Source organism: Microbispora sp. NPDC004025 (genome assembly GCF_053604425.1).
In genome coordinates this window covers 1-112,574 of the sequence record NZ_JBSGHN010000014.1, presented here as the reverse complement: position 1 = coordinate 112,574, position 112,574 = coordinate 1, and the positions used below count along the sequence as shown (strand labels likewise).

The following is a 112,574-nucleotide window of genomic DNA, read 5'->3' as shown; positions in this document are numbered from 1 at the left end:
GGACTCTTCCCGGCGATCTCCGCCGCGGCCCGGCGGCGCCGGGACGACGGTCCGCGAGCCGTCTTCTCGCTCATCACCGCGGGGGGACGTGGGGACGCAGGAAGCGGCCCGGGGTGTAGTGGACGAACTCCGCGGCGCCCAGCTCCGGGGCCTCGGCGGCCAGGCGTGCGGCCAGCTTGTCGAGCTGGTGAGCCTCGACGTCCGTCCAGCGGCCGGTGGTGACCCGGTTCCTGAGCGTCTGCACCGCGGCGACGAACTCGGCTCCGGTGTAGCGGCAGTGGCCGGGCCGGTCCACGAACGCCTGGCGCAGCATCGCGCCGCTCCCGGCGCGCCGCACCACGTCGGAGTAGGCGCGGGCCTGGGTGACGGTGGGGTAGTTGTCGCCGCGCTCGTGCATCGTCAGGACGGGGACGGCGAGCGAGCCGCGCGGGGTGAAGTAGTCCTCCATGTAGGCGACGGCGCCGGGGTCGGCGGAGACGCGCGGTGCCGCCGCCAGGGCGTCGAGGTCGGCGTCGAGGTCCATCCCCGCGCTGTCGTAGAGGGCGCGCACCTGCTTCATCCGCCCGGACTCCCGCAGTTGCCGGCGGTAGTCCACGCCCGTGTTCCAGGAGAAGTTCCCGCCCGCCCGCTGTTCCAGCGGATAGCGGGGAGAGAAGACGGTCGCCATGAACGCCGCGTACTCCTGGGCCTGCTGCCCCGCCCAGTCGCGCGCGGCGGGCTCGGCGGTGCCGGGCACCGACCAGGTGGAGACCTGGGCGAAGGACGCGGCCAGCGCGATGCGGGCCCGGCCGGCCGGCGTCTGCTGGGCGGCGTCCAGGACGGCGCGGGCGGCCGTCGTGCTCCGCGTCTCCTCATCGGCCGAGGCCAGCCGGACGAGCTTCACCGCGTCGTCATCGGGGGCGAGCAGCGTCTTGAACGCGAAGGCCGCGTCGAGCGACTGGTTGAGCATCGCCACCGGCCCGGCGACCGAGGCGCAGTACGGCAGCGCGCCGTCGATCAGGTCGGGCCGGCGTTCGGCCAGGCCGGCCGCGATGGCGCCGCCCATCGAACCGCCCCAGGCCAGGGTGGTCCTGGGCTTCCCGGCGACCTCGGCGAACTCGGCGAGCGTGTCGGCGGAGGCCCGCAGGGTCTCCTCGACGGCCCAGCCGCTCCCGTAGGGCCGGGTGCCGGCCAGCGCGTACCCGTGGGCCAGCAGCCAGCTTCGCGCGGCGGCGTCGCCGCCGAGGTCGGCCGGCAGATGCTGCGGGCCGGCGCCCTGGCCGTAGCCCGGGCTGAACGTCAGCACGGTGCCGTTCCAGCCGCGCGGGACCTCGATCGCGTACGTGGCGCCGCTCGGGTGGACACCCGTGACGCTGATGGGACCGGACTGGCCGGACGCCGCCGAGGCGTGTGGCAGTCCGGCCGGTGCGAGGGTGAGCGCGAGAGCCGCGGCCGTGAGCACCGTCACGGCCCGGCTCGCCCGATTGATCACTGAACGGGGATTGATGTCCGCCTCCATGGGTGGGCAGCTGCTGCGCCGCGAGATACGCAACAGTTCGGTGGACGCTCGTACATTTATCGCCGCCAATTATGCTCGGCAGAAATCCTACGGTCGTCACAGAAGTGTTGACAATGCTCTGGGGCGTGCTTACTTTGGCCCGACCACCTGCATGTGAGGAGCCTCGATGTCCCGAAACCCAGCGCTGGGCGTCGTCGCGGCGGGTGCCGCGATCGCACTCCTGTCCGCCTGTGGTGCCGGCCCCGGCAGTACCCGCGGCGCGTCCGCCGACGACGGCCGGCCCGATGAGCTGGTCTTCGCCGCCATTCCGTCGGAGCAGAGCGACAACCTCGAGGCGTCGTTCGCCCCGATCGTCTCCGCGCTGCAGAAGGACCTCGGCGTCCCGGTGCGGTTCCAGGCCGTCACCAGCAACGCCGCCGTCGTCGAGGCGCAGGTCGCCAAGCGGGTGGACGTCGCCGTCTACGGGGCTTTCAGCTACTACCTGGCCCGCAGCCGCGCCGACGTCGAGCCCGTGGCCGTCCCGCTGGCCGCTCCGGGCGGCGAGCCGGGCGCCTACGCCTACGGGGTGACCCGCGGCGACGACAAGAGCATCACCTCGCTCAAGGACGTCGCCGGCAAGGACGTCTGCTTCACCGATCCCGGTTCCACCACGGGCTATCTGCAGCCCCTCGCCTCGCTGCGGGAAGCCGGCGTCGACGTGGACAAGGACGTCAAGACGGTGTTCACCCACGGACACGACACGGCGGTCGCCTCGCTGCTGGCCGGCGACTGCGACATCGCCTTCGTCGGCGACGTGTTCATCGACCAGCTGCTGCCCGCCCGCGGCCAGCTCAAGCCGGGGCAGGTCACCAAGGTGTGGACCTCGCCGCTCATCCCCGGGCCGCCGGTCGTGGTCGGCTCCTGGCTTCCGCAGGACGTCCGCGACAAGATCTCCAAGACGGTGACCGGCCTGACCGCCACCGGCGCCGCCTCCGCCGGGCTGTGCAAGGGCAACGAGATCAAGGGTCCGAAGAACTGGGGCCAGTACGCCGACGCCTCGGCCTGCACCCTCGGCACCTCCACCGCCTGGACGTTCGTCAAGGCCACCGACGCCACCTACCAGCCGATCGCGCGCATCTGCGAGATCACCAAGGCCGAGGTCTGCACGTCCGGTGGCTGAGAAACCCGCCGTGATCGGCGACCCCGTGCTGCGGCTGTCGGAGGTCGGCAAGGGCTTCCACGGCACCACCGTGCTCGACGGTGTCTCACTGGACGTCCCGCAGGGGCAGTTCGTCGCCCTGGTCGGCCCTTCCGGGGCCGGCAAGTCCACGCTGCTGCGGCTGGTCAACGGCATGCACCTGCCGGACAGCGGCACCGTGCGCACCCTCGGCGAGAATCCGGCCGCCTGCTCCCGGGGCCGGTTGCGCGCCCTGCGCGCCAGGGTCGGGTTCGTCTTCCAGCAGTTCGGCCTCGTCGGGCGGCTGTCCGCGCTGGAGAACGTGCTGATGGGGTCGCTGGCCACCCTCCGGCTGCCCAGATACGGGGTGATGAGTTACCCGCGCGCGCTGCGGATCCGCGCGGTGGAGCAACTGGACCGGGTCGGGCTCGCGGACCGGCGGTTCCAGCGCTGCGACACGCTCTCGGGCGGGCAGCAGCAGCGGGTCGCGGTGGCCCGGACCCTGCTGCAGAGCCCCGAGCTGATCCTCGCCGACGAGCCGGTCGCCTCGCTCGACCCGGCGGCGAGCGTGCTTGTGCTCGAGATCCTCAAACGGATCAGCGCCGAGGACGGCATCTCCGTGGTGTGCAGCCTGCATCAGATGGAGCTCGCGCTCGCCACCGCCGACCGGGTCGTGGCGCTGCGCGGCGGCCGGCTGGTGCTGGACGAGCCGGCCGCCGGCCTCACCGCCGAGCGGCTGCGGGAGATCTACGACACGGCGGGGGCCCGCGATGGTTAGCACCACCCCCGCCACGCGGGCCCCGGCCGCGCCGGACCCGGGTCCGCTGCGGCCCCCGAGGAGCGCCCGCGCCCTCGTCGCGGCGGGGCTGCTCATCGCGGCCGTGGCCGTCACCTGGCTGACGTTCTGGTGGATCGGCCTGTCCCCCGCCTCGCTCGCCGCCGGGCTGGACGACACCATGCGGCTGCTGCGCCGGATGTGGCCACCGGACCTGCCCGGCGCCGGCGACGTCGCCTCGTTGATCGCCGAGACGCTGCTCATCGCGGTCGCGGGCACCGGCCTGGCAGTGCTGGCATCGGTGCCGCTGGCCTTCATCGCCGCGCGCACCCATCGCGGGCCCCGCTGGCTGCGGCCGGCCGCCCGGGTGGTCGTCGTGCTGACCCGGGCCGTGCCGACGCTGGCCTTCGCGATCCTGTTCGTGCGGATCTTCGGCCTGGGCCCGCTGGCCGGCGCGCTCGCCGTCGCCGTGCACTCGGTGGGCATGATCGCCAAGCTGCTGGCCGACGCCGTCGAGGAGGCCGACCCCGTCCCGGCCGAGGCGGCGCGCGCGTGCGGGGCCGGTGAGGTGCAGGTGGCCGTCTCCACCGTGCTGCCCCGCGTGTTCCCGGCGCTGGCCGGCATCGTGCTCCACCGCCTCGACATCAACATCCGGGCGTCGGCCGTGCTCGGCGTCGTCGGGGCCGGTGGCATCGGTGTCGCGCTGCAGACCGCGCTGGGCAGCCTCAACTACCACCGGGCGGCGGGGATCATCTGCGTCATCGTCGTCCTGGTGCTGCTGCTGGAGCTGCTGTCGGTGGCGGTCCGCCGCCGGACGGTCCACCACGCGGTCCACCGCAGCAGGGCCGGCCGGTCCGCCGGGGACACGACGGGCACGGCCGCGCTGCCCGCCGGACGCGCCCCGCACGACGTCGGCTGGGACCGCGGCCGGGTGCTGCGGGTGACCGGCGCGGCGGCCGCCGGGGTGGTCTTCCTGGTGTCGCTGTGGTCCCTGGACCCCGACCCGGGCCGGCTGTCCGGCGCCTGGCCGAACCTGCGCAGCGTGCTCACCGGCATGTGGCCGCCCGCGTTCTCCGGCGACCTGCTCATGGCGGTGCTGGAAAGTCTGCTCATGGCACTGGGCGCCGCCTCGGCGGGCGCCGCCTGCGGGCTCGTGCTGGCCCTGCTCACCGCCGTCAACACCACCCCCTGGCGGCCGCTGTCCGCGGTGGTCCGGGTGCTGCTGGTGGTGGTCCGGGGCATCCCCGACCTCGTGTACGCCCTGCTGTTCGTGGCCGCGCTGGGGCTCGGCCCGTTCGCCGGTTTCCTGGCGCTGTGGATCTCCTCCACGGCGCTGGCGGCCAAGTTCTTCGCCGACTCCCTGGAGCAGCTCGACCCGCTGCCCCACGAGGCGCTGACATCGGTCGGCGCCCGCCGATGGCAGGCGTTCGCCGCCGGGATCTGGCCGCAGTTCGTGCCGTCGTTCACCGGCAACGGCCTGTTCGTGGCCGACCTGGCGCTGCGGGAGTCGGTCGTGCTCGGCATCGCCGGCGCGGGCGGCGTCGGCTACCTGATGCAGGAGTCGATCGCCACGCTGCGCTACGACACCACCGCCGCGATCGTCATCGCGATCGCCGTCGTCGTGTACGCCATCGAGACGCTCGCCCGGGTCGCGCGCAGGCACCTGCTGTGAGCGGACGGGCCCATGACGGGAAGGGAAAGGGATTCCACCATGACCACCGCCGCCGACGGCCCCGGGCGCGCCTCCGACTGGGACCCCACCGCGCCGGAGACCTTCGACAGCTCCCACGAGGTCTACGCCGGCCTGCGGCGACGCTGCCCGGTGCCGTGGAGCGACGCCTTCGGCGGCTTCTGGGCCGCCACCCGCTACTCGGACGTGGTGCGGGTGGCCCGGGACAGCGAGACGTTCAGCACCGCGGTGCAGAACGTCGTCCCGCACGTGCCGCGCGCCCAGCGGCGGCCGCCGCTGCACTTCGACCCGCCCGAGCATGCGATCTACCGCGCTCCGATGGACCGGGTGCTGCGCCGCGGCGTGGTCCGGCGCCTCGAACCGGCCTTCGCGGAGGCGGCACGCGAGCTGCTGGGGCCGCTGCTGGCCCGCGGCGGCGGCGACTACTCCCAGGAGTTCGCGCTGCCGTACGCCGCGCAGTGCTTCGCGCTCTTCCTCGGCCTGCCGGTCGACCAGGTGCTGGAGATCCGCAGGATCGGCGTCGAGTACAGCTTCGCGATCCAGGAGATGGACCGGGCCGGGGTCATGGCGGCCGGCGAGGAGCTCTACGCGATCGCCCGGGCCATCGTCGAGGACCGCCGGGCCGATCCCCGCGACCCGGACGAGGACCTGGTGGCCAGCCTGCTGCGGGCGTCCGCCGACCCGGTGCGGCCGATCCCGTACGACCTGGTCGTGGCCACGGTGCGGCAGACCATCGTGGCCGGCATCGGTGCGCCGCACGCCGTGCTGGGCAGCGCCGCCGTCCACCTGTCCCGCGACCCCGGCCTCCAGGACCGGCTGCGCGCCGACCCCGGGCTGCTGCCCGCGGCGATCGAGGAGCTGCTGCGGCTGTACGCCCCCTACCGGGTGTTCGCCCGCACCGCCACCCGGGACGTGGAGCTGGGCGGCCGCACCGTGCGCGCCGGTGAGGCGATCACGATGATCTTCCCCTCGGCGAACCGGGACGAGGCGGTGTTCGACGACGCGGACCGGCTCGATCTGGAGCGGCGGCCCAATCGGCACCTCGCGTTCGGCCGGGGCGCGCACCGCTGTCCCGGCGCGGCGATGGCCCGGCTGGAGATGACGGCCGCGCTGGGCGAACTGCTCGCCGCCACCACCCGCGTCGAACCGGACGGCGAGGTCGAGATGTTCAACTGGCTGGAGTTCGGCCCCAGGTCGGCGCCGCTGCGCCTCGTCCCCCGCCGCTGACCCCGGTGCGGACCGGATGACGTTTGCCGACACGAGCGTCATAGGGACGTCGCCCGTCAGCCCGTGGACCGGGCATGCCACTCCACTGCGGCAAGCGACTCGGAGAACGACCACGGCTGCCGGCGTACGGCTCTACCTGTGCGAGCACGGTCATCCGTGCGGCAGGCACGGGCGTGCCGCACCACACCCGCACCGCACCCGGAGCGCGCCCCGGTCGCTCCGCCGCAGGACCGCCGCAGCAATCAAGGGATTGACATCGATGACATAACACTGAACGATCGTCTGCGTTGGCGACTGCTATATGCCTCGCGACAGCTGCCAGGCGCCCCGCCGGCCATTCGCGGACCTCGTCGGGCCCCGAGCCGACACCCCTGCCCGTCCATCAACCGTGGAGGAAACGCAACGTGCCTGCCCGCTCCATGACCGCGCGGACCCTGCTGGCGGCGACCGTGGGGGCGGTCGTCCTCGCCGGCTCCGGCGCCGCCGCGGCGTCGTCCGTCCAGAAGCCGCCACCGCCGAAGCCGCCCGCGGCCGGCGCCCCCGCGCCCACCATCCTGCCCACGGTCCGCGAGGCCGCCGACGGGTTGCCGGGACACACCGTCTACCGCCCGGCCGATCTCAAGTCGCTGCGGAGGGACAGCCTGCCCGTCATCGTCTACGGCAACGGCGCCTGCGCGACGAGCAACCTGGAAGGGATCACGTTCCTGACCGGCCTGGCCTCGCAGGGATACATCGTCGTGGCCAACGGCGGGCTGGACGAGTTCCCCGTCCCCAACACCCCCGAGAACACGATCGCGCACCCCGAGGCGCTCCTCGCTGCCGCCCACTGGGCCACCGAGTCGAAGCAGGCCCGCAAGCAGTTCGAGGGGCGGGCGGACACAACACGGGTCGGCGTGCTCGGCCACAGCTGCGGCGGCGTCGAGGCCCTCGCCGCCGGGACCGACCCCATCGTCGACGCGGTCGCCGGATTCAACACCGGATACTTCGCGGAGCCGGCCTTCGGCGGCTACGGGCGCGACCGTCTCGCCGGCCTGCACACTCCGACGCTGCTGGTGAACGGCGGTCCCGACGACGTCGCCTACCAGAACAGCATCGACAACTACGCCCTGCTCGACGTCCCCGCCGCCCTGGTCGGCGACAAGGCCGCCGGCCACGTCGGTCTGATCGCGGGCCTCGAGGCCACCAAGGGCTGGCAGGTGGCCGCGGACTGGTTCGACTACGTGCTGCGCGGCGATCGGACCGCCGGGGCGCGCTTCGTCGGCCCCGACTGCGGGCTGTGCGGCGAGAACGGCTGGACGGTCGAGTCGAAGGGACTGTCGCTGTGACGCACCGTAAAGTGACCGCGTGCCTGGCCGCCGCGCTGGCCGCAGTCGCCGGGGGCGCGACCGCCGCCGCCGCTGCCCCCGCCGGGCCTCCCGGCGGCACCCCGTGCCTGCCGGACTCCCCCGCCCGCCCGACCTGCATCAGCGGCACCCTCGCGGACGGCACGCCGTACGAGTTCGTCGTCCCGGCCAAGTGGAACGGCACCGTGGTGGTCGCCCTCGACTTCGCCGGTCCGGGCCGGAGCGAGCCCTTGACCGCGCGGTTGCTGGCCGACGGCGTGGCCCGCGGCGGGACGAGCCGGGCGATCACCGGCTGGAACATCAGGTCCGCCATCGACAACCAGGCCGAGGCGCTGGCCCGTTTCGAGCAGGCCTACGGCCCGGCCCGTAAGGCGGTCGCCTCCGGGACCTCGATGGGCGGCTTCGTCGCCGCCGGCGTCGCCCAGGTCCATCCCGGCGTCTTCGACGCCGCCGTGCCGATGTGCGGCGGCCTCGGCGGGTCGGTCGGCCAGTGGAACCAGAAGCTCGACACGGTCTTCGTGCTCGAGCGCCTGGTCGCACCGGGACTGCCGGTCGTCGACATCCCCGCCGACATCGAATCGGCCCGGAAGGCGTGGATCGACGCCCTGGCCGCGGCGCAGCGGACCCCGGAGGGACGGGCCCGGATCGCACTGGCCGCCGCGATCGGCCAGTTGCCGGCCTGGGGCCGCAACCCGGACGGGTCCGTGCCGCCGCCTCCGGACAGCGGGGACGCCGCCGCGCTGCAGCAGGGCGCCTACCTCGCGCTCGCCGGTGGGCCCCTGCCCTACATCGGGCAGGCCATGAGCAGCCGGCGCCAGATCATGGACGTGGTCGGCGGCAACCCGTCCTGGAACACCGGCGTCGACTACGAGAAGCAGTTGAGCCTGGCCGAGCCCGCCCTCCGGCGCGCCGTCCGCGACCTCTACAGGGCGGCGGGTCTGGACCTCGCGGCCGATCTGAAGACGCTGGCCGCCGCGCCCCGCATCGCGGCGGACCCGGACGCCGTCAAGCGCTTCTCGCGCGGGATCGTCCTCAAGGGTGACCTGCGGATCCCCGTGCTGACCCTGTCCGGCACCGGTGACCAGATCTCCACCGTCGCCCAGCAGCAGTCGTACGAGGAGAATGTGCGCCGGGCGGGAGCGAACTCCCTGCTGCGCCAGACCTACACGGAGACCGTCGGCCACTGCGACTTCTCCCCGGCGGAGCAGGAAGCGGCGCTCGACACGATGTTCGACCGACTGCGGAGCGGTCACTGGCCCGCGACGTCCGCCCCGGCGATGAACGCCCGCGCGGCGGCGCTCGCGGCCGACCCCGCTCCTCGGTACGTCCCGTTCACCCCGCCCCGGTTCAACCGTCCCTATCCCGGCTGAGCCGCACGAGCCGCTGCCCGGCCGTACCGGGCAGCGGCCGGGCCGCCGCCCGGGGACACCGGCAGAGGACACGGCAGGGACGCATGATCAGGGCATGTACCCGCAACGGTCACCGATCGTTCACCGAACGGTAACCTTAACTACGCCGTTCTGGGAGGTTTATGCGTCATTCTTCCCTAGAAGCCGATTTGTCCTACTGAGGTGTCAAGTGACTGAGTTCCTCGCCGCCGTACTCTCCCGGGCGGCCATCATGGTCCTGGAAGCGCTGCTCGTGCGTCTCTTCCAGGCTCTTGTGACGTCGACCTTCCGCGTCACGCTGCCGCACGCGGCCTGACCGGCGGGACGTCGCTCATCGCGGGCCGGCGCCGCCGGCCCGGCACCGCAGGGCTCGCGCCGGCGCCGATCCTCCGGATCGGCGGTTCTGCCCGGCCCTGCGATCGGGAGCGGTCCCCGCACCGCTCCGGGCCGCAGGAAGCGCCCGGTCCGGGCCGGTGAACGCGAAAGCCGGCCCCGCTCGGGACCGGCCGCTCCCCCACCCTGACGGGGACGGGAGCGCCGGGCGATCACGCCCGGCTCGGCGGCTCCCTCGTCCCCCGGCGACGGCCACCGCCCGTTCACCCGGGCGGCGTGGCCTGTCACCTTCCGCGGGATCGTCTCCCCGGGGTCAGTCCTTGAAGGCGTCCTTCACCTTGCCGGCGGCGTCCTTCACCTTCTCGCCGGCCTGCTTCATGTGGCTCTTGGACTGATCGGCGCGACCCTCGGCCTCCAGGCTCTCGTCGTCGGTGACCCTGCCGAGCCCCTCCTTGGCCTTGCCGGCGACCTCTTCCGACTTGTTGCGGAACTTGTCCTCGGTGCTCATCCGGACGCTCCTCTCGGTTCCAGAAGCTGACGAACTCCCTCTTTCCCCTGGTGAAGTGGCTAAACGCGACCTGGCACGTCGCACCCGCTTCCGCAAACACAATCCCTCCGAAACGGGAAGAAGTGACGAATCGGGCGTACGCTAGGAATAAGGACTAAAGCACACACCTCTGAAGGGTGGTGTGACGTATGACACACGGTGCCGACATCGGGACGCATCCCGACATCATGCAGATGCGCGCCCGCTACGAGGCCGCCGCGGCGAATCCCGCGGCGCAGCTCGCCGACGGTCTCACGCTCCTGAGCGGCCTGTATCTAGCGCTCTCGCCGTGGATCCTCGGATTCAGCGGCACGCGGACTCCGCTCGCGGTGAACAACCTGGTCACGGGTCTCGCCGTGGCGCTCCTGGCGATGGCGTACAGCTCGGCGTTCGGGCGCACCTACGGACTCTCCTGGGTCGCCCCGCTGCTCGGTATCTGGACCATCATCGCCCCCTGGGTGATCCGGGGAGGCATGGCGACCACTGCGACGATCATCAGCAACGTGGTCGTCGGCGCGCTCATCCTGCTTCTCGGCCTGGCGACGATGCGGTTCGCCATGATGCAGCGCGGCGGGCAGCCCGGCGGCTTCCGCACCGGGACGCCGCACATGGGACCGGCCCACTGACCGATCCCCGGCCGAACGGCGGGCGGCGCACCGCCTCGCCCCGCGCCGGCACACCACGCGGGCGCGGCACCGCCGCCCCCGGGATGCCGTAGCCGTCGTCATGTGACTGTCACCGGCTCCCGTTAGTCTCGTCGTGCAGGAAGACGAGAGGACGGTGGCGGCGTGACGACAACGGCCCCCGTCGCGAGTCCGGTGGACTTCGCGGCCTACGGCGACTACACGGTGAAGGCGGCCACCCGGCCGGACGGGTCCTTCGAGCGGCCCCTGTACCGCTTCCGCGACCGCGTGACGGCCGACGGGAGCAGCGGATACGCCGCCGAGCCCGGGCGTTACCACCTGTACGTGTCGCTGGCCTGCCCGTGGGCCCACCGCTCGGTCATCGTGCGGGCGCTGCTCGGCCTCGAGGACGTCGTGTCGATGTCCGTCGTCGACCCCGTACGCGACGGCCGCGGGTGGGCGTTCCGCGAGGGCCCCGGCCACGGCCCCGACGAGCTCAACGGCTTCACCCTGCTGCGCGAGGCGTACGAGGCGACCGAGCCCGGCTACGACGGGCACGTGTCGGTGCCCGTGCTGTGGGACCGCCGCACCCGCCGGATCGTCAGCAACAACTTCCCCGACATCAGCCTCGACCTCGGCCGGGCGTTCGCGCGGTGGGCCGGGCCGGGGATCGACCTCTACCCGGAGGACCTGCGGGACGACATCGACGCGCTCAACGAGCGCGTGTACGCCGACGTCAACAACGGCGTGTACAAGTGCGGCTTCGCCGAGAGCCAGGGGGCGTACGAGACGGCGGTGACGACGCTGTTCACGGCCCTCGACGAACTGGAGGAGCGCCTCGGCGGCAACCGCTACCTGTTCGGCGACCGGCTCACCGAGGCGGACGTCCGCCTGTGGGTCACGCTGGCCCGCTTCGACACGGTGTACGTGACCCACTTCAAGGCGAACCTGCGCCGCCTCGCCGACTACCCCAACCTCTGGCGTTACGCGCGCGACCTGTACGCGAACCCGGCCTTCGGCGGCACGACGGACTTCGACCACATCAAGCGGCACTACTACGGCACCCACCCGAAGATCAACCCGCTGCGCATCGTGCCCGCGGGACCGGTCATCGACTGGAGCCTGTAGGCGCGACTCCCCGTCACGCGGACGGCAGCGCCGAGCAGAGCCGGTCCAGCTCGTCCTCCGTGTTGTAGTAGTGCACCGAGGACCGCACCAGTGAGGGCAGCCCGCGGGCCTCGAAGTCCCATCGGGCGGAGGTCGCCGCCGACACCGAGACGTTGATCTTCGCGGCCGACAGCCGGGCGGCCACGTCCCGGCTGTCGTGCCCGTCCACGGTGAACGTGACGATGCCGCATCGCCGTGCGCCGCGGTCGTGCACGGTCACTCCGGGGAGGGCGGCCAGCCGTCCGCGCAGCGCCTCGGCGAGGCCCGTCACCCGGTCCTCGACGGCGTCGAGCCCGAGGCCCAGCGCGTAGTCGGCCGCCACGCCGAGGCCGATCTTTCCGGCCACGTAGCCCTCCCAGTTCTCGAACCGCCGGGCGTCGCCGCGCACCTCGTAGGAGTCCGCGGAGGTCCAGGTGGCGGCGTGCAGGTCGAGGAACGGCGGCTCCAGGCGGTCGAGCACACGCCGCGAGCAGTACAGGAAGCCGGTGCCGCGCGGCCCGCGCAGGAACTTGCGCCCGGTCGCCGACAACAGGTCGCAGCCGATCTCGCGGACGTCGACCCGCATCTGCCCGATCGACTGGCAGGCGTCGAGCAGGTACGTCACGCCGGCCTCCCGGGCCACGGCGCCGATCTCGGCCGCCGGGTTGACCAGACCGCCCTGGGTCGGCACATGGGTGACCGCGATCAGCTTGACCCGCTCGTCGAGCATGTCCCGCAGCGCGCCGACGGACAGGGCGCCGGTCTCGTCGTCGGGCACCACGTCCACCTGGACGCCGTGCCGGCGGGCGGTCTGCAGGAAGGCGATCGCGTTGCTGGCGTACTCGGCGCGCGAGGTGAGGATGCGGTCGCCCGGCTTCCAGGACAGGGAGTAGAAGGCCATGTCCCAGGCGCGGGTGGCGTTCTCGACGAGGGCGATCTCGTCACGGTCCGCGCCGACGAGCCGGGCCAGCGCGTCATAGACCCGCTCGGAGCGGTCGAGGGCGGCGGCGGCCGCCTCGTAGCCGCCGATACGCTCCTCCAGGCGCAGGTGGTCCACCACGGCGTCGGTGACCTGGCGCGGCGGCAGCGACGAGCCGGCGTTGTTCAAGTGGACGACGTGCTCACACCCCGGCGTGTCCGCCCGCACCCGTCCGACGTCGATGGTCACGTGAGCCTCCCTGAAGTTCCGCGGAAGCCCTCATTCTGCCCGGCGTTCACGATCGTGGTGTCCGCCGCGTTCGGCAGGGTGTCCCGACCTTCGTTTCGTGAATCGCTCATCGCATAATGAGGTATGAGCACCTCCTCCCCCGCGGGCGGCTGGACGTTCCTCACCAACCACGCGCACGTCCTGCTGGCGCTCTCCCGCGATCCCGACGCGCGGCTGCGGGACGTCGCCGAGTCGGTCGGCATCACCGAACGGGCGGCCCAGACGATCGTCTCCGACCTGGAGGCGGCCGGTTACCTGCGTCGCGAGCGCGTGGGGCGCCGCAACCACTACACGATCAACCCGCTCGCCCCGTTCCGGCACCCGATCGAGCGGCACCGGCACATCGGCGAGTTTCTCGAGCTGTTCGGGGCGCCGGTTGACGCACGAAACTGATTTCGTGAATACTTGAGCATAGTTCGAGGGGGAGTACCCGGCTTCCTCAGCGTCGTCATCACGGCCGCCGTCCTAGGGCGTCCCGGCGCGAGGGTCACCGCAGCTGGTGGCACGGGGAGACCGTCGGCCTGCCGAGCCCGCCGCGTGTGCGGCGGTGATGGAGGTTGACGATGTCGGTGCCCCTGTGGATCTGGGCCGCGGTTCTGGCGGTCATCCTCGCCATGCTCGCCGTGGACCTGTTCGCCCATCGCCGGGCCCACGTGGTGGGCACCCGTGAGGCGCTGACCTGGTCGGGGCTGTGGATCGCGCTCGGGCTCGGCTTCGGGGCCGTGGTCTGGCTCGTGTGGGGGCCCGAGGCGGGCGGGGAGTATCTGGCCGGCTATCTCATCGAGAAGTCCCTGGCCGTCGACAACGTCTTCGTGATCGCGCTGCTGTTCTCGTTCTTCGCGGTCCCCCGCGAACTGCAGCATCGCGTGCTGTTCCTCGGCGTGCTCGGCGCGCTGGTCTTCCGCGCGATGTTCATCGGCGCGGGCGCCGTGCTACTCGAACACTTCCACTGGATCCTGTACGTCTTCGGCGCGTTCCTGCTCTACACCGGCGTGAAGATGGCCAGGCATTCGGCGATCGAGGTGCACCCCGACCGCAACCCGATGCTGCGCCTGATGCGCCGGTTCATCCCCGTCACCGACACCTACCAGGGCCAGCGGTTCCTCGTACGGCGGGACGGCGACTTGCAGGACGGGCGTGGACGGTGGGCCGCGACACCGCTGCTGGCCGTCCTGGTCGCGGTGGAGACCAGCGACATCGTCTTCGCCGTCGACTCGATCCCGGCGATCTTCGCCGTCACCTCCGAGCCGTTCCTCGTCTTCACCTCCAACGCGTTCGCGATCCTGGGGCTGCGGGCGATGTACTTCCTGCTGGCCGGGGCCATGCACCGGTTCGGGTATCTGCGGTACGGCCTGGCGGCCATCCTCGTGTTCGTCGGCGCGAAGATGCTCCTCGCCGACGTGTACAAGATCCCCGTCTGGCTGTCGCTCGTGGTCATCTGCGCCTGCCTCGCGATCGCCGTGGGCGCGAGCCAGTACAGGAACCGCCGCGAGGCGCGCGACGGGACCCGGCTGACCGCCGGAGAGCAGCAGCGGTAGCTCCGCCTGCCAATCGATCTTCCGCCGCGGCGTGTGGATCTGTACCCTCCACACAGTGGAGGGGATGTCCGCGATGCCCGGCACGGCCGCATGATCGGCGAGATCCTGCCCTCGTGGGTGGCGTCGGCCGAGAGATTCGGCGACGCGCCGGAGGAGACGCTGTTCCCGGAGGAACGACCTGTCATCGCGCGGGCCGTCGACCGGCGCCGCCGTGAGTTCGTCACCGGACGCCACTGCGCCCGGCTCGCGCTGGCCCGGATCGGCGTGACGCCGGGGCCGATCCCGCGCGGCGAGCGGGGCGCCCCGGTCTGGCCGGCCGGGACGGTCGGCAGCATCACCCACTGCTCGGGGTATCGCGCGGCGGCCGTCGCCTCCACCGGCGTGGCGCGCGCCGTCGGCATCGACGCGGAGACGCACGCGCCCCTGCCCGCGGACGTCCTTCCCACGATCGCCTCTCCCGGCGAGATCGACGCCCTCCGGGCACTGGACGGCGCGGACGGCAAGATCTGCTGGGACAGGATCCTGTTCAGCGCCAAGGAGTCGGTCTACAAGGTCTGGTTCCCGCTCACCGGCAGGTGGCTCGACTTCTCCGAGGCGGTCGTGGACATCGACGCCTCCGGCTCGTTCAGCGCGCGACTCCTGGTCGACGACCCGGCCATGGGAACCCGCGCCCTGTCGGGCCGGTGGGTGGTGAGCGACGGGCGCCTCGCGACCTCGATCGTCCTCCCCCGGCCCTGACGATCCCGCACCCGCGCGCCGGCCGGTCACCGATCACCGGGCGCGGAAGTAGTGGCCCTTGCCGAGATCGTCGAGCAGCCCCGGCTGAACCGGCCGCCACCCCAGCAGTTCGCGGGTCAGCGCGCTCGACGCCGGGGCATCGGTCCCGATCATCCCGCCCAGCCAGGAGAAGTGCTCGCCTGCCTCCTCGCGGGCGATCGAGACCACCGGCAGGCCGAGGTGGCGGCCGATCACCCCGGCGACGGCACGGATCGGCACGCCCTCGTCGGCGACCGCGTGCAGCACCGATCCCGCCGGGGCCTTCTCCAGCGCGAGGCGGAACAGGTGCGCGGCGTCGAGGCGGTGCACCGCGGGCCAGCGGTTGGACCCGTCGCCGACGTAACCGGAGACGCCCCGGTCGCGGGCGATGCCGGCCAGCACGGCCATGAAGCCGTAGTCGCCCTCGCCATGCACCGTCGGGGGCAGGCGCAGCACCGACGAGCGGACACCGTGACCCGCGAGGTCGAGCGTCCGCAGCGCGGTGGCCTGCCGGGCTCCCGGGCCGTCGCCGTGCCCCGCGCCGGAGCCGGGATCACGCCCGTCCCGTTCGGTCGCCACCCGGCCCGGCGTGAGCCCGAGGAGCCCGGAGGCGATCACGAACGGGCGATCGGAGCCCGCGAGCGCCTCGCCGAGCGTCTCGACGGCGCGGCGATCCGCCTCGGCGGCGCCCCGGAAGTCACCGCTGAAGGCGATGTCGTGCTTGAACGCGAGGTGGATCACACCATCCGACGCTGCGGCCGCGCTCCTCAGGGTGTCGAGGTCGTCGATGGTGCCGCGGCACACCTGCGCCCCGGCCTCGGTGAGGGCGGCGGCCGAGGCGTCGGACCGCGCCAGCCCGACGACCTCGTGGCCCGCACCGATCAGTTCGGGCACGACGGCGGAACCGATCCAGCCGGACGCGCCGGTGACGAATACGCGCATGACGGACTCCCAACGGTTGGTCGCCCTCGACCCCGGAAGACTCCCCGGCGAGGGCTATGTCAGTGACTGCCATCAAGCTAGCATCGATGTCAGTGACTGTCATCCGGGTAGGATCCCGGGCATGGGTCGATGGGAGCCGAACGCGCGCGGCCGTCTCGCGGAGGCGGCGCTGGAGCTCTACGTCGAGCGCGGTTACGAGCAGACCACGGTGGCGGAGATCGCCAAGCGGGCGGGACTGACCGAGCGCACGTTCTTCCGGCACTTCGCGGACAAGCGGGAGGTGCTGTTCTCCGGCTCGGAGGCGCTCCGGGAGCACCTCGTGAACGCGGTCGCCGGCGCCCCGGACTCCGCGGCGCCGATCGAGGCGGTGACCGCCGCTTTCGAGGAGGTCGGCGTCCTGTTCCAGGAGGACCGCGAACGCGTTCTGCGGCGGCAATCCGTCATCGCCGCCAACGCCGAACTACGGGAGCGCGAGCTGATCAAGCTCGCATGGTGGTCCGCGGCCCTCGCCGGCACGCTCCGGCGGCGCGGCGTCGCGGATCCGGCCGCGAGCCTGGCCGCCGAGGCGGGCGTCGCCGCCTTCAAGATCGCGTTCGAACGCTGGATCGGCGGCCCCGGCGAGCCGGACCTGTCGGAGCTCATCCGGGAGTCGTTCGACGAGCTGAAGACCGTGGTCGCGGGCGGATGACCGTCTGTCTCCGCCGGCGGGGGGCCGTGGATTGACGCGCGCGTGCCGGGCACCCCTGACACGCGCGCGGCCCTGTCACGCCGACGTGACCACCCGCTTGAGGAAGACGACGCCGTCGATCATGTCGAGCTGGGCCGGGTCCAGCGGGAAATAGGCGAAGTCGCGGGAGACGCGCGGGGCGGGCTTCGTGACGGCCCGGGCCAGCCCGCGAGCGTCGACGAGAGAGCGGTCCCACGCAAGCGTGGACAAGATGCCCTCGACGGTGTCCGGGGGCGGGGTGTCGTCGCCGGTCGTGCCGAAGGCCGAGGCCAGGAAGGCGTACCGGTCGCCCAGGTGCGTCGCGATGATCGCCCCCGCGCTCCACCACTCCAGTCGCCCGTCGCCGAACGGCATCACGCTCTTGTTCCGCTGCAGGTGGAGATTGCTGGCGAAGACCAGGGCCGGGCCGTGCTCCGCGACGGCGCGCAGATTGGCGGCCATCATCGCGTCCCGCAGGGCCGACAGCCGGGTCCACCGGGCCGGGGACGCGTCGGCCATCCAGTAGTGGTAGCGGAGCAGACCGGTGGCGGTGCGCGCGTACAGTTCCGCCCGCCGCCTGTCCTCCGCGGCCAGCTGCGGCGCCTGCGTCTCGAGCAGGGCCGCCAGGTCGTCGGCGATCAGCCGCAGCCGCCGCGCGTCGGCGGACCGGCCGATCGACTGGGACGGATCCATGGCCGTGGCCTCGTTCGACCACCGGTCGTCCGGGCCCAGCAGGGTGTCGAGAGCCTCCCCGGTCACCACGGTGCCGGGAAGCGGGCCGTCGAGGAGGGCGTGGAGGGCGGTGAGCGCCTGGCGCGGGCTCGCCGCCCAGTACTCAAGAGGGCCGTCGAACCCGAAGAACCGGAGCTTCTCGTCATGCTCCTCGTTGTAGGCCCGCATCCAGCGCACCAGCTCGCGGTTGGCCGGCGACGCGCCGAAGCCGTGGCTGAAGCCCTGTTCCATGACGTGGTCGAGAGTGCCCACGCCCGTCGTGATGTAGTCGTCCACCACGAGGCCCATGAGGCAGTCGCTTTCGATGGCGAACGACCGGTAGCCCTCGTGCTCGACCAGATGCCGGAAGATCTCGTTGCGCACCTCGCCCAGCTCCCCCACGAAGTGCCTGGCCTCGCCCATGCCGAGCAGCAGGGGCCGGGCGGGAAGCGACCGCAGGAACGCCGAGACTCCCGCGCCGTCGAGCGGCCGGGCCGTGTCCTTGATATCCATTCCTTTGACGGTATCGTTGAACATTCGGTGTAAACTTTCGGCCGGAAATCCCCTGTCTGATCGCGATGGACCTTCAATCGGTGATGCAGCCATGAGGCCGGTGGACCTGGCGCGCGAGCACGGCCTGTCCACCCAGGCGGTCAGGAACTACGAGGACGCCGGCATCCTGCCCGCCGCAGAACGCACCGTCCACGGCTACCGCACCTACACGCCGCTGCACGCGCGAGCCCTGCGCGCGTTCATCGCCCTCGTGCCCGGGCACGGTCACCAGACGGCCACGGCGATCATGCAGGCGGTCAACCGGGGCGCCGCCGAGGACGCGCTCCGGCTCATCGACGAGAGCCACGGCCGGCTCCTCGACGACCGCCGCACCCTCCAGGCCGTCGAGGCCGCGCTCCGCGATCTGGCGCCTAAGACCGACGACCACGTGCCGCAGGAACGCGGCGACACGTTCATCGGCCCCCTGGCCAGACGGCTCGGCCTGCGCCCCGCCACTCTGCGCAAATGGGAGCACGCCGGGCTGGTCCGGCCGCGCCGCGATCCGCGGACGGGCTATCGCGTCTACAGCGCGGCCGACGTGCGCGACGTCCGGCTGGCCCACCAGCTCAGAAGGGGCGGCTACCTGCTGGAGCAGATCGCCCCGCTGATCGCCCAGGTCCGCTCCGCCGGAGGCGTCGCCCCGCTGGAGTCGGCCCTGTGCGACTGGCGGGCCCGCCTGTCCGCCCGGGGCCGCGCCATGCTCAAGGGCGCCGCCGACCTGGACGCGTACCTCCGCGCCCGCGACCCCTGAAGCCGATGCGCCGGCGCGCCGCCGGCGCCAGTCCGCGGGGAGGCGGACACCGTGTGAGGCCCAGCCACCCCGCACTGTGCACGGGAGATCCCGGTGAGGACCTTTTCCCCCGCCCGATATCCGCTCTAGTATCCGGCTATGACCGCGCTTCCGCTCGCTCCGCCGCGGGCGGTTCCCGGCGGCCCGCCGTCCATCCGCGCGATCGCCGCCGGACGGGAGGTCGCATGACCGGGCAGTTCACCGCCGCCCGGGCCTCCGGCGAGGTGTACGCCCTCGCCGAGGGACCCGTGTGGGACGCCGCCAGGGAACGCCTGCTGTGGGTGGACATCGACGCGGGCGCGGTGCACGAGGGACGGCTCGACCCCGTGACCGGCGCCGTCACCGCCACCACCGCGCACACATTCGGCGGCACCTTCGGCGGCACCGTGGGCGCGGTCGCGGTCTCGGCCGACGGCGAGTTCGTCGTCGCCGAGCGCGAGGTCCTCACCCGGGTCGACACCGCCGGCCGCCGCACCGAACTCGCCCGCGTTCTGCCTCCCGGCGTGCGGAGCAGGCTCAACGACGGAGCCGTGGACCCGGCCGGGCGCTTCCTGATCGGCAGCATGGCGCTGGACGACCGGGAGGGCCAGGACGTGCTGGTCCGCCTCGACGGCACGACCTGCGTCCGCCTCGACGAGGACCTGACCCTGTCGAACGGCCTGGCCTGGAGCCCCTCGGGCGACCGCCTGTACAGCATCGACAGCGTCCCGCACGTGGTGTGGGAGCGCGACTACGACCCGGTCACCGGCCGGACCGGGCCGCGGCGGGAGCTGTTCAGGCTCGCCGACGGCATGCCCGACGGGATGTGCGCGGACGGCGAGGGCAACCTGTGGATCGCCGTCTTCGGCGGGGGCCGGGTCGAGTGCCGCGATCCCGGCGGGCGCGTGCTCGCCGTCGTCGAGGTCGGCGCGCCCAACGTCACCTGCCCAGCCTTCGCGGGGCCGGATCTCGACGTCCTCGTCATCACCACGGCCCGCAGCGGCGTCGATCCGGCTGAGCACCCGGGGTCCGGGCACCTGTTCACCGCCAGGGTCGGGGTGCGCGGCCTGGCGACGCCCTACTGGGTGCCGCCCCGATCATGAGCCTCGATCCCCGCCGAGGAGACTGCTCCCTGTTCGCCGCCCCCCTGCCCGCCGCTTCCGTCGTCCCGGGCTCGCGGTAGGGGCGGCACGTGCGCGCACTGGTCATCACCGGCCCCGGCAGGGCCGAGGTGAGGGACGTCGAACCGCCGGTCGCCGCGCCGGGACAGGTGGTCGTGGACGTCGAGCGGGTCGGCGTCTGCGGCACCGACGTGGAGCTGTTCACCGGCGAGATGAGCTACCTGCACTCCGGCCACGCCCGGTATCCGCTGCGTCCCGGCCACGAGTGGTGCGGCGTCGTCACGGCGCTCGGCGAGGGCGTCGACCCCGGCTGGCTGGGCCGCCGCGTCACCGGCGACACCCAGCTCGGCTGCCGTCGCTGCGGCCTCTGCCGCGACGGCCTCCACCACGTCTGCCCCGACCGGGCCGAGATCGGCATCCGCAAGGGCTTCCCCGGGGCGCTGGCCGAGCGGCTGGCCGTACCGGCGTGGGCCCTGCACGCGCTGCCGGAGACGATCGACGCGACGACGGGCGCGCTGGTCGAACCCGGGGGCAACGCCCTGCGCGCGGTGCGCGGCGCGGCGGCCGGACCCGGCGACCGGCTGCTGGTGCTGGGCACGGGCACGATCGGCCTGCTCGTCGCGCTGCTCGCGCGGGCGCGGGGCACGGAGGTGCACCTGCTGGGCCGCGACGAGCCCACGCTGCGGCTGGCCCGCGATCTCGGCTTCGCGGGCGTCTGGACCCGCGCGTCACTGCCGTCCCTGCCGTGGCACGCCGTGGTCGACGCGTCCAACGCGGCGGACCTCCCGGCGCTCGCGCTCGACCTGGTCAGGCCGGGTGGCCGGGTAGTCTGTATCGGTCTCGCGGGGTCCCCCAGCCGCATCGACACCCGCGACCTCGCGTTCAAGGACGTCACCGCCGTGGGCGTGCTCAGCGGCTCGGCCGGTCTGGCCGGGACGATCGAGGCGTACGCGGACGGATCGGTCGACGCCCGCCCGCTCGTGGCCGCCACCGTGGGCCTGGACGACGTCGCCGGCGTGCTGGCGGGGCGCCGCCCGGTCGGCGCGGGCCCCGGCCCGAAGATCCACATCGATCCCCGGCGATAGAGGCGCACCGGCGCCTCCTGGACGGAAGCGTTGAGATCATGAGCCTTACCGATGCCGAGGCCCAGTCCCGGCCGCGACGGCCGAGACCGTCCGACCCCGCCCTTCTGGCTGCGGTGGAGACCGCCGTCCCGGGGATCGTCCGGGCCCGGGCCAGCGACCGGCTCGGCATGGCGCACGACGCCTCGCACTACCTGCTGACCCCGCAGGCCGTTCTCGTGCCGGAGACCGCCGCGCAGGTGGCGGCGCTCATGCGGACCGGCCTGCCGCTGACCTTCCGGTCCGGCGGCACCAGCCTGAGCGGGCAGGGCGTGAGCGAGCACCTGCTCGTCGACACCCGCAGGCACTTCAAGGCCGTCGAGGTGCTCGACGGCGGCGCCCGCGTCCGGGTGCAGCCCGGCGCCGTGCTGCGTCAGGTCAACGCCCGGCTCGCCGCGTACGGCCGCAAGCTGGGCCCCGACCCGGCCAGCGAGTCGGCGTGCACGATCGGCGGGGTCGTCGCCAACAACTCCAGCGGGATGACCTGCGGCACCCACGCCAACACCTACCGGACGCTGGAGTCGCTGGTCCTCGTGCTGCCCAGCGGGACCGTCGTCGACACCGGCGCGCCCGACGCCGACGCGCGCCTGCGCGCCCTCGAACCCGCCCTGGCCGAGGGCCTGGCGCGGCTGCGCGACCGGGTCCGCGGCAACCCGGACTCGGTACGCCGGATCGAGGCGCAGTTCTCCCTCAAGAACACGATGGGCTACGGCCTCAACAGCTTCCTCGACCACGACTCGCCGGCCCAGATCCTCGCCCATCTCGTGGTGGGCAGCGAGGGCACGCTCGCGTTCGTCGCGGAGGCCGTCCTGCGGACCGTGCCGGCGCACCGCCTCGCCGCGACCGGCCTGGTCGTCTTCCCGACCCTGCGGGAGGCGATGGCGGCGGTGCCGGAGATCGTCGCCGCGGGACCGGCCGCCGTCGAACTGCTCGACGCGGAGTCGCTGCGGGTGGCCGCGACCGACCCTTACGCCGACGACGTCCTGCGCACCATGGAGGTGCGCGATCACGCGGCGCTGCTGGTGGAGTGGCAGGAGTCCGATCCCGAGCCGCTCGCCGTGCGCGAGCGGGAGGCCGCGCGGGTCTTCGCCCGGCTGGACCTCGCCGCGCCCGCCCGCCTCAGTGGAGACACCGCCGGACGGGCGGCCCTGTGGCGCATCCGCAAGAACCTGTACGCCGCGGTCGCCGGCGCCCGGCCCAGCGGCACGACGGCGCTGCTGGAGGACGTGGCGGTCCCGGTGCCCGCCCTGGCCGATCTCTGCGACGACCTCGCGGAGCTGTTCGCCGGGCACGGCTACGAGCGCAGTGTGATCTTCGGGCACGCCAAGGACGGCAACCTGCACTTCATGCTCAACGAGCGGTTCGACACGGACCTCGACCGCTACGAGGAGTTCACCGAGGAGATGGTCGCCGCCGTGCTCGGCCGCGGCGGCACCCTCAAGGCCGAGCACGGCACCGGACGGGTCATGGCGCCCTTCGTACGCCGCCAGTACGGCGACGAGCTGTACGAGATCATGCGCGAGGTCAAGCGGTTGTGCGACCCCGCGGGCACCCTCAACCCCGGCGTCGTGCTGACCGACGACCCGCGGGCGCACCTGCGCGACCTCAAGACGGTCGTCAGCGTCGAGCCCGAGGTCGACCGGTGCGTGGAGTGCGGCTACTGCGAGCCGGTGTGCCCGAGCCGGGACCTCACCACGACCCCGCGCCAGCGCATCGTGCTGCGCCGCGAGATCGCCGCGGCCCGGGCGGCGGGGGACGACGCGCTCGCGCATCGGCTGGAGGAGGAGTACGACTACGACGCCGTCGACACCTGCGCGGTGGACGGCATGTGCGCCACGGCCTGTCCCGTGCTGATCAACACCGGCGACCTCACCAAACGCCTGCGCGGCGAACGTCACGGGCGTGCGGCGCGGGCGGGCTGGAAGACCGCCGCCAGGCACTGGGGCGCGGTGACCCGCGCCATGGACCTCGCCATGGACGCGGCCGCCGCGGCCCCGGCCGGGCTCGTGGAGGGGGCGAGCCGGGCGGCCCGCGCGGTGGCCGACCCCGACACCGTCCCGCAGTGGAGCCGCGACCTGCCGCGCGGCGGCACGCCCCGCCGCGCCGCGCCGATCCGGGACGCCGACGCGGTGTATGTGCCTTCCTGCCTGAACACCCTGTTCGCCCCCGCCGACGGCGGTCCCGGCGTCATGGCCGCCGTGCGGCGGCTCGCGGAGCGGGCCGGCCTGCGGCTGCACGTGCCGGAGGGCGTCGAGAGCCTGTGCTGCGGCACGCCGTGGTCGTCCAAGGGCTTCGGCGAGGGTTACGAGGTGATGGGCCGCCGGGTGCGGGAGACGCTGCTGAGCGCGACCGGCGGCGGCCGGCTTGCGGTGGTGAGCGACGCCGCCTCCTGCACGGAGGGGTTCGAACGGCTCGTGGCCGCCGCCTCCCCCGCCGTACGGGTGCTCGACGCGGTGACCTTCGTGGCCCAGCACGTCCTGCCGCGGCTGCCACAGGCGGCGGAGGGCCGCAGGGTGGCCTCGCTGGCCCTGCATCCGACCTGCTCGTCCACCCGGCTCGGCCTCGACGCCGCCATCGCCGAGGTCGCCGGTGCGGTGGCGAAGGAGGTCGTCGTCCCCGAGGGCTGGCAGTGCTGCGCCTTCGCCGGCGACCGGGGCATGCTGCACCCGGAGCTGACCGCCTCCGCCACCCGGGCCGAGGCCGCCTCCGTGGCCGAGGGCGGCTTCGCCGCGCACGCGTCCGTCAACCGCACGTGCGAGATCGGCATGAGCCGCGCCACCGGCGAGACCTACCACCACCTGCTGGAGCTGCTCGACCAGGTCACCGGTGGGGACGCCCGCTCTGCGGTAACTTGACCCTCCATGCGGGGATAAATCACCCCTAGCCACCTCCGCAGAGGGGCCCCGATCGACGAGTGGGCTCGGAGTTCTTCGGCGCCAAGCCGCAGTTCGTGCTCACGGCCGGGTTCCCGGCGCACGGGGTGATGGGGGACCCGAACGTCGCCACCGGCTCCAGCGAGCCGCTGGTCCTCGGCCGCAGTTCGGAGCGCACGGCGGTACGGCGGCCGACCTGTGACGGCGCCCTTTCTGACGGCCCCCGCCCGGCCGCCGTCAGGCAGGCGGGTATCGTCGCAGGCCGGACGGTATGGACCGAAACGGACGGGAGTCGCCGATGAAGCTCATGAGGGCACGCGAGGTGCCGGGCCGGGTCGCCACGGGCGCGTACATCCTGCACTCCGGCGTGGAGAAGTGGAACGGCGACGAGGAGCAGGCCGCCGGACTCCACGGCATGGCCGCCGCGGCCTTCCCGTTCCTGAAGTCCGTTCCGCCCCGCCGGTTCCTCAAGCTGCTGTCCGCGGCCGAGATCGCGACGGGCGTGGCGCTCCTCACGCCGGTCGTGCCGGCCGCGGTCGCCGGGGCCGCGCTCACCGGGTTCTCCGGCGGGCTGCTCGCGCTCTACCTGCGCACGCCCGCCCTGCGCAAGCCCAACAGCATCTGGCCGAGCCAGGCCGGCATCGGCGTCAGCAAGGACGTGTGGATGCTGGGCGTCGGGCTCGGGCTGCTCACCGACGCCGCGAGCCGGCGGCGCGGCGACTGACGGTCACAGATCCGCCGGACGGGCCCGGAGGATGCGCGACAACAGGGCCGTCATCTGCTCGCGCTCGGCGGGACCGAGGCAGGCGAACCACTCCCGCTCCCTGCGGGTCTGCTCGGCGAAGGCCTCACGCACGGCGGCCTCGCCCTCCGCGGTGAGCGCGACCACCACCGCGCGGCCGTCCTCCGGCACCGGCCGGCGTTCGACCAGCCCGCCGCGTTCCAGGGTGTTGACGGCGTTGGTCACGGCGGACCGCGACATGGCCGAGATCTCGGCGAGCCGTACGGGCTGGGTCGGGCCGAGCAGCCAGAGCTTGAACATCAGCCGGAACCCGGGCAGCGTCAGGCCGCGCGGCCGGTGGATCCGGGTCTCCAGGTCGGTGACCAGCAGGTAGGCGAGCTGGAGCAGGTGGTAGGCCAGTGCGAACGCCTCGGCGTCGGCCGGAGGCGACATGGCCGCCAGGCGCTCGCGCGCGTACTCGGCGTACCGCAGGTCCGGCGGCACGTCCATGCCGAGGCCGGGCCGGGTGTCGGGCTCGCTGTTCACCCGCCAAGTCTTGCGCAGCCGGACCCGGGGCCGTGAGTATTGTTACGGCCGTAACAACTTGTCGCACTCCCGGAGGCACCCGTGCACATCGTCATCGCCGGAGCGGGCATCGGCGGGCTGACCGCCGCGCTGAGCCTGCACGCGGCCGGGTTCGAGGACGTGACCGTGCACGAGGCCGCCCCCGAGCTCCGGCCGCTCGGGGTCGGGATCAACCTCCTCCCCCACGCCGTGCGCGAGCTCACCGAGCTGGGACTGGCCGACCGGCTGGCCGAGATCGGCGTGGCCACGGCCGAACTGGCCTACTTCAACCGGTACGGCACGCCGATCTGGTCCGAGCCTCGTGGCCTGGCCGCGGGCTACGCCTGGCCGCAGTACTCCGTTCACCGGGGGACCCTGCAGATGCTCCTGCTGGAGGCGGTGGTCGAGCGGCTGGGCCCGGACGCCGTACGGACCGGCAGCCGGATCACCGCCCCCGGCGACGAGGACCTGCTGATCGGCGCGGACGGGATCCACTCGGCCGTCCGCGCCCACCTGTACCCCGGCGAGGGCCCGCCGCCATGGAACGGCCTGGTCCTGTGGCGGGGCGTCACCTACGGCGAGCCGTTCCTGACCGGCCGATCCATGATCATGGCCGGGGACGGCACGCAGAAGTTCGTCGCCTACCCGATCGAGACCGGCGAGCGCACGCTGATCAACTGGATCGCCGAGCGCCCGCTGGACGGCGAGGCCCCGGACCGGGGGAACTGGAACCGCCCGGCCGACCTGGCCGAGATCGGCAGGCACTTCGCCGACTGGCGCTTCGACTGGCTCGACGTGCCGGGAATCATCGCCGGGGCCGAGACCGCGTACGAGTACCCGATGGTGGACCGCGATCCCCTGCCCCGCTGGAACTTCGACGGCGTCACGCTGCTCGGCGACGCGGCGCACGCGATGTATCCGATCGGCTCCAACGGCGCCTCCCAGGCGATCATCGACGCCCGGGTGCTGGCGTACGCCCTCGCGCGGGGCGACCTCGCGGCCTACGAGGAGACGCGCCGCCCGGCCACGACGGCGTTGCAGCTGTCCAACCGGGAGATGGGCCCGGAGGTCGTCATGAAGCTCGCGCACGAGCGCGCGCCCGGCGGGTTCGACGACATCGAGCAGGTCGTGCCCCTCGCCGAACGGGCGGAGATCGCCGCGTCCTACAAGCGCACGGCCGGGTTCGACCCCGCCTCGCTCAGCGAACGCCCCTCGTGGAGCGTCGATCGGAGTGCCATCTCGTGAACCTGGAACCCCTTGCCACGTTCCACGTGGAGCTCGACCCCGTGCTCGACCTCGGCGACTCGCAGTGGGGGCACCGGCGTGTGATCAACATCGTGGGCGGCACCTTCGAGGGTCCCCGGCTGTCGGGCGAGGTGCTGCCCGGCGGGGCCGACTGGCAGGTCGTGCACGCCGACGGCATGATCAGCATCGACACCCGCTACACGCTGCGCACCCACGACGGCGCGTACGTCTACATCACCACCAGCGGAGTCCGGCACGGTACCCCGGAGGTGCTCGGCCGTCTCGCGCGCGGCGAGGACGTGGACCCGGCGGAGTACTACTTCCGGCTGTTCTGCCGCTTCGAGACCGGCGACGATCGATATGTCTGGCTCAACCGCACCCTCGCCGTGGCCTCGGCGGCCCGGGCGGCCACCGCCGTACGCTACGAGGCCTACGCCCTGACCTGACCCGACCTGATTCCGGGGAGCCCTCATGCCGAAGCTCGACCGCCCGCCGCTCCCGGTCACCGTCGAGCACGACACCCCCATGCCGATGCGGGACGGCACCGTCCTGCGCGGCACCGTCCACCGCCCTGCGGAGGGCGGTCCGTTCCCCACTCTGCTCGTGCGCACGCCGTACGGCGAGGACTCGCTGCGGACGGCGCCGGTGACGCCCGCCCTGCGGGCCGGGTTCGCGGTCGTGCTGCAGCACTGCCGGGGGCGCGGGAGCAGCGACGGCGAGTTCCGTCCGTGGGTGGACGAGGGCCCCGACGGCCACGACACGATCGCCTGGATCACCGCGCAGCCCTGGTCGAACGGCGAGGTCGTGATGAGCGGCATGTCCTACCTCGCCGGATGCGCGCTGCAGGCGGCGGCGACACGCCCGCCGGGCCTCAAGGCCGTGGTCGCCTCGATGACGCCGCACGACTTCCACGACGGCCTCAAGTATCACGGCGGGGCCTTCGCGCTGGGCTCGGCCCTGAACTGGGGCGCCTTCCAGACGATGCTCGGCCTGCTGCACGCCGCCGAGGCGGGCGAGGACGCCGGCGCGGGGCTCGCCGCCGTTCTACCCGTGCTGGGCGACCAGGACACCGCGGCGCGCACCCTGCCGGTGGGCGACATCCCGGGCATCCCCTGGTGGCGTGACTGGACCTCGCACGTGGAGCGCGACGCCTACTGGGAGGACCTGGCCGAGACCCTGCGGCACGACCGCGTCGAGGTGCCCGTCATGCACGTGGCGGGCTGGTTCGACCTGTTCCTCGGCGGGACGCTGGAGAACCACCGCCGCCTGGGCGGCCCTTTGGTGATCGGTCCCTGGTCCCACCTCGCACCCGGCGCCACGGGCACCGGGCGGCTGTTCTTCGGCGGCGCCGCCTCCGCCCAGGCGATCCAGCTGGAGCAGCGAGAGCTCGCGTTCCTGAAGGGCGAGGACACCGGCCCCGCCGTGAAGATCTTCGTGATGGGCGACGACGTCTGGCGGGACGAAGAGGCCTGGCCGCTCGCGCGGGCCGTCGAGACGCCCTACCACTTCCATGCCGACGGCCTGCTGTCGCCCGAGCCACCCACGACGCACGAGCCGGCGACCTTCACCTTCGACCCGCGCGACCCGGTGCCCACGGTCGGCGGCCCGACCCTGCTGCCCGACCCCACCAACGTCGGCCCCCAGGACCAGCGCGACGTGGAGCGGCGCCCCGACGTGCTCTGCTACTCGACCGAGGTGCTCGCCTCCGACGTCGAGGTCACCGGCCCGGTGACGGTGACCCTGCACGCGGAGACGTCCGCTGCCTCGACCGACTGGACGGCCAAACTCGTCGACGTGTATCCCGACGGCCGGGCGATGAGCGTGATCGACGGGATCGTCCGCGTCGCCGAGTCGTCCGGGACCTTCGCCATCGACCTGGTCGCCACCAGCCAGGTCTTCAAGGCCGGCCACCGGATCCGGGTGGAGGTCTCCAGCTCCAACTTCCCGCGCTTCGACCGCAACCCCGGCACCGGCCGTGTCGACGCGACCGAGGCCGACCTGGTCGTCCAGCACCAGAAGGTGTACCCCGACTCCTACATCACGCTGCCCATCGTCCCCCGCTGACGCCGGTCGTGACTCCTTCCCGGAGTCCTTTCATCGCCCTGCCGCAGGCGAGCCTTGCGCTCGCCACGGCTCGCGTCATTCACCTGGCCAACCCGGCTATCCGCACAACCTGCCATGTCCCCGGGCGCCCGTAAGAGCGGGGGGCACCGCCGGACGGTGTCAGGAGATGTCGTCGAGCAGCGCGTCAGAGGAGCCGACCGTGGCCGCTGCTCGGAGCCATGCGGCCAGCCGATCGAGGTCGTGACATTTCCGGATCTTCTCGGAAACGTCCTCGGACACCTCGATGCCTCGGGCCGACAGGACCGTCAGGATCGCCTCGGCCTGTCCTTCGGCCTTGCCCTCCGCCTTGCCCTTGGCGATGTTCTCGCGGGCCCAGTCGCTGAGGTACTCATAGGTCTCGGTCTTCAAGTGCTCCTCCAAGTGATCCCAGACCTCTCGAGGCAGCGCCGCACGAACCATGTCAGCGTACATACCCCCCAGGTCTCGGTCGAGATTGTGCAGCGCGGCGAACAGGGCGTTGAGGATCTCGGGCCCCTCCGGCGTGGCGGCGTGGTGAATCGCCGAGAGCACCGCGAGTTCGATGTCCTCGGCCGCCTGGCCGGGGTCGGTGATGACGGGCACCTCGTTCGGGCCCGCGACCAGCGGTTTCAGCACCAGCCCGGGGTGGCCCAGTTCGATCGGACGGGCGCACCAGCGGGCGACCGGCGCTTCGGGGCACACAACCAGCAGAATGACCGGGCATTCGAGGCGGGTACGCAGGCTGACGAGGTACATCGGCCAGGACCAGATCTTGCCGGGGTCCGGGCCACGCTGGACTTCCACGATCACGGCGAGAACGGTGATTATTCCGTTACTCTCCGTCTCGCCGTGGAACCCGCGTTGAAGACTGCTGCGACCGGGCGGGTGAGGAGAGCTCGGAAGCTAGATGTCGCCAGCAGGCCCAAGGGCCCACCTGGGATCGAACCAGGTGAGAAGGAAGCTCCCGAATGGCCTCACCCGCCGGAGCGCAAGGAAAGCGGAAGAGCTAGAACCAGCCCGGCGCCCTCACGGGCAGACCGGATCCAATAAAGGTGAGAAGGAAGCCCTTCCATGGCCTTGCGATCTTCAAGATATCAGGCGGGGATCAGCTCGTGCAGGGTGGCGGGCGTGTACACCCGCGCCCCTTCCGGAAGTCCTGCGGGCGCCTCGAGCCCGATGTACGTGACCTGCCCGCCCTCGCAGGGCGCGGAGGACTTGGCCCGGAGCAGGCCGGTCAGGTAACCGACCCTGAGGTAGTCCCGCTCCACTATCGAGCGCACGAGCAGCGACGTGGTCACCCGGTTGCCCTCCACCTGGTTGAACCCCGGACTGCCGGACAGGTAGAGGTGCAACCACTTCACCCGCCACGTGCCATCCTCCCCTCGCAGGAACACGAGCGGGAGCGCGACGCGGCCGGACCCGCGCAGGTCCGACTTCATCCGGACCGTACGCGGCTCGAACGGCCTGCCCTCCTGTCCGGCGTCCCTGGTCATGTAGCCGAAGAACGCCTCGGCGGCCTCGTCGAACGGCTCCCCCGCGTAGATGTGGACCTGCGGGATGATGATCGGCTTGATCGCCCCGGCAAGACGTACGTCGATGAACTCCGAGGCGCCGTCGGGCGCCTCGGTGAGGTCGCCCGAGTAGGTCGCGAAGCCGTTCGCGTAGGACGTCCACGAGATGTGCATCGCGTTGTCATACGTGGCGTCGAGCATGAGCGCGGACAGGTCGTAGTCGGTGCGCCTCTCGCGCTGCCGCCAGTGCACGAAGAACCGGAGCAGCTCACCGTCCACGGCCGACAGCGAACCGCGGGGCAGCATCCCGAGCCCGGGCGCGACGGCCTTGCCCGACAGGGGCAGCGCCACGTCGAGTACGGCGGGGTCGACGATCAGCTCCCCGGGGTCGGGCAGGCGGCGGCCGATCTCCTCGTCGAGGATGGCGAGCGTCCGGTGCAGTGCCTCCTCGTCGAGCGGGGGGCGCGTGTCGGGCGTCGTCCACGCTCTGCCGTGCCGGTTGGTGAAGACCCGGTCCGCGGGGGCGAGCCGGTTCTGCAGGTGTTCCCGGAGGGAGAGCAGCACGCGGCCGGAGGCGCGGGCGGCCGACCTCTCCGCCGCCTCGAGTACGGCGGAGCCGCCGCCCGTGCGCAGCAGGTGGTCGAGGCGGCGCAGCAGTGCGCCGGGCGTGTGCTCCAGCAGTGAGACGGCTTCCTCCGTACGGCCCGCGGCCAGCGCGGCCTCGACCCGGCTGCCGGGGCTCACCGCCTCGCGCACCCCCCTGGCCACGTCGAAGACCTGGGCGGCCCGGGGGAACTGCGGATACTCGTGGGGGTGCAGCCGCTCGCCGAGCCGCTTCCACTGCTCCCGGTGGCGGAGCACGTCCCCGTGCTTGGCGGCCGGGACGGTGTCCAGGGCGGCCAGCAGGATGCGGCGTTCGGGGCGGCGGAAGGAGCGCAGCCGTGTGGGGGTGGACAGGGTGACGTCGCCGCCGGAGCAGGCCGCGGCCAGCCGGAGGACGTCCGTCACGGTGTCGACGAGCAGCGGCCGCCCGGCGGCCAGCCGTGCCTCGTTGATCACCGCGCGGTTCTCGCGTACGGGAATGTGCTCAGGCTGGTCGTCGGCCCCGAGACCGGCCCAGGAGCCAGCCCCCGAGTCGGGGCCGGAGTCGGCACAGAAGGCGGCCAGCGCGCGCAGGGCCGCGAGGTCCTCTGCGGCGAGCGGCACCTCGGAGCCGGCCAGCGAGAGGTAGAGCTCCCGCGCTTCGTCGCGCAGGCTTCCGCCCAGCTCCAGCACGGTCACCCGGTCCTTGGCCAGGGGGATCAGCTCGGCGTGCGCGGCCAGCAGGTCGGCGTACGTGTGCTGGTAGCTCCCGTATCGCGGCAGGCCCAGCAGGTTGAGGACGCCCGGCTGGAGCCGGGCGGCGGCGACCGGATCGAGCATGGCCTCGCGCAGCAGCCCCGCCCAGAACTCCAGGGTGTCCGGGACGTTGTCCGGGAAGTCGACGAAGTAGGCGTTGTGTTCGACGTGATCGCCGACCAGACGGCGGACCGCGGCCAGAACACGCACCCCAAGGTCGATCACCTGCTCGCCGGGCAGCCGGGCCAGGCGGTCGAGCAGCGCCGGCGAGCACGTGAACCCGACACTGAGCAGCGCCGCGTCGAGCTGCCGGGCGGCCACCCCGCCCCAGTCGGACGTCTCGTCCCCCGGGCTGTCGACGGGAACGCGCAGGCGCCGGGCAATGATCAGATCTTCCACGCACGCACGATATAGGGCGTCCGTAGGCCTTTCGCCACCCGAATATCGCGCCACTTGGTTGTGCGATACAACGACTTTGGTTGTATGGTCGAACCCATGTCGGAGGAGACGCGCCTGCAGGAGGCCGTGGCGAGGTTCGTTCGCGCCTTCGGCCTGCACCAGCCCGACCGGACTCCCTGCGGGCAGCCCATCCCCGTCTCGGAGGCGCATGCACTGAGCGAACTGGCCAGGGACGGCGCCCTCCGGCAGAACGACCTCGCCCATCGGCTCCGCCTGGAGAAGAGCACCACCAGCCGCCTGGTCACCCAGCTCATAAAGCGCGGCTGGGCCGAACGCACCCCGACCCCCGACGACGGCCGCGGCGTCCTGGTCCGGCTCACGCCCGACGGGGCCAACGCGGCCGCGCAGCTCGCCCGGGCAAGAGCGGACCGCTTCTCCGCCGTCCTCGGCCGCGTCCCCGAACACGAACGCGCGGCGGTGCTGCGCGCCCTCGGCATCCTCACGGAGGCGATGGATGAAGCATGAGCGTCGGCGCGCCGGGCTGCTCCTGGCCGCTCTCGCGCTGGCCGCGACCGGCTGCGCACCCTCCGGCCAGGACCACGGGCAGCACCAGGCCTCGGCCGGACGTCAGGCGGAGGTCGCCGCCAAGGGCCGCACGGTGATGCCCTTCGACCTGGACCGCACCACACACCGCTTCGGCAAGACGGCGACCGGCGGCGTGCAGACCGTCACCGCCGACGACCCCTCCGACGTACGGCAGATCACCCTCATCCGGCAGCATCTCACCGAGGAAGCGGCCGCATTCCGCGAGGGCGACTTCGGCGACCCCGCATCCATCCACGGCGACTACATGCCCGGCCTGCACGACCTTCAGGAAGGGCACGGCCGCATCGACATCCGCTACACCGAGATGCCCGCCGGCGCCCGGATCACCTACACCACCGGTGAGCCCGCTCTGGTGAAGGCGTTGCACGCCTGGTTCGACGCCCAGGTCTCCGACCACGGCCCGCACGCCGAACACGGATGACGGTGCTCACCACCGGATGAAATCCGGCGGGACGTGGTCCACCAGCCAGACGCCGTTGGCGCTCACCCTGAACTCGTGCCCGGCGGTGCGCATCGCCGCCGCGTCCACCACCAGCACGACCGGCTTCCCCCTGCGCGCGCCGACGCGGGTGGCGGTCTCCCGGTCCGGCGACAGGTGGACGTGATGGCGGGCCATCGGCCGCAGGCCCTCGGCGCGGATCGCCTCCACGCTGCGGGCGACCGTGCCGTGATAGAGCAGCGGAGGCGGCTCGACCACCGGCAGGCCGAGGTCGACGCGCACCGAGTGCCCCTGGCTGGCCCGGATCCGACCGCCGTCGATCACGTATCGCCGTTTGTCGTTGCCGGCGACCGCCTGCTCCAGCTCCGCCCGCGAGATCGGGAAGCCGTGCGAGGCCGCCGCCGTCAGCAGCGTGTCGACGTCCACCCAGCCGTGCGCGTCGAGTTCGATGCCGATGGCCTCGGGCTGGTGGCGCAGATGCTTGGCGAGGTACTTCGAGACCCGCACCAGCCGCTGCTCGTCCATCACCGTCCGCCACTCCCCGCCGCCTCGCCGCTGAGATCAGCCTATGGCGTCGGTCATGATCCCGACATCTGCCGCTTCGCCGGGCTCGGACCGGCCGATCGGGCCACATCGCCTTATCAGGTCTAGCCGGTAGGCTTCGGACCCTATGGACAGCTCGATCTTGGAGAAGGTCCGCGAGCTCCGCGGACAGGGCCGCTCCCCCAAGCAGATCGCCCGCGCGCTGGGCATGGCGCCGGCGGCGGTCGCGCCGTACGTCAGAGCGGTGGCCGAGCAGACCGGCGGGCAGACCGGCGAGCCCGAAGTCGCGGGGTGCTGGATCAACGCCGGCTGGAGCGAGGGACTGGGCGTGCCGGACACGACCGGCTGGGCCGACGACGTCCCGGACGGCCAGGAGACCGCGGGCACGGTCAGCGTGGTGGTGGCCCGCAAGCACGGGTGGGACAAGCTGTCGGTCTGCGCCTACCTCGTCGACGTCTACTGCCTGGGCGTCAAGCACACCCGCGGACCCGACGTGATGAGCGAGGTGGAGCTGCACCGCTTCCTCCCCAAGTGGTTCAGGATCTACGCGCACGGGTGGCGGGAGGCGCCGCTCGACCTGGTCCGGCACCTCGTCTTCGGCGCGGTCGACTACGCGCGCGACCTCGGCTTCGAGCCGGCCACGGACTTGGCCGCGGCGGCCGACCACCTCGGGGCGTGGGAGGACAAGTCGGCCATCGCCTTCGGCAAGGACGGCAGGCCCCTCTACCTCGCGGGCCCGAACGAGGACGTCCGGCACGTGGTGAAGACGCTGGAGCGGAGGGTCGGCCCGCCGCCCAACTTCGACTTCTTCGCTCCCGTGCCCGAGACGCAGATCTCCCTGGGCGGCCACCGGCTCGCCTGACGCCGCCGCGGCTGCTCGGCCTCGCCGTACGGCCTGCGGCCGGCTCGCTTTCCGGGGTCGGCAGGCCCGGAGCGCAGCGGCTTCCGCTCACCTGTCCGCGAACAGACGGCCAGCCGCGCACCCGGACGTGCCAGACTCCGAGGCATGGCAGCTTCGGACCGATCAGTGGTCGTCGACATCCGGACGCGCCGGGCCGCGAAGGAGCGCGCCCCGGGGATCCCCGACGGCGCGGACCCGTTGCTGCGCACGGTCTACGGGGAGATCCTCCGCGACGAGCGGCTCGACCAGGACCGCACGCTCGACGACGTGGCGCGCGCGGTGGGCATGTCCAAGCAGTATCTGTCGGAGGTCGAGCGCGGCCGCAAGGAGCCGTCGTCGGAGATGCTGCATTCGGTGTGTGACGCACTCGGTCTGCCGATCGAGCAGCTGCTCACCCGTGCCGTCCGGCGGATCACGGCGTCGCGCCGGCTCTCGGCGCACAGGCCCTCCGGCACGCCACGGGTGCAGCTGCTGGCGGCGTGAGCGCTACGACGGCTCGCGGGTGAAGAGCAGTTCGTCGGCCAGGCCGTACTCGACGGCCTCCCGGGCGCTGAAGACCCGGTCCCGGACGGTGTCCTCGTGCAGCCGCGCGACGTCCACTCCGGTGTGACGGCTCAGGATCTCCTCGGTCTGCGCGCGCACGCGCATCACCTCGTCCGCCTGCAGGGTGAGGTCGGAGATAGTGCCCTGCCCCTGCGTGAACGGCTGGTGCAGCAGCACGCGGGAGTGGGCGAGCATGAACCGCCGTCCGGGGGCGCCGGCGGCGAACAGCACCGCGGCGGCGGAGGCCGCCTGGCCCATGCAGTACGTCGCGACCTTCGCGCGGATGAACTGCATGGTGTCGTAGATCGCGAGCATCGCGGTCGACGAGCCGCCAGGGGAGTTGATGTACAGGTTGATCTCCTGGTCCTGGCTCTCCGCCTCCAGGTGGAGCAACTGTGCCATCACGACGTTCGCGACGCCGTCGTCGATCTCGGTGCCGAGGAAGATGATCCGCTCGTTGAGCAGCCGGCTGAAGATGTCGAACGACCGCTCCCCCACCGGGGTCTTCTCGACGACGTACGGGATCGTGTACTGGCTCATGACGAGAACCCCATCCGGTTGGGAACGGCGAACGGCGCGAGGCTGTGGAAGGAGCCGACGATCTCGTCGATGATCCCGTAGTCGCGGGCCTGCTCCGGGGTGAACCATCGGTCGCGGTCGCTGTCGGCGGCGATCTCCCCGACCGTGCGTCCCGTCTCGGCGGCGAGGATCTCCTCGGACTGCCGCTTCATGTACTTGAGGTTCTCGGCCTGGATGGAGATGTCGATCGCCGTGCCGCCGATGCCGGCCGACGGCTGGTGCATCATGATGCGGCTGTGCGCGAGGCTCATCCGCTTGCCGTGCGTGCCGGACGCCAGCAGCACCTGGCCCATGCTCGCCGCGAGCCCCAGCGCGACGGTGACGACGTCGTTCGGCACCAGCTTCATCGTGTCGTAGATCGCCAGCCCGGCCAGCACCGACCCTCCCGGCGAATTGATGTACAGGACGATGTCCCGTTCGGAATCCGCCGAGGCCAGCAACACCATCTCGGCGCACACCCGCTCGGCCATCTCGTCGTCGACCTCTCCGGTCAACAGCAGGGTCCGTTGCTGGAACAGTTTCTCGTTCATCCGATCCCGGTAACCAGTGCTCGATGAAACACTCATGGCGCAGTTGTATCCGCGCGGCCCCGCGACCTGTCGGTATGTCTGCCGAGGGCAGACGCGCGGGTCTGGGCGAACGCGGCCGGCGGCGGGTACGCCCTGGTGGGAAGACCTGCCGCTCAGATGGCGGGACGCCCGGCGACCGGACGCGCTGGACCGCACGATCGCGTTCCTCCGCGAACGGTTGCACGCGTGAACCGGCCGCTGACCGGGCGGGCTCGCTCCCCGGAGGAGGACCCGGCCGCGACGCCCCGTTCTCGGCGACCCGCCGGAGATCGCCGGCGGGCACGGCGCGGGTGGACCGTTCACCGGCGTCGTCTCCGACGCCCGGCTCGTCCGCTGGAGGGGATCGCGTGAAGCTCGTCGGCATTCGCGACGGGCGGCGGGTGGACGTCGCCGTCCAGATCGGCGACCGGGTCACCCCGATCGCCGAGGTCGGCGACTTCTACGCCGACCTCGGCCGCCGGCTGCCGCAGGCCCGCCGTACGGACACCGGGCTGCACCCGGTCTCGGAGGCCGAGCTCGCCCCGCCGGTGCCGCCGTGGGCCCGGGTGCTCTGCGTCGGGCTCAACTACCGCTCGCACGCGGCCCAGGGCGGCTTCACCCCGCCGAAGCATCCGACCGTCTCTGGCCGCTGGGCCACCACCCTCACGGCGAGCGGGACCCCCGCCCCGGTGCCGGCCGGCGAGCCCGGCCTCGACTGGGAGGGCGAGGTGGCCGCCGTCGTGGGGCGGCGGCTGACCGACGCCGACGAGGCGACCGCCGCGGCGTCCGTGCTCGGCTACGCCGCCTTCAACGACCTCACCGCCCGCGCCGCGCAGAAGCTCACCGCGCAGTGGACGCTGGGCAAGAACGCCGACCGCAGCGGACCCATGGGCCCGCTGGTCACCGCCGACGAGGTGGGCGACCTGGCCGACGGGCTGCGCCTGCGGACCCGGGTCAACGGCGAGACCGTCCAGGACGGGAACACGCGCGACATGATCTTCGGTGTCGGCGAGCTGCTGTCGCTGATCAGCCGTGCGTTCACCCTCCAGCCGGGCGATGTGCTCGCCACCGGCACGCCCGAGGGCGTGGGCTACGTGCGCGACCCACCGCGCTTCCTGCGGCCGGGGGACGTGGTCGAGGTGGAGATCGACCGGCTCGGCGTGCTGCGCACGCCCATCGTCGGCCCGGAGCACCGTCCGTGAACGTCCCCGTTCTCATCGATCGGCGGACGTCGCCGCCTTGGGCGATGCGGCGCTCGACGGTGCGGCGGCACCCCCGGGCGAGGCGGCATCCGACGGCGTGGCCGACGGCTTGACGGGTCCCGCCGTCGACGGCGGTGGCGAGGCGTCCGCCGCGGGCGTGGCCGTGCTCGTCGCGCCGACGGTGGTGAACACCAGCACCCCCGTCGCCACGGCCACCACCGTCACGACGGCGGCCGCGGCGTAGGTGATCTTCCGCACCAGCCGCCTGCGCTCCTCGCGCCGCCTGGCCTCCTCGCGCCGCATGGCGGCGCGCACACGCTTGACCTTTCGCTGTGACATGGGCACTCCCGAGACCGCTCCCCGAGACGTCGTCGGGCGTCACCATAACCGCGAGCGGATAACGCGGATCTAAAACGCGCCGCCGCCGCTCGGACCCCCGGACGGCGGGTAGTGGCCGCCGGGTGGCACTGGAATCGCCGCCGCCGTGTCCCGCACGATGGCCGACACGGACCAGTCACGATACGGAGTCCCCTTGAGCAGCAACTTTCCCACCACCCCGCCACCCTTCGACCCGGAGCTGGCCGCCGCGCTCGCCGCGTTCGGCGAGACGCTGCCGCCGTCGCTGACTCCGGACATGATCCCGCTCCTGCGGGCGGGCATGGCGAACGGTCCCAGCCTGCCCGACGAGGCGCTCAGCCGTGGCGGCGCCTTCGAGGTGGAGGAGCGGGCCGTGCCCGGCCCGGCCGGCGCGCCCGACGTCTCCCTGCTCGTCTGCCGCCCGGCGGGGGCCACCACCCCGCTCGCCGCCGTCTACCACGCGCACGGCGGCGGGATGATCATCGGCGACAACCGCGTGGGTCTCGACGGCGTGCTCGACTGGGCGCAGGAGCTCCGGCTCGTCGTCGTGTCCGTGGAGTATCGGCTGGCGCCCGAGCACCCTCACCCGGCGCCGGTCGAGGACTGCTACGCGGGCCTGGCGTGGACCGCCGCCCACGCCGCCGAGCTGGGCGTCGACCCGGAGCGCATCATCGTCGCCGGGGCGAGCGCGGGCGGCGGGCTGGCCGCGGCGCTGGCGCTCATGGCCCGCGACCGCGGCGGCCCCGCCCTGGCCGGGCAGATGCTCATGTGTCCCATGCTCGACGACCGCAACGACACCCCGTCGTCCCACCAGATGGCCGGATCCGGTGTCTGGGACCGCACCGCGAACGAGACCGGGTGGAGCGCGCTGCTCGGCGACGCGCGCGGCGGCCCGGGCGTCTCCCCTTACGCCGCTCCGGCCCGCGCCGCCGACCTGTCCGGGCTGCCGCCCGCCTTCGTCGACGTCGGCTCGGCCGAGACGTTCCGCGACGAGGACGTGGCGTACGCCGCCGCGATCTGGCGGGCCGGGGGCAGCGCGGAGCTGCACGTGTGGCCGGGCGGGTTCCACGGCTTCGATCTCATGGTCCCGCAGGCGGCCGTCTCGCGGGACGCACGCGCCGCCCGGCTGCGCTGGCTGCGCCGCGTCCTCGGCGGGTAGCCCGGGCGCGTACGGCGGCGGCCTGGCTCAGCCGCCGAGGGCGGCGGACTCCTCTTCCTCGATCTGGCGGTTCCAGTCGCGCTTGGAGGACTGCCAGCCGTCCTCGTCACGGCCCCGCCGCCAGTAGCCGGAGATCGACAACCACTCCAGCGGCAGGCCGCGCTCCACCCGCAGGTAGCGCCGCAGTTCCTTGACGAAGGCCGCCTCCCCGTGGACGAAGGCGTGCACGACGCCCTCGGGGAACTCCAGCTCCCGCACGGCCCGCACCAGCGCCTCGCCCACCTGCGCGCCGCGGCGGTGCAGCCACACGATCTCCGCGTCGCCCTCGGTCGACAGCTTCTGCTCCTCCTCCGGGCCCTCCACCTCGACGAACACCCGGGCGGGCGCGCCGGCCGGCAGCCGCTCCAGGGCGGCGCCGATCGCCGGGAGCGCGCTCTCGTCCCCGGCCAGCAGGTGCCAGCCGGCCTCCGCGCTCGGCGCGTACGCCCCGCCGGGGCCGAGGAAGCGGAGCACGTCGCCCGGCCGGGCCCGCCGCGCCCAGGGCCCGGCCAGTCCCTCGTCGCCGTGGTAGACGAAGTCGATGGTGAGCTCCCGCGCTCCCGGGTCCCAGGCCCGCACGGTGTAGGTCCGCGTCTTCGGCCACTGGTCCCGGGGCAGCTCGGCGCGGATCACCGCCATGTCGAACGGCTCGGGGTAGTCCACCCCCGGCAGCGGGAACAGCAGCTTGACGTAGTGGTCGGTGAACTCACCCGCGTCGAAGTCCGCGAGTCCCTCACCACCGAGCACCACCCGGATCATGTGCGGAGTCAGCCGCTCGGTGCGCGTCACCACGCCCGTGGTCACGCGGGGCGCGCGCCGCGCCGGCTCGGTCGTCGCCATGGGGGTTCCCTTCGTCGGACTTCTTAGGCAAGCCTAACTACATCACGCGGAGATCGTGACCTCTCGTCCGCACCATAGATACAAGCTTGTATCCATGACTGCTAGGCTCTCCGCATGGCCGATCCCGCGAAGCGCCCCTCCGCCGCCCACACCGCGTACGCGGTGACCAAGGAGCTGATCCTGTCCGGCGAGCTTCCCGGCGGAAGCCTGATCAGCGAGGGCGAGATCGCCGAACGGGTACGCGTGAGCCGCACGCCCGTCCGGGAGGCGTTCCTCCGGCTGGAGTCGGAGGAACTGCTGACGCTGCACCCCAAGCGCGGCGCGGTGGTGGCGCCGGTGCCGCCGGGAGAGGCGGCGGACGTGCTGGAGCTGCGGCTGGCGCTCGAGCGGTCCGCGGCGGAGCGCATCGCGCGGACCGGACTGCGCGGCGATCACCACGAGAGGATGCGCGAGCTGCTGCGGCGTCAGCGGGCCCTCGCCGAGGCCGCGGACGTCGGCCGGTTCGCCGAGGCGGACGAGGCGTTCCACCGGTGCGTCGTCGAAGCGTCGGGCAACCGGCTGGCCAGCCGGTTCTACGCCACGCTGGGCGACCGGCAGCGCCGGATGAGCATCTCCGCGCTGCTCCCGCGGCCGGAGCGGCTGTCCCTCCTGGCCGACGAGCACGAGGCCCTCCTGAACCATCTCCTCGCCGGCGACGGGGCCGCGTTCGCCTCGGCCCTGCTCCGTCACCTCACCGCGACGCACGGCTCGCCGCACGCCGCCGGCCGCGACGACGACTGAGACGACGACTGAGACGACGGCTGAGACACGCACTGACACCCTGAAGGTCTGACCCTCCCATGCCCGAAACCCCGCAGGCCGCCCCGTCGCCTGCCACCGCCCCCACACCGAACTCCTGGCGGGCCGTCGCCGCGGCGATGTTCGCCTGCGGCTGGGGCGGCAACCAGTTCACTCCGCTGCTGCTGATGTACCGCCGCCTGGGCGGCTACTCCACGCTCAGCGTCGACGCCTTCCTCGGCGCGTACGTCGTCGGGCTCGTGCCGGGGCTCCTGCTCGCCGGGCCCGTGTCGGACCGGCGCGGGCGGCGCCCCGTGCTGGTGGCCGGCGCCGTCGCCTCGGCCGTCGCGAGCCTGGTGCTCTGCTTCGGCGGGCAGAGCGCGTGGCCCATCTACGTGGGGCGGCTGATCACCGGTTTCGCGGTCGGAATCGCCATGGCGGTGGGCAGCAGCTGGGTGAAGGAGCTGTCGGCCGGGGCGGACGGCGGGCTCGCCGCGCGCCGCGCCGCGCTGTGCCAGACGGCGGGCTTCGGGCTCGGCGCGGGGGTCGCGGGCGTGCTGGCCCAGTGGGGGCCGTGGCCCATGGTGACGCCGTACGTCGTCCATCTGCTGCTCGCCGTGATGATTCCCGTGCTGCTCCTGCGGGTGCCGGAGACACGGCCGCCGCTCCCGCACGCGACGGGCTCGGTCCGCGAGCTCCTCACCGCGCTGGTGAACGACCTGCGTGTCCCCGCGCCGGCCCGCAGGCGGTTCCGGCTCGTGGTGCTGCCGATGGCGCCGTGGGTGTTCGGCACGGCCGGGCTGGCGTACGCCGTCATGCCTCAGCTCGTCGGCTTCCGCGTGGGCGACTGGGGGCTCGCGTACGCGACCGGGCTGACCGTGCTGACCCTGGGCACGGGTGTGGCCGTGCAGCCCGTGGCCAGGAGACTGCACCGCGAGAGGGGAACCCGGACGGGACGGGCCCCGGTGGCGGCGATGGCGGTGACGCTCGTCGGCGCGGCGCTGTGCGCGGCGAACGCGGTGCTGCTGTCGCCGTGGCTCGCGGCCGTCGCCGCGGCCGCCCTGGGGGCCGGCTACGGCATCGCGGTGGTCTCCGGGCTGCTGGAGATACAACGCATGGCCGGCGCCGACGACCTCGCCGGCCTGACCGGCGTCTACTACGCGCTCGCGTACGCGGGTTTCCTGCTCCCCACCGTGCTCGCGACGTTGTCGGCGTGGCTCTCCTACCCCGTCATGCTGGTGGCGGTGGCCGCCGTGGCCCTGGTCTGCCTCGGTCTGGTCATGACCGGCGCGCGGGTCACCGAACCCGCGGCCCCGGCGCGCTGACCCCGCCAGGGGCGTGCGCCGGCTGAAGCTTTCAGACGGCGGGCATCGCGGGGACCCGGCGTCCATCGAGATCAGAGCGGGCGGCGGGGCTTCGCGGACGGCCGGCGCGCCGACCGGGTGTTGTCCGCGCCCGTCGCGTGAGTGATCGTGCTGAACAGGAAGATCCCACGCCATCGGTCGAGGAGGCACGGCATGGCGGTGCGTCTCGTAACGCGTCTCGGGGCGATGGTCGCGGCGCTGGCCCTCCTGCCGGTCATGGCGTTCCTCACGAGCACCCCGGCCGCCGCCGACACCCGCGTCGACAACCCCTACGTGGCCGCCCAGGGCTACGTAGACCCCTGGTGGTCCGCGTCGGCCGCGGCGGAGCCCGGCGGCGCGGCGGTGGCCAACCAACCGACCGCCGTCTGGCTCGACCGCGTCGCCCGCGTCGAGGGGACGCCCTCCTCGCCCGGGCTGCGCGCGCATCTGAACGAGGCGGTCCTGCAGGACGCCGGTGTCTCGGGCCCGCTCACGATCCAGGTCGTGCTGAACGACCTGCCGGACCGCAACTGCACCCACCTGGTCTCCAACGGGGACTTCAGCGTGGCGGCCGACGGCCTGAACCGCTACCGGACCGAGTACGTCGACCCGATCGCCGAGATCCTGGCCGACCCGGCCTACCAGCGACTGCGCATCGTCGCGATCGTCGAGCCCGACTTCCTGCCGGGGTTGCTCCTGCCCGCCCCCACCGGCCGCTGCGCCGCCGTCCAGGCGAGCGGCGCCTACCCGGAGGCGGTGCGGTACGCGGTGACCCGGCTGCACGCCATCCCCAACGTGTACGTCTACCTCGACGCCTCCCACCACGGCGTCGTCGGCTACCCCGACAACATCGGCCGGGCCGCCGGCCTGCTCGCGAGCATCGCGGGCGCGACCGGCGGCGGACTGTCGGCGGTGCACGGCTTCACGGTGAACGTCGGGGGCTACAACGCCCTGGCCGAGCCGCACTACGACGCCCAGATGAAGATCAACGGGCAGCCGGTGAAGATGTCGCGGTGGGTCGAGTGGAACGACTACGTGGACGAGCTCTCCTTCGCCCAGGCGTTCCGGCAGCGGCTCATCGCGGCGGGGTTCCCGTCCGGCGTCGGCATGGTGATCGACACCTCGCGCAGCGGCTGGGGCGGCCCGGACCGCCCGGTCCGCCGGAGCACCTCCACCGACGTGAACCGGTTCGTCGACGAATCCCGGGTGGACCGCCGCAAGAGCGTCGGCAACTGGTGCAACCAGGCCGGCGCCGGGCTCGGCGAGCGGCCCCGGGCCATTCCCGCCTACGGCGTCGACGCGTACGCCTGGATCAAGCAGCCGGGTGTCTCGGACGGCTCCAGCGTGAACGTCACCGCTCCCGACGGCACCCGGCACGATCTCATGTGCGACCCCGCGTACGCCCCCGTGACCGGCGCGTACGTGCCCAGTGGCGCGCTCCCGGGCGCCCCGCCGGCGGGACAGTGGTTCGGCGCGCAGTTCCAGCAGCTCCTGGCCAACGCCTACCCGCCGCTGTGAGGCGCCTGCTCGCCCCCGCTACCAGCGGTTGCGCGCTTCCTCCGCCCAACCGGTCAGACCGTCCAGGTCCACCCAGGCGCCGTCGTCGGCCCGCGCCCGTCCGCCGAAGTGGCCGAAGCACTGGTGGGTCTCGCTGCCCACGACGCCGAGCTCGGTGCGGGCCTCCCGCACGTGGAACGGATGGAACTCCACCTCGACGCGCGGGCCGGTGATCCGCCACGGACGCTTCCAGTCCGTCCGGTCGTAGGACCAGGTCAGCTCGTCCCCGATCTTGTGCAGGCGGCCGTCGAGGAACAGCGCGTTCTCCGTGGAGCCGGTGCCGTCGGTCCATCTGCCGCCGAGCTGGACGGCCCTGCCGGGCCCGCTGCCGGCCGCCCAGTTCCAGGTGATGGCGTACGGCCACTTGCCCCGGCCGTGGTCCAGCACGGCGAAGGAGTCCGTCTCGCCGACGGCGTACTCGCCCGACGGCAGCCGGAGGCGTCCGCGTACGGGCCGGCCCACGTCCTTCACCGTGTACTGGAACCGGTTCGGCCCCCAGGGCACCACCACGCCCAGCGACTCGTGCCCCTCGGGCGACGCCGCCCGCAGGTCCACCTCGACACCGGGGGCCGTGGCCCGGATCGTGGCGCCGCCCGGGTCCTGGTCGATACGGATCTCCAGGCCGCCGCCGCGGACCGCGGCCGTCCCGGCCCCGCTGCGCTCGGGGAACACGGCGCCGCGGGCCAGCGGGACCGTAACGTCCTCGGTGATCTCCTCGCCGGTGTCCCGGTCCAGCACGTAGAGGCCGTACACGCCGGCGTAGTCGAGCGACGACGCCACCAGGCCGACGATGTGGCGGGGCGTCACGACGCCCCAGTACTCCCAGCGCTTGCGCCGTCCCCAGCCGCGCAGGTTCGCCCGGTGGAGCGGGCGGCGGGTCCAGCCGACGGCGCCGGGGTCGAGCCGCCCGCCGGGCAGGCACAGGTCGACGGGCGCGGTGATCTCCCGTTCGTGGGTGGTCACGCGTTCGCCCGCCATCACGGGGTCGCCGGCCGCTCGTCGAGGAGCCGGACCAGCCGTTTCGGCGCGATCAGCCGGTAGCTGTCCTCGAGCAGCCCGGCGATCTCGTCCCAGTCCTGATCGGCGTCCAGGCGCGCGCCCACCCAGCCGTTGCGGCCGACGTACGGCGGGACGAAGAAGCGCTCCGGCTCCGAGGCCACGAGGGCGTCCTGCACCCCCGGGCCGGCCTTGAACGTCAGCGACCGCCCGTCCTCGCTCGTCATCGCGAACATCTTGTCGCCGACCCGGTATGTGGGCGCGGTGTGGCCCCCGAACGGCTTCTCCACGGCCTCCGGCAGGGCCAGGCAGATCTCCCGGATTCTGGCCGCCGCCTCCTCATCGCCCACGCGGCTCGCCTCTTCGCACGATCGTCATGACCGACCAGGGTACGGGCCGCGCTCCACCCCGGCCACCCGCCCGGCGCGGGGCAGGGGCAGGGTCAATGGTCGTCCCAGTGACCGTCGTGGCGGACGTGGCGGTGGCCGTCGTGGATGTAGTCGACGTGGTCGCCGTGCGGCACGGCCACGTGCCCGCACCCGGGCCCGTGCTCGTGGTCGTGCACGTCGTGGACGGCGTGCGCGCTCTCCTCGCACTCGTCGACGTGGTTCTCGTGCACCCGGTGCAGGTGGCCGTCGTGGACGTAGTCCACATGGTCGCGGTGCGGCACCGCGACATGGCCGCACCCGGCCCCGTGCCGGTGCTCGTGTTGCGTGTGCGGATGGTGTTCAGTCGTTGTGGTCATGGGGGGATTCCCCTCTCCGGAAACCGCGGACTGCTGCCTTGGTACCCCCGTGGGTACGCCGGAGGCACCGCCTCGGCCGCTTTTGCGCAAGCCCATGGGAGGCTCTACTCCCGTTTGGGCCACCCGGCCGTCGCTCCGGTGCGTCCGGCCGTCGCTCCGCGCCGTTTTCCGGGCGTTTCCTTAGACGACAAGTAATTTGGGTGATTCGTTCTCTTGAACTAGTCGTGTTTGAGGCTGTATGTTTGGCGGCATGATCGCGCCCAGGACTCCGACCACCGCCGAGGACTTGCGCGGGGCCGGCCTGCGGGTGACGGCCGCCCGCGTCGCACTGCTCGAGACCGTCCGCAGTGGTGACCACCTCGACGTCGAGGCGATCGCCTCCGGGGTCCGCGATCGCGTGGGCCACGTCTCCCTGCAAGCCGTGTACGAGGCCCTCCATGCCCTGACCGCAGCGGGCCTCGTCCGCCGCATCGAACCGGCCGGCAGCCCGGCCCGGTTCGAGGGCCGCGTCGGCGACAACCACCACCACGTCGTGTGCCGGTCGTGCGGTGTCGTCGCCGACGTCGACTGCGCGGCAGGCGAGGCGCCGTGCCTGACCGCCTCCGACGACCACGGCTTCACGATCGACGAGGCCGACGTCATCTACTGGGGCCTGTGCCCCGGCTGTTCCACCGCCCGCGCTTCCTGAGCCCCATGATCGACTAGTTTCAGAAGGATTCCCTTGACCGAGAACCACGACGCAATCGTTGTCGACCCGAAGACGGAGGGTGAGAGCGGCTGCCCGGTCGCGCACACGCGCGCCGTGCACCCGACCCAGGGCAACGCCAACCACCAGTGGTGGCCGGAGCGGCTCAACCTGAAGATCCTCGCCAAGAACCCCGCCGTGGCCAACCCCCTCGGCGAGGACTACGACTACCGTGAGGCGTTCAAGACCCTCGACCTCGCGGCCGTGAAGCGGGACATCGCCGAGGTGCTGACCACCTCGCAGGACTGGTGGCCGGCCGACTTCGGCCACTACGGCCCGCTCATGATCCGGATGGCGTGGCACAGCGCGGGCACCTACCGGATCAGCGACGGCCGCGGCGGCGCCGGCACGGGCCAGCAGCGGTTCGCTCCGCTCAACAGCTGGCCCGACAACGGCAACCTCGACAAGGCCCGCCGCCTACTGTGGCCGGTCAAGAAGAAGTACGGCAAGAAGATCTCCTGGGCCGACCTCCTGATCCTCACGGGCAACGTCGCCCTGGAGTCGATGGGCTTCAAGACCTTCGGCTTCGCCGGCGGCCGCGTGGACGCCTGGGAGCCCGACGACGACGTCTACTGGGGCCCCGAGACCACCTGGCTCGGCGACGAGCGCTACAGCGGCGACCGTGAGCTGGAGAACCCGCTCGCCGCGGTCCAGATGGGCCTCATCTACGTCAACCCGGAGGGCCCGAACGGCAACCCGGACCCGCTCGCCGCGGCCCGCGACATCCGTGAGACGTTCCGCCGCATGGCGATGAACGACGAGGAGACGGTGGCCCTCATCGCGGGTGGTCACACCTTCGGCAAGACCCACGGCGCGGGCCCGGCCGACAACGTCGGTCCCGACCCCGAGGCCGCCCCGATCGAGCAGCAGGGCCTGGGCTGGAAGAACAGCTACGGCACCGGCAAGGGCGGCGACACGATCACCAGCGGTCTCGAGGTCACCTGGACGCCCACCCCGACCACGTGGGACAACAGCTTCTTCGAGGTTCTCTTCGGCTACGAGTGGGAGCTGTTCAAGAGCCCCGCCGGCGCCAACCAGTGGCGGCCGAAGGACGGCGCCGGTGCGGGCACCGTCCCCGACGCCCACGACCCGTCGAAGCGTCACGCCCCGACGATGCTGACGACCGACCTCGCGCTCCGGTTCGACCCGATCTACGAGCAGATCTCGCGGCGCTTCCTGGAGAACCCCGACGAGTTCGCGGACGCCTTCGCCCGGGCGTGGTTCAAGCTCACCCACCGCGACATGGGCCCGGTCTCCCGCTACCTCGGCCCTGAGGTCCCGGGCGAGGTGCTGCTGTGGCAGGACCCGCTGCCGGAGCGGACGTACGAGCTCGTCGACGCCGCGGACATCGCCGCCCTCAAGGAGCAGATCCTCGCCTCGGGCCTGTCGGTGTCCCAGCTCGTCTCCACCGCGTGGGCGTCGGCCGCGTCCTTCCGCGGCAGCGACAAGCGCGGCGGCGCCAACGGCGCGCGCGTCCGTCTGCAGCCGCAGATCGGCTGGGAGGCCAACGACCCCGACCAGCTCGCGGCCGTGCTGCGCACCCTGGAGAGCGTGCAGGAGTCGTTCAACGCCGCCCAGACCGGCGGCAAGCAGGTCTCCCTCGCCGACGTGATCGTGCTCGCCGGGTGCGCCGCCGTCGAGAAGGCCGCCAAGGACGCGGGCTTCGACGTCGAGGTCCCCTTCACCCCGGGTCGCGTGGACGCGTCGCAGGAGCAGACGGACGTGGAGTCGTTCGCCGCGCTCGAGCCGACCGCCGACGGGTTCCGCAACTACTACGGGAAGGGCAACCGGCTTCCGGCCGAGTACCTGCTCATCGACCGGGCGAACCTGCTGAACCTCAGCGCCCCCGAGATGACGGTCCTCGTCGGCGGCCTGCGCGTCCTGGGCGCCAACCACCAGCAGTCCAAGCTCGGCGTCCTCACCGAGACCCCCGAGGTCCTGACCAACGACTTCTTCGTCAACCTGCTCGACCTGGGCACGGAGTGGAAGTCGACCTCGGAGGACCAGACCACGTTCGAGGCGCGCGACGCCGCCACGGGCGAGGTCAAGTGGACCGGCACCCGGGCCGACCTCGTCTTCGGCGCCAACTCGGAGCTGCGCGCGGTCGCGGAGGTCTACGCGAGCGACGACGCCAAGGAGAAGTTCGTGCAGGACTTCGTCAAGGCGTGGGACAAGGTCATGAACCTCGACCGGTTCGACCTGATCTGAGCATGACGTGACGTCCGGCCGGCCCCCACGGGCCGGCCGGACGTTCCCGTGTTCAGGCGGGCGCCGTGTTCAGTCGGGCAGGGAGGCGAGCCAGCCGGTCAGGATGTCGTTGACCTCGTCCCGGCGTTCCTGCTGGATCCAGTGGCCGCAGCCGTCGAGTACGCGCGAGGTGACCAGGCCCGGCAGCGTGACCGGGTAGGCCGCGATGGCGTCGGCCATCCAGGTGGTGGAGGCGTCCAGCGCGCCGCCGATGAACAGCGACGGCTGTGAGATGGCGGCGCCGTCGAAGCCGGCGAGGTCCTCCCAGTCCCGGTCCATGTTCCGGTAGCGGTTCAGCGCCCCGGTCAGGCCGGTCCGTTCGAACTCCGCCGCGTAGGCGTCGAGATCGTCCCCACTGAGCCAGGCGGGCAGCCGGCCGGAGGGGAAGCGGTCGCGCAGCCTTCCGCCCGGGGACACGAAGTGCGGGTCCGGGGCACCGGCGGAGGGCATGGTGTCGGCGGACAGGGCGGCGTAGAAGCCGGCGAGCCAGCCGCGGACGTCCGGCTCGATCTCGCCCTCGGCCCGGCCGGGCTCCTGGAAGTAGCCGACATAAAACTCCTCCTCTCCGCCCATCCGCGCGAACACCTCGCTGGGCCGCGGCCCGCCGCGCGGAGCGTACGGCACGCTCAGCAGGCCGACCGCGCGGAAGACCTCGGGCCTCACGAGGGCGGAGTTCGCGGCGATGGTCGCGCCCCAGTCGTGGCCCACGATCACCGCGGTCCGCTCGCCCAGGGCGTGCACGACCGCGACGTTGTCCTCGACCAGCTCCAGCATCCGGTACGCGGCCACGTCCCCGGGCTTGGAGGAGCGGCCATAGCCCCTGACGTCCAGAGCGACGGCCCGGTAGCCGGCCGCGGCCAGCACGGGCAGTTGGTGGCGCCACGAATACCAGGACTCGGGAAACCCGTGCACCAGCAGCACCAGCGGCCCCGAGCCCTGCTCCACAACGTGGATGCGACCGGCGGGAGACGAGACCAGACGATGTGTGACCGCCGCGGCGGGAGCGGGCTGCGCCATCGATCCTCCAAAGTTCCTGGTGGTTTCCGTGGGAATCATCCGCCGGACCGTCACGCCGCCGCGAATCGTGTTGCCGGTCCGGCAAAATCTCGAGCCCCACGTCAAGGGGTCGGTCGACGCGACCGGTCCCTGGCGTTCGCCGGGCGGACCGTTTCTGGGCGTCTTCGCGGTCGCGGTTCCCCGGGTGGAAGAGGTCGCTCTGCGCGCCGTCGCTCCTCAGCAGCCCCCGCCGCCGCCCGGGACTCAGACCCCCGCCGGGTAGGTCTCCGGAACCTCTCCACGCTCCCAGCGGGCCGTACGCTCCAGGGGCTCCACCGCGCCGGTCTCGTCGATGTGGACGACCGCGTCGAACTGGTCGGGCAGGCGGGTCTGGAAGTAGTGGCTCCGCCGCTCCGTGCCCGGACGGTAGACGACCCCGATGGCCCGTTCGAGCAGCGCCCCGCGCAGCGCGTCCGCCGCGCCGGCCGGGCGGGCGAGATCGACCAGGAACTCCGCGTGCCCGACCTCGTGGAACAACTCCTCGACCGAGCCGGGCAGCGCCGGGCGCACGTTCTTCCGCTCGGCTGGCTGACCCCAGTCGCCGGCCGCCGTGACGGTGCCGGTGTAGGTGGTGAAGCCGATGAGCCGGCAGTCCTCCGGGTTGTGCTCGCGCACCAGCCGGCCGAGGTTGAGCTCGCCGCGCGCGCCCATCTCCGTCGCCCGCGCGTCGCCGAGGTGGGAGTTGTGCGCCCACACCACGATCCTCGCCGGCTCGCCGCGCTGCCAGCCGAGGTGCTCGGCCAGCGCGAACAGCGTGTCGGCCATGTGCCGGTCGCGCAGGTTCCACGACGACACCCGGCCGGCGAACATCGTGCGGTAGTACCGCTCGGCGGCGGCCACGACCGCCGCGTTCCGCTCGGCGTGGAAGAACTCGTCCTCGCCGAGCAGCCCCTGCGCCCGCTGGTAGCGCAGCGCGTTGCGCTGGAGGTCGACGAGCTGGTCGACCACCCGCCGCTCGCACGACTCCCCCGCGCCGAAGGCGGCGGCGAAGCCGTACGCCTGCCCGTCGTCGCCGTCGCTGTGGTCGAAGCAGGCGTATCGGTCGCGGGCCCGTTCCGCCGCGCCCGGGTCCACCGCGTCCAGGTACGCGATGACCTCGTCGGCGGAGTGATGCAGGCTGTAGAGGTCGAGCCCGTAGAAACCGGACCGCGCCCGCTCGTCCAGCCGCTCGTTGTGCTCGCGCAGCCACCCGGCGAACTCCAGCACGTCCGCGTTCCGCCACATCCAGGTGGGGAAACGCCGGAAGCCGCGCAGCGCCTCCTCGGCGGACGCGTCGTCGCCGCGTCCCCGGACATACCGGTTCACCCGGTAGGCGTCGGGCCAGTCGGCCTCCACCGCCACGGCGACGAAGCCCTTCTCCTCGATGAGCCGCCGCGTCATGCGGGCGCGCGCGGCGTAGAACTCGTGGGTGCCGTGCGACGCCTCGCCGATCAGCACGAACCGCGCGTCGCCGACGAGGCCGAACAGCACCTCGTCCGAGGGGACGCCGTCCCGTGTGGGGACGAGCTGCGAGCGCAGGGCCGCGAGGCCGGTCGTGGCGGGCGTGGCCCGGGCCGGGGCCCGGGCGGCCGCCGCGCGCAGCAGCTTGCGCACCTCGTCGTCCGGGATCCGGCTGAAGTTCCAGTACGACTCCCCCGCCGAGAAGAAGGGCGTGGGCGTGGTCGCGCAGACGACCTCGTCCACCAGAGCCGACAGCTCCTGGCAGGTGGACCGCGGCGCGGCGGGCACGGCGACCACGATCCGGGCGGGCTCCCGCTGCCGGACCGCGCGGACGGCGGCGCGCAGGCCCGCGCCGGTCGCCAGTCCGTCGTCCACGACGATCACGGTCTTGCCGCCCAGCTCCGGTGCGGGCGCGTCGCCGCGGTAGGCCCGCTCCCGCCTCGCCAGTTCTCGGGCCTCCCGCTCCACCACCTGCCGGATGGTGTCGGACTGGATGCCGAGCCCGCGGACGACGTCCTCGTCGAGCACGATCACCCCGCCGCCGGCGATCGCCCCCATCGCGAGCTCCTCACGGCCGGGTGTGCCGAGCTTGCGCACGGGCAGCGCGTCGAGCGGGTGGCCCAGGCCCGTCGCCACCTCGTACGCCACGGGCACACCGCCGGGCGGCAGGCCGAGGACGACGACGCCGGGCAGTTCCCGGTAGTGCCCGAGCAGCCCCGCGAGCACCGAGCCCGCGTCCCGGCGATCCGAAAACAGGCGATCGTCCATGCGGCCCGCCTCCCGCGGTCGCGCAGCCGCATACCCCCATGCGAGCTGCGCAAACGCGCCGCTGGGGACCGCCGGCGGTCAGCGGTAGGTGAAGCAGTAGTTCGACTTGCCCTTGAACCGGTGGAAGGCCTGCTGACCGGGGTAGCGCCAGCGGCAACCGGCGTCGCGCCGGCTCTGGGTGAGGTACATCGTGTCGCCCTTCCGCTTGACGCAGTACGCGCCGGGCGTGGGCGTCTCGCGGTACTCGACCCACTCCCAGCCGAGCGTCACGCAGTATTCGGTGAAGTGTCCCGGTCCGAGCTCCGCGAGCCGCCTCGCCGACGTGGGCGAGGGCCGCGCCGGCGTCGACCCCGGCGAGCCGGCCGGGACCGGCGCGGCCGTCCGCGAGCGGCGGGCGGTCGGCCGTGCGGTGACCGTCCTCGTGGGGGCGGGCCGCGTCGTGCCCGGCCCGGCCGTCGATGGTCGCACCCGGGGCCGGGCCGAGGAGACGGGCGACGAGGTCCGCGACGGCTCGGCCGTGCGGCCGGGCGAGGCGGCAGCGGATGGCGATGGGGCACCGCCGGCGGCCGGGGCCGTGCCGGCGGCCGCCCGTTCCTTCGTGGACGCGCCGGTCCCCGCGGAGGGCGGGTGCGAAGACGGGAGCAGCGCGACGGCGGCGGCCACCGTGACCGCCACGACCACGGCGGCGACCGCGGCCCCCACCCGTTTGCGCCGGCCGCCGCCCGGCGCGGTGTCAGGCGCGGTGTCAGGCGCGGGCGCGCCGGAGGCCTCCACGGGCGGCCCGGCCTGCGAGGAATCGGCGGGCGCGGAATCGGCGGGCGCGGGCGCCATGGCCGGTGCCGCCGGCGTACTTCGCGCGTCGTGGCGCGGACCCACGAGACGGTCGAGGATCTCCCGTGCGGCCGGGCGCCGGGCCGGATCCTTGGCGAGGCAGGCGACGAGCAGGTCGCGCAGCGGCGCCTCGACGCCCTCCAGGTCGGGCTCCTGGTGCAGGATCCTGTTGATGATGGCGGGGATCGCGTCGGCGCCGAACGGCGCGCGGCCGGTGGCGGCGAACGCGATGGTGGACGCCCAGGCGAACACGTCGAGCGCGAAACCGAGCTCGCCCGCCGTGAACTGCTCGGGCGCCATGTAGGCGGGCGTGCCGACGACCTGGCTGGTCACCGTACTCGTTCCCGCGAGAGCGCGGGCGATGCCGAAGTCGATGACGCGCGGGCCGTCCGGTCCGATCAGCACGTTGTGCGGCTTGAAATCCCGGTGGACGACCCCGGCGTCGTGCAGGGCGACCAGAGCGGTGGCCGTGCCGATGGCGAGCCGTTCGAGCGCGCCGCCCGACAACGGCCCCCGCGCGGCCACCACCTGGTTCAGCGAGGGCCCCGGGACGTACTCGCTCACGATGTACGGCCGGCCGCCGTCCATGCCGGACTCCAGCACCTGGGCCGTGCAGAACCGGGCGACCCTCCGGGCGAGATCCGTCTCCCGGGCGAAGGCGGCCCGGGCCACGGCGTCCTGGCCGAGCCGCGCGTGGAAGAGCTTGACCGCGACGGGTTCGCCGGACGCCGACTCGCCGAGGTAGACGACGCCCTGTCCTCCCTCGCCGATCCTGCCGGTGATCCGACAGGAGCCCAGGCGTGCGGGATCGCTCGGCTCCAGCGGCTGCGGCATGACGCTCCGGGGGTCGGGGGCACGTACGAACCCCAGTATCCCCGCGGAAGATCACCCTCAGGTCCCGTTCGCGAGGATCACACGTAGGCGACGCCTTGCCGTGTCCTCGTCAGGCGTCGTGGCGGGGCAAACGCTCTCCCGCGTCGGCCCGCATACCAGCCAGGTGCCGGACAGGTCGCAAGCCCCGGCCCAATCACGAGGGCACAGTTCCGAGCTGCCCGCCGTCCGAGCGTGCGGCCTGGGGCCGGACCCCGGCCGGCGGCGGCTCGGGCCGACCGCCGCACGCCTGCCCCGCCGTATCGATCAATGGTTCCGGGCGAGGGTGCCACGCCGCCGCACAGACGCACCCCTTACAACCACCGCGAGTAACCGCCACGGCTTCCACGACAATAATTCCGTGATTGATCACTACCGCGATCTCTTCCACCGACGGCAGTGGTTTGAGGACGCACTCTGCTGGACCGTAGTACAACCCCTCGACGAACAGATCACCGTGGACGATCTCCTCTGGCGGCTGAACGGCGGCCGTGATCCCGAGGAACGCACCATGGCGTATCCCACGGAAGAGGCCGTCACGGAGGATCTACCTGTCCTCTTCGTTTACGAGGGTGAAGGAGCCTACGGTTTCCTTGAATTCTCCTACGGCTTCGCTCCGCCAGACCACATCCTCACCGAACTCAGCAAGCGGTCACGCGTATGGATGACGACCTGGCACTTCAAAGGCGGATACACGATCCTCTACGCGGCCGACGGCAAGATCAGGGCCCGGATGCGCGACTTCCTCTTCAGAGAGCACGCGAAACAGGAGGGCGACCCAAGCGTTCTGGCCGGTTTTCGCGCCATGCTCGACAGTCTCGACCCGGAGGATTACCGGGGCAAACGAAGTGCGGCATTCGCCTTCATCGAGGCGTCCACCGGCATGGGCATCGAGAGCGAATGGCTGGATGTGGAAGAGGCGCCCGTCGTCGTCCTCGACAACTGGAGTGCGTTATGAATCACAACGGTCCAATCTCGCGACGCCTCCGGCGGGGGCGCTCCGGCTCCGGGGTGATCGCCAAGGCCCGCGCATCATCTGCGGCCGTAGATAGCTGAGGTAGGTGCCTGATCGCCCCGCCCGCCACCGACCCGGACAAGCCGAGCAGACCAAGGCCCGCTTCCCCTTCGGGCGGGTCGACACGACATCATCACGTCCGGCGGCCGGCTGATCCCACATCTTCGCGGCCCTGCCGACGCCGCCGCGGTTACGGGAACCTCCGCTCGCCAGCCGCTCAGGTTTCAGCGTTCGCGAGCGGTGGCCGGAGTGACGGGGTGACCCGCGCACCAGACGGCGCGGATGTCGCGGGTGGCCGTGATGTCCCGGGTCGGGTCACCGTTGACCAGCAACAGGTCGGCCCGCATGCCCGGCCGGACGGCGCCCCGGTCGGCCAGGCCGAAGGCGCGGGCGGGCAGCACGGTCGCCGAGCGCAGGATCTCTACCGGCGTCATTCCGGCCCGCGCCATCATCTCGAATTCGTGATGCAGGCTTTCGCCGTGGGGCACGGGCAGCGGCTCGGCGTTCGCGTCCGTTCCGGCGAGGATTTCAACACCGGCCCGGTGCAGACGGCCGACGTCGCCCAGCACTTCCGCCAGGTGGCCGGCCCGCCCAGGTGGCGGGCCGGAGGTCATGAGGGCGGTGAGCAACGCCTCCATCATGGTGATCGTCGGGATGCACCTCTGGCCGGCGCTCTTCATCGCGGCCACGTCGTGCGCCCGGATCCCGCCGGTGATCGGCGTGTGCGTGACGAACTCCGCTCCCGACTCCACGGCCATCGTGTAGGCGCCCGGGGTAGCGGCGTGGACGATCGTCTTGAGCCCGTACTCGCGGGCCGCCTCCACCAGCGCGCGCAGCGCGTCCGCGGGCGGCCCGCCCTCGCCGGGGGCCTCGGCGACGCCCTTGATGTAGTCGACATCCTCCGCCGCCCGCGCCTCGACGTGCCGCCGGGCATCGGCTGCCGTCAGGATGACGGCTTCCGGCGGCATTCCCGGCATACGGGCGTGGTGGCCGCCCGGCCCGATCGCGGGCAGTCCGGCAGTACGGAAGTCGGCCACTCCCTCGGTTGCGCGCAGCGAGGCCACCCGCTCGGCCGGCCAGCAGGCCATGTCGAGTCCGGTCGTCACTCCCCAGGCGGCCAGGGCGGCCAGGTTCCCGGGGTCGTGCAGGTGGACATGCGCGTCGATCAGCCCGGGCAGCAGCGCCGCCCCCGCCGCGTCGATTACCTCCGCGCCTGCGGGATCGTCGCCGATCAGCGCACCGTCGATGACGACGGTACGGGGCTCGCCGAGCCGTTTGCCATCGAAGACCCGCACATTGCGTAAGGCTGTCCTGCCGTCAGTGGACATGGGCCACCCACCTCAAATAAGGAACAACTCTGTTCACTAATGGAGGCTAGCACGGCGAAGTGCGTGATATATCGGTCCTCATGAGTCCCACGCGCCGCCGCGGAGACGCCCTCACCACCGCGATCTTCCAGGCCGTCCTGAGCGAACTGGCCGGAAGCAGCTTCGAGGAGCTGACGTTCGACAAGATCGCCTCCGCGGCCGGGACAGGAAAAGCGGCCTTGTACCGGCGCTGGTCCACCCCGGCCGAACTCGTCCTCGCCGCGCTGAGCGACCCCGCGACCGGCTTCGGCGACCCGCCGGCGCCGCCCCGCACGGGCGCACTGCGCGATGACCTGATCGCCCTGCTCGAGCACTTCGTACGGGCGCTCGACGAGCCGCGCGGCCGCGCGCTGCTCCCGCTCATCGCCCAACGCCACCGCCATCCCGAACTGTTCGAGCAGGTCCACCGGCTGGTGGTCCGCCCGCACCAGGAAGTACTGCTGTCCGTCCTGCGCCAGGCGGTCGAACGCGGCGAAGCCGCACCCGGCAGTCTCACCCCGCGCATCGTCTCAGTCGGGCCACGCCTGATCCTCTTCCAGGCATGGGAGGGCGGTCTCGTGGACTCCGGCGAGATCGCCTCCATCGTCGATGAGGTGCTCATTCCGCTGACCAGGCCATGACCCCCTGGCCGGCATCCCGCAGGGCGGCAGTGCGAGACGAAAGGTGCACGTTGTGAGTGGCTGCCGTCGGAGGCCATCACCGCCGGCCGGTAGCGGCTCCTTCGCGACGGCCACTGGTAACACTCCGTAGCGCGCGCTCTCGTTTGCGCGACGTACATCGGGGTTCTCGTTTACTCATTTGAGGGGTCTCCCTCCTCGGTGGGCGCCGAGGCAGGCGGATCGGTTCAGCGCGCCGACACCGATTCGCGGGAGGATCCGGGGCGTGCGAATACCGGACGGAATTTCCACGCGTACCGCAGGATGAAGGCCAGGAGCAGCACCTCGATTCCGATGGAGAGGCCGTAGAAGGAGGCCCAGTCCCAGGACTCCCCTACCGCGTTGAACACCGAGAAGGGGATGTAGAGCAATGCAACGACGAGGTTCGTGGCGCGGTTCACCCGGGCGGGCAGCGTCATGGAGAGCATCACCATCAGGGCCGGGATCGCCACGGACGCGGTGAAAATGGTCAACAACGTCCCGCTGATGTCGAAGTCAAAGACGACGCCACCCCGGATTTCGTCGATGGCGCCAGGCTTGTAGAGGTGGAAGTAGTCGACGTAGATGTAGAGGAACATGAAGCTGGTCCATGCTGCCGCGAGCTTGGCCTGCACGGGGATCGGCGGGTTGTCGAGCATGCTCGGGGTGTTCGTTCGGATGTCGCTCATCGTTTCTCACTTCCTTTCCGCGCCATTAGTTGGCGCAGGAATGGTCGGAATACCGTTTCGGAGGGTTTGTTGGGCCGTCCGTTACGGTTATATGGAACAGGTTGCTGGAGCGGCCGCATGCGCCGCTACGAGCCGAGGTCGATGGCAGCGGGCCGAAGGTCTACACCTCGGGTTCGACTTTGGTCGGATGCCGTGGGGCCCGACCCGGCCGTACGCTTTGATCATGATGGCCCCGGCGGACCCGCAGGATCGGAGCCCGCTACCGGCGGGCGTGATCAGCGATGCTGACCACGATCCAGTACGCCCGGCCGGGCGCACGGTCCGCGGCCGAATCGTCGACGCCACCTGCTTCCTGCTGGCCGTCGGCGTCGTGGTGCAGACCCTGGCCGACAGCCGCGCGCAGCACATCGCGCCGGTCCCGCTCACCGTCGACCTCGTCCTCGGCAGCCTGTGCAGTCTGGCGGTGTGGCTGCGCCGGCGCTGGCCGGTCGGCCTCGCCGTGGCCGCCGGTCTGGTCAGCGTCTACGCGACGTCCGCCGCGGGCGCGGCGCTCGTCGCGCTGTTCACCGTCGCGGTCCACCGGCGCTTCGCAGTGGTCGCCGGGATCGCGGCCGGGTACGCGCTCGTACCGTTCCTCACGCTGCTGGTCCGCCCGGACGTCCCGGTCGGACCCTGGTCGCAGATCGTGCTGGGCGTCGTCTTCGCGCTCGCGGTGCTCGCCTGGGGCATGTTCGTGCGGGCCCGGCGCCAGTCGCTGCGCGAACGGGCCCGGCGGGTCGAGGCCGAACAGGAGCTGCGGGTCGCCGAGGCCCGCCAGGGCGAACGCAACCGGATCGCCCGGGAGATGCACGACGTGCTCGCCCACCGCCTGTCCCTGCTGAGCCTGCACGCCGGGGCGCTGGAGCTACGCCCCGACGCCGCGCCCGACGAGGTCGCCCGCGCCGCCGGGGTGGTCCGCGACAGCGCCTACCAGGCGCTGGAGGACCTTCGGCAGGTGATCGGCGTCCTCCGCGCCGGTGTCGACCGGTCCGACGAGACGCCGGAACGGCCGCAGCCCACCCTGGCCGACCTCCCCGACCTCGTCGACCAGTCGCGGCGCGCCGGGATGACGGTGCGGCTCGACTGCCAGACCGATGCGCTTGCCGCCGTGCCGGCTGGTGTGGGGCGCAGCGCGTACCGGATCGTGCAGGAAGGGCTGACCAACGCCCGCAAGTACGCCCCCGACGCCGAGGTGGCCGTCACCGTCCGGGCAACCCCGGGCGACGGCGTGACCGTCGAGATCCGCAACCCGTGCCCTATGGGCACCGGCGGTGGTACCGCAATTCCCGGCGCCGGCATCGGCCTCATCGGGCTCACCGAACGAGCCGCCCTCGCCGGCGGACGCCTCGAACACGGACCCACCCCGGCCGGTGAGTTCCGGCTCTGGGCCTGGCTACCGTGGCCTACCCTCTGATCGCGGCCAGGGTCGGTCCGTGGCCCGGCTGGGCAAAGAGAAGGAGCCCAACGTGAACGCAGCGGTGCGGGTCCTCGTCGTCGACGACGACCCGCTCGTGCGGGCCGGCCTGGCGATGGTCATCGGCGGCTCACCCGACCTGACCGTGGTGGGCGAGGCCGGCGACGGAAGCGAAGTGGCCGCCGCCGTCGACGCCTACGCCCCGGACGTGGTCCTGATGGACATCCGCATGCCCACCCTCGACGGCCTCGCCGCCACCGAACAGCTGCGCGCCCGACCCAACCCACCCGAGGTCATCATCCTGACCACCTTCGACGCCGACGAGCACGTCCTCCGCGCGCTACGCGCCGGGGCCAGCGGCTTCCTGCTCAAACACACCCCACCCGCCGAGATCCTGCGCGCGATCACGCGGGTCGCAGCCGGCGAACCCATCCTGTCGCCGACCGTGACCCGGCAGCTCATCGCCCACCTCAGCGACACCGGCGCCGCCGCCAGGCAACAGCGCGCCACCACCGCGCTGGATCAGCTCAGTGAACGCGAACGCGAGGTCGCCATCGCCGTCGGGCACGGCAAGTCCAACGCCGAGATCGCCAACGAACTGTTCATGAGCGTGGCTACCGTGAAAGCCCACATCTCCCGCATACTCACCAAACTCAATCTCAACAACCGCACCCAGATCGCCCTACTCGCTCACGACGCCGGCCTCACCAGCTGACACCGGCAAAGCCTGGCCCCGCCGGCACCCGGATTGACGGCCGCGGCTCTCCGTTCGCGCATCCGCCTGCCCGGGGTGCCGCCACGCGACGCTCCACTATTCCTGATTCGATGAACCTTGAATTCCGAGAATGCATGTATCGGAAATCAGCTTCGAGGATCTTGAGGTACATCGGACATTCTCTGCGAAATGGAGCCAGAACCAGCCATCGAGGGGCGGTGGCCGGGCATTGGGCAAGGTGAGCTTGTCGGTCGCCTCCTGGCGGCGTCGCTCGGGCCGCCGGTCGTATCGGGCTGTGGTGGCGGGGGATGCGTGCCCGACCAGGGCTTGGGTGGTGGCCAGGTCGACGCCGGCGTCGAGCAGTTCGCCGACGAAGGTGCGGCGGAAGTCGTGCGGGGTGCGGCGGGCGACCGCGGCCTGGGCGTAGCGCGCGTCGAGGATGGCGCCGAGCGCGCGCGGTGTGTCATGTGCACGGGCCGGCCGCGCCCATCGACGCGCAGGCGGCCGCCCTTGCGCAACGGCGGGAAAATGGCGCCGGGGTGCGGCCGCGCAGCCGACGGCGAGCACGTCGAACCAGGGCCCGTCGCCGGTGATGAGTTCGGTGGCCGTGGTGGTGAGGAAGCGGTCGACCAGCTCATCGGGGCCGGTCGCGGTGGCGGTCTGCAGGCGTTCGAGGTTCACCAGGAGTGCGTGTCCGTTGTCGAGATGTCCGGTGGTGAGCAGTGCGGGGAGTACGTCGCGGAGGTGGTCCGCGTGGGGTGCGCTGTTGAGGTCGATATGCCAGGTCGCTCTGGTGCGGCCCTGGGTGAACGGGGCGGGTGGCGTGCCGGCGGGCTGGGCCAGCAGTGGTTCGACGGTGTCGGTGCTGACGCGTGCGCCGAGTACGTGCGGCAGGTGGCGGCCGGCGGCGGTGATGACGTCGCCGAGCCGGGCCAGGGCCTGACGGCCTTATGCGTGGGCGTCGGGTGCGGCCAGGCGGCGTAGTTCCTGCTCTGTGGCAAGGGTGGCAGGGTCGGCGGGCAGGGCGATGCGGCGGCCACGGCGGCGTGCTTGGCGTTTGGCGTGGCGGAGGCGGGCGTCCAGGCTGGGGAGGTGGGCGGGCAGGGGGGATCCGGCCAGCGCATACAGCACCAGGGGCACACCGGCGATGAGCGCGGCCAAGACGCAGCGGCCACCAGCGCCCGTAGCCCGTCCAGCAGGCGGAACCTGGTCATCGAAGTTCTCCCGCTACCCCGGGGGACGAGGCGGGCGGTGGCCGTCCCGGTCACCGCGATGTCGTTGATGCCGATCAGGGCCAGGAACAGGGTGGGTTCGGTTACCCGTACGCGGACCTGGATGGCGTGAGCGCCGGTCGGTGCGGCACTGCCGGTGTAGCCGGTGGCGGTGAGATAGGAGCGCGCGGCGCGCAGGGCGGCGGCCTGGTCGACCACGTAGCGGCCGTCGGTGTAGGCGGCGCGCCGGTCGACGTATCCGGCGCCGGCCCGAGCTGCTTCTTCCGCGATGTTGTAGGCCTCACGGCCGGCGCGGAGCTTGGCGGTGCCGTCCCACAGAAAAGCGGCGAGCAGCAACATCAGCGGGAACACCGCCACAGCGGTGAACAGGGTGACCGACGCGGTCGTGTGCCCTGGTCATGCCGCCTCCGCTGTCGCATGCTCATGGTGGGCTGTTTGCCTGAGCGAGGCGCTGGTGGGCGGAGGAACGGTGGCTCGGTCGGCGTCAGCGTCCACGCCGCCGTTCGCTACGACCCAGCCGCCGGCCACCCCGATCTCGTCAAGTGAGGCTCTCATCGTGTTCGTTGCGTCCGGCCTGCTGGCTGCATGACGCGCTGGTTCCGTGCCTATTGGGATGACGAGGACGTGTGGTTCTATTTCGAGGTCGATGCCGACGGCTGGGTGAGCCGCCAGGTCGAGCTCCGCGGACCGGACGGCATACCCATCGCTGCTGCGTCCCTGACGGAATGGCAACAGGCTCAGGCAGAAGGCCGGCTCAGCCAGTACGAGGCGACCTACGGCCTGACCGCCGAGGGCCCTGTGCAGGAGTGGGACGAATACGAGCTCATCGCCCTGACCGCGGCCAAGTTCGAAGAGGTGTGGAACCGCGCTGAAGACCGCCCGGTTTCTCGGGTTGGACGAAACCGTCTTCGGGCAGGTGTCGGACCGGATCGTCGCGGCCTGGCGGGCGCGGGCCATGCGCATGTATCCGTCGGACTTCGAGGCCGCGCCGGAGCCGATCCGGTAACGCTGCTCGCGGCGCGGCTGGGCGCCACAGGGGTGGCGCCGTGCACCAGATGCTCGGGGTGACGCGGCTGGCGATCCCCGACCTGATGGTCGAGCTGGAGGGGACCGCCGTCGCTTGACGCGGCCGGCCTGACCGCCACCGGAGGGCTCAGGCCGGCGGCGGTCCGGCCTCCTCACTCTCCAGCCGTCGCTTGGACCCCCGCACCTCGTTGCGGACGTCGGCGGGCAGCCGGCGGCGCAGGGCCGGCTCCAGCAGCCAGCGCAGGAACGGGGCGAAGTCGATGGAGATCGTGCGCCGCACTCGGGAGACGCCGTCCGCGACGGCCTCCGCCTCGAAGGAGGCGCTGAAGCGGGACAGCAGGTGGTTGAGCCGGTTGCGGGGCAGGGGCGCGTAGCGGACGTCGACGCGCCGGCCGGGGGTCAGGCGCATCTGGGAGACGAGCTTGGGCGCGGGGCCCGGGATGCCCGGCAGTCGGGGGCGGAACCTGAACTCCACGACGTCGCCGACGCGACGCACCCAGTCGATCGGGCCGATCTTGTCGTCGATCTCCGCGTAGCGCTTGGCGTCCATCACGAAGTCCAGGTATTCCTGTGGCGTGCAGCGGATGGTCTCTTCCACGATGACTTGAACCATAGAAAGAGAGTACTCTCTCACTATGGCGAGAACGACCCCGGGCGTGACCCGGGAACGCATCCTGGACGAGGCCATCCGGCTGTTCGCGCGGGACGGCTACGGCGCGACCTCGGTGACCGACATCCAGCGCGCCTGCGGCCTGGCCAGCGGCTCGGGAGCGCTCTACAAGCACTTCCCCTCCAAGAAGGCTCTGCTGGAGGCGGCCGTGCGGCGCAACCTGGACACCATGGCGCGCCGGAGGGCGCAGGTGGTGGAGCACGTCCCTGACGACCCCCGCCAGGCGCTGCGCCTGATGGCGGACGCGGTGTGGAACGTGATCGACGGCGACCGGGACCTGGTGCGCATCATGCTGCGCGAGTTCACCGCGTTCCCGGAGATCTTCGAGCCGATGTGGCAGGGCGTGCTGGCCACCCTCTACCGCGAGTGCACCGTCTGGATCGAGGCCCAGCGGACGGCGGGCGTGGCCGAGGCGGCCGACCCGGAGGCCACGGCCGCCGTGCTCATCTCGTCGCTGACCTACTTCCCGCTGCTGCGCATTCTCATCGGCCACACGCCGGGCGACCTGGACCGGGAGACGTTCCTGACGGCGTGGGCCGGCCACGCGGCCCGCACGCTCGCCCTGCCGGAGGAGTGAGCCGGACGAGTGAGCCGGCTCCCGAGGAGGCGGCTTCGATCCGGCTCCACGGGTGGGTCAGGCCGCCGGGACTGCGTCGGTCCGATGCCTGGTCCATGCTGGTGGCCTTTTTCTGGTCAATCGTCTGGTCATGAGCGTGATCGAAGCGACGGTCAGGTGGGCTTCTCTGTGCGAGGGTTTGCGTTCAAAGTCGACCACGTTGCGGCAGGCGCTCATCAGCCAGGACAGAGACCTTTCGACGAGCCACCTTCTCGCGAGTACTTTGAACCCGGTCTGACCAGGCCGTTTCGTGACAACCTTCAGAGTGAGGTGCAGGAAGCGGCGGGCCCACTCAACCAGCGTCCCGGCGTAGGCGCTGTCGCCTCAGATGAGGGTGAGCTGCGGGTGCAGCATCCGCAGCCGGGCCAGTAACTCCCGGGCGGCCTCGCGGTCGGGCTGTCCGGCGGCCGTGACCATGACCATCATGAGCAGGCCGAAGGTGTCCACGACCAGGTGGCGTTTTCTCCCCGGCACCTTTTCCCTGCGTCATAAGACCGGGAGCGGCCGGTGACGGTGGCCGCGGCGCGCACCAACCGGGAGTCGATGACGCCCGCGACCGGGTTGGGGCAGCGCCCGGCGCGCAACCGGATGGCGCGGCGAAGCTCATCACGGACCCGGTTGAAGACCCCGGCCCTGGTCCAGCGGCTGAAGAACCCGAACACGGTCTGGTAAGGCGGAAAGTCCGCAGGCAGGGCCCTCCTCTGCAGGCGTTGTCGGTCACATACCTGATCGCGTCGAAGATGTCGCGGCGGTGGTGCTTTTCCGGTCGGCCGCCTGTGCGTGTCCGGCAAGCGGGCACCGGCAGGAGAAACTCGATCAAGGCCCACTCGGCGTCGGAGGTGTCAGACGGGTAGAGTCGCGGGCGCATCAGCTCACGCCGTCCCGCCTTGTTGAGCAGGGCCAGCACCAGGTTGACCCACTCCTCCTCCGGGCGAGCGGCTGCATGTGGTGCCGCCGTCGCCGACAACAGGCGGCTGATCCGGGTCAGCTCGTGGCGCATCCGCGAGCGCTCGTAAGCTGTCCAGTCATCGGGCTGGGAGGAGAAACGGTAGCCGTCGTCCGCCGTCCAAATCAGCGGGGTCAAGTGGGCCATCGCCGAGACCTCCCGAATGTAGAGGACGCCCTTGCGAACCTGATAGAGGCTCAGTTTGGTGGCGCCGACCAGTTGCCGGGCGGTCAATCCGGCGGGCCTCCAGCAGCGCGAGACGAACCTGATCGCCACAGACGTTGGCGGCCAGGCCCCTGAAGGGCATGGGCGCTACTCTCCGCGCAGCAGCCGGGCCAGGCCCTCATCCAGGCTCACGTCGCCGGACTCGACGGCCGCCTCCAGCCAGTCAGCGGTCGCGCGTACCCGGCCGAGAGCGCCTGCACGGTGGCCTTTTCCTCGGCGGTGAAGGCGTGCCCGCGCAGCGTCGGCAGCACCCGGCCTACCGCGGCCACGAACACCGAGCACGCGCCGACCAACTCGATGAAGTCGCGGCTGCGCTCGATCCGGGGCAGCGCCGGGGTGCGCTCCCGGACCGCCTCGCCAGCCTGCCGGGCCTGGTCGACCTGCGCACGGTTGACCAGATGCGGGCGGTGGTGTCGGTCATCGCCTTGAAGGCGACCTCCGGGCGGCGCAGCAGATCGGTCGACACGGCGGCGGCGACCTGCTCATCGCGGGCCAGGTCGTGGATGCGCTCGACCTTGTGCTGCACCGAGGTGGTGTCGGCGAACTTCTGGTCGACGGCCTGCTTGGCGGCTGTGTCGGTGCACCGGTGCGTCTGGGTGCGCTTGTCCAGCGGAGGTTTGGTGATGCGCTCCCAGCGCTCCTCATCGTCGCGGAGCGAGGCCAGCGTCTTGTGCATGTAGTACGGGACCTCGTGCCGGCTGTGCTGGGCCGGCCAGCGGGAGGCCACCCAGCGGTAGGTCTCCAACGTCTTCACTGGAATCGCGAGATCGTCGGCGAACAGCTGCAGTGATTGCGCCGCAAAGCTCTCCCTCGGCTCGTATCCGGCCCGGCTGGACCACGCGGAACTGCGGCGCATCGCCGACCTCGGCTTCGCTCACGGCTGGTTCAGACGCCCGATCGACCTCGGCAAGGTGATCGTGAAGGCGGCTGAGCCAACGGCCGGAGACGGTTGCGCGCGGCCCGGAGGCGTTCCCGGTCATACGCCACTGGGCTGTCTGCCCCGTTTCCACCGCACGGGCACGGTGCGGTGGCGGCCGCCACGCCGGGAGGTGACAGTGGGGGGCTGGACCTGGCCGGCCTCGGCGGCGTCGAGGTAGCGGATCAGCGCCTGACGGTTACGGTCCAGCACCTCCATGCGCTCGTCGATGTCCCGAAGGGCCTCCCGCAGGATGCCGACCAGATCCGGGCAGCTGGTCAGCCGTGGCTGCTTGCCCGCGGCGCACGGCAGCAGCTCGCGGATGACCTCGGTGGACAGCCCGGCGGCGAGCAAACCACGGATCTGCGCGACGATCATGGGGGCGTCGTCGGCGTAGTCGCGGTACCCGTTGGCCAGCCGGACGGAGGTGAGCAGGCCCTGTGCTTCGTAGTAGCGCAGCAACCGGGTGCTGACCGAGCTGCGGCGCGCCAGCTCGCCGATGAGCATGTGATCTGCCCCATATCAGCTTGACGTTCCAACCGATGCCAAACTTTAGCGTCGCTCCCATGCAGTACACGCATCTGGGCCGCACCGGCCTGCAGGTCTCCCGGCTCGTGCTCGGCACCATGAACTTCGGGCCGGACACCCCCGAGGTCACCAGCCACGCGATCATGGACCGTGCGCTCCACCTCGGCATCAACTTCTTCGACACCGCCAACATCTACGGCTGGCGCCTCGGCGAGGGCTGGACCGAGCAGATCATCGGACGCTGGCTGGCCAAGAGCGGGCGCCGCGACGACATCGTCCTGGCCACCAAGGTCTATGAGCCGATGGGGCAGGGCCCGAACACCCGCGGTCTGTCGGCGCTGCACATCCGCCGCCAGGTCGAGGACAGCCTGCGCCGCCTGCGCACCGACCACATCGATCTCTACCAGGCGCACCACATCGACAGGACCACGCCATGGGAGGAGTTCTGGCAGGCCATGGACCTCCTGGTGGAACAGGGCAAGATCTTGTACGTCGGCTCCTCCAACTTCGCCGGCTGGCACATCGCCCAGGCCAACGAGGCCGCCCGGCGACGCCACTCGCTCGGCCTGGTGAGCGAGCAGTCGCTGTACAACCTCGCCGAACGCACCGCGGAGCTGGAGGTGCTGCCGGCCGCCCGCGAATACGGCCTCGGCGTGATCCCCTGGTCCCCGCTGTACGGCGGCATCCTGGGCGGCATCCTGCGCAAGACCCACACCGGACGCGCCTCGGGATCCGACCTCACCGCCAAGCGGCTGGCGGCCAACCGCGAGCGGGTGGCGGCCTACGAGCTGTTCTGCGACGAGATCGGCCACCCCCCGGCCGACGTCGCCCTGGCCTGGCTGCTCCACCAGCCCGGCATCACCGGCCCGATCATCGGCCCGCGCACGCTGGACCAGCTCGACCGCTCGCTACAGGCCCTCGCTCTGCGCCTCGGCGCGAGCGAGCTGGCCCGCCTGGACGAGATCTTCCCCGGCCCCGGCCCGCCCCCGAGGCATACGCCTGGTAACCGGCCCGTCACCGACGCCCGAGGGACCGGAGATGCGGAAGAGGCCAGCCCCATCCCACCCGGCAAGCAGGAGAACCGCAGGCCTCCCGCCGGTCCAGTAGCCGCGGCTGCCGCCCGGGCTCAGCGGTCGCACATCGCGGCGACGAAGGCGTCGATCAGGTGCTGCCGATTGTCGGGCACGCCGGTGACGTAGACGGTGGCGGCGCGCCCGGCCCGGTCCCGGCCGCTGATCATCGCGGCGCCCGGCATGTCGCCGGCGGCGAAGTAGGTCTCGCCGCAGTCGGTCCTCATCCGGATCACGCCCAAACCGTAGTGGGCGCCCACGGGCCAGCCTTCCTGCTCGACCTTGACCGGCCGGATCATCATCTTGCTCAGCGGGGCCTTGCGCCAGAACCGGTTGAGGTCTTCGGGAGTGGAGACCAGGCCGCCGCTGGGGCCGAACTCGTAGGTGGGAAGCCGGTCGGTCAGGTCCACCTCGCCGTCCTGCGGGTGGCCGGGGTGCACCCCATAGGTGCGGGCGTGCGGGCCGCGGATGCCGTAGTCGCCCTTGGCCGGCCAGTACGTGTCCCGCATCCCGTACGGCTTGAGGATCAGGTCCCGGCTCGCCTGGCGGAAGTCCTTGCCGGTCACCGCGGTCACGATCATGCCGAGGACCAGGTAGTTGGTGTTGGCGTAGGCGAAGGAGCCCCGGGCCGTGGGCTTGAGCGTCAGCGCCACCTGAAGGAAGTCCGGGAAGGGCTCCTTCCACTCGATCGCGTCGAGGAACTCCGGCAGGCCGCTGGTCTGCTGAAGCAGCATCCGGACAGTGATCTTCCGCCCGTCGATCCCGGCGCCGTCGCCGGTGCCGCGCAGCACCTCGGGCAGGTAACGCTCCACCGGCGCGGCCAAGTCAATCTTCTTCTGATCGACCAGCCGCAGCACGGTGGCGGCCATGATCGGCTTGCTCCCGCTTGCAATCCTGAGCCGGCCCTCCGGACCGATCATCGGCTTCCCGCTCCCCCGCTGAGCGGTACCGGAGCGCCGGGTCACGCTCACCCCGCCGGGACTGCGCACCCGGCTCAACGCGCCCGCCATACCGTCCGTGGTGGTGAGCACGTCAAGGCGGGACTGCGGCGAGGGAGCCGCAGTGGCGGCATAGGCGGGAAGGACAGGGGCGAGGACCAGGCAACCGGCGGCAAGAGAACCAGCGACAGCAGCAGCGAGCAACTTCGTCATGCATCCAATGTCTCGGGAATCGCACCCAAGATCAGTCACGCCTGCATGCCTGTGCGGGTGGGGTCTTCCCTACCATCGAGGTGATCGCCAAGCGACGCATACGCTCACGCCACCCGCCTGACGCACCTGAACGCCACTCTCCACCGCCGGTGGGTCACTCGCGCAGTTTCCTTTCCGCCCCTCGGTACCACCCCTGCCTGGCGGCCCCGAGCCGGCCAGGGTGAAGCGCACGGTGTGCCGGCCGGGGCCAGCCGCATCGTGCCGAGAAGCAGCACGTCATAGCCTTCCGCGTGCTCCGAGGTCGTGTCGAAGACGTGGTTGCGGGGGTGCGTGCCGTCCACGGTCACGTCGACCAGGCCGCCGCCGGGGAGCGGTAGTAGCGCAGGAGGAGGTCGTACTCCGCCCGCCGGGGGACGGTGACAGGGTATTCCAGGTGGTCGCCGACGGCGGCCGGGGTGAAGACCACGCGGGCGCCGCCGCGAGCCGTCGCTTTCCTGACGACCGCGACAGAGCCGTTCGACGGCCGGACGCCCGCCAGGCGGGCGAGGTCGACGGCCTGCTCGCTGACACGCGGGCCGGCAGCGGACAGCCGTTGGCGGTACCCGTCGGACCTCGGCCCCGCACTTCGTTCGCGTGTGCGCCGGTGGCCGATCGCGGGCGCGGCGAGTGCCGTCGCGCCGTCGGTCAAAACGGCTTTCGCCGACTACGGTCAGGGCCCTGCCCGTTCGTCAATGACGGAATTCAAGGCCATGAGCGTGACGGAGCCGTTGTTTTCTCGCTGTTGTCAGTCCTTCGGGCAGAAGATCGCTTCGGCGGCCTTGACCAGAAGCGGATCCAGCGCCTGGTCAGTGTTGGGGACGGCCAGGGTGGCCGACAGGGCGAACTGCGTGCGGCCGTCACGTGAGACGAAGGTGACCGCGTTGAAGCCGGGGCCGCTGCCCTTGAGCGACATGATCGCCGGCTGGCCCCCGCACGGCAGTGCGGGCTGCGGCTGGCCGCCCCTGCCTTCGGACGGCTGCCCGGACGGGTGCGGCGCGCTGCTCGGTGGTCCCATGAGCACCTTCTTCAGTTCTTCGGGCAGCAGCCGGTTCTGGGCGAAGGCCCGCTGGAAGGCGCTGATGTCGTGTGCGGTGGAGATGACGCCGCCGGCGGCGTAGCCGTAGCTCATGTTGTGCCGGTCCACATCGCGCAGTTTGCCCGTGCTGTCGGGGAAGTAGCCGTGGCCGTGCGGGCCCTTGATGCCGCCGGGGAACGTGGTGGGCAGGTAGGAGTCGTCCATGCCGACGGGATCGAAGAGCCGCCGCTCGAACTCGGCGGCCACGGTGTGCTTGGTGTACCTCTCGATGATCAGGCCGAGCAGCATGTAGTTGGTGTTGGAGTAGGAGAACTCTTCTCCCGGTTCCTGCGTCCGGGGCAGAGTGCGGGTCTCCTTCACCAGCTCGATCGGCGGGTAGTAGGTGGTGAAGTCGAAGGTGTCGACCACCTCGTCTTGCAAGAAGTTGGGGATGCCGGAGGTGTGCTGGACGAGCTGCTGCAGGGTGATCTCGCTCGCGCGTTCCACCAGGTCCTTCTCGGCGACCTCCGGGAGCAGGTCGCTGAGCTTGTCGTCGAGCTTGAGCTTGCCCTCCTTGACCAGTTGCAGCACCACGACGCCGGTCATCTGCTTGGTCTGGGAGCCGACCCGGAAGCGTGCGCCGGTCGGGATCCTGCCGCCCTTGCCGTTCAGCAGGCGGGTGCCGGCCGAGCCCTTGCCGACGCGCTCGCCGTCGACGTAGACCTCGCCGATGGCACCCACCACTTCGGGCGTCTTGGCCAGTTCCTCCAGCGCCTGCTGCACATCCCCCAGACGGGGCCGGCTCGCGGCGGAGTCCGCCGCGGCGGGCAGAATACTCAGCGTCAGCAGGGCGCAGGCCAGGCCGGCCAGGCCGGCCGCTGTTGCACGATTCACGAAAAAAATCCTTCCTTGGGGCCCGTGCACGAAGCCACCGGGTGGGATCGCCTCGCGCACGGCCGACGAGACCAACCCCATGGGTAGCCGGCGAACCACCGGAACCGAGGGGGGCCGGGACAGGCGCGGCACGTAGCCTGCGCCTCGCCCCTGGAGGCGGGGGCGGGCTCGGGGAGCCCGGCGCTGATCTGTAGTTCGGCGCCGGGCCTTCATAGTGAGCGAGGGTCAGGCCCCTCCGAATCTCGGCTGCCTAGTGGAGCTCCCCCGGGCCGGGTGGGACCTCAACCGGCCCCGTAGTCCCCGGGGCGCTTCGGTGCGGCGCTGCCACGCCTTGTCAGGGGTATCGCCAGTCCACCTTGCGCTCGAGCGGCGTCGATGTGGGAGTCGCGCTGACGGTCGTCCCGGTCGAGGATCCATCCGCCGGAGACCTGGCGCTTCGGTGGCCGCCGTCGCACGGCGAGCGGGTCGTCCCTCTGGAACGGCCGCCCGTCTTTATGCCTGGGGGCAGAACACCGTTTTGGCCGCTTGCCGGGTGGCGTTGATCATGGCCTGGCGTTCGCGGTCGGACATGGCCAGCGTGGTGGACACGGCGAACTGCATGCGGCCGTCGGCCGACGTGTAGGTGATGGAGACGAACCCGGGGAAGCTACCCGCTATCGCAGGCGGGATCTCGGGCTTGCCGCCACACATGCCGCCGGGCGGCAGCGGGGGCTGCCCCTCCGGCGGATCGGTGATCAGCTTCTGGAGCGACGCCGGCAGCAGCTTGCCTCGCCGGAAGGCGCGCTGGAAGGCGCTCATGTCGTGCGCGGTGGACACCACACCCCCGGCGCCCAGCAGGTAACTGGCGTTGACGCGGTCGACGTCGCGCATCGTGCCCGTGTCGTCGGGGGCGTAGCCGTGCCCGTGCGGGCCGGTGATTCCCTGAGGGGGCGCGACAGGCAGGTAGGTGTCCCTCATCCCTAGTGGGGTGAACAGCCGCCGCTTGAACTCGGTCGCCAGGCTGCGGCCGGTCAGCTTCTCGATGATCAGGCCGAGGAGGATGTAGTTGGTGTTGGAGTATTGGTAGGTCCCGATCTCGACGGTCCGGGACTTCTTCCGTGAGAGCGCCAGCAGGTCGGCCGGGCTGTAGCGGGTGGTGAAGTCGAACAGGCCCACCGGCATGTATTCGGGGATGCCGCTGAGGTGCCGGAGCAGATGCCGTACCGTGATCTCTCCCGCCTGCTCCACCTGGTTCTTCGTCGCCACGTCCGGCAGGACGTCGGCGAGCGTGTCATCCAGACTGATCTTTCCTTCCTCGACCAACTGCAGCAGCACCGTGGCCGTCATCTGCTTGGTCTGCGAGCCGATCCGGTAGCGGGCACTGGAGGGGATCTTGCCGCCCTTGCCGCCGAGCAGGCGGGAGCCGGCCGAGCCCGTGCCGACGCGTTTGCCGTCGACGTACACCTCGCCGATGGCGCCGACGACGCCGGGAGTCTCGGCCAGGGTCTCCATGGCCTGCTGGACGTCGCCCACCAGCGGCTTGGTCGCAGTGGTTGTGGTGGCCGTGGCGGGCACCGCGGTGCCCAGCGTCAGGAGCGCGCAGGACAGAGCGGCGGTCCGGGCCGCCCTTGAGAGTTCGCGTCGAATCATGTGATCACCTTGGTGGCCGCGCGGCGCTGCCCGCGTCTGGCGGCGGTCACATGAACGCGTCTGTCCAAGGATGTACGCGCGGGGCGGCACATCCCTCCTGAGACAGACGTGACGGCACGCGAGCGGACTTTACACTTGCCAAAACCATGACAAAGCACAGTGTGGCCGTCCTGCGCGGCTGGGTGCGCCGCGCGGCGGTGCAGGACACGGCCCTGGGGGCCGGGCTGCTGGCGGCCTGCGTGACGGTGAACCACCCGCAGGCCGCGGTGGCCGCCGCGCCCGGCGCCCATGGCATGGCCGGCCTGTGGGTGTGGTGGGGCATGACCGCGCTCATCGTGACCGGTGTCGCGCTGCGCCGGAGCCGGCCGCTGCCGATGCTGGCGCTGTGCACAGCGGCGGCGGGGGTGCACCTGGCCGCCAATGTGCCCCCGATGATCGCCGATCTTGGGGTGCTGATCGTGCTGTACACCGTCGCGGCCCGCACCACCCGGGCCGTCTCCGCCGCGGTGTTGGCCGCCCTGCTGCTGCTCGTCACGGCGTGGAGTCTGTACCAGGGGCTCGCCGGTCTGCCGACCCCGGTCTTCCAGGTACGCCACGCCCAACCGCGCGGGCCCGAGCAGGCCACGCGGGAGAACGGGCCGGTCGCCTGGAGCGGGGTGTTCGTCCTGGGCTCGGGGCTGGTGGCCGCCTGGGCGATCGGATCGAGCGCGCGCAGCCGCCGGGCCTACCTGGAACAGCTCCGCGAACGTGCCCGCGACCTGGAGCGTGAACGCGACCAGCAGGCGGCGCTGGCCGTGGCCGCCGAGCGCGGGCGGATCAGCCGGGAGATGCATGACGTCGTGGCGCACGGCCTGTCTCTGATCGTCATTCAGGCGCAGGGCGCCGCTGCCGCGCTGGAGCACCGGCCCGCCGACACCCGCGCCGCCCTGGAGACCATCGTCACGACCGGGCGGGCCAGCCTGGCCGACATGCGGCGGGCGCTCGGCGCGCTCGGCGAGGTGGACGACGCCTGGCATCCCCAGCCGGGGCTGGCCCAGCTCCCCGCTCTGCTGGCCCGGGTACGGCGGGCGGGCACACCGGTGCGGCTGCGCGTCGACGGTGTCCCCGCCACCCTGCCCGCCCCGGTGGACCTGACGGCATACCGGATAGTCCAGGAGGCGCTGACCAACACCATGAAGCACGCCGGCGCCGGCGCGAGCGCCGACGTGGTCCTGACCTATGGCGACACGACAGTGAATATCGAGGTCACCGACGACGGGCAGGGCCCGCCACACGACCCGCGCCACGGCAACGGACTGCGCGGCATGCACGAGCGCGTGAAACTGCTCGGCGGTACCCTCCGCACCGGGCCGGTGGCCCGGGGCGGCTTCACCGTGCGGGCGTCGCTGCCGGTGGAAGAGCGGGCCGACGGGCCACGCGCATGATCCGCGTCCTGCTCGCCGACGACCAAGCCCTGGTCCGCACCGGCTTCCGCATGATCCTGGAGAACGCTCCCGATATGGAGGTGGTCGGCGAGGCCGGCGACGGCGCCCAGGCGGCCGTGATGGCGCACGAGCTGCGGCCGGACATCGTGCTGATGGACGTGCGCATGCCGGAGGTGGACGGCGTCGAGGCGACCCGCCGCATCTGCGCCGGCGCCCAAGGCGGTCCTGGAACAGACATTCGAATTCTGATGCTGACGACCTTCGACCTCGATGAATACGTCTACGCCGCCCTCCATGCCGGCGCGAGCGGCTTCCTGCTCAAAGACACCCTCGCGTCCGATCTGCTGTCGGCCATCCGCGTGGTCGCCCGCGGCGACGCGGTCGTCGCGCCCAGCGTGACCCGCCGGCTCCTCGAGCGCTACGTCGGCACCGGCCCCCGGCCCGCCGCATCCACCATCCGTCCCGACGCCCTGACCGAACGCGAACGCGAAGTGCTCGCGCTCATCGCCCGCGGTCTGTCCAACAGCGAGATCGCCGGGCTCCTGCACCTCACCGAGGGCACCGTCAAGACACACGTCAGCCGGATACTGTCCAAGCTCGGCCTGCGCGACCGGGTCCAGGCCGTGGTGTACGCCTACGAATCCGGCGTGGTACGCCCGGGAGCCGGCTGAACCGCGAGCGGGACAGGACGACGGAGCGGCGTGGCAGGCCACGCCTGGGGCTTCAGCCGTGGGCGGCCTGGCGCTCCAGGAACGCGTACGCGTCGGCCACGCCGACACCAGGGAACGACCCGGGCGGCAGCGCGGCCAGCATGCGGGGATTGACGCGCACCGACGGCCAGGTGTAGCCCTCCCAGCGGTGCGAGGATCACGGGCCGTCACGCCCCGATGCGGTGGTCTGCCACTTGTGCTCGGCCAGTTTTACCGCTGAGATCAACAGGATGATGGCGACAGCCGAAATAGGAACGAGGTCGGGAATCGCCCCCAGAAGCACACCCGCTCGGCAGAGTGCCGACGATAGATCCAGCGGTCATGACGGCAACGAAACGCAGACTAGCGCGCGAGACGGCGAAGCTGCCGATGCGATTGTAAGAGGGTGTTGCTGCACTTTCCGCGTCGTTGTCGTCGGTGCCAACTGTGTGACGCTGTGCGATTTCATGTCGCGCAGCGGGTGAAGGTTGCCGGGTAGGCGGCGTCTCCAGGCGGGTGCAGGAAACGGTGCTCTCGCTGCGGCGGGTGGTCTTGCGCCGGGTGCGAGGTCCTACGACCAATGGCGTAGGACATACCCGGCTGTGGCCTGAGGCGGCGGCGGGCGAGACCGCCATAGCGTCAACGCCATGAAGATCGGAATCCTTGGAACGGGCAACGTAGGACGGGCACTGGCCGCCGGCTGGACCGGTGCGGGCCATGACGTCGTCCTGGGATCGCGGCGGTCGGACGACACCCAGTTGCGGGCGGAACTGGCGGCCACGCTCGGAGAGGGCGTACCGGTCGTGGACCCGCTCTCAGCCGTCGTGGGCGCGGAGGTGGTGGTCAACGCGACACCCGGCACAGCCTCCGTGCCGCTGCTCGCCGAGATAGGCGCCCCGGCCCTGGCGGGGAAGGTGCTGCTCGACGTGTCGGTCGGTTTCACCGAGGACGGCGCGCTCTCCCATCCTGGAGAGAGCCTCGGTGAGGAGATCCAGCGAACGTTTCCGGACACGATGGTCGTCAAGACGCTCTGCACCATCGACGCACGGCTCATGGGTGCGCCTGACTCGTTGGAGGGCCCGAGCACGGTCTTCCTCTCAGGGGATGACGGCGAGGCCAAACGCACGGTCGGCGGGCTCTTGCATGACCTCGGCTGGCCCGCGGAGTCGCTGCTCGATCTGGGAGGCATCACCACGGCTCGGGGCCAGGAGCATTACAGCCTGCTCTTCCTGGGGATCGCCGGCGCCATCGGCTCGTACGGTTTCGGGATACGGGTGGTGGCTCCGTCCCGGGGCTAGGCGGCAGTCTTCAGTGCGTTCCGGTGAGCCAGGCGTCGAGCCTGGTGAGGTTCATCGCCGCGGCAATGAGTAGGTGCTGGAGATGGGTCTTGGCGGTCCCGCGGTAGCGGGACCGCCGCAGGCCGAAGCCTTTGACGCCCTGGGCGATGGTGCCCTCGATGCCTTGCCGGTGGGCGTAGCGTTGCTGCCACTCGTCGGTGCTCTGCCTGACCCGCGCGCGTTACAAGGCTTCGTGCTCTTCCCGTGGGCGCAGGGTGATGCGCCGGCCTTTCGCTCCGCGGGTGCGCAGGTGATCGTCGATGGTCACGAACTGCTGGATCCACACGTGGCGTAAGTTCTGCACTGCGGGATGTCGCGCAGCCGTGCAGGTGCGCTCTCCGAGTAGACCGCGCGCAGCACGCCGTACCCATCAGCTCCGATTCCGTGGCCGAGTTGGATGCGCTCGACCTTGTTCTTGGGCAGCCGGAAGTCCTCGATGCGCGCCTCGTACCGGTCGAACCAGTCGTCGATGCGTTCTACGGCTGAGCAACGGTGGTCGCGTTCACCACGCGGACGCCGCCGTCCTGCGTCCAGAAGATGAACACCGCTGGCTGTCTGCTATCAGCGCCTCTCTGGGGCTGTTCAGGCGGAGGGCATCAGGTCGCGGCGGCGCAGGAACGCCAGACCCGCCGTGGTCAGGGTGATGGCTACTACGGTCAGCCCCAGCAGCGACGCAACCGATGACGAGGTGCCGCTGAGCAACATCGCCGGCACGTGCACGAACGGCGAAAGGTCCAGAACGATCCCGGTGGCCAGTTTGAATTCCGCCAGCAGGTCCACGACCAGGAAGAGGCCGAGCGCGGTCCAGCTCACGGCCGCCGCCAGCCGTGGCAACAGGCCGAACATCAGCGTCGCGATCCCGGTCATGGTCCAGACCGCGGGCAGGTAGGCCAGCGTGGCCCCGGTGACGCGGGCCACGTCGCCGTCGAAGGTGAGCCCCGCCGCCGCGCCCAGCACGGTCAGCAGCAGCACTGGGCTCACGACGGCGAGTACCAGGTGACTCAGCGCCCAGCGCAGCCGGCCGACGGGGGTGGACAACAGCAGTTCGGCCCGGCCCGCCGCCTCCTCCGTACGGGCGCGCAGCGCCGACACCAGTGCCGCTCCCGCGACGAGCTGGCTGAGCACGTACATCACGAACGTGAAGAACACGTCCGAGAGCCGGGCCTCGGCGCCGCCGAGAGTCGCGGCCAGCTCCCGCAACTGCGGCGTGTCCAACTGGGTGTTCAGCCCGCGTGCCGCCACGCCGAGCAGGGCGCCCAGCGCTCCGAATCCGATCGCGAAGCCCGCGAGCGTGCTGCAGTGCAAGCGAGCGGCCAGGCTGAACGCGCCCGGCAGGGTTCCGCCGGCGGGTCCGGGGCGGGCGGGAATCAGGCCGTCGGCCACGTCACGCCGTGTGGACAGCGCGAACGCGACCGCCGTCAGGGCTGCGACGAACACCGCGATCAGCCCCAGCACCCACCACTGGTCCCCGGCGTAGGGCCTGGTCAGCCGGACCCAGCCGAACGGCGACACCCAAGCCAGCCAAGTGACGTGACCGGCGTCGGCCAGCGAGCGCAGCGCGAACAGCAGGCCGCCGGCCGCGATCGCGATGCCGCGTGTCGTCCCGGAGGAGGCGGTGAGCTGCCCGGTGACGGCGGCCACGGCCGCGAACGCCCAGCCGCCCGCGGCCGTGGACAGCCCGAACAGCAGCGAGGAACCCGCGGGCAGGCCACCCGTGACCAGGGCGGGCACCGACAGCAGGCCCAGGAGCAGGTTGGCGGCCAGCACGACCGCGAGCGCGGCGGCCAGCGGGGCGTGACGGCCGATGACACCCGAGGCCAGCAGCTCGCGTCGGCCGGTCTCCTCCTCGACCCGGGTGTGCCTGATCACCAGCAGGATGCTGACGAGCCCGCCGATCAGCGCGAGGGAGGAGCCGAGCGTCCAGGCGGTCAGGCCGCCGACGCTCGCGTCGTAGATGGGGCCGCGCATCGCCAGCTGCGCCGGGTTGCCCGCCGAGGCGGCCGCGAAGGAGTCTCGGGCGGCCTGGTCGGCGTACAGGTCGGTGGTGGCGGAGGCGATGCTCGCCGGCAGCAGTGCGCTGATCACGATCCACACCGGCAGCAGCACGCGGTCCCTGCGCAGGATGAGCCGGATCAGTGTCCCTGTGCCGGTCATGGTGCCGGTCATCTGGCGGCTCCCTCGTAGTGGCGCAGGAACAGTTCCTCCAGCGTCGGCGGCTGCGTGGTCAAGGTGCGTACGCCCGCTCTGGCGAGCTCGGCGAGCACCGCGGTGAGCGCGTCACCGTCGACCTGGCAGCGCAGCCGCGCGCCGTCCACGGTCAGATCGTGTACGCCGGGCAGGGTGGCCAGCGCGGGAGCGGGCCCGATCAGCTCGGCGGTCACCGACGTGCGGGTGAGGTGGCGCAGGTCGGCCAGGCTGCCGGACTCGACGGTATGGCCGGCGCGGATGATGCTGACGCGGTCGCACAGCGTCTCCACCTCCGACAGGATGTGGCTGGACAGCAGCACGGTGCGGCCGTCGCGCTTCTCCCGCAGGACGCACTCGTTGAAGACCGCCTCCATGAGCGGGTCCAGACCCGAGGTCGGCTCGTCCAGGATCAGCAGTTCGGCGTCGGAGGCGAACGCGGCCACCAGCGCCACCTTCTGCCGGTTGCCCTTGGAGTAGGTACGGCACTTCTTGCGCGGGTCGAGCTCGAAGCGCTCCAGCAGCTCGGCGCGCTGCCTGGGGTCCAGGCCGCCACGGGCCCTGCCCAGCAGGTCGATGACCTCGCCGCCGGTCAGCGAGGGCCACAGGGTGACGTCGCCGGGCACGTAGGCGAGCCTTCGGTGCAGTTCGGTGGCGTCGCGCCAGGGGTCGCCGCCGAGTAACGCGACCTGGCCGCCGTCGGCGCGCATCTGGCCGAGCAGGATACGTATCGTGGTGGTTTTGCCGGCACCGTTGGGCCCGAGAAAGCCGTGCACCTCGCCCGTCTTGACGGTGAGGTCGAGCCCGTCCAGGGCCTTGGCCCGGCCGAAGCTCTTGACCAGGCCGCCCACGTGCACTGCGGCGTTCATCGTTGTCCCTCGACCTTCTCGAGGCCCGTCCGCGCCTGATCGAACAGCTCGCGGCCGAGGAATTCCGGTCTGATCAGATCGAGCTGGGCCTTGCCGACGCGTACTGCGCCTTGCGGGGCGTACAGGTCCGTGCCCAGCGCGCGGGAGACGTGCTCGTGCAGCACCGTGATGCCGAGCTTCATCGCGGTCAGCACGGTCGCGCGGGCGCGATGGTCGGCCTCCGAGCGGTCGTCGTCGGCGAGATGCTCCTCCGTCACGCTGACGAGTTCGTCGAACATGGCGGCGGCTGCGGGGGAACCGTCCACAAGCGCGCGGCCGAGGTATTTCATCAGGGGCGGCGCGGTTAGATGGACGTTCTCGATGAATTCGGGCTTGTCCAGGTTGTGGTCGGTGACGCCTACGGTGACCTGCTCGCGCAGGTAGCTGAGGACGTACTCGTCGCAAGCCTGTCTCAGCGCTTCCTTGGTGCCGAAGTGGTGCTGCACCAGGCCGGGCGAGACTTTTGCGGCCTCGGCGATCCCACGGATGGTGGTGGCCTTCACCCCCTGCTCGGCGAACAGCGCCATCGCAGCGTCGCGGATGCGGGCGCGCGTCGTCAGGTCCTCTTCAGAAATTGGTCGCACGTCCAAGAGTCTATACAAACGTATCGGTCGCCATACGAACGTTCAGCACATCAACCACCACAGGTCGCGACCTGCGACCAACGCATCTGAGGCACCTCGGCGAATGTCGAACTTGTGGTGGGAGATGTCTCCGGATGAGGCGGGGGCGTTCGCCGCTGTTCCATCCCGTTGGCCGGCCGCGCGACGCATGGAGCCGCTACGCCGCGGGGGCAACACGGATGGTCACCACCCAGTCCCGCGGAGCCGACAACTCGCGACAGCTGAATGGGCGAGCCCGCCAGTACGGGTACGGCACCGAAGAGGTTTCGGGATGACCTTCGCTATCTGGCACCTCGGCGGATGGTGGAGGTCGGCACGGTAGATCCAATAACCGTGGAGCAGCTCGGCCGCACACACCCACTCGCCCGCCATCCCGACGACTATCTCACCGACCTGGCCAACGCCGGCGCCTCCGTCCGCACCCGGCGCGCCTACCGCGGCGACCTGATCACCTTAGCCGCCCACCACGGCGAGGAGATCGGCGCACTGTCCGCCGCGCCGGTTCGCGCGTTCCTGGCCGAACTCGTCGACCTGACACCGGCCAGCCGCAAGCGCAAGCGCGCCGCCGTCGCTTCCTTCGCCAAGTGGGCCGTCCGCCACGACCTGCTGCACGCCAACCGATGGACCGGATCGACACGGTCAAGGTGCCCAAGAGCCCGGAGATGACCAGCACTATCGACGGGTTGGGGCCCCCTCGATCCGGTGCTGGCGGCGAATCTGCGGTGGCTGTCGGGTCACCGGCAGCCTTACCGCCTCAACCCTGATCACGATGTCCCGCTGCGGCGGGCGTTCGCCCTGGCCTCACCTTTGCTGGCGACGTCCGAAGCGTCCGTGATCCGATCGCGGTGCTGCCGTCGGTGTTTCATCTGCTCTGGTCGGGGGTGCTGCAGGCCGATCTGGCCGACGCGCCGTTGAGCGGCGCCACCGTGGCGAGGGTCAGCGGTGAAGCACGATGATGGTGTCGAGCCCAACTGAGCTGGAGGTGGGCGATGAGGTGCACATCGGTGGGCGGCGCGCCGCGGTCGTCGCGGTGACGGGTACGGGTGCCTCACGTTGCAGCGGTATCGGCGCCGATATGAAACCGAGGGGCTCTGGGGCCTGGCCGATGCCCGGTTCGCCCGGCCCTCGTCGCCGGCTGGCAGAGCGGACCAGCGCGTGGTCGAGGCCGTCCGCCAGGCCGTGCGGGAGCAGAGGGACGAGTCCACCGGCACAGTTGATCGGCTGCGGCGGCGGGTGGAACAGATTCTGCGGGAAGGTGACGTAGAGCCGGCGGAGGTGATGCCCTCGCGTGCGGGGTTCTACCGGCTGGTCGAGGGGGTGTCGGCGGGCAAGCACACCTTCGGCTCGGCTCGGACCCGCCGGTCGCTGGCCAAGCGCCCCGACCGCTCGTTCGGGACGGTGTCGGCAATCCGGCCAGGTCAGTGGATGCAGATCGACTCCTCGCCGTTGAACATCGCGGTGCGCTTGTAAAACGGCGTCATCAACCGGGTCCAGCTGACCTGGATGATCTATCTGGCGACCAGGACGATTCCCGCGGCGGCGCTGCGGCCGGCGACCAAGGCGGTGGATGCGGCCCTGCTGCTGGCCCGCTCGCTTACACCGGAGCCGATGCGGCCGGGCTGGGTGGAGGCATTGCGGATGTCGCGGTCGGTCCTGGACACCGGGCCGCGTGCTGATCGGACCGGGCGGGCCGCGCTCGCCGAGAGAGATCAGTGGCGGGATATGTGCGGAAATGTTGGGCCTTGACGGATGACTCGACAACTGTAAAGGTTCTTTTCAGAGAGCGCTCTCACGTCTCGTCCACCCCCCTGAAGGACTGCCGTGAGACTGACCGTGCTGACCGGCGTGGCGGTGTTCGCCGTCGCGCTCGTCCTCCCCGGCGTGCCCGCGCACGCCGCCCCCTCCCCCGTCCCCCCGCCAGGTCCCGCCCCCTCCACCGGCGCCGCGGTGACGATGCAGCAGGCGCTGCAGCGCGATCTGCGCCTGACCCCGGAACAGGCGCGAATCCGCCAGACGCGCGAGGCCGCGGCGGCGGCCGTCGAGCGCCGGGTGCGCGCCGAGCTCGGCGACCGCTTCGCCGGCGCCTGGTACGACCCCGCGCAGCAGCGCCTGGCCGCCGGTGTCCTCGACGCGGGCGACACCGAGCGGGTCCGCGAGGCGGGCGACACCGAGCGGGTGCGCGCGGCAGGGGCGATCCCCGTTCCGGTGAAGCGCAGCGACAGGCAGCTGAACGACGTCAAGGCCGCGCTCGACCGGGCCGCCGGCAGTGCGGGCACCGCGGTCCACGGCTGGTACGTCGACCCCGCCGCCAACGCGGTCGTGGTGTCGGCGGCCGACCGGGCCGCGGCCGAAGGCTTCGTACGGGCCGCGTCCGCCGACGCGGCGGCGACGCGGATCTCCGTCGCCCAGGCCCCCCACCTCGTGTACGACCTCCGGGGCGGCGACCAGTACGTCGTCAACGGCAACGTGCTGTGCTCTGTCGGATTCTCGGTGAACAACGGCGGCTTCGTCACCGCCGGGCACTGCGGGCGCGCCGGCGATCCGACGCTGGGATACAACAACGTCGCCCAGGGCGCCTTCGCCGCGTCGTCGTTCCCCGGCGACGACTACGCCTGGGTGCGCACCAACGGCGACTGGACGCCGCGCCCCTGGGTCAGCGACTACGGCGGGGGCACCGTCCCGGTGGCCGGCTCACAGGAGGCCCCCGTCGGGGCGTCGATCTGCCGCTCCGGACGCACCACCGGCTGGCGCTGCGGGGTCGTCCAGGCCAGGAACGTGACCGTGAACTACTCCGGCTCGCTGGTCTACGGGCTCACCCAGACCTCCGCCTGCGCCGAGGGGGGCGACTCGGGGGGCGCCTACATCTCCGGCGACCAGGCCCAGGGCGTCACCTCCGGCGCCTCGGGCAACTGCTCCACCGGCGGCGTCACCTTCTTCCAGCCGGTCAACGAGATCCTCGGCGCGTACGGCCTCAGCCTCACCACCACCGGCGGTGACACGAGCTCACTGATCAGCGGCCTCAACGGCAAGTGCGTCGACGTGCCCGGCGCCGACTTCCGCGACGGCGCCCCGCTGCAGATGTACACGTGCAACGGCACCGTCGCACAGAAGTGGACGTTCACCGGCGGCACGCTGCGCACGCAGAACAACCTGTGCATGGACGTCGCCTGGGGATCCAGGGACAACGGCGCGGTGATCCAGATCGCGACCTGCAGCGGCAACCCCGCTCAGCAGTTCGTGCTCAGCACGGCGGGCGATCTGGTCAATCCGCAGTCCGGCAAGTGCGTCGACATCGACGCCTGGAACGCCGGCGACGGCGCCCGGCTGATCCAGTGGGAGTGCCACGGCGGCGCCAACCAGAAGTGGCGGCGGGGCTGATGCCGATGATCCCGCTTCGCCGGACTCTCGCCGCCGCGACCGCCCTCCTCCTCTCCGCGGCCTGCCTGATCCTCACCGCGCCCGCCGCGTCCGCCGCCGTCTGGCAGCCGAAGACGCCGCCCCTGTCCACCCCCTGGACCGCCCAGGTCTCCCCCGCCAACGCCCTGCCCGACTACCCGCGGCCCCAGCTCGTCCGGTCCGACTGGCTCAACCTCAACGGCGTGTGGGAGTTCAGCGGGGCGCCGAACCTCGGCTCTCCCCCGATCGGCCGGACGCTGCCCGAGGGCGTGCTCGTGCCCTACCCGATCGAGTCGGCGCTGTCGGGGATCAAGCGCCACGAGGACGCCATGTTCTACCGGCGCGCCTTCACCGTGCCGTCCGGCTGGTCCGGACGCCGGGTGATGCTCAACTTCGGGGCGGTCACCTGGGAGGCCCGGGTGTGGGTGAACGGCGTCCAGGTCGGCCGGCACACCGGCGGCTACGACGCCTTCTCCTTCGACATCACCTCCGCCCTGCGGTCCGGCGACAACGAGCTGATCGTCGGGGTGTCCTCGCCGATCGACGGCGGCACGTTCCCCATCGGCAAGCAGCGCCGCGACCCGAGCGGCATCTGGTACACCGCGTCGTCGGGCATCTGGCAGACGGTGTGGCTCGAACCGGTGAACGCCGCCCACGTCACCCGGCTCGACACCACGCCCGACGTGCCCGCCGGGGTGCTGGACCTCGTCGTACGGGGCACCGGCGACCAGGTCAGGGCCGAGGTGCTGAGCGGCGGCACGGTCGTCGGCTCGGCCACCGGCGCGGTCGGCGCGCACCTCCGCGTGCCGGTCCCGAACGCCCGCCTGTGGTCGCCGGACGACCCGTTCCTGTACGACCTGCGCGTCACGCTGACAGGCGCCGGCGGCGCCGACGTCGTGACCGGTTACTTCGGCATGCGGTCGATCGGCAAGGCGGTCGTCGGCGGCGTGCTGCGCCCGGTGCTGAACGGGAAGTTCGTGTTCCAGCTCGGCACCCTCGACCAGGGGTACTGGCCGGACGGGATCTACACCGCGCCGACGGACGATGCGCTGCGCTTCGACCTGGAGCGGCAGAAGGCCCTGGGCTTCACCATGGTCCGCAAGCACATCAAGGTCGAACCCGCCCGCTGGTACTACTGGGCCGACAAGCTGGGCCTGATGGTCTGGCAGGACATGCCCTCGCTCGACGCGGTGGACGACCCGCCGGAGCGCAGCCACGCCAACTACGAGTCGGAGCTGCGCAGGATCGTCGATCAGCTCAAGGGCGTCACGTCGATCGTGATGTGGGTCCCGTTCAACGAGGGCTGGGGCGAGTACGACAACCAGCGCATCGTCGACCTGGTCCGCTCCATCGACCCGACCCGGCTGATCGACCACGACTCCGGGTCGAACTGCTGCGTCTCCGACCCGGAGCCCACGAACGGCGACGTGATCGACGACCACTGGTATCAGGTCCCCGGCGAGACCGACACCCGGCTTCCCACGGCCACCCGGATCGCCGTGCTCGGCGAGTTCGGCGGCCTCGGCCGGCGCGTCCAGGGCCACGAGTACCAGCCCGGCGCCGGGTTCGCCTACGGCGAGCTGTACCCCGACGAGGGGTCGCTGACCAACCGGTACGTCGAGATCACCAGGCAGGTGGAACGGCTCGTGCACACCCGCGGGCTGTCCGCCTCGGTCTACACCGAGCCGTACGACGTGGAGAACGAGGTCAACGGGTTCTACACCTACGACCGCAGGGTGCTCAAGATGACCGAGTCACGCGTGCGGGAGGCCAACCGGCGCCTGCTGGCGGTCGCGGCGGGCACCGACGTCCCCCGGGGCGAGCCGGTGTCGCTGCGGGTGACCACGCCCGGCTACACCAGCCGCTACCTGCGTCATCAGGACGGGCTCGCGCGCACCGACGTGATCGGCGGCGGGAGCGCCGACCTGGCCAAGCAGGACGCCACGTTCTGGACGCGCCCGGGCCTGGCCGACTCCTCGTGCGTGTCGTTCGAGTCGCGCGACTTCCCCGGCGAGTATCTGCGCCACTCGGACCACCGGCTGCGCAGGGACCGGCAGGACGGCACGGCCCTGTTCGCGGCCGACGCGACGTTCTGCCCGCGCGAGGGGCAGGGCGGGACCAGGCTGGAGTCCTACAACCTGCGCGGCTACTTCGTCCGCCACTACAACGCGCTCGTCTACGTCGCGAAGCAGGGCGGCGCGAATCCCTGGGACGCCGCCGCGAGCTTCGCCGCCGACACCACATGGGCGGTGACCGTCCCGCTGTGGCGCAGCGGCGCCGGCCTGCCGCTCGACCAGGCCCGGTCGTTCCGGGTCACCACCGCGGGGTTCACCGACCGCTACCTGCGGCACCGGGACAGCCTGGCCCGCACCGACGTGGTCACCGCCGGAAGCGACGCCCTGCTGAAGTCCGACGCCACCTTCGTCGTACGGCGCGGCCTGGCCGACCCGACCTGCTATTCGCTGGAGTCGCGCAACTACCCGGGCCGCTACCTGCGGCATGCGAATTTCCGGGTCCGGCTGGACGCCCCGGACGGCAGTGATCTGTTCCGCCGCGACGCCACCTTCTGCGCGCAGCCGGGGAACACCCCGGGGAGCGTGCGCCTGGCGTCGCTCAACGAGCTGGGCGGGAGCGTCCGGCACTACGCCGAGGAGGTCTGGGTCGCCTCCGACGGCGGCGCGCATCCGTACGACAACCCGGCCTCGTACGCCGAGGACGTGAGCTGGGCCGTCACCGCCGCCTGGGCTCCGTGAGGCGGCAGGAGCCGTCGTGCGGGGCCCCCGCACGACGGCTCCGGAGGTGCCACGCCGCGCGGCCCTCCAGTCCGGCGATCGCGATATGCCGGCGTCCGCTTCCGCCGCGGACGCGACGAGCCGCTGGGAGACTACGGACATGAGCCACAGCCATGACGAGGACCCCGCGTGCGCGGCGGCCCACGGCGAAGTGCGTCCGGAGGAGACGAGGCGGACGCTGGTCGCGGTGTTCGCCTCCCCGGTGGCGAACCACCTGGTGCGGTTCGGCGTGGAGCTGGGCTTCCGGCCGATCCTGCTGGAGCCCGATCCGGATCGCCGGCTCCCCGGCCTCCCGGCGGGCCCGGTCCCGGTGGTCAGGGAGGTGGGCGACCACCTGGACGGCACGGCCGACGTGGTCGTCACCGATCATCACCGCCCGGAGATCGGGCCGATACTGCGTGACGTCCTGCGCGGCCCCGCGCGCTGGGTCGGCATCATGGGCAGTCCCCGCCACCCTGGCCCGCACGTGCGGGCGCTGACGGAGCTGGGCCTGCCGCCCGAGGAGATCGCCCGCGTGCACCGCCCGATCGGGCTCAACATCGGCTCCCGCACGCCCGCGGAGATCGCGGTGGCGACGCTCGCCGGCCTGATCGCCGACAGGAACGGCAGGCCCGGCGGCTTCGCGCACTGACTTCCGCCACGCGAACGGGCACCCCCGCGGGTGGCGGGGGTGCCCTTGGCGCTCCTCCTGGTCAGGAGCGCGTCATCGCGGTTTCGCCGGTCAGGAGGCGCTGCACGTCAGGGTGGGCGTGGCGGCGCTGCCGTTGGCGGTGAAACCGAAGGTGGTGGTGCCGTTGGCGGACAACGTGCCGTTCCACGACTCGTTGCGCACGGTGACCGCGGCGCCGGAGCCGGACTTGACGCCGCCCCACAGCTGGGTGATGGACTGCGAGCCGGACCAGCTCCAGTTCACCGTCCAGCCCCTGACCGACGAGTTGCCGGCCCTGACGGTGACCTCGGACTGGAAGCCGCCGGGCCAGGAGTTGACCGTACGGATCGTCGCGCCGCACCCGCCGGGCTCCGGCGAGTCGCCGGGCGACGGGCTGACCGGCGGCGTGGGGCTCGGACTGACCGGCGGGGTCGGGCTCGGACTGACCGGCGGGGTGGGGCTGGGGGAAGTGTCGGGAACAGCGGCGTTGAGGGCGCTCAGCACCGCGTCGTAGGCGGGTTTCTTGTTGCCGCCGCTGAACAGTAGCGGAGTGTCGCCCGAGCGCCAGGAGTCCTGGTCGCGGACGCCCCACACGGTGATGCCGTTGCAGCGGGGAACGGCCAGGCAGTCGTTGACCACGTTGGCGTAAGTGGTCGGCGAGGCGCCCTGGATGTCCAGCTCGGTGATCTGGACGTCGACGCCGAGGGCGGCGAACTGGGAGATGGTGGTGCGGTAGTTGCTGTTGTACGGGCTACCGCTGTTGAAGTGCGACTGCAGGCCGACGCAGTCGATGGGCACGCCGCGGGCCTTGAAGTCCTTGACCATGTTGTAGACGCCCTGCGTCTTGGCCCAGGTCCAGTTGTCGATGTTGTAGTCGTTGTAGCAGAGCTTCGCGTCGGGGTCGGCGGCGCGTGCGGTGCGGAAGGCGACCTCGATCCAGTCGTTGCCGGTGCGCTGGAGGTTGGAGTCGCGGCGGCCGCCGTTGCCGTCGTCGAAGGCCTCGTTGACCACGTCCCAGGCGTAGATCTTGCCCTTGTAGTGGGACATCACGCCGTTGATGTGGTTGATCATCGCCTGGCGCAGCGCGCTGCCCGACAGTGCCTGCATCCAGCCCGGCTGCTGCTGGTGCCAGGCCAGGGTGTGGCCGCGGACCCGCTTGCCGTTCTGCACAGCCCAGTTGTAGATCCGGTCGGCGTTGGTGAAGCTGAACTGGTTCTGGTTCGGCTCGGTCGCGTCGATCTTCATCTCGTTCTCGGCCGTGACCATGTTGAACTCACGGTCGGCGATGGTGGTGTACTGCGAGTCGCCGAGCTTGCTCGCACTGATCGCCGTGCCGAAGTAACGCCCGCTGCGGGCGGCGGCGGCGCCCAGGGTCGTGGCCGGCGGGCCTCCGGTCGGGGTGGCCGAGGGGCTCACCGGCGGGGTCGGAGACGGGCTGTCCGGCGGCGTGGGCGACGGAGAGGGAGACGGCGAGGTCGGCGTGGTGCTGTTGAGGCCGAGGAAGTTGATCGCGTAGGAGATCATGCCGTTCAGCGGCAGCGAGTGGCCCTGGCCGGAGACGCTGACGCCCTCGACCGGCGGCTGCGTGCCGGTGTTGCCGTACCGGGTGCGGGTCCAGCCCGACGAGGGGCTGTCGGTGGACACCGGTGTCTGGCTGACGCCGTGGAGGTTGGTCCACTGCTTGATCTCTTCGCCGAAGTTGTTGTAGTGCAGCGTCGTGTCGGTGGTGCCGTGCCACAACTGCATGCGGGGGTAGGAGCCGCTGTAGCCGGAGTACATCGAGCGGGCCAGGTCACCCCACTGCTGGGCGGTCTTGATGCTCTGCCCGCCGGAGCACTGGCTGTTCCAGGTGGAGCCGTCGGTGGTGGCGAAGCATCCCGCCGGGACGCCCATGAACGCCGAGCCCGCCTTGAACACGTCCGGATACTCGGCCGCCAGCACGTTGGTCATCATCGCGCCGGAGGAGACGCCGCTGACGTAGACGCGGCCGGGGTCCACGTTGTAGCGCGACTTGGCGTAGTCGACCATCGACATGATGCCGACCGGGTCGCTGCCGCCGCCCCGCTTCAGCGCCTGGGGCGAGTACACGTCGAAGCACTGGCCGCTGCGCGTGGCCTCGGGGAACACGATGACGAACCCGTACTGGTCGGCCGCCGTGACGTAGTCGCGGAAGTACCCGCTGAACAGTGCCGACGCGGTGCCCGTGCAGTAGTGGACGGCGACCAGCAGCGCGGGCCGGGCGGCCACCCGGTCCGGGACGTAGATGTACATGTTCAGGTTGCTCGGGTTGTTGCCGAAGCTGGTCACCCGGGTCAGCGAGGCCGCGGCGGCCGGTCTGGTGACCAGCAACGTGGTCGCCGCGACGACGGGCATCAACACGGCGGCCAGTAAGGCCACGATGCGTCGTCTCACGTGGACTGTCCTTCCTCCGGTTGGCGCCGATCGGGACGTACGCCGGCGGCGCCTGATGTTTCCGAAGACTGCATAGAACTTTCAGGCCGCTCAAGCCGCAGGTCCGCGGTGAACCGGCCGAGCCGCGGAGCGGGAGGTCAGAGGCAGTGGGCACCGCTTCGTGATCTAGAGGTTTTGGAAAGTTTCATGCCAGCTCCGAAAAATTCCATTCGTCACTCCCACGGCGCGTGCCGTGAGAACGGCTCGCGGACGGGCATGGCCCTGGGAGTCCGGCGCGGCGGGCGGGCGGGGACCGGGCCGTGCGGATTGGGGCCGTGCCACGCGGGACGGCGGCGACGAGGAGCCTGGGCATGCTGGAGGTCATCGGCGCGGGATTCCCGCGCACCGGGACGACGTCGACGAAGGCGGCCCTGGAACGACTCGGTTTCGGGCCCTGCTACCACACCTTCGAGGTCATGCTCCGTCCGGAGCTGGCCGAGCGCTGGCAGCCCGTCTGCTCAGGCGGGCCGGCCGACTGGGATGAGGTCTTCGAGGGCTTCCGCTCGTGTGTGGACTGGCCAGCGAGCTTCTTCTGGCGGGAGCTGGCGCGGTCCTACCCGGACGCCAAGGTCGTCCTCACGGTCCGCGACCCGCACAGCTGGTATTCGAGCTTCCGGGTGCTGGGCTCGCTCAGCTCACGGGGGCCGTTGCGGGAGGACGAGGTCCCCGAGGCCGTGCGTCCCGTCGTCGCCGCGATGACGAGCCTGCGGCCGCTCTTCGAGCGCATCAGCAGGTCGCTCTTCGGTGAGGAGTGGCGGGCCGGTCACACGCCGGACGAGGAGCGGGCGGTCGCCGCCTATCACCGGCACGTCGGCGAGGTGCGGGCCGCCCTGCCCGCCGAGCGGCTTCTGGTCTTCGACGTACGCGAGGGGTGGGGACCGCTGTGCGCCTTCCTCGGGGTCGCCGCTCCCCCGGGCGACCCGTTCCCGCACCTCAACGACGCCGCGTCGATCCGCGCGATGTTCGCGCTCATGCACACCGAGGGCCGCGTACGCGTCCCCTTCGAGGGCGACGGAGGGTGACGGAGGGTGACCCGCGCCGGGGCGGCAGGGGTGGTCGCGCCGCCCGGGGGTGTGCCGCCCGGGTGGCACTCGCCCACCCGCCGTCTCGGCGCGACGGCGGATGGGCGACCGGGCGTACACCCCCGGGCGACGCGCCAAGCTCGGACACCCAGCGTGACGAGTCGATCGGGAGTGGTACGACTTCTGTCGCATCGATCACATGTTTTGCGACCGTAGATCGAACTTATGTCAGTTGTCAACGAAAGTCGGTGCTTTCACCCGCAAAACATCCGCGCGGTCGCACATCCACGGCTGACCGGGCCGTCAGCCAGGAAAGTCAAACGCGGTATTGACCGTCCGGTAGCACGGTCGTAACAATGTGGGCGTCTCGCGCTCGACCGGCGGTGGCACGCCGGCGGAGCCAGGCAGCGTTCTGTCCAGTGTTCGACCGATGATCGATCACGACGCGTTCGGCGCACGCGTCCTCACGAAGGGGACGATGCGTGCGGCCGCCCTGGCGACCACTTCCGAGTGCGACCTCCATGGCCGTGACCTCGCCGATTCCGGCGTGGGCGCATCTCCCCGGATTCGAGCGGCCGGACCGCCACGCTTCCCTGCCGTTGCCGCGGCACGGGTGGCGGCCCGGCCACCCATCTGACGCCCTCCGGCCAAGGAGAAGCATCACGTGAACGGTACCTCCAAGAGGACCAGGCTGATGGCGGCGGCAGCGGCCGCCGTCATGACGGGGCTCCTGACGACGCCGACGATTGCGGCGGCGCAGGAGACCCAGGCGCCCCCGGAGTCCGCCTTCCAGAAGGTGACCCTGAACGACACCCCCGGTGAGCCCATGGACCTCGCCGTCCTTCCGGACGGCAGGGTCCTGCACACCACCCGCGCCGGCACCGTCTGGATGCACGACCCGGCGACCGGCCTCAACACCCAGGCCGGCACCATCGACGTGTACCAGCACGACGAGGAGGGCCTGCAGAGCATCGCGCTCGACCCGAACTTCGGCAAGGGCAACAACTGGGTCTACCTGTACTACTCGCCGCCGCTGAACACCCCGGTGGACGATCCCAAGACGCCCAACGTGAACGAGGGCGACGCCCCCAACGAGGGCACGGAGGCCGACTGGGAGCGTTTCCGCGGCGTGATCCGGCTGTCCCGCTTCGAGTTCAGGAAGGGCCAGATCGACCCGGCGAGCGAGCAGCAGATCCTCGACGTCCCGGTCGACCGGGGCATCTGCTGCCATGTGGGCGGTGACATCGTCTTCGACGCCCAGGGCAACCTCTACCTGTCCACCGGCGACGACACCAACCCGTTCGCCTCCGACGGCTACGCGCCGCTGGACGACCGGCCGGGCCGCAACCCGGCGTACGACGCCCGGCGCACCTCGGGCAACACCAACGACCTGCGCGGCAAGATCCTGCGCGTCAAGCCAAAGGAGGGCGGCGGCTACACGATCCCCGAGGGCAACCTGTTCGCGCCGGGCACGCCGAAGACCCGGCCCGAGATCTACGCGATGGGGCTGCGCAACCCCTTCCGCATCGAGATCGACAAGAAGAGCGGCGACGTGTACGTCGGCGACTACTCGCCGGACGCGAACCGCGCCAACCCCAACCGCGGGCCGGCCGGCACCGGCAAGTGGACGGTCATCCGCAAGCCGGCCAACTACGGCTGGCCGTTCTGCGCGACCGCGAAGCTCCCGTACAACGACTACGACTTCGCCACCGGCGCCTCCGGCGCGCCCTTCGACTGCACGGCGCCGGTGAACGACTCGCGGCACAACACCGGCCTGCGGGAGCTGCCGCCGGTCGAGCAGCCGGACGCGTGGTACTCCTACGGCGCGTCGGCCGAGTTCCCCGAGCTCGGCACGGGCGGCATCTCCCCGATGGGCGGCCCCGTCTACCACTACGACAAGAAGGCGGCGCACGGCCGCAGCCCGGTGGCGTGGCCGGAGTACTACGACGGCATGCCGCTGCTGTACGAGTGGTCGCGTGACTGGGTGAAGGGCATGCGCCTGGGCGAGGACGGCAAGCTCTCGAAGATCGAGTCCGTCCTGCCGTCGTTCGTCTTCGACAACGCGATGGACATGGAGTTCGGCCCGGACGGCGCGCTCTACGTCCTGGAGTACGGCGACGGCTACTTCAACCAGAACCCCGACGCCCAGCTGGCCCGCATCGACTACATCGGGGAGAACGGCAACCACTCGCCGACGCCGAAGGCGTCGGCGGACAAGACCAACGGCACGGCGCCGCTCACGGTCGCGTTCTCCAGCGAGGGCACCGTGGACGCCGACGGCGACCGGCTCCAGTACGCGTGGGACTTCGACGCCGACGGCAAGGTGGACTCGCGCGAGGCCAACCCCACCTTCACTTACGAGGAGAACGGCGTCCACCGCGCGACCCTGAAGGTGACCGACGTGGGCGGCCCTCAGCGCGGGCGCTCGGCCACGGCCGAGGTCGAGATCGTGGTCGGCAACCAGGCCCCGGTCGTCGAGTTCGTCAAGCCGGCCGACGGGCAGGAGTTCCACTTCGGCGACGTCGTGCAGTTCGAGGTCAAGGTGACCGACGACCAGCCGGTCGACTGCTCGCGCGTCCAGGTGACCTACATCCTCGGCCACGACCAGCACGGGCACCCGCAGACGACCGCGAGCGGCTGCACCGGGAGCATCACGACCACGGTGCCCTCGGGACACGACCCGGCCAACGACAACCTCTCCGGTGTCTTCGCCGCCACCTACACCGACCCGGGCGCCGACGGGCTGCCGGCGCTGTCCGGCAGTGACGAGGTGGTCCTGAAGCCGGCCCGCTGATCCGGGCGGCTGATCCGGCCCGCTGATCCGGCCCGCTGATCCGGGCGCCGGGGCGGGCGCGTGCCCTCCCCGGCGCTCCGGGACGCACTGACGCGCCGGCCACGCGAGACCCGCGGGGCCGGTGTGATCCGGCCGCGCGGGGATCCGCGCGCGGCCCCCGCCGCCGGAGGCCGTCGAGGGACGGTCAGCGGCGCGGCGGCCGGCGGTCAGGGCCGAACGGCGTACACCTTGCGCAGCGTCTCGTGCACCGTCCACACGGTGCGCGCGCCGCCGGGCATCAGGACGACGTCCCCCGGGCCGACGTCGAGCACGGGGCCGTCCTCCACCTCGATCGTCGCCCTGCCGCCGAGCACGACGAAGACCTCGTCCGCCTCGGTGTCGGTGCTCACGCCGGGCCCGTGCTGCCAGACGCCCACCGCCAGGTCCGTGCCCGACGCCAGCTCCAGGTGGCGGACCTGCGGGTTCCCGGACACGACCTGGGCGGGGTCGAGCGGGTCCGGATCGAGGTCGGCGTCGGCCAGGGCCGCCGCGCGCACCACGCGCGGGGTGACGGTGAACGATTTGTCGTTTTCCACCTGCGGAAGTGTAGGACCCCGCCCCACCATGACCCGCGTGGCGGTCCGCCCCCGGCCTCGCCCCCCGCCAGAGTCCGGCGTCGCGGTCCGGAGGTGCGCCGCCGGACCGCGGGCGCAGCCGGTCACGCGTCGCGGCGCCTGAGCAGCACCGCCGCGACGACGATCGTCACCGCGGCGTAGCCGCAGAAGACCGCGAACCCGGTCCACGGCGCCAGTTCCCCGGGTGCGGGACGCACGGACATGATGACCTGACCGGCGTTCGACGGCAGGTACGGAACGACACGCCTGCCCCAGTCGGCCGGCAGCACCTCGCCGAGGGTCGGCAGCACCAGAAGCAGTCCGAACAGCGCGGCGATGGCGCCCGCGGTGTTGCGGAGGATGAAGCCGAGCCCCACCCCGAGCAGCCCCACGACCGTCAGGTACAGCCCGGCCCCGGCCACCGCGCGGACGACGCCGTCCGCCGCGAGCGTGGTGCCCCGCTCACCCAGGACGGCCTGGCCGCCCAGGAAGGCCGCGAACGACGCGGCGATCATCAGCGTGGCCGCGACGACGGTGAACACGCCCGCCTTGGCCCACAGGACCGGGAGCCTGCGCGGCACCGCGGACAGCGTGGCGCGGATCATGCCGGTGGAGTACTCCGCGGTGACCAGCAGCACGCCGAGCACGCCGATGGCGAGCTGGGCGAGGGACACTCCGCGCAGGCTGGCGCCGGCCGGGTCGAACAGCGCCTGGTGCGGCGAGCCGGGCAGCGCCGGCTGGGCCGTCATGAACGCGCAGAGCAGCACGCCCGCCCCGATCGTCGTCCCGACCGCGGCGACCAGGGTGTACACCGTCGACCGCAGCGACCACAGCTTGATCCACTCGGACCGCATGACCCGGCCCTGCGTGACCCGGTGGCGCTCGGCAGCCGGCCCGGCCGTACGGCGGACCGCGGTGACGTTCGCGGTGCTCATGCCGCGCTCCTTTCCATACCGGCCGTGCTCCGGCCGGTCACGCCGTGATACTCGACCGCGTCGCGGGTCAGCTCCATGAACGCCTCCTCCAGCGAGACGTGCACCGGGGTCAGCTCGTACAACGTCACGCCGTGCCGCGCGGCGATCCGCCCGACGGCCTCGCCGTCGAGACCCTGCACCTGCAGGACGCCGGTCCCGTCGCCGGTGACGGTCACGTCCGGGCCGGTCAGCAGGTCGCGCAGCCGCTCGGCCTGCGGAGACCGGACGCGCGTGGTCAGGCGGGAGGAGTCGCGGACGAAGTCCGCCACCGGCACGTCGGCGATCAGCCGTCCGCGGCCGACGATGATCAACTGCTCGGCGGTCAGGGCCATCTCGCTCATCAGGTGCGACGACACGAAGACCGTGCGCCCCTCGGCCGCGAGCCCCTTGAGCAGGGTGCGGATCCACAAGATGCCCTCGGGATCGAGCCCGTTGACCGGCTCGTCGAGGATGAGCGTCGCCGGGTCGCCGAGCAGCGCGGACGCGATGCCCAGCCGCTGGCCCATGCCGAGCGAGAACCCGCCGACCCTCCTGCGCGCCACCTCGCCCAGGCCGACCAGCTCGATCACCTCGTCGACGCGCCGCCGGGAGATGCCGGTGGTGGCGGCCAGGGCGAGCAGATGGTCGTAGCCCGACCTTCCGGGATGGACCGCCCGGGCCTCCAGCAGCGCGCCGACCTCGTGGAGCGGTGCGGCGTGCCGGGTGTAGCGGCGGCCGTTGACGGTGGCGTGCCCCGCGCAGGGGGCGTCCAGCCCGAGGATCATCCGCATCGTCGTCGACTTGCCGGCCCCGTTCGGGCCGAGGAAGCCGGTGACGACGCCGGGCCGGACGGTGAAACCGAGATTGTCGACGGCGACCTTGCCGCCGTAGCGCTTGGTCAGCCCATTCGCTTCGATCATGAGGAACCTTCTCGCTGACGAGTGTGCCGCGGCCCCGGCGGGCCGCCGACATGACACTCGCGGCCACGGCTGTCCTCCCGCTGCCCGTCCGCTGACAGCCTGCTGTCGGCTCAGCCAGGACGCGGACAGTCCGCGGGCAGCGGCGGACGGGAGCGTGACGCCGACGGCCGGCGAAGCCGTGGCGCCGGCCGCGTGGGCGTTCCCCGGCGCGGCGCCGCGCTTCCGGCCTCCGTCGCGTCACAGCCCGGACCACAAGGGGAGCCCCGATGACCAGCAGCACCGTCACCGTCACCACCGACGCCACCCGCCGGCGTACCGGCCTGACCGGCGTGCTCGCCCGCCACTGGCGGACGGGGGTCGCCGCTGCCGGCACCGTCGTCAGCCTGTCACTGCTGGCGCCGCTGCCCGACGAGGCGCGGACCTCTGTCAGCGCCTGGTCGGTCCTGCTCGCCGCGGTCATCTACCTCACCTGGGGAACCGCCCGCGGCGAGCTCGCCTCCCGGCGGCTGCTGAGCCTGCAGACCGCCGCCGTGCTCGGCTTCGGCGCGGTCGCGGTGGCCGCGGTCGCCGCCGGCCCGGACACGGCCCGCTACGTGCTGGCCGCCGGTTGGCTCGCCCACGCGGCGTGGGACGTCACCCATCACCGCATGGGCCGGGTGGTTCCCCGCTGGTACTCCGAGGCGTGCCTGGTGTCGGACCTGATGATCGCGGCCGCACTGCTGGCCGCCGGGTTGTGACGGTCCGCCGGGGCGGCGTCGAACGACGAGAGGGCCGGTCCCGGTGGTGAGGATCAGCGGCAGGACGAAACCACCAGGGATATGATCTTCATCGTGGCACGGCTGGTGTCGTACGCCTCGCAGACCGTCGAGCTGCCGCCGGGCGGCCCGGTGCCGGCCGGCGGGTTCGCCGGAACCGGCATGCGCCGGGGCCGGCTGCCGCGCGACGGCGTGTACGAGTTCTTCGCCGCCCCGCTCCCGGTGACGGGCACGGCCGGCTCCCCCGTCAACCCACTCGCCATCAAGTGAGGGTTCCATGCCAGCAGTAGGCAACGTCCTCATCGTCGGCGGCGGCACCGCCGGATCGGCCCTGGCGATCCTGCTCGCCCGCGCCGGGGTCGCCGTGGACATCGCGGAGATCCGGCCCGCGGTCACCGCGCTCGGCTCGGGCATCTCCCTGCAGGGCAACGCGCTGCGGGTGCTGCGCGATCTCGGCGTCTGGGATCGCGTCGCCGCCGCCGGATTCGCGTTCGACTCGGTCGGGCTGCGCGCCCCGGACGGCACGCTGCTCGCGGAGATCCCCAGCCCCCGCACCGGCGGGCCCGATCTGCCCGCCGCGCTCGGCATCGACCGCCCCCGGCTCACGGCCGTCCTCACCGACGCCGTACGCGCGGCCGGGGCGCGGACCAGGTTCGGCGTTACCGTGGAGGCGCTGGCCGACACCGGCGACGGGGTCGGCGTGCGGCTGTCCGACGGCACCACCGGCACGTACGACCTGGTCGTGGGCGCCGACGGCATCCGCTCGGCGGTGCGCGGTCTGATCGGGATCGACGCCGCCCCGCGGCCTACCGGCCTGGGCATCTGGCGCGTCCACACCCGCCGTCCCGCCGGGATCGAGCGCACCGACCTCGTCTACGGCGGTCCCTGCTTCACCGCGGGCTACTGCCCGACCGGCCCGGACACCATGTACGCCTACCTCGTCGAGAAGGCCCGCCCGCGTGAGGCGGCCGGCGACAAGGTCGCGCACATGCGCGCTCTCGCCGAGGGATACGGCGGGGCGTGGGACGAGATCCGCAAGGACATCACCGACCCCGAGCGCATCAACTACACGTGGTTCGAGTCGCTGCTGGTGGACCGTCCGTGGAACCGCGGCCGCGTCGTCCTGATCGGTGACGCCGTGCACGCCTGCCCGCCCACCCTCGCGCAGGGGGCGGCCCAGTGCCTGGAGGACGCCGCCGTCCTGGCCGAGCTGCTGCTCGCCGCCGACCGGCTCGACCGGCCGGTGTTCGACGCGTTCACAGACCGCCGACGCGATCGGGTGAAGGCCGTGGTCGAGGCGTCCCTGCGGCTCGCCGAATGGCAGCTCGACCCGGCGCCGGACGCCGACATGCCCGGTCTCATGGACCGGATCAGCGCACTGGTGACGGAACCGCCGTGATCACCGCCGGCGAGTCGTCAGATCCACCTCGTCGGGGTGACTTCGGTCTCCGTGATCCATGACTTCCGCGCGGCGGGCGGCTCAGGAATCTGTGCGCGATTTCATCCAGGCCGACTACACGACACACCGACGCCGAGGAGAACGTCGAGGGCCTGGCCCGCTTCGTCGCGTCGCTCGGCAACGTCGAGCGCGTCGACGTCCTGCCCTTCCACCGCATGGCCGTCGGCAAGTACAGCCCGGCTCGGGCTGGCCTACCCGCTGGCCGACGTCACGCCTCCGGGCCAGGATCTGCTGGAACGCGTGCACGCCCAGTTCGCGGCGCACGGAGTGGCCAGTGTGTGACCGGTCGGGCGTCCGACGCGTGCACGGAACGCGGCCGGGACCTGAAGCGACGTCCGGCGCCGGGTCCGGGGACCTTCGGCCCTCCCCGCGCCGGACCACCGGCGGCACGGTTGAGTTATGACGATCCTGAGCACCGATCCCCGTCCGATCCGCCGCCGGCAGGACGGCGAGGACAGCCGCGAACAGGCCACCGGCCCGGTCGCACGACGTACCGTGCGGGAGGCCCTGCAGGAGGCGTTCACCGAGACGGTGGACGACGTACGCCTGGCGGACATCGACGGCATGGTGCACATCTATGTGAGCATCCGCCCTGCCGCGTCCGCCGGCCCGGAACTCATCCGCGCCGCCGCCCGCGAGGCGTACCACCGCGCCGTGCACGGCGAGCCGGTGGTGGCCCATGTCGCGGCGCCCGCCGCCGGCCAGGGACGTCGCTGACGTCCGCCGCGCCCGCCCGCTGTGGCCGAACGGGCGGGTAGAGACTCAGGACCCGGCCCCACCGGTCGTTGGGCCCGCTCCGGTCGCGACGTCCGCGTCCTCCCACTCTTCGCCCCACCGCGCCACGTCGTCGAGGATCTTCCCGAGTGCGAAGCCCCGGGACGTCAGGGCGTACTCCACGCGCGGCGGCTTTTCCGGATGCACCGTGCGCGTGACGAGTCCGCGCTCCTCCAGGGCCTGCAGGCGGTCGGCCAGCGTCTTCGGGCTGATCCCGGGCAGCGCCTGCCGAAGCTCGCCGTACCGCTTGGTGCCGTCGAGCAGGTGCCAGATGACCAGCGGCGTCCACCTGCTGCCGACGAACGTCAGCGTCCGGGTGACGACGCATTCTTCGGGCGTGACCGGCCGGGCTGCCTGGGTTGTTTCCATAGCTGTAGTTACTACAGGAAAAGTGCCTACTTCAAAAGATGAAGCGATGGCTCTAGCGTCGGCCGCATGACGAGAACGATCATTGCCGTGCACGGAGCGACCGGGACCCAGGGCTCTCCCGTCGTACGGAGGCTGCGCGCGCTCGGGCACCAGGTCCGGCCGCTCAACTCCGCCTCCGCCGATCTGGCCGACGCCACCTCCCTCGCCGCGGCGTACAAGGGCGCCGACGCGGTCGTCGTGCAACTTCCGCAGGTGTTCGGCGAGATCGCCCTGCGACATGCGGCATCGGTGCTCGCCGCTCTCTGCGAGGCCGCCGTGTCGCGGGTGGTGTTCAATCCGGGAATGCCCCTGCCGCCGGACCCGGTGGGTGTCCCGTTCGTCGACGCCCGGGTCCTGTTCGCCCGGGATCTGCCCGCGCGGGTGGAGGCCGCGTCCGTGATCGGTCCCGCGGGGCCGTACCTGGAGAACCTGGTGCAGCCCTGGTCGGCCCGGCGCGTCCGCGAGCACGGCGAGCTGGTCTATCCGCTGCCGGCGGAGGCCCCCGTGCCGTGGTCGGCGCTCGACGACCTGGCGGAGGCCGTCGGTGAGGCGCTGGCCGGCGACGAGCCGCCCGCGCGGCTCGTCGTGACGGGCCCGGAGGACGTCACCGGCGACCGGCTCGCCGCCGCCGTGGCCTCCGCCGCCGGAAGGCCGGTGCGCTACCTGTGGGTCGAGCCCGCCGAGTACGCCCGGCTCATCACGCCGGTCGTGGGCCGGGAGGCGGCCGAAGGAATCGCCGGGTTCTACGCCCCGGCCGCAGCGGCCGCACCACCGCCGATCCCGGAGGGGTGGCTCCACCGGGGGACGACGACGGTGGAGCGGTGGGCCGCGCGCCAGGCGTGGCGGTGAGGCCCACCCGGTAAGCGGGCTGCAACCGTCGAGCAGGCGGCACCCCGTACGAATACGCCATGGACACGCTCATGTGGACGGGCGATCGGCGGACGGGCCGCATCCTCGTGCTGGCGGCCACGGCGGTGCCGCTGCTCGTCGCGCTGCTGGCGGTACTCGCCGTGTCGACCACTGACATGCTGCTGGACTCGCCCGCGTCCTTCGACGGCATCCGGACCCTCGACGTTCGCACCGACCACGGAGACGTCGAGGTCGTGGGCGCCGACGTGACCGAGGTGCGGGTGACCCGCCGCGCGCAGGGATCGGGGCCCCGCGTGGAGTCGTGGGGCGACGGCTCGCTGACGGTCGGGCTGGTGTGTGACGAGACCGGTTCGATCTGCGGCCCGCTCAGAGACACGGCCGGGAGCCACACCGACTACGCGTTCGTGGTGCCGAGGGACATCACGGTCACGATCCGCAGCGAGCACGGCGACGTCACCGTGCGCGGCGTGACGGGGAAGGTCGACGCGCGGACGGAGGCCGGCCGGCTCCGGCTGGACCCGCCCTCGCCGGGATGACCGGGGCGCCGGTACGCGCCAGTCGACCGGACGTACGACGAAAGTCCCTCGGCCACAGGGACTTTGGACGGCCGGAGGGTGCCGTACGGCACCTGCGGCGGGGCCGGTGATCGCGGTTCGCTTGAGGCGTCGAAAAGAGCAGCAAGACGTCGAAAGGGGCCGGTCATGGCCATCACCGAAGGGCGTAACCAGAGGAAGCACCGCCTCCACGACGCCGCTCCCGCCGCCGCGGTCACCGTCCCCGCCCCCCGCGCGCACACCGAGACGATCCCCGCCGCCGGCACCGGGCCCGCCCGCTACGCCTGGGCCGCCGCCCGCATCGCCATCGGCTGGGTGTTCCTGTGGGCCTTCCTGGACAAGACCTTCGGCCTCGGCTTCGCCACCCCCGCCGCCAAGGCCTGGACCAACGGCGGCAGCCCCACCACCGGCTTCCTCAAAGGCACCGCCGACAACACCTTCGGCACCCTGTTCAACACCCTCGCCGGACACCCCTGGGTCGACTGGCTGTTCATGACCGGCCTGGCCGGCATCGGCACCGCCCTCATCCTCGGCATCGCCATGCGCATCGCCGCCGCAGCCGGCACCCTGCTCCTGCTCCTGATGTGGGCCGCCGAACTCCCCCTGACCACCAACCCCTTCATGGACGAGCACATCATCTACGCCATCGTCCTGATCGGACTGACCCTCACCCGCGCCGGCACCACCCTCGGACTCGGCACGACCTGGACCGACACCACCCTCGTCCGCCGCCTCCCGATCCTCAAGTAACCCCCGCCAACTCCGGCGCCCACCCCCAGCCCCCTGGGGGTGGGCACCGGCACGCCCGCGATGACGTCCGCCCGCGTGCTGCCTGCGGTGCTCGCCGGTCAGTCCTGGCGACCGGCCTTGAGCCGAGCGGCGAGCGCGGCGGCCTGGGTGCGGCGCTGCATGTCGAGCTTGCTCAGCAGGTTGGACACGTAGTTCTTGACCGTCTTCTCCGCCAGGAACATCCGCTCGCCGATCTGGCGGTTGGTCAGGCCCTCCCCGATCAGCTCCAGGATCTGCCGCTCCTGGTCCGACAGCGCGGCCAGCGGGTCCTTCTTCGTGGCCTGGTCGCGCAGCCGGTGCAGCATGGCGGCGGTGGTCTGCGGGTCCAGCAGCGACTGCCCTCCGGCCACCGTGCGCACCGCCCCGACCAGGTCCGAGCCGTGGATCTGCTTGAGCACGTATCCGGCCGCTCCGGCCATGACCGCGTTGAACAACGCCTCGTCGTCGGCGTAGGAGGTCAGCATCAGGCAGGCCAGGCCGGGCACCTTGGAGCGGACCTCACGGCAGACGTCCACCCCGTCGCCGTCGGGCAGGCGCACGTCGAGCACCGCCACATCCGGCTTCAGCGCGGGAATGCGGGCCACGGCCGACTCGGCGGTCCCCGCCTCGCCCACCACCTCGATGTCGTCCTCGGCGTCCAGCAACGCCGCCACGCCACGCCGTACGACCTCATGGTCGTCCACCAGGAACACCCGAATCATGCCCCCTACGCTAAGCCCTCCGATCGGCGGGCGCATCGGGCCGGGACACTGTGCGGGACGACGCCCCACATGAACGTGGAGCCCGTGAGCAGTTGCTCCGTCAGCCTGATCCCGGTCAGGTGCTCGACCAGCAGGAAGGCCGGCCCTTCGTAGAGCCGGGGCGCCGACGGGTAGAGCCTGTCGATCTCCGCCATCGCGTCCACGAGTTCGTCCGGGGTCTCCATCAGCCATCCGTCATCGCCGCCGTAGCGGAATCTGATCTCGCCGTCCTCGCACCAGTGGAAGTAGTCCGTGTCCTCGATGCCGAGTGCGGCTTGGGAGACCAGGCGCGTGCCCTCGGAGAGTCCAATGATCACGTCTTCACGGGTGCCGAGCCAGTCGGGGTCGAAGACGAACGTCCAATCGCCGATGGCGGTGACGCCCAGAGGCTCCCCAGGGCCCGGGTAGCGGTCCGGGTCGTCGGGGAAGGGGCCCGGCGTGAAGTCCTCCCATCGACCGCCGAGACGGGCGACCACCTGTTCGGGCGTGGCGCGGACGTAGATGAAGCCGTAGCACTCCTCGCTGTATTCGCCGCGAAGCCAGGAGATGTCGGGGGGCAGCGTGATCATGTCGTCATGCTGCCCGCCGCCACCGACAAAAGGGCGCACCCCGGCACCCCCTGGTTGTCGGGGGCGCTTTGTCGCACGTTCCGGGTACGCGGCTGTGGAGCCGCTGTTCGTGGAAGAACTCGCCCTCAGCGAGGCTGAGGAGGAGCGTGCCGGCGGCCACCGTCAGCCCCTCTGTCAGTAGGGCGGGGGGCCATAGGCATCGCCTATGGCGTCTGCTGCCATTTCGTCTTTGCTTCCCGTTCTTTCCTGGACGTACCGTGAAACAGCTCGGCGAGGCGCTCACCGCGATTCATCGAATAATTCGCGCTCCGCGCACGTGAATTCTTTTCTGCCGAGCGCACCGACACGCGATCGATAGGACCGGTGGCATGACCACAATTGAGAACGGATCGGAAACGCGAGAACTCGCGGGAAAGCGGGCCTTGGTCACGGGGGGTTCTCGCGGAATCGGAGCGGCCGTCGTGCGCCAGCTCCTGGACGCGGGCGCCGAGGTGCTCACGACCGCCAGGACGGCGACGAGTTCGGTGCCGGAGGGCGCCGTTTTCGTGCAGGCCGACGTACGGACACGGGCCGGAGCGGAGGCGCTCGCCGCGGCTGCCCACGAGGCGCTCGGCGGGGTGGACATCCTGGTCCACAACGCGGGCGGGGCGCGACCGCACAAGGGAAGCTCCGCCATCCCCGACGAGGAGTGGCAGGACGCCCTGGACCTGAACTTCCTGGCGTCGGTGCGGCTGGACTCGCTGCTGACACCGGGGATGCGGGAACGGCGCTCCGGGGTGATCGTGCACGTCTCCTCGGCCGCGGTTCCCCGCCCGATAGGGCCGTTCCTGCACTACACGGCGGCGAAGGCGGCGCTGGAGAACTACAGCCGGGGATTGGCCGCCGAGCTGGCCCCGTTCGGCATCCGGGTCAACACCGTGACTCCCGGCAGAGTCGCCACCCCCGGCGGCGAGGCGACGCGGGAGCAGTGGGCGCGCCTGGGGGTGGCGCCGGACGGCGGCTCCGCCGCCGTGCCGCTGGGCCGCGACGGTCAGCCCGACGACATCGCCAACGCGGTGCTGTTCCTCGTGTCCGGCCGGGCGAGTTACCTGACCGGGAGCAGTCTCGTCGTGGACGGCGGCGAGTTTCCCCGGGGTTGACGCCGACGGCATTTCGAAAACAGCGGCTCCACCCATGGATCAAAAGAACGAAAAGGGTCCTGGCATAGATCAGCACGGAACGCCGGTTCCGGGACAGTTTCGGCGGCGCCCGCTTCCTGCCCGGCCGTCAGGCCACGGCTGAGAAGAGCGCGGAATCGTGCCACGTCTCCTCACGCAGGAGTTCGAGCAGGGCCGTCTCCGCCGGGCCCGCGCTCGGCCGGACCACGGCGATGACGGGCTGGGGCACGGCAGGAAGCACCGGGCGGACGAGGTGCTCGTACCCCTGGGGCACCGCGGAGGCCGGGACGAGCGTCACCCCCAGCCCGTGGGCGGCCCAGCGCACGGCCGTCGCCGTCTGGGAGACGCGGGCGACCGTGGTCGGGGCCAGTCCGCTGCCCCGCAGCACGTGCAGCAGCACAGCGTCGAGCGCGCTGTCGCGGTCGAACCTCACCCACGGCTCCCCCTCCAGTTCGCGCAGATCGACCCGGCCCCCGGCGAGCTGAGGGTGCCCCGCGCCCAGCACCACGACGAACTCCTCGTCCCCGAGGTGGTGGGCGTCCTCGGGAGACTGCTCGCACGCCGCCATCAGGGCGAGGTCCAGCATGCCCCGGCGGCACAGCCGGTCCAGCTCGGCCGCGCTCGGCTCCTCGAAGACCGTGACCTCCAGCCGTGGGAAGCGGCGCCGCAGCGCCCCCAGCGCGCCCGTCAGCTCGTCGGTGTGAGCCCGCGCCATCGCCTTCGCCCGCCGCGACGCGCGCACCGCGACCTCCGCCTCACGCAGGAACGCCCGGCCGGCCACGGTGGGCACCAGACCGGTCGGCGTGCGGGCGAACAGCTGCACGCCGAGTTCCCGCTCCAGGCTGCGGATCTGCTGGGACACCGACGGCTGCGCGACGTGCAGCAGCTCCGCCGCCGCCGTCACCGAGCCCTGCTCGGCGACGGCCAGGGCGTACTCGAACTGACGAAGGCTCATCGGCTCAATCCCTTCTGCGGGGCACCTGGTCTCCTCGTTGTAATTTCGCGGCTGGCATACGGCCCCGCGGTCCCCCGCGCACCCCGCCGCCCCCCGCTGTGGAGCCGAAGGAGACCGCCGCCTGACATCCATGGGAGCACCGGGCCCGTCCCGCTGTCACTCCCATTCGGAAGCCTCATCGCTACGCCGCAGCAGGCCCAGATGACGGCGGCGGGCCTGCGTGGACGGGTGCTCCTCGCCCAGCACGCGCCGCTCGGCCTCCAGTACCGCCCGATGCTCCACCTCGGCCTCGTCCCACCGCCCCATGTCCTCCAGCAGGTCCGCCAGGTCCCGGTGCGCCGAAATCGTGTCCGCGTGGTCCTCGCCCACCGTCTCGCGGCGGAGCCGGAGCACCTCCCGCGTCTCTGACTCGGCCTCGTCCCACCGCTGTAGATCGCGCAGGACGAGCACCCGGTTGCGCCGGTTCAGCAACGTGAGCCAGTGCCCATCACCAAGAACCCGGCGCCGCCCCTCCAGCGCGGCCCGGTGCTCGGTCTCGGCCTGCTCCCACCACCCGAGGTCGCGCAGGACGAGAGCGAGGGTGTGCCGGCTGGTCAACGTCGCAGGATGCTCCTCGCCGAGCAGGCGGTGCTTGGCATCCGTGACCGCGTAGTACTCGGTCGCCGCGTCCCGCAACCGCCCGAGGCTCCGCAGGGCGAGCGCCAGGTTGTGCCGGCTGGTGAGCGTGTCCGGATGCTCCTCTCCGAGCACCCGGCACCGTGCCTCCACCACCGCCCGCTGCTCGGCCTCGGCCTCCACGAACCTGTCGAGCCCCCACCAGGCGAGCGCCAGGTTGCCCCTGACGTTCAGCGTCTCCGGATGCTCGTCACCCAGCGTCCGGCGCAGCACCTCAACCACCGCCCGGAACCCCGCTTCGGCCTCCTCCCACCGGCCAAGGTCCCACAGCACGCCGCTCAGGTTGTTCCGGCTGGTCAACGTGTCGGGATGCTCCTCGCCGAGCGTCCTGCGCCGCACCTCGAGTACGGCCCGGCTCTCCGCCTCCGCCTCGTCCAGCCGCCCAAGGTCGCACAGCGCGCCGGCCAGGTTGCCGCGAACCGTCAGCGTCTCCGGATGCTCCTCGCCCAGCGTCCCGCGCAGGATGCCGAGCACCACGCGATGCTCGGCCTCGGCCTCCGCGAACCGCCCCAGCCCCTCCAACGCCAGCGCCACCCCGCTGCGGCTGCTCAACGTGTCCGGATGTTCCTCGCCCAGCACCCGGCCGCGGGCTCGCGCCACGGCGCGGTGCTCGATCTCGGCCTCGGCGAACCGCCCCGCCTCCCGCAGCATGTCCGCCAGGCCGTCCCGGCTGCTCAGTGTGTCCTCGTGGTCCTCGCCCAGCACCCGGCGGCGGATCTCCAGCACGGCGCGGTGCTCGGCCTCCGCCTCCCGGAACCGCCCCATCTTCTCCAGCACGTCCGCCAGGCCGTCCCGGCTGATGAGCGTGTCCTCGTGCTCCTCGCCCAGCACCCGGCGGCAGATCGCCAGCTCCGCCCGGTGCTCGGCCTCGGCCTCGGCGAACCGGCCCTGGTCGCCCAGCACCCCGGCCAGCGCGTGCCGGCTCACCAGCGTGTCCTCGTGCTCCTCGCCGAGCACCTCGCGACGCTTCCGCAGCACCTTCCGGTGCTCGGTCTCGGCTTCGGCGTACCGCTTCTGATCGCGTAACACCTCGGCGAGGTCGTAGCGGGCGGCGAGGGTGTCCTCGTCCTTGCCGCCCCACACCCTGCGGCGGATCTCCACCACCGCCCGCAACTCGGCCTCGGCCTCGGCGAGCCGGCCCACCTCCTGCAGCTTGACCGCGAAGCCGTGCCAGTACGCCAGCGTGTCCGCGTCCTCCTCGCCGAGGTCGCGGCGGTGGACGTCCAGCACGGTCCGGTACTCGGCCTCGGCCTCGTCCCAGCGCCCCAGCCGTTGCAGCACGGCCGCGAGGTTCTCCCGGCTGGTGAGCGTGTCCTCGTGCTCCTCGCCCAGCACCCGCAGGCAGATCGCCAGCTCGGCCCGGTGCTCGGCCTCGGCCTCGGCGAGCCGTCCCAGATCGCGCAGCGCCAGCGCGAGGTTGTTCCGGCTGATGAGCGTGTCCTCGTGCTCCTCGCCCAGCACCCGGCGGCGAATCCCCAGCACCGCCCGATGTTCCGCCTCGGCCTCCGCCGGCCGGTCCATCTCCCACCACAGCAGCCCGAGGGCGTTACGACTCTCCAGCGTGTCCTCGTGCTCCTCACCCAGCACCCGCCGCCGCTCGTCGAGCACCGCCAGGAACTCGGCCTCGGCCTCCTCCAGCCGCCCCTCCTCCTGCAGCTCGGCCGCCCTGCGATGCCGCTCGGCCAGCCCCTCCGACGCCTCCTTCTTCGAGCGCCACCGCAACCCCCGGCCCCATCCCATGCCAGCGCCTTTCCCCGCCCCGTAACGTCCAAATTCGTCCGATCATGTTAGGGGCCGGGTGCCGGGTTTCGCCGGGGTTCGATGAGCTTTGGGAAGTGCCGTCTCGTACGGACATCCCTCAAGATCCGCGCGAATGCCACCGTTCAACGGCGTCAGCCGTGCCCGTTCCCGGGTACGGCGCGCCGACCGGCACACGGAGGCGTTGCACCACATGTCCCGCACCGACAAGACCAAGCCGTACACCATCCGGCTCTGGCACGGCGTCCTGGCCCGTCAGGCCTGCCACGACCACGGGGCGGAGCCCGGCTGTGACCTGCCCGCCACCCTCGCGGAGGATCTCGCCACTTCTCGTACGCGCTGTTTCTGGGAGTTCCGCTGGACCGGCGTCCGGTGTTGCTGCTGCGGCCTCTGCGGGACCGGAGGGGGTACCGCGGGCTCCTGCGCGGCATCGGCACCGCCGACAGGGCCCGCCTGGCGGCGGCGACCAAGGCCTGGCGCTCGGGTGACGACACGGCGTACGACGACGTCGTTCCCGTCCTCCGCCACCGCGGCTGAGCGCCGGCAGCCCCGGCAGCCCCAGGCCTGTCGCCCACCGCACGCACGCCGGGTGTGACACCCGCCGTGTGTGCACGGACATGCCGGGAGTCGGTGACGCGGCCCGGCGCTCGCGCGGGCGTCAGCGGACGAGGGCCACGCCGCCGAGCGCGCCGGCCTTGCCCTCCCGTACGTAGGGGTGGTCGGTGTCGGGCCGCCACTCGTGCAGCGGCACCACGCCGGGCTCGACCAGGTCGAGGCCGTCGAAGAACGTGAGGACCTGGTCGTACGACCGGGAGGTGGTACCGGGGGCGGAGGTCCGGCTGAAGACCTTGCGGCCCTCCTCCTCCTGGTCCTCGCTCAGCTCGCCGAGTGAGCCGTGCGACACGACCAGGTAGCCGCCCGGCACGAGCGGGTCCCGGAGCGCTGTGACGATCTTCATGGCCTCGTCGTCGTCCGGCACGAAGTGCAGGACGCCGAGCAGGAGGACGGCGAGCGGCTGGGAGAAGTCGATGTGCTCGCGGATCTCCGGATGCCGCAGCAGCGCGTGGGGATCGCGCATGTCCGCCTCGACGGCGAGCACGCGCTCGTTCTCGGCGAGGATGGCGCGCGCGTGGACGAGGACGATGGGGTCGTTGTCGACGTAGACGACCTTGGAATCCGGGGCCAGTTCCTGGGCGACCTGGTGGACGTTGCGCTGCGTCGGCAGCCCCGCGCCGACGTCGAGGAACTGCCGGATGCCCTGCCGCGCCAGATAGGTGACGGACCGGATCAGGAACTCGCGGTTCTCCCGGGCGATGTCGGGAAGGTTGGGCAGGATCTCGATGATCTTCTCGGCGGCCTCGCGATCCGCCGCGAAGTTGTCCTTGCCGCCCAGGTAGTAGTCGTACATCCGGGCGACGCTGGGCGTGAAGGGGTCGACCCCTGCCGGCGCCTTACGCTCGTCCACAACGCTCCCCTCGTCGTACATCAAGGATGGTACGGCCTTGATCACGATCGGGAGGGCATGTCACCAGATTGTCATCGAACACCACAAACCGGCATGAACGGGCTCTCGCCCCGCCGACGTGCCACACAGCACTTTTCGGATTTACGGACAGAACATTACCGATCTCTGCGCACATCTCACAGTCTTGACAGTGCGGATCGTCCCGCCTACGGTCACGACACAACACCGATGCAGTCCCACAAAAAATGTTAGCGCTAACACCATGAGGAGCCCCCCACTCATGACAGCGGCCCCCCTGTGCGCAGCCCACCCTCCGCCCCTCGACGGGAACGTTCCGCACCGGCCCATTCGCACGAACCGCGCCTCCCTCATGAACACCCGCCTCAAGGCCGCGTTGTCCGCGCCGCGGAGATGAGCGTCACGCAGCGCCACCGATAGGAATCGGCTTCCCGCACCCACGCGCTCCGGCTTCTCCTCCGCCAGGACCATCACGCCGGCCATTTGCGGGACAGTCCTCCGCGGACCGGCAGTCCGCCCACTCGCCATCGCCGACCGCTCCCTCGTAATCCACGCCCGCATCCGTCAGGCAATGCCTGACAACGCCCATCAGAGGAGTCTTCGTGCCCAGAAAGCGCCGATATGCGGCGATCGCTCCGGCGATCCCCCGGCGGTCGAGGACAGTCCCGCTCGCGACCGTCGGCGTGCTGCTCAGCGCCGCCCTCGTTCCCGCCGGCGGTGTGGCGAGCGCCGCCACGGCGTGGTCGCCGAAGCCGTCGTACACCTCGACGGACAAGGGCGACGGCACCTACACCGTGCCGATCACCAACGCCGACGTTCCCGACATCAGCGTGGAGCGCGTCCCGGCCGCCGAGAACAAGGAGCACCGGGACGTCTACTACATGATCAGCACGACGATGCACCTGAGCCCGGGCGCGCCGATCATGAAGTCGTACGATCTCGTCAACTGGCAGATCGTCAACTACGTGTTCGACCGCGCGGACATCGGAGACGCGTTCTCGCTGCGCAACGGGCAGAACTCCTACGGCCAGGGCCAGTGGGCGTCGTCCCTCCGCTACCACGACGGCAAGTTCTACGCCGTCTTCAACACCAACAACCTCGGCGGCGCCTACCTCTACAGCACCGACGACGTCGAGAACGGGAAGTGGAAGCGCACGCCGCTCGGCCGCGGCCTGCACGACCCCTCGCTGTTCTTCGACGACGACGGCACGGCGTACATCTTCTACGGCTCGGGCAACACGAGCGCCGTACGCCTCAAGTCCGATATGTCGGGCATCGACAGGGACTTCCCGAACATCTTCACCGCGGGCGACTACGCCGGCAAGCCGTTCATCGGCGGCCTGTTCGAGGGCGCCCAGGTCTTCCACATCAACGGCTACTACTACGTGGTCATCATCACCTGGCCGTCCGGACAGGGACGCCAGGTCGTCATGTTCCGGTCCAAGGACCTGCTCGGGCGCTACACCTCGGCGGACGGCACGAACACCTACGAGGCGCGCGGGGTGCTCAACTCCAACGGGTTCGCCCAGGGCAGCCTCGTGCCGATCTCGCGCGAGGGCGGCGCCACCGACTGGTACGGCATGTTCTTCCGCGACAACTTCCCGATCGGACGCACTCCGGCGCTCATCCCCGCCACCTGGCAGGACGGCTGGCCGACCTTCGGCACCAACGGGGTCGTGCCCGTGGGCGGCGCGTTCGCCAAGCCGATCACGCTGAGCCCGGCGGAGGAGACGTTCGAGCAGCAGAAGAGCATCGTCGCCTCCGACGACTTCGCCAACGACGCCCCGCACAGGCCGTACATGGACGAGCAGTGGACGATTCCGCAGCCGCCCAAGTACGACGACTCGCTCATCGGCGTCGAGCTGCTGCAGAACCCCGGGTTTGAGTCCGCCGATGTCTCGCCGTGGGGCACGCAGTACGGTGCGACGATCAGCCGCGACACGAGCGGCCCGGCCGCGGGCTCGGCGGCGCTGAAGGTGAGCAACCGCACCCTCAACGGATCCGGGCCGAACCAGAACCTGAACGGGAAGGTGCAGCGCGGTGTGACCTACACCGTGTCGGCGAAGATCAAGTACACCTCCGGCCCGAGCAGCATCCGGTTCAACCTGGTGGCCGACTGGGGTGCGGGCGTCCAGACGATGGCGTCGGGGAACGTCCCCGCCGGGCAGTGGACGACGGTCACGGGCCAGTACACGATCCCGGCGACGGCGAACGTCGACAACTTCAAGTTCGCGGTGGAGACGCCGTGGGCCAATCCGCAGCCGGCGTCGTCGAGCGTGGAGTACCTGATCGACGACGTCTCGGTCGTCGGGCAGCCGGTGACGACCGAGAGCCCGGCCGAGGAGGAGATCGCCCCCAACGGGTCTCGCCTCGACCCGGTGTGGGAGTGGAACCACGCCCCCGACAACCGCTACTGGTCGCTCACGGACCGGGAGGGATGGCTGCGGCTGACGACCGGCAAGGTGGTCACCGGCAAGTACGTCTACGGCAAGCTCTCCGGCCGGGACGAGCTGACCTGGTTCGAGGAGGCGCGGAACACGCTGTCGCAGCGTACGTTCGGGCCGCGGCAGTCCGTCGAGACCAGGATGGACATCTCCGGCATGAAGAACGGCGACGTCGCCGGCCTCGCCGCCTACAACCGCGGGTTCTCCTACGTCGCGGTCAAGCGCGTCGACGGGCAGAACACGCTCGGCGTCGTCAACCGGGGACAGCCGTTCGCGGTCGACATCGACCAGGCGGCGGTCGAGAACTTCGTGCCGGGCACGACGGTGTCGCTGGGAGACGCGACCCAGGTGTACGTGAAGGCGGACCTCGACTTCAGCTCGCCGGCCGGTCAGCTGTGGACCACGTTCTACTACAGCCTGGACGGGCTGCAGTGGACCAAGCTGGGCGACCGCGTCGGCCCGCAGACGCTGGACGGCAGCCTCTCGCACTTCATGGGGCACCGCGTCGGCCTGTTCGACTACGCGACGAAGGAGAAGGGCGGGCACGTCGACTTCGACTACTACTCGCTCAGCGACACGCTGACCGCGCAGAACAAGCCGCTCGACACGAGCGCGCTCGACGCGGCCATCGCGTACGCGGAAGCGCTCGACGAGCGCGACTACCCGGCCGAGGCCTGGACGGCGATGCGGGACGCGCTCGCCGGCGCCAAGGCGGCGCGGGCCGGGCAGTTCGGCAGCCAGAACCAGATCGACGCGCCGGAGCGCGCGCTCAGCTACCAGCTGGCCAGGCTCGGCACGCTCAAGTCCGCCGCGCCTCAGGTCCAGCTGACCGTCACCGCCACCACCCGCTGCATCGGCGCCTCGGCCTACCTGGCGGTCACCGCCGTCAACAACGGTGACGTGCCGGCCACGATCGAGCTGAACACCCCGTTCGGCAAGAAGACCGTGGCGGACGTGGCTCCGGGCAAGCAGGCCTACCAGTCCTTCAACACCCGGACCGCCCAGATCGACGCCGGCGAAGTCACCGTGACCGGCACCGCGACGATCGGCGGCAAGCAGGCCACCTCGACCTACGACGCCGCCTACCCCGCGGCCGGCTGCCGCTGAGCGGCCTACACCGCGGTCGCTGACCGCACACGGGCGGTGACCACGGTCCCCACCACGTGGACACCGCCCAGGAGCATCAGAGACGACTCAGCAGAACGGGGCCGGCCTGCCGGCCGGCCCTCCGACACGTCGCGCGGATCGCCAGGCCGGCTGTCCATCCCATCCGAGGAGAGCCGGCCCCAGGGCCGTGCGCCTGTCCCGGAAATCCGGAATCAAGGAGGATATTTCGTGTTCAAGCGCGTTAGAAAGGCGGCCCGGCGACGGGTCGCCGCCGCGGCCGTGGCCGGCGCCCTGCTGGCCGCGGCGGTCGCCGCGACGGCGGGACCGGTCCAGGCCGCCGGCCCGAACATCATCGTGAACGGCGGATTCGAGGACGGCCTCACCAGCTGGTTCGTCAACAACGGGAACACGACCGACGGTGCGACGCTGTCGCCCACGACGGACGCGTACGCCGGATCGAGCGCCGTGCTCGTCACCCAGCGCAAGACGACCGGATCCGGTCCGATGCAGGACCTGTCCGGCAAGGTGCAGGCGGGCAAGACATACGCGATCACGGCGCGGGTCAAGTACGAGAACGCCAACAGCCCGGCGACCAAGCAGTTCTTCGCCACCATGCACTACGGCGGCTCGACGTACACGAACGTCGGCACGGTGACGGTGGCGCGCGGGCAGTGGGGACTCATCCAGGGCACGTTCACGATCCCCGCTAGCCAGAGCGTCGCGACCGCCAGGCTCTTCATCGAGACGCCCTGGACGTCGAACCCGGCGAGCGACCCGAACACCCACCTGATGGACTTCAAGGTCGACGACGTGTCCGTCTCCGAGTTCGTGCCGTCGACGACCATCGAAGCGCTCGGCAAGAACCCCGGCGAGGGCAACCCGCTCATCTCGCACAAGTTCGGCGCGGACGGCAACGCCTTCGTCCACGACGGCCGCGTGTACATCTACATGACCAACGACACCCAGGAGTACAAGCCGGGTCCCACCGGTGTCTCCTCCACCAACACCTATGCCAGCATCAACACGATCACGGTCATCTCGTCCGACGACCTCGTGAACTGGGTGGACCACGGCGAGATCCCCGTCGCGGGCCCGAACGGGATCGCCCGCTACGCGAACAACTCGTGGGCCCCCGCCATGGAGAGCAAGGTCGTCGACGGCAAGGAGAAGTTCTTCCTCTACTTCGCCAACAACGGCGGCGGCTCGGGCGTCATCGTCGGCGACTCGCCGATCGGCCCCTGGCGCGACGAGCGCGGCAACCTGCTCATCACGAGCGCGACGCCGGGTGCGTCCAACGGCATCAACTGGCTGTTCGACCCGGGCGTGTTCATCGACGACGACGGCCAGGCCTACCTGTACTTCGGTGGCGGTGGCGACGACGGGTCGCGCAGCGCCGAGAACACCAACCACCCGAAGTCCACGCGTGTGATCAGGCTCGGCGACGACATGATCAGCACGAAGGGCTCGGCGGAGGTCATCGACGCGCCGCTCGTCTTCGAGGCCGGCCACGTGTTCAAGCGCGAGGGCAAGTACTACTACTCGTACTCGTCGAACTTCGGGTTCGGCGGCCCGGTCGACCCCAACGGCCCGCCCACCGGGGCGATCGCCTACCTCATGGCCGACAACCCGATGGGCCCCTGGACGCCCGAGACGTACAAGGGGATCATCTTCCGCAACCCGGGCACCTACTTCGGCGCCGGCGGCAACAACCACCAGTCGGTGTTCAAGCTCGGTGACCAGTACTACTTCACCTACCACGCCCAGACGCTCAACAGCCGCATCACGGGCGGCGCCACCCAGGGCTTCCGCAGCCCGCACCTCGCCAAGCTCGACTTCAACCCGGACGGCACGATCAAGGAGGTGAGGGGCGACTACAAGGGCGTCGACCAGATCCGCAACCTCGACCCGTACCGCGTGATCGAGGCCGAGACGATCGCCTGGCAGCAGGGCATCGCGACGAAGAAGGTCGACGGCGCCTCCGAGGAGTTCGGCGCGCAGGCTCCGAACCTCGTGGTGCACGACATCGACAACGGCGACTGGACCTCGCTCGCGAAGGTCGACTTCGGCGAGGGCGGCGCCGTCGGCGTCACCGCGAAGGTGCGCCCGCTCGCCGCCGGCGGCAAGATCGAGATTCGCCTCGACGGCCGTAACTCGCCCGTGGTCGCGACCATCCCCGTCGACGCGCCGCTCGGCGAGTGGACGAAGCTGACCGCCGCGCTCGACGGCGTCAAGGGTGTGCACGACGTGTACTTCACCTACGCCGGGCCCAGCGGCGCGGATCTCTTCGAGGTCGACTCCTGGTCCTTCGCCACCGCGCAGGAGCAGAAGGTCAAGCTGACCGTCACGGCCGCGCCGCGCTGCATCGGCAGCTCGGTGTACCTCGCCGTGACGGCGGTCAACGATGGCGACGCGCCGGCCACGATCGAGCTGAACACCCCGTTCGGCAAGAAGACCGTGGCGGACGTGGCTCCGGGCAAGCAGGCCTACCAGTCCTTCAA

General features: G+C 71.7%; 102 protein-coding genes and 5 pseudogenes. 60 read left to right on the top strand and 47 right to left on the bottom strand.

Going from position 1 to position 112,574, the window contains the following annotated elements:
- Positions 1 to 73 precede the first annotated feature (73 nt).
- On the bottom strand, positions 74 to 1,447 hold the full coding sequence (locus ACWEQG_RS29845; protein ID WP_452289781.1) for an alpha/beta fold hydrolase: 1,374 nt from the start codon (positions 1,445 to 1,447) through the stop codon (positions 74 to 76).
- A gap of 217 nt (positions 1,448 to 1,664) precedes the next feature.
- Here ACWEQG_RS29845 and ACWEQG_RS29840 point away from each other — a divergent pair, with 217 nt between their 5' ends.
- The 7 genes from ACWEQG_RS29840 (at position 1,665) to ACWEQG_RS29810 (ending at position 9,393) form a co-directional block, all read left to right on the top strand.
- Positions 1,665 to 2,657, top strand: coding sequence for a phosphate/phosphite/phosphonate ABC transporter substrate-binding protein (locus ACWEQG_RS29840; protein ID WP_452289779.1), 993 nt, complete (start codon positions 1,665 to 1,667; stop codon positions 2,655 to 2,657).
- Positions 2,650 to 3,432 carry a phosphonate ABC transporter ATP-binding protein gene (locus ACWEQG_RS29835; protein ID WP_452289777.1) on the top strand — a complete coding sequence of 261 codons (783 nt, stop codon included), beginning with the start codon at positions 2,650 to 2,652 and terminating at the stop codon, positions 3,430 to 3,432. The genes ACWEQG_RS29840 and ACWEQG_RS29835 overlap by 8 nt, the downstream gene beginning before the upstream one ends.
- Positions 3,425 to 5,101: a phosphonate ABC transporter, permease protein PhnE gene (phnE, locus tag ACWEQG_RS29830; RefSeq protein ID WP_452289775.1), complete on the top strand. Its 1,677-nt coding sequence runs from the start codon at positions 3,425 to 3,427 to the stop codon at positions 5,099 to 5,101. The genes ACWEQG_RS29835 and phnE overlap by 8 nt, the downstream gene beginning before the upstream one ends.
- A 39-nt stretch (positions 5,102 to 5,140) precedes the next feature.
- Positions 5,141 to 6,346 carry a cytochrome P450 gene (locus ACWEQG_RS29825; RefSeq protein ID WP_452289773.1) on the top strand — a complete coding sequence of 402 codons (1,206 nt, stop codon included), beginning with the start codon at positions 5,141 to 5,143 and terminating at the stop codon, positions 6,344 to 6,346.
- Between the two features lie 404 nt (positions 6,347 to 6,750).
- Positions 6,751 to 7,671, top strand: coding sequence for an alpha/beta hydrolase family protein (locus tag ACWEQG_RS29820; protein ID WP_452289771.1), 921 nt, complete (start codon positions 6,751 to 6,753; stop codon positions 7,669 to 7,671).
- Positions 7,668 to 9,059, top strand: a complete 1,392-nt coding sequence (locus ACWEQG_RS29815) for an alpha/beta hydrolase family protein (RefSeq protein ID WP_452289769.1) — start codon at positions 7,668 to 7,670, stop codon at positions 9,057 to 9,059. The genes ACWEQG_RS29820 and ACWEQG_RS29815 overlap by 4 nt, the downstream gene beginning before the upstream one ends.
- Positions 9,060 to 9,267: 208 nt before the next feature.
- Positions 9,268 to 9,393 (top strand): hypothetical protein, encoded by a 126-nt coding sequence (locus tag ACWEQG_RS29810; protein WP_346229448.1) that lies wholly within the window; start codon positions 9,268 to 9,270, stop codon positions 9,391 to 9,393.
- 330 nt (positions 9,394 to 9,723) lie between these two features.
- Here ACWEQG_RS29810 and ACWEQG_RS29805 read toward each other — a convergent pair whose 3' ends face one another.
- A complete protein-coding gene (locus ACWEQG_RS29805; protein WP_142560504.1) occupies positions 9,724 to 9,918 on the bottom strand; it encodes a CsbD family protein in 195 nt (64 codons plus the stop codon).
- A 188-nt stretch (positions 9,919 to 10,106) separates the two neighbouring features.
- Here ACWEQG_RS29805 and ACWEQG_RS29800 point away from each other — a divergent pair, with 188 nt between their 5' ends.
- Both ACWEQG_RS29800 and ACWEQG_RS29795 read left to right on the top strand, forming a co-directional pair.
- Positions 10,107 to 10,583, top strand: a complete 477-nt coding sequence (locus tag ACWEQG_RS29800; RefSeq protein WP_452289767.1) for an SPW repeat protein — start codon at positions 10,107 to 10,109, stop codon at positions 10,581 to 10,583.
- Between the two features lie 162 nt (positions 10,584 to 10,745).
- The gene (locus ACWEQG_RS29795) at positions 10,746 to 11,708 is read left to right on the top strand and encodes a glutathione S-transferase family protein (RefSeq protein ID WP_452289765.1); all 963 of its coding nucleotides are present in this window, start codon (positions 10,746 to 10,748) and stop codon (positions 11,706 to 11,708) included.
- A 13-nt stretch (positions 11,709 to 11,721) separates the two neighbouring features.
- Here ACWEQG_RS29795 and ACWEQG_RS29790 read toward each other — a convergent pair whose 3' ends face one another.
- A complete protein-coding gene (locus ACWEQG_RS29790) occupies positions 11,722 to 12,894 on the bottom strand; it encodes an aminotransferase class V-fold PLP-dependent enzyme (protein WP_452289763.1) in 1,173 nt (390 codons plus the stop codon).
- Positions 12,895 to 13,017: 123 nt separating this feature from the next.
- Here ACWEQG_RS29790 and ACWEQG_RS29785 point away from each other — a divergent pair, with 123 nt between their 5' ends.
- From ACWEQG_RS29785 to ACWEQG_RS29775, 3 genes are all read left to right on the top strand, one after another.
- Positions 13,018 to 13,326: a helix-turn-helix transcriptional regulator gene (locus tag ACWEQG_RS29785; protein WP_363468875.1), complete on the top strand. Its 309-nt coding sequence runs from the start codon at positions 13,018 to 13,020 to the stop codon at positions 13,324 to 13,326.
- Positions 13,327 to 13,496: 170 nt separating this feature from the next.
- Positions 13,497 to 14,471 carry a TerC family protein gene (locus ACWEQG_RS29780; RefSeq protein ID WP_452289761.1) on the top strand — a complete coding sequence of 325 codons (975 nt, stop codon included), beginning with the start codon at positions 13,497 to 13,499 and terminating at the stop codon, positions 14,469 to 14,471.
- A gap of 90 nt (positions 14,472 to 14,561) precedes the next feature.
- Complete coding sequence (locus ACWEQG_RS29775; protein ID WP_452289759.1) at positions 14,562 to 15,209, top strand: 4'-phosphopantetheinyl transferase family protein; 648 nt, start codon at positions 14,562 to 14,564, stop codon at positions 15,207 to 15,209.
- Between the two features lie 33 nt (positions 15,210 to 15,242).
- On the opposite strand, the gene ACWEQG_RS29770 is transcribed toward ACWEQG_RS29775, so the two are convergent.
- On the bottom strand, positions 15,243 to 16,169 hold the full coding sequence (locus tag ACWEQG_RS29770; protein ID WP_452289757.1) for an SDR family oxidoreductase: 927 nt from the start codon (positions 16,167 to 16,169) through the stop codon (positions 15,243 to 15,245).
- A 121-nt stretch (positions 16,170 to 16,290) separates the two neighbouring features.
- Between ACWEQG_RS29770 and ACWEQG_RS29765 the strand changes: the two genes are divergently transcribed.
- On the top strand, positions 16,291 to 16,857 hold the full coding sequence (locus ACWEQG_RS29765; RefSeq protein WP_452289755.1) for a TetR/AcrR family transcriptional regulator: 567 nt from the start codon (positions 16,291 to 16,293) through the stop codon (positions 16,855 to 16,857).
- A 75-nt stretch (positions 16,858 to 16,932) separates the two neighbouring features.
- Here the strand turns inward: ACWEQG_RS29765 and ACWEQG_RS29760 are convergent, their stop codons facing one another.
- Complete coding sequence (locus ACWEQG_RS29760; protein ID WP_452289753.1) at positions 16,933 to 18,099, bottom strand: erythromycin esterase family protein; 1,167 nt, start codon at positions 18,097 to 18,099, stop codon at positions 16,933 to 16,935.
- Between the two features lie 91 nt (positions 18,100 to 18,190).
- Here ACWEQG_RS29760 and ACWEQG_RS29755 point away from each other — a divergent pair, with 91 nt between their 5' ends.
- The 5 genes from ACWEQG_RS29755 to ACWEQG_RS29735 all read left to right on the top strand — a co-directional run bounded on the left by ACWEQG_RS29755 (position 18,191) and on the right by ACWEQG_RS29735 (position 24,746).
- Positions 18,191 to 18,889 (top strand): TioE family transcriptional regulator, encoded by a 699-nt coding sequence (locus ACWEQG_RS29755; protein WP_452289751.1) that lies wholly within the window; start codon positions 18,191 to 18,193, stop codon positions 18,887 to 18,889.
- A 224-nt stretch (positions 18,890 to 19,113) separates the two neighbouring features.
- On the top strand, positions 19,114 to 20,010 hold the full coding sequence (locus ACWEQG_RS29750) for an SMP-30/gluconolactonase/LRE family protein (protein WP_452289749.1): 897 nt from the start codon (positions 19,114 to 19,116) through the stop codon (positions 20,008 to 20,010).
- Between the two features lie 89 nt (positions 20,011 to 20,099).
- Positions 20,100 to 21,113, top strand: a complete 1,014-nt coding sequence (locus ACWEQG_RS29745) for a zinc-dependent alcohol dehydrogenase (RefSeq protein WP_452289747.1) — start codon at positions 20,100 to 20,102, stop codon at positions 21,111 to 21,113.
- Between the two features lie 38 nt (positions 21,114 to 21,151).
- Positions 21,152 to 24,004, top strand: a complete 2,853-nt coding sequence (locus ACWEQG_RS29740; RefSeq protein WP_452289745.1) for an FAD-binding and (Fe-S)-binding domain-containing protein — start codon at positions 21,152 to 21,154, stop codon at positions 24,002 to 24,004.
- A gap of 316 nt (positions 24,005 to 24,320) precedes the next feature.
- On the top strand, positions 24,321 to 24,746 hold the full coding sequence (locus tag ACWEQG_RS29735) for a hypothetical protein (RefSeq protein ID WP_452289743.1): 426 nt from the start codon (positions 24,321 to 24,323) through the stop codon (positions 24,744 to 24,746).
- Between the two features lie 3 nt (positions 24,747 to 24,749).
- Here ACWEQG_RS29735 and ACWEQG_RS29730 read toward each other — a convergent pair whose 3' ends face one another.
- Positions 24,750 to 25,289, bottom strand: coding sequence for a MarR family winged helix-turn-helix transcriptional regulator (locus tag ACWEQG_RS29730; RefSeq protein WP_452289741.1), 540 nt, complete (start codon positions 25,287 to 25,289; stop codon positions 24,750 to 24,752).
- Positions 25,290 to 25,370: 81 nt separating this feature from the next.
- Between ACWEQG_RS29730 and ACWEQG_RS29725 the strand changes: the two genes are divergently transcribed.
- The 3 genes from ACWEQG_RS29725 to ACWEQG_RS29715 are packed head-to-tail and all read left to right on the top strand — an operon-like array spanning position 25,371 to position 28,616.
- A complete protein-coding gene (locus tag ACWEQG_RS29725) occupies positions 25,371 to 26,552 on the top strand; it encodes a flavin-dependent oxidoreductase (RefSeq protein WP_452289739.1) in 1,182 nt (393 codons plus the stop codon).
- On the top strand, positions 26,549 to 26,998 hold the full coding sequence (locus ACWEQG_RS29720; RefSeq protein WP_452289737.1) for a DUF3237 domain-containing protein: 450 nt from the start codon (positions 26,549 to 26,551) through the stop codon (positions 26,996 to 26,998). The genes ACWEQG_RS29725 and ACWEQG_RS29720 overlap by 4 nt, the downstream gene beginning before the upstream one ends.
- A gap of 25 nt (positions 26,999 to 27,023) precedes the next feature.
- On the top strand, positions 27,024 to 28,616 hold the full coding sequence (locus tag ACWEQG_RS29715; RefSeq protein WP_452289735.1) for a CocE/NonD family hydrolase: 1,593 nt from the start codon (positions 27,024 to 27,026) through the stop codon (positions 28,614 to 28,616).
- Between the two features lie 159 nt (positions 28,617 to 28,775).
- Here ACWEQG_RS29715 and ACWEQG_RS29710 read toward each other — a convergent pair whose 3' ends face one another.
- Both ACWEQG_RS29710 and ACWEQG_RS29705 read right to left on the bottom strand, forming a co-directional pair.
- Entirely contained in the window at positions 28,776 to 29,444 is a 669-nt protein-coding gene (locus tag ACWEQG_RS29710) for a hypothetical protein (RefSeq protein ID WP_452289733.1), read from the bottom strand.
- Between the two features lie 284 nt (positions 29,445 to 29,728).
- Entirely contained in the window at positions 29,729 to 31,882 is a 2,154-nt protein-coding gene (locus ACWEQG_RS29705; protein ID WP_452289731.1) for a hypothetical protein, read from the bottom strand.
- 96 nt (positions 31,883 to 31,978) lie between these two features.
- Between ACWEQG_RS29705 and ACWEQG_RS29700 the strand changes: the two genes are divergently transcribed.
- Positions 31,979 to 32,407 carry a MarR family winged helix-turn-helix transcriptional regulator gene (locus ACWEQG_RS29700; RefSeq protein ID WP_452289729.1) on the top strand — a complete coding sequence of 143 codons (429 nt, stop codon included), beginning with the start codon at positions 31,979 to 31,981 and terminating at the stop codon, positions 32,405 to 32,407.
- On the top strand, positions 32,397 to 32,909 hold the full coding sequence (locus ACWEQG_RS29695) for a hypothetical protein (RefSeq protein WP_452289727.1): 513 nt from the start codon (positions 32,397 to 32,399) through the stop codon (positions 32,907 to 32,909). Before ACWEQG_RS29700 ends, ACWEQG_RS29695 begins: the two co-directional genes overlap by 11 nt.
- Positions 32,910 to 32,915: 6 nt before the next feature.
- Here the strand turns inward: ACWEQG_RS29695 and ACWEQG_RS29690 are convergent, their stop codons facing one another.
- Positions 32,916 to 33,452: an RNA 2'-phosphotransferase gene (locus ACWEQG_RS29690; RefSeq protein ID WP_452289725.1), complete on the bottom strand. Its 537-nt coding sequence runs from the start codon at positions 33,450 to 33,452 to the stop codon at positions 32,916 to 32,918.
- Positions 33,453 to 33,597: 145 nt separating this feature from the next.
- Here ACWEQG_RS29690 and ACWEQG_RS29685 point away from each other — a divergent pair, with 145 nt between their 5' ends.
- Entirely contained in the window at positions 33,598 to 34,332 is a 735-nt protein-coding gene (locus ACWEQG_RS29685) for a helix-turn-helix domain-containing protein (protein ID WP_452289723.1), read from the top strand.
- Between the two features lie 144 nt (positions 34,333 to 34,476).
- Positions 34,477 to 34,854 carry a helix-turn-helix domain-containing protein gene (locus tag ACWEQG_RS29680; RefSeq protein ID WP_452289722.1) on the top strand — a complete coding sequence of 126 codons (378 nt, stop codon included), beginning with the start codon at positions 34,477 to 34,479 and terminating at the stop codon, positions 34,852 to 34,854.
- 3 nt (positions 34,855 to 34,857) lie between these two features.
- Here the strand turns inward: ACWEQG_RS29680 and ACWEQG_RS29675 are convergent, their stop codons facing one another.
- Complete coding sequence (locus ACWEQG_RS29675) at positions 34,858 to 35,454, bottom strand: ClpP family protease (protein WP_363471868.1); 597 nt, start codon at positions 35,452 to 35,454, stop codon at positions 34,858 to 34,860.
- Positions 35,451 to 36,023: a ClpP family protease gene (locus tag ACWEQG_RS29670; protein WP_363471866.1), complete on the bottom strand. Its 573-nt coding sequence runs from the start codon at positions 36,021 to 36,023 to the stop codon at positions 35,451 to 35,453. Before ACWEQG_RS29670 ends, ACWEQG_RS29675 begins: the two co-directional genes overlap by 4 nt.
- A 386-nt stretch (positions 36,024 to 36,409) precedes the next feature.
- Here ACWEQG_RS29670 and ACWEQG_RS29665 point away from each other — a divergent pair, with 386 nt between their 5' ends.
- Complete coding sequence (locus tag ACWEQG_RS29665) at positions 36,410 to 37,243, top strand: fumarylacetoacetate hydrolase family protein (protein WP_452289720.1); 834 nt, start codon at positions 36,410 to 36,412, stop codon at positions 37,241 to 37,243.
- A gap of 12 nt (positions 37,244 to 37,255) precedes the next feature.
- Here ACWEQG_RS29665 and ACWEQG_RS29660 read toward each other — a convergent pair whose 3' ends face one another.
- Positions 37,256 to 37,582: a hypothetical protein gene (locus tag ACWEQG_RS29660; RefSeq protein WP_452289718.1), complete on the bottom strand. Its 327-nt coding sequence runs from the start codon at positions 37,580 to 37,582 to the stop codon at positions 37,256 to 37,258.
- A gap of 193 nt (positions 37,583 to 37,775) precedes the next feature.
- Between ACWEQG_RS29660 and ACWEQG_RS29655 the strand changes: the two genes are divergently transcribed.
- Entirely contained in the window at positions 37,776 to 38,759 is a 984-nt protein-coding gene (locus ACWEQG_RS29655) for an alpha/beta hydrolase (protein ID WP_452289716.1), read from the top strand.
- Positions 38,760 to 38,786: 27 nt separating this feature from the next.
- Here the strand turns inward: ACWEQG_RS29655 and ACWEQG_RS29650 are convergent, their stop codons facing one another.
- Positions 38,787 to 39,638, bottom strand: a complete 852-nt coding sequence (locus tag ACWEQG_RS29650) for a siderophore-interacting protein (protein ID WP_452289714.1) — start codon at positions 39,636 to 39,638, stop codon at positions 38,787 to 38,789.
- A 114-nt stretch (positions 39,639 to 39,752) separates the two neighbouring features.
- Between ACWEQG_RS29650 and ACWEQG_RS29645 the strand changes: the two genes are divergently transcribed.
- The 3 genes from ACWEQG_RS29645 (at position 39,753) to ACWEQG_RS29635 (ending at position 43,276) form a co-directional block, all read left to right on the top strand.
- Entirely contained in the window at positions 39,753 to 40,418 is a 666-nt protein-coding gene (locus ACWEQG_RS29645; RefSeq protein WP_363473348.1) for a GntR family transcriptional regulator, read from the top strand.
- A gap of 59 nt (positions 40,419 to 40,477) precedes the next feature.
- Entirely contained in the window at positions 40,478 to 41,740 is a 1,263-nt protein-coding gene (locus ACWEQG_RS29640) for an MFS transporter (protein WP_452289712.1), read from the top strand.
- A gap of 192 nt (positions 41,741 to 41,932) precedes the next feature.
- Complete coding sequence (locus tag ACWEQG_RS29635; RefSeq protein ID WP_452289710.1) at positions 41,933 to 43,276, top strand: glycoside hydrolase family 6 protein; 1,344 nt, start codon at positions 41,933 to 41,935, stop codon at positions 43,274 to 43,276.
- Between the two features lie 18 nt (positions 43,277 to 43,294).
- On the opposite strand, the gene ACWEQG_RS29630 is transcribed toward ACWEQG_RS29635, so the two are convergent.
- The 3 genes from ACWEQG_RS29630 to ACWEQG_RS29620 all read right to left on the bottom strand — a co-directional run bounded on the left by ACWEQG_RS29630 (position 43,295) and on the right by ACWEQG_RS29620 (position 45,056).
- The gene (locus tag ACWEQG_RS29630; protein ID WP_452289708.1) at positions 43,295 to 44,278 is read right to left on the bottom strand and encodes a DUF2804 domain-containing protein; all 984 of its coding nucleotides are present in this window, start codon (positions 44,276 to 44,278) and stop codon (positions 43,295 to 43,297) included.
- A gap of 14 nt (positions 44,279 to 44,292) precedes the next feature.
- A complete protein-coding gene (locus tag ACWEQG_RS29625; protein WP_452289706.1) occupies positions 44,293 to 44,661 on the bottom strand; it encodes an MmcQ/YjbR family DNA-binding protein in 369 nt (122 codons plus the stop codon).
- A 92-nt stretch (positions 44,662 to 44,753) separates the two neighbouring features.
- Entirely contained in the window at positions 44,754 to 45,056 is a 303-nt protein-coding gene (locus tag ACWEQG_RS29620; RefSeq protein WP_363473338.1) for a hypothetical protein, read from the bottom strand.
- A 250-nt stretch (positions 45,057 to 45,306) separates the two neighbouring features.
- Between ACWEQG_RS29620 and ACWEQG_RS29615 the strand changes: the two genes are divergently transcribed.
- Positions 45,307 to 45,744, top strand: a complete 438-nt coding sequence (locus tag ACWEQG_RS29615; RefSeq protein WP_363473336.1) for a Fur family transcriptional regulator — start codon at positions 45,307 to 45,309, stop codon at positions 45,742 to 45,744.
- 33 nt (positions 45,745 to 45,777) lie between these two features.
- The gene (gene katG / locus ACWEQG_RS29610) at positions 45,778 to 48,009 is read left to right on the top strand and encodes a catalase/peroxidase HPI (protein WP_452289704.1); all 2,232 of its coding nucleotides are present in this window, start codon (positions 45,778 to 45,780) and stop codon (positions 48,007 to 48,009) included.
- 69 nt (positions 48,010 to 48,078) lie between these two features.
- Here katG and ACWEQG_RS29605 read toward each other — a convergent pair whose 3' ends face one another.
- The 3 genes from ACWEQG_RS29605 to ACWEQG_RS29595 all read right to left on the bottom strand — a co-directional run bounded on the left by ACWEQG_RS29605 (position 48,079) and on the right by ACWEQG_RS29595 (position 52,977).
- On the bottom strand, positions 48,079 to 49,065 hold the full coding sequence (locus ACWEQG_RS29605; RefSeq protein WP_452289702.1) for an alpha/beta fold hydrolase: 987 nt from the start codon (positions 49,063 to 49,065) through the stop codon (positions 48,079 to 48,081).
- A 243-nt stretch (positions 49,066 to 49,308) separates the two neighbouring features.
- A complete protein-coding gene (locus tag ACWEQG_RS29600) occupies positions 49,309 to 51,312 on the bottom strand; it encodes an erythromycin esterase family protein (RefSeq protein WP_452289700.1) in 2,004 nt (667 codons plus the stop codon).
- A gap of 78 nt (positions 51,313 to 51,390) precedes the next feature.
- Positions 51,391 to 52,977, bottom strand: a complete 1,587-nt coding sequence (locus tag ACWEQG_RS29595) for a protein kinase domain-containing protein (RefSeq protein ID WP_452289698.1) — start codon at positions 52,975 to 52,977, stop codon at positions 51,391 to 51,393.
- A gap of 397 nt (positions 52,978 to 53,374) precedes the next feature.
- Here ACWEQG_RS29595 and ACWEQG_RS29590 point away from each other — a divergent pair, with 397 nt between their 5' ends.
- Entirely contained in the window at positions 53,375 to 53,971 is a 597-nt protein-coding gene (locus ACWEQG_RS29590) for a hypothetical protein (RefSeq protein ID WP_452289696.1), read from the top strand.
- Positions 53,972 to 54,252: 281 nt separating this feature from the next.
- Here ACWEQG_RS29590 and ACWEQG_RS29585 read toward each other — a convergent pair whose 3' ends face one another.
- Positions 54,253 to 55,323 carry an amidohydrolase family protein gene (locus ACWEQG_RS29585; protein ID WP_452289695.1) on the bottom strand — a complete coding sequence of 357 codons (1,071 nt, stop codon included), beginning with the start codon at positions 55,321 to 55,323 and terminating at the stop codon, positions 54,253 to 54,255.
- A 113-nt stretch (positions 55,324 to 55,436) separates the two neighbouring features.
- Between ACWEQG_RS29585 and ACWEQG_RS29580 the strand changes: the two genes are divergently transcribed.
- Positions 55,437 to 56,015 carry a TetR/AcrR family transcriptional regulator gene (locus ACWEQG_RS29580; protein WP_452289693.1) on the top strand — a complete coding sequence of 193 codons (579 nt, stop codon included), beginning with the start codon at positions 55,437 to 55,439 and terminating at the stop codon, positions 56,013 to 56,015.
- A 224-nt stretch (positions 56,016 to 56,239) separates the two neighbouring features.
- Here the strand turns inward: ACWEQG_RS29580 and ACWEQG_RS29575 are convergent, their stop codons facing one another.
- Entirely contained in the window at positions 56,240 to 56,719 is a 480-nt protein-coding gene (locus tag ACWEQG_RS29575; protein WP_452289691.1) for a DUF6326 family protein, read from the bottom strand.
- Between the two features lie 223 nt (positions 56,720 to 56,942).
- Here ACWEQG_RS29575 and ACWEQG_RS29570 point away from each other — a divergent pair, with 223 nt between their 5' ends.
- The gene (locus ACWEQG_RS29570) at positions 56,943 to 58,172 is read left to right on the top strand and encodes a histidine kinase (RefSeq protein ID WP_452289689.1); all 1,230 of its coding nucleotides are present in this window, start codon (positions 56,943 to 56,945) and stop codon (positions 58,170 to 58,172) included.
- Between the two features lie 52 nt (positions 58,173 to 58,224).
- Positions 58,225 to 58,887 (top strand): response regulator, encoded by a 663-nt coding sequence (locus ACWEQG_RS29565; RefSeq protein ID WP_452289687.1) that lies wholly within the window; start codon positions 58,225 to 58,227, stop codon positions 58,885 to 58,887.
- 96 nt (positions 58,888 to 58,983) lie between these two features.
- Here the strand turns inward: ACWEQG_RS29565 and ACWEQG_RS29560 are convergent, their stop codons facing one another.
- Together ACWEQG_RS29560 and ACWEQG_RS29555 are read right to left on the bottom strand one after the other, a co-directional pair.
- Positions 58,984 to 59,568 carry a tyrosine-type recombinase/integrase gene (locus ACWEQG_RS29560; protein WP_452289685.1) on the bottom strand — a complete coding sequence of 195 codons (585 nt, stop codon included), beginning with the start codon at positions 59,566 to 59,568 and terminating at the stop codon, positions 58,984 to 58,986.
- Entirely contained in the window at positions 59,565 to 60,488 is a 924-nt protein-coding gene (locus ACWEQG_RS29555) for a hypothetical protein (RefSeq protein ID WP_452289973.1), read from the bottom strand. Before ACWEQG_RS29555 ends, ACWEQG_RS29560 begins: the two co-directional genes overlap by 4 nt.
- 639 nt (positions 60,489 to 61,127) lie before the next feature.
- Between ACWEQG_RS29555 and ACWEQG_RS29550 the strand changes: the two are divergent.
- A pseudogene (locus tag ACWEQG_RS29550) lies at positions 61,128 to 61,243 on the top strand (RidA family protein); the annotation flags it as partial.
- 29 nt (positions 61,244 to 61,272) lie between these two features.
- On the opposite strand, the gene ACWEQG_RS29545 reads toward ACWEQG_RS29550, so the two are convergent.
- Positions 61,273 to 61,758, bottom strand: coding sequence for an SRPBCC family protein (locus tag ACWEQG_RS29545; protein WP_452289683.1), 486 nt, complete (start codon positions 61,756 to 61,758; stop codon positions 61,273 to 61,275).
- Between the two features lie 22 nt (positions 61,759 to 61,780).
- Between ACWEQG_RS29545 and ACWEQG_RS29540 the strand changes: the two genes are divergently transcribed.
- Positions 61,781 to 62,392 (top strand): TetR/AcrR family transcriptional regulator, encoded by a 612-nt coding sequence (locus tag ACWEQG_RS29540; protein WP_452289681.1) that lies wholly within the window; start codon positions 61,781 to 61,783, stop codon positions 62,390 to 62,392.
- 363 nt (positions 62,393 to 62,755) lie between these two features.
- Here ACWEQG_RS29540 and ACWEQG_RS29535 read toward each other — a convergent pair whose 3' ends face one another.
- The 5 genes and pseudogenes from ACWEQG_RS29535 to ACWEQG_RS29515 form a co-directional block, all read right to left on the bottom strand.
- Positions 62,756 to 62,905, bottom strand: a complete 150-nt coding sequence (locus ACWEQG_RS29535; RefSeq protein WP_452289679.1) for a transposase — start codon at positions 62,903 to 62,905, stop codon at positions 62,756 to 62,758.
- Positions 62,906 to 63,191: 286 nt separating this feature from the next.
- Positions 63,192 to 63,299, bottom strand: a pseudogene (locus ACWEQG_RS29530) (transposase); the annotation flags it as partial.
- A 390-nt stretch (positions 63,300 to 63,689) separates the two neighbouring features.
- A complete protein-coding gene (locus ACWEQG_RS29525) occupies positions 63,690 to 63,884 on the bottom strand; it encodes a DUF6192 family protein (protein ID WP_452289677.1) in 195 nt (64 codons plus the stop codon).
- A pseudogene (locus tag ACWEQG_RS29520) lies at positions 63,854 to 64,278 on the bottom strand (DUF6192 family protein); the annotation flags it as partial. The pseudogene ACWEQG_RS29520 and the gene ACWEQG_RS29525, both read right to left, overlap by 31 nt.
- A gap of 300 nt (positions 64,279 to 64,578) precedes the next feature.
- On the bottom strand, positions 64,579 to 65,025 hold the full coding sequence (locus ACWEQG_RS29515; protein WP_346229712.1) for a MerR family transcriptional regulator: 447 nt from the start codon (positions 65,023 to 65,025) through the stop codon (positions 64,579 to 64,581).
- 59 nt (positions 65,026 to 65,084) lie between these two features.
- Between ACWEQG_RS29515 and ACWEQG_RS29510 the strand changes: the two genes are divergently transcribed.
- On the top strand, positions 65,085 to 66,245 hold the full coding sequence (locus tag ACWEQG_RS29510) for an aldo/keto reductase (RefSeq protein ID WP_452289676.1): 1,161 nt from the start codon (positions 65,085 to 65,087) through the stop codon (positions 66,243 to 66,245).
- Here the strand turns inward: ACWEQG_RS29510 and ACWEQG_RS29505 are convergent.
- The 4 genes from ACWEQG_RS29505 to ACWEQG_RS29490 form a co-directional block, all read right to left on the bottom strand.
- Positions 66,173 to 67,126 carry a serine hydrolase domain-containing protein gene (locus ACWEQG_RS29505; RefSeq protein ID WP_452289971.1) on the bottom strand — a complete coding sequence of 318 codons (954 nt, stop codon included), beginning with the start codon at positions 67,124 to 67,126 and terminating at the stop codon, positions 66,173 to 66,175. The two genes, ACWEQG_RS29510 and ACWEQG_RS29505, sit on opposite strands and share 73 nt — an antisense overlap.
- Positions 67,127 to 67,610: 484 nt before the next feature.
- Complete coding sequence (locus tag ACWEQG_RS29500; protein WP_452289674.1) at positions 67,611 to 67,955, bottom strand: hypothetical protein; 345 nt, start codon at positions 67,953 to 67,955, stop codon at positions 67,611 to 67,613.
- 96 nt (positions 67,956 to 68,051) lie between these two features.
- Positions 68,052 to 69,215 (bottom strand): serine hydrolase domain-containing protein, encoded by a 1,164-nt coding sequence (locus ACWEQG_RS29495; protein WP_452289672.1) that lies wholly within the window; start codon positions 69,213 to 69,215, stop codon positions 68,052 to 68,054.
- Positions 69,216 to 69,707: 492 nt separating this feature from the next.
- A complete protein-coding gene (locus tag ACWEQG_RS29490) occupies positions 69,708 to 70,844 on the bottom strand; it encodes a serine hydrolase domain-containing protein (protein WP_452289670.1) in 1,137 nt (378 codons plus the stop codon).
- Between the two features lie 146 nt (positions 70,845 to 70,990).
- On the opposite strand from ACWEQG_RS29490, the gene ACWEQG_RS29485 reads away from it, so the two are divergent.
- From ACWEQG_RS29485 to ACWEQG_RS29475, 3 genes are all read left to right on the top strand, one after another.
- Positions 70,991 to 72,268, top strand: a complete 1,278-nt coding sequence (locus tag ACWEQG_RS29485; RefSeq protein ID WP_452289668.1) for a sensor histidine kinase — start codon at positions 70,991 to 70,993, stop codon at positions 72,266 to 72,268.
- A complete protein-coding gene (locus ACWEQG_RS29480) occupies positions 72,265 to 72,939 on the top strand; it encodes a response regulator (RefSeq protein ID WP_452289666.1) in 675 nt (224 codons plus the stop codon). Before ACWEQG_RS29485 ends, ACWEQG_RS29480 begins: the two co-directional genes overlap by 4 nt.
- Before the next feature lie 665 nt (positions 72,940 to 73,604).
- Positions 73,605 to 74,255, top strand: a complete 651-nt coding sequence (locus ACWEQG_RS29475; RefSeq protein ID WP_452289664.1) for an NADPH-dependent F420 reductase — start codon at positions 73,605 to 73,607, stop codon at positions 74,253 to 74,255.
- A gap of 28 nt (positions 74,256 to 74,283) precedes the next feature.
- Here the strand turns inward: ACWEQG_RS29475 and ACWEQG_RS29470 are convergent.
- The 4 genes and pseudogenes from ACWEQG_RS29470 to ACWEQG_RS29455 form a co-directional block, all read right to left on the bottom strand.
- Positions 74,284 to 74,526: pseudogene (locus ACWEQG_RS29470) on the bottom strand (transposase); the annotation flags it as partial.
- A 350-nt stretch (positions 74,527 to 74,876) separates the two neighbouring features.
- A complete protein-coding gene (locus tag ACWEQG_RS29465) occupies positions 74,877 to 76,460 on the bottom strand; it encodes an ABC transporter permease (protein WP_452289662.1) in 1,584 nt (527 codons plus the stop codon).
- On the bottom strand, positions 76,457 to 77,347 hold the full coding sequence (locus tag ACWEQG_RS29460; RefSeq protein WP_452289660.1) for an ABC transporter ATP-binding protein: 891 nt from the start codon (positions 77,345 to 77,347) through the stop codon (positions 76,457 to 76,459). The genes ACWEQG_RS29465 and ACWEQG_RS29460 overlap by 4 nt, the downstream gene beginning before the upstream one ends.
- Positions 77,344 to 77,970 carry a TetR/AcrR family transcriptional regulator gene (locus ACWEQG_RS29455; protein WP_452289659.1) on the bottom strand — a complete coding sequence of 209 codons (627 nt, stop codon included), beginning with the start codon at positions 77,968 to 77,970 and terminating at the stop codon, positions 77,344 to 77,346. Before ACWEQG_RS29455 ends, ACWEQG_RS29460 begins: the two co-directional genes overlap by 4 nt.
- A 339-nt stretch (positions 77,971 to 78,309) precedes the next feature.
- Between ACWEQG_RS29455 and ACWEQG_RS29450 the strand changes: the two genes are divergently transcribed.
- The 5 genes from ACWEQG_RS29450 (at position 78,310) to ACWEQG_RS29430 (ending at position 84,828) form a co-directional block, all read left to right on the top strand.
- Positions 78,310 to 78,675, top strand: coding sequence for a site-specific integrase (locus ACWEQG_RS29450; RefSeq protein WP_452289657.1), 366 nt, complete (start codon positions 78,310 to 78,312; stop codon positions 78,673 to 78,675).
- A 489-nt stretch (positions 78,676 to 79,164) separates the two neighbouring features.
- The gene (locus tag ACWEQG_RS29445; RefSeq protein ID WP_452289655.1) at positions 79,165 to 79,479 is read left to right on the top strand and encodes a hypothetical protein; all 315 of its coding nucleotides are present in this window, start codon (positions 79,165 to 79,167) and stop codon (positions 79,477 to 79,479) included.
- A 351-nt stretch (positions 79,480 to 79,830) separates the two neighbouring features.
- Positions 79,831 to 81,387 (top strand): ricin-type beta-trefoil lectin domain protein, encoded by a 1,557-nt coding sequence (locus tag ACWEQG_RS29440; protein ID WP_452289653.1) that lies wholly within the window; start codon positions 79,831 to 79,833, stop codon positions 81,385 to 81,387.
- 5 nt (positions 81,388 to 81,392) lie between these two features.
- A complete protein-coding gene (locus ACWEQG_RS29435; RefSeq protein WP_452289651.1) occupies positions 81,393 to 84,158 on the top strand; it encodes an AbfB domain-containing protein in 2,766 nt (921 codons plus the stop codon).
- 139 nt (positions 84,159 to 84,297) lie between these two features.
- The gene (locus ACWEQG_RS29430) at positions 84,298 to 84,828 is read left to right on the top strand and encodes an XdhC family protein (protein WP_452289649.1); all 531 of its coding nucleotides are present in this window, start codon (positions 84,298 to 84,300) and stop codon (positions 84,826 to 84,828) included.
- 90 nt (positions 84,829 to 84,918) lie between these two features.
- On the opposite strand, the gene ACWEQG_RS29425 is transcribed toward ACWEQG_RS29430, so the two are convergent.
- The gene (locus ACWEQG_RS29425) at positions 84,919 to 87,258 is read right to left on the bottom strand and encodes an extracellular catalytic domain type 1 short-chain-length polyhydroxyalkanoate depolymerase (RefSeq protein ID WP_452289647.1); all 2,340 of its coding nucleotides are present in this window, start codon (positions 87,256 to 87,258) and stop codon (positions 84,919 to 84,921) included.
- A 350-nt stretch (positions 87,259 to 87,608) separates the two neighbouring features.
- Between ACWEQG_RS29425 and ACWEQG_RS29420 the strand changes: the two genes are divergently transcribed.
- Both ACWEQG_RS29420 and ACWEQG_RS29415 read left to right on the top strand, forming a co-directional pair.
- On the top strand, positions 87,609 to 88,319 hold the full coding sequence (locus tag ACWEQG_RS29420) for a sulfotransferase family protein (protein WP_452289645.1): 711 nt from the start codon (positions 87,609 to 87,611) through the stop codon (positions 88,317 to 88,319).
- A gap of 664 nt (positions 88,320 to 88,983) precedes the next feature.
- Entirely contained in the window at positions 88,984 to 91,113 is a 2,130-nt protein-coding gene (locus tag ACWEQG_RS29415) for a PQQ-dependent sugar dehydrogenase (protein ID WP_452289643.1), read from the top strand.
- Positions 91,114 to 91,319: 206 nt separating this feature from the next.
- Here the strand turns inward: ACWEQG_RS29415 and ACWEQG_RS29410 are convergent, their stop codons facing one another.
- From ACWEQG_RS29410 to ACWEQG_RS29400, 3 genes are all read right to left on the bottom strand, one after another.
- The gene (locus ACWEQG_RS29410; RefSeq protein ID WP_452289641.1) at positions 91,320 to 91,688 is read right to left on the bottom strand and encodes a cupin domain-containing protein; all 369 of its coding nucleotides are present in this window, start codon (positions 91,686 to 91,688) and stop codon (positions 91,320 to 91,322) included.
- Between the two features lie 122 nt (positions 91,689 to 91,810).
- Positions 91,811 to 92,641 carry an ABC transporter permease subunit gene (locus ACWEQG_RS29405; RefSeq protein ID WP_452289639.1) on the bottom strand — a complete coding sequence of 277 codons (831 nt, stop codon included), beginning with the start codon at positions 92,639 to 92,641 and terminating at the stop codon, positions 91,811 to 91,813.
- On the bottom strand, positions 92,638 to 93,579 hold the full coding sequence (locus tag ACWEQG_RS29400; protein ID WP_452289637.1) for an ATP-binding cassette domain-containing protein: 942 nt from the start codon (positions 93,577 to 93,579) through the stop codon (positions 92,638 to 92,640). Before ACWEQG_RS29400 ends, ACWEQG_RS29405 begins: the two co-directional genes overlap by 4 nt.
- A 266-nt stretch (positions 93,580 to 93,845) precedes the next feature.
- On the opposite strand from ACWEQG_RS29400, the gene ACWEQG_RS29395 reads away from it, so the two are divergent.
- The 4 genes and pseudogenes from ACWEQG_RS29395 (at position 93,846) to ACWEQG_RS29380 (ending at position 96,510) form a co-directional block, all read left to right on the top strand.
- On the top strand, positions 93,846 to 94,316 hold the full coding sequence (locus ACWEQG_RS29395) for a DUF6010 family protein (RefSeq protein WP_452289635.1): 471 nt from the start codon (positions 93,846 to 93,848) through the stop codon (positions 94,314 to 94,316).
- A gap of 63 nt (positions 94,317 to 94,379) precedes the next feature.
- Positions 94,380 to 94,604: pseudogene (locus ACWEQG_RS29390) on the top strand (hypothetical protein); the annotation flags it as partial.
- A gap of 7 nt (positions 94,605 to 94,611) precedes the next feature.
- Positions 94,612 to 95,733, top strand: a complete 1,122-nt coding sequence (locus tag ACWEQG_RS29385) for an FAD-dependent monooxygenase (RefSeq protein ID WP_452289633.1) — start codon at positions 94,612 to 94,614, stop codon at positions 95,731 to 95,733.
- A gap of 459 nt (positions 95,734 to 96,192) precedes the next feature.
- A complete protein-coding gene (locus ACWEQG_RS29380; RefSeq protein WP_452289631.1) occupies positions 96,193 to 96,510 on the top strand; it encodes a hypothetical protein in 318 nt (105 codons plus the stop codon).
- Between the two features lie 45 nt (positions 96,511 to 96,555).
- Here the strand turns inward: ACWEQG_RS29380 and ACWEQG_RS29375 are convergent, their stop codons facing one another.
- Positions 96,556 to 96,936, bottom strand: coding sequence for a winged helix-turn-helix transcriptional regulator (locus tag ACWEQG_RS29375; RefSeq protein WP_452289629.1), 381 nt, complete (start codon positions 96,934 to 96,936; stop codon positions 96,556 to 96,558).
- Positions 96,937 to 97,002: 66 nt separating this feature from the next.
- On the opposite strand from ACWEQG_RS29375, the gene ACWEQG_RS29370 reads away from it, so the two are divergent.
- The 3 genes from ACWEQG_RS29370 to ACWEQG_RS29360 all read left to right on the top strand — a co-directional run bounded on the left by ACWEQG_RS29370 (position 97,003) and on the right by ACWEQG_RS29360 (position 99,149).
- Positions 97,003 to 97,824: an SDR family oxidoreductase gene (locus ACWEQG_RS29370; RefSeq protein WP_452289627.1), complete on the top strand. Its 822-nt coding sequence runs from the start codon at positions 97,003 to 97,005 to the stop codon at positions 97,822 to 97,824.
- A gap of 59 nt (positions 97,825 to 97,883) precedes the next feature.
- Entirely contained in the window at positions 97,884 to 98,381 is a 498-nt protein-coding gene (locus ACWEQG_RS29365; protein ID WP_452289625.1) for a hypothetical protein, read from the top strand.
- Positions 98,382 to 98,546: 165 nt separating this feature from the next.
- Entirely contained in the window at positions 98,547 to 99,149 is a 603-nt protein-coding gene (locus ACWEQG_RS29360; protein WP_452289623.1) for a hypothetical protein, read from the top strand.
- A gap of 98 nt (positions 99,150 to 99,247) precedes the next feature.
- Here ACWEQG_RS29360 and ACWEQG_RS29355 read toward each other — a convergent pair whose 3' ends face one another.
- On the bottom strand, positions 99,248 to 99,889 hold the full coding sequence (locus ACWEQG_RS29355) for a response regulator transcription factor (protein WP_169989169.1): 642 nt from the start codon (positions 99,887 to 99,889) through the stop codon (positions 99,248 to 99,250).
- Between the two features lie 5 nt (positions 99,890 to 99,894).
- The gene (locus tag ACWEQG_RS29350; protein WP_452289622.1) at positions 99,895 to 100,497 is read right to left on the bottom strand and encodes a DUF6461 domain-containing protein; all 603 of its coding nucleotides are present in this window, start codon (positions 100,495 to 100,497) and stop codon (positions 99,895 to 99,897) included.
- 368 nt (positions 100,498 to 100,865) lie between these two features.
- Between ACWEQG_RS29350 and ACWEQG_RS29345 the strand changes: the two genes are divergently transcribed.
- Positions 100,866 to 101,636, top strand: coding sequence for an oxidoreductase (locus ACWEQG_RS29345; RefSeq protein ID WP_452289620.1), 771 nt, complete (start codon positions 100,866 to 100,868; stop codon positions 101,634 to 101,636).
- A 127-nt stretch (positions 101,637 to 101,763) separates the two neighbouring features.
- Here ACWEQG_RS29345 and ACWEQG_RS29340 read toward each other — a convergent pair whose 3' ends face one another.
- On the bottom strand, positions 101,764 to 102,609 hold the full coding sequence (locus ACWEQG_RS29340; protein WP_452289618.1) for a LysR family transcriptional regulator: 846 nt from the start codon (positions 102,607 to 102,609) through the stop codon (positions 101,764 to 101,766).
- A gap of 156 nt (positions 102,610 to 102,765) precedes the next feature.
- Complete coding sequence (locus tag ACWEQG_RS29335; protein WP_452289617.1) at positions 102,766 to 105,024, bottom strand: tetratricopeptide repeat protein; 2,259 nt, start codon at positions 105,022 to 105,024, stop codon at positions 102,766 to 102,768.
- A gap of 393 nt (positions 105,025 to 105,417) precedes the next feature.
- Here ACWEQG_RS29335 and ACWEQG_RS29330 point away from each other — a divergent pair, with 393 nt between their 5' ends.
- A complete protein-coding gene (locus ACWEQG_RS29330) occupies positions 105,418 to 105,579 on the top strand; it encodes a hypothetical protein (RefSeq protein ID WP_452289615.1) in 162 nt (53 codons plus the stop codon).
- A gap of 121 nt (positions 105,580 to 105,700) precedes the next feature.
- On the opposite strand, the gene ACWEQG_RS29325 is transcribed toward ACWEQG_RS29330, so the two are convergent.
- On the bottom strand, positions 105,701 to 106,507 hold the full coding sequence (locus tag ACWEQG_RS29325; RefSeq protein ID WP_452289613.1) for an SAM-dependent methyltransferase: 807 nt from the start codon (positions 106,505 to 106,507) through the stop codon (positions 105,701 to 105,703).
- A gap of 620 nt (positions 106,508 to 107,127) precedes the next feature.
- Between ACWEQG_RS29325 and ACWEQG_RS29320 the strand changes: the two genes are divergently transcribed.
- Together ACWEQG_RS29320 and ACWEQG_RS29315 are read left to right on the top strand one after the other, a co-directional pair.
- Positions 107,128 to 110,076: a family 43 glycosylhydrolase gene (locus tag ACWEQG_RS29320; protein ID WP_452289611.1), complete on the top strand. Its 2,949-nt coding sequence runs from the start codon at positions 107,128 to 107,130 to the stop codon at positions 110,074 to 110,076.
- Positions 110,077 to 110,304: 228 nt separating this feature from the next.
- Positions 110,305 to 112,574 (top strand): family 43 glycosylhydrolase (locus tag ACWEQG_RS29315; RefSeq protein ID WP_452289609.1); only part of this gene is annotated, 2,270 nt, incomplete at its 3' end.

Coding starts and splice junctions, on each gene's coding strand:
- ACWEQG_RS29405 (WP_452289639.1), bottom strand. CDS start 92,641: ATGAGCACCGCGAACGTCACCGCGGTCCGCCGTACGGCCGGGCCGGCT.
- ACWEQG_RS29680 (WP_452289722.1), top strand. CDS start 34,477: ATGGCAGCTTCGGACCGATCAGTGGTCGTCGACATCCGGACGCGCCGG.
- ACWEQG_RS29775 (WP_452289759.1), top strand. CDS start 14,562: ATGATCGGCGAGATCCTGCCCTCGTGGGTGGCGTCGGCCGAGAGATTC.
- ACWEQG_RS29365 (WP_452289625.1), top strand. CDS start 97,884: ATGGACACGCTCATGTGGACGGGCGATCGGCGGACGGGCCGCATCCTC.
- ACWEQG_RS29805 (WP_142560504.1), bottom strand. CDS start 9,918: ATGAGCACCGAGGACAAGTTCCGCAACAAGTCGGAAGAGGTCGCCGGC.
- ACWEQG_RS29400 (WP_452289637.1), bottom strand. CDS start 93,579: ATGATCGAAGCGAATGGGCTGACCAAGCGCTACGGCGGCAAGGTCGCC.
- ACWEQG_RS29670 (WP_363471866.1), bottom strand. CDS start 36,023: ATGAACGAGAAACTGTTCCAGCAACGGACCCTGCTGTTGACCGGAGAG.
- ACWEQG_RS29335 (WP_452289617.1), bottom strand. CDS start 105,024: ATGGGATGGGGCCGGGGGTTGCGGTGGCGCTCGAAGAAGGAGGCGTCG.
- ACWEQG_RS29605 (WP_452289702.1), bottom strand. CDS start 49,065: ATGGCGCAGCCCGCTCCCGCCGCGGCGGTCACACATCGTCTGGTCTCG.
- ACWEQG_RS29385 (WP_452289633.1), top strand. CDS start 94,612: ATGCCAGCAGTAGGCAACGTCCTCATCGTCGGCGGCGGCACCGCCGGA.
- ACWEQG_RS29355 (WP_169989169.1), bottom strand. CDS start 99,889: ATGATTCGGGTGTTCCTGGTGGACGACCATGAGGTCGTACGGCGTGGC.
- ACWEQG_RS29760 (WP_452289753.1), bottom strand. CDS start 18,099: ATGGATATCAAGGACACGGCCCGGCCGCTCGACGGCGCGGGAGTCTCG.
- ACWEQG_RS29475 (WP_452289664.1), top strand. CDS start 73,605: ATGAAGATCGGAATCCTTGGAACGGGCAACGTAGGACGGGCACTGGCC.
- ACWEQG_RS29685 (WP_452289723.1), top strand. CDS start 33,598: ATGGACAGCTCGATCTTGGAGAAGGTCCGCGAGCTCCGCGGACAGGGC.
- ACWEQG_RS29595 (WP_452289698.1), bottom strand. CDS start 52,977: ATGCCGCAGCCGCTGGAGCCGAGCGATCCCGCACGCCTGGGCTCCTGT.
- ACWEQG_RS29615 (WP_363473336.1), top strand. CDS start 45,307: ATGATCGCGCCCAGGACTCCGACCACCGCCGAGGACTTGCGCGGGGCC.
- ACWEQG_RS29800 (WP_452289767.1), top strand. CDS start 10,107: ATGACACACGGTGCCGACATCGGGACGCATCCCGACATCATGCAGATG.
- ACWEQG_RS29465 (WP_452289662.1), bottom strand. CDS start 76,460: ATGACCGGCACCATGACCGGCACAGGGACACTGATCCGGCTCATCCTG.
- ACWEQG_RS29375 (WP_452289629.1), bottom strand. CDS start 96,936: ATGGAAACAACCCAGGCAGCCCGGCCGGTCACGCCCGAAGAATGCGTC.
- ACWEQG_RS29420 (WP_452289645.1), top strand. CDS start 87,609: ATGCTGGAGGTCATCGGCGCGGGATTCCCGCGCACCGGGACGACGTCG.
- ACWEQG_RS29620 (WP_363473338.1), bottom strand. CDS start 45,056: ATGACCACAACGACTGAACACCATCCGCACACGCAACACGAGCACCGG.
- ACWEQG_RS29755 (WP_452289751.1), top strand. CDS start 18,191: ATGAGGCCGGTGGACCTGGCGCGCGAGCACGGCCTGTCCACCCAGGCG.
- ACWEQG_RS29650 (WP_452289714.1), bottom strand. CDS start 39,638: ATGGCGACGACCGAGCCGGCGCGGCGCGCGCCCCGCGTGACCACGGGC.
- ACWEQG_RS29350 (WP_452289622.1), bottom strand. CDS start 100,497: ATGATCACGCTGCCCCCCGACATCTCCTGGCTTCGCGGCGAATACAGC.
- ACWEQG_RS29750 (WP_452289749.1), top strand. CDS start 19,114: ATGACCGGGCAGTTCACCGCCGCCCGGGCCTCCGGCGAGGTGTACGCC.
- ACWEQG_RS29675 (WP_363471868.1), bottom strand. CDS start 35,454: ATGAGCCAGTACACGATCCCGTACGTCGTCGAGAAGACCCCGGTGGGG.
- ACWEQG_RS29435 (WP_452289651.1), top strand. CDS start 81,393: ATGATCCCGCTTCGCCGGACTCTCGCCGCCGCGACCGCCCTCCTCCTC.
- ACWEQG_RS29580 (WP_452289693.1), top strand. CDS start 55,437: ATGAGTCCCACGCGCCGCCGCGGAGACGCCCTCACCACCGCGATCTTC.
- ACWEQG_RS29700 (WP_452289729.1), top strand. CDS start 31,979: ATGTCGGAGGAGACGCGCCTGCAGGAGGCCGTGGCGAGGTTCGTTCGC.
- ACWEQG_RS29515 (WP_346229712.1), bottom strand. CDS start 65,025: ATGCTCATCGGCGAGCTGGCGCGCCGCAGCTCGGTCAGCACCCGGTTG.
- ACWEQG_RS29780 (WP_452289761.1), top strand. CDS start 13,497: ATGTCGGTGCCCCTGTGGATCTGGGCCGCGGTTCTGGCGGTCATCCTC.
- ACWEQG_RS29395 (WP_452289635.1), top strand. CDS start 93,846: ATGACCAGCAGCACCGTCACCGTCACCACCGACGCCACCCGCCGGCGT.
- ACWEQG_RS29840 (WP_452289779.1), top strand. CDS start 1,665: ATGTCCCGAAACCCAGCGCTGGGCGTCGTCGCGGCGGGTGCCGCGATC.
- ACWEQG_RS29370 (WP_452289627.1), top strand. CDS start 97,003: ATGACGAGAACGATCATTGCCGTGCACGGAGCGACCGGGACCCAGGGC.
- ACWEQG_RS29785 (WP_363468875.1), top strand. CDS start 13,018: ATGAGCACCTCCTCCCCCGCGGGCGGCTGGACGTTCCTCACCAACCAC.
- ACWEQG_RS29690 (WP_452289725.1), bottom strand. CDS start 33,452: ATGGACGAGCAGCGGCTGGTGCGGGTCTCGAAGTACCTCGCCAAGCAT.
- ACWEQG_RS29575 (WP_452289691.1), bottom strand. CDS start 56,719: ATGAGCGACATCCGAACGAACACCCCGAGCATGCTCGACAACCCGCCG.
- ACWEQG_RS29600 (WP_452289700.1), bottom strand. CDS start 51,312: ATGGACGATCGCCTGTTTTCGGATCGCCGGGACGCGGGCTCGGTGCTC.
- ACWEQG_RS29540 (WP_452289681.1), top strand. CDS start 61,781: ATGGCGAGAACGACCCCGGGCGTGACCCGGGAACGCATCCTGGACGAG.
- ACWEQG_RS29660 (WP_452289718.1), bottom strand. CDS start 37,582: ATGTCACAGCGAAAGGTCAAGCGTGTGCGCGCCGCCATGCGGCGCGAG.
- ACWEQG_RS29490 (WP_452289670.1), bottom strand. CDS start 70,844: ATGATTCGACGCGAACTCTCAAGGGCGGCCCGGACCGCCGCTCTGTCC.
- ACWEQG_RS29825 (WP_452289773.1), top strand. CDS start 5,141: ATGACCACCGCCGCCGACGGCCCCGGGCGCGCCTCCGACTGGGACCCC.
- ACWEQG_RS29545 (WP_452289683.1), bottom strand. CDS start 61,758: ATGGTTCAAGTCATCGTGGAAGAGACCATCCGCTGCACGCCACAGGAA.
- ACWEQG_RS29340 (WP_452289618.1), bottom strand. CDS start 102,609: ATGAGCCTTCGTCAGTTCGAGTACGCCCTGGCCGTCGCCGAGCAGGGC.
- ACWEQG_RS29485 (WP_452289668.1), top strand. CDS start 70,991: ATGACAAAGCACAGTGTGGCCGTCCTGCGCGGCTGGGTGCGCCGCGCG.
- ACWEQG_RS29715 (WP_452289735.1), top strand. CDS start 27,024: ATGCCGAAGCTCGACCGCCCGCCGCTCCCGGTCACCGTCGAGCACGAC.
- ACWEQG_RS29570 (WP_452289689.1), top strand. CDS start 56,943: ATGATGGCCCCGGCGGACCCGCAGGATCGGAGCCCGCTACCGGCGGGC.
- phnE (WP_452289775.1), top strand. CDS start 3,425: ATGGTTAGCACCACCCCCGCCACGCGGGCCCCGGCCGCGCCGGACCCG.
- ACWEQG_RS29640 (WP_452289712.1), top strand. CDS start 40,478: ATGCCCGAAACCCCGCAGGCCGCCCCGTCGCCTGCCACCGCCCCCACA.
- ACWEQG_RS29645 (WP_363473348.1), top strand. CDS start 39,753: ATGGCCGATCCCGCGAAGCGCCCCTCCGCCGCCCACACCGCGTACGCG.
- ACWEQG_RS29735 (WP_452289743.1), top strand. CDS start 24,321: ATGAAGCTCATGAGGGCACGCGAGGTGCCGGGCCGGGTCGCCACGGGC.
- ACWEQG_RS29360 (WP_452289623.1), top strand. CDS start 98,547: ATGGCCATCACCGAAGGGCGTAACCAGAGGAAGCACCGCCTCCACGAC.
- ACWEQG_RS29695 (WP_452289727.1), top strand. CDS start 32,397: ATGAAGCATGAGCGTCGGCGCGCCGGGCTGCTCCTGGCCGCTCTCGCG.
- ACWEQG_RS29345 (WP_452289620.1), top strand. CDS start 100,866: ATGACCACAATTGAGAACGGATCGGAAACGCGAGAACTCGCGGGAAAG.
- ACWEQG_RS29505 (WP_452289971.1), bottom strand. CDS start 67,126: ATGGCGGGCGCGTTGAGCCGGGTGCGCAGTCCCGGCGGGGTGAGCGTG.
- ACWEQG_RS29765 (WP_452289755.1), top strand. CDS start 16,291: ATGGGTCGATGGGAGCCGAACGCGCGCGGCCGTCTCGCGGAGGCGGCG.
- ACWEQG_RS29510 (WP_452289676.1), top strand. CDS start 65,085: ATGCAGTACACGCATCTGGGCCGCACCGGCCTGCAGGTCTCCCGGCTC.
- ACWEQG_RS29480 (WP_452289666.1), top strand. CDS start 72,265: ATGATCCGCGTCCTGCTCGCCGACGACCAAGCCCTGGTCCGCACCGGC.
- ACWEQG_RS29380 (WP_452289631.1), top strand. CDS start 96,193: ATGACGATCCTGAGCACCGATCCCCGTCCGATCCGCCGCCGGCAGGAC.
- ACWEQG_RS29770 (WP_452289757.1), bottom strand. CDS start 16,169: ATGCGCGTATTCGTCACCGGCGCGTCCGGCTGGATCGGTTCCGCCGTC.
- ACWEQG_RS29430 (WP_452289649.1), top strand. CDS start 84,298: ATGAGCCACAGCCATGACGAGGACCCCGCGTGCGCGGCGGCCCACGGC.
- ACWEQG_RS29450 (WP_452289657.1), top strand. CDS start 78,310: ATGGTGGAGGTCGGCACGGTAGATCCAATAACCGTGGAGCAGCTCGGC.
- ACWEQG_RS29460 (WP_452289660.1), bottom strand. CDS start 77,347: ATGAACGCCGCAGTGCACGTGGGCGGCCTGGTCAAGAGCTTCGGCCGG.
- ACWEQG_RS29740 (WP_452289745.1), top strand. CDS start 21,152: ATGAGCCTTACCGATGCCGAGGCCCAGTCCCGGCCGCGACGGCCGAGA.
- ACWEQG_RS29635 (WP_452289710.1), top strand. CDS start 41,933: ATGGCGGTGCGTCTCGTAACGCGTCTCGGGGCGATGGTCGCGGCGCTG.